A 96,123-nucleotide genomic window follows, 5' to 3' on the forward strand; every position below is an offset into this window, starting at 1 on the left:
CGAGGTGTATCAGGACACCTATTACGACGACCCGTCCCGCAGCCTGGAGGCAACGGACCGGGAGTTGCGGGTTCGTACGATCCACGGGCCCGACTCCACCCGGTCGGTGCTGACTTACAAGGGCGCCAGAATCGATGCGGCATCCGGGTCCAAGCCCGAGCACGAAACGGTCGTGGAAGCCCCGGAGGCCGTGCACGCCATGCTGCGCGGGCTCGGGTACGGCCCCACCATCACCTTCCAGAAACGCTGCCGGAACTATCGCTTCGGAGCAAACGGGCGTGACCTGCTGGCCACTTTGGTCCAAGTCCCGGAAATCGACGGCACGTTCCTGGAGGTCGAGACGATGGTCCAGGACGCGAAGAACGTCGTACCCGCGCTTGACGACATCCGCGCGATGATGAGCGAACTACGCATCACCGCAGACGACTTCACCACCGAGCTCTACACTGATGCGGTTGCCGCCCGCCGTACTCCCGGTTGAGGAGGCCAGCCTGCAGGGTCTGCGCGTGGCCATCCCGTCCTCCGCTAAAGGACCTCGACTCTGTCCACCACGGCGTCGACGACGCCCTCGTCCGAAGAACCCAATGGGTCGACGAGCCCGATGAGGAACGCGGACCGGCTGTCGTCGAGGGTGACGATCGTGATCTGGAGGTGGACCTCGCCGCCCTCCCCGTCCTCGACGGCGCTCGTCACCGTGTGCGCGGGTCGGCCGTCCACGGTGATCGACTCCGAGCTCTTGATGGTCGAGTCGCCGTTCGGGTAGAAGAACACCGCGTTGTTCCAGGCGGCGCTCTCTGTCCGCCGCTTGAGATCGGCCTCCGGGACAGCGCCGCCAGGACCGGCGATGACGGTGCTTCCGATCCCTTCTCCCTCGGGCCCCTTGGGCTTCTTGGTGATGGTCGAGGTGAAGGGCTTGATGAGTTCGCCCTTGCGCTGCTTCCAGTCATCGGGAATGCCGTACGAGATCCCGGCCGCCTTGTCGGTGACCCGCGGGTTTCCGGCCAACGGGTCTTGCCACATCCACAGCGCCACCCCTCCGGCAGCAAGCAGCGCGAGAACCAATCCGACGATGATGCCGACGCGCAGCGCCCTTCGAGGACGCGGCGGAGGGGGAGGCGGGGAGAGAGGTGGGTACGCCGGAGGTGGGAAGCCAGGAGGTGCCGGGAATCCGGTGTTGTGGGGCGGTGGAGGGAATCCGGCGGGCTGCGGAGGAGGTCCGGGCGGCGTGGTCATGGCCCCAGCGTCGCGTCTCGCGGGCCGGATCCGCATGGGCGGTCGTACTCAGTCGCCTACTCAGCTGAGTACGTCGGCGGGCGAGGATGAGTACGCGAGCAGTGCCGTCGCCTCACTGGCCTGCGGTTCACTCGTTCACATGGCGATCCCGAACCAGAACCCGTACGCACCGCCCCCGCCCGAGTTCTACCGGCAGCCCTGGCAGTACCGGTGGTTCGCGTCATGGAACGCACCTGATCCGACGTGGTGGACGATTCCGGCTGTCACGACGCCGCTCGCAGTGGTCCTGGGGTACTCGGATTACGCCCTTGTTGAGCCTCCGTGGCAGCTGTGCTCCGGCTACTTGATTGCAGCTGCTCTCTGCCTGGCCAGCTGGCTGTTTCCCAGGACGCGGCAGCATCGAACGTCTCGGCTGGGGTTCGGCATTTCAGCCTGCTTGGTGGCCTTCTTCTACGGCAAGGCGCTCTCGTTCTTTACCTTCGGCCTCGCCATTGTCGCGTGGCTCGCGCACGGAGACTGACGGAGTACTCGCGAGCCCGCTCGCACCGGCACCGTGACCGGCCACCGGATCGAGGTTTCCACGGGCCGGTGGGCTGATGTGCGGTGGTGCCCGACGTCAAAGATCTAAGAACCTTGGGAGAGAACCTTCCCCCAACCCACCCCCGCTCCAGTAACGCCAACTCCGCATCCGTGAGCCTGAGTTCGGTTCACCCAACTGGGTGATGCGACCCAACCCAGCTTGCGCATATGCCAGTTGGCGGGCAAGGCTCGGCCCAGAGCAAGACAACAAGCCCAGGGCAAGGCAGCAAGCCCAGAGCAAGCAACAAGTCCAGACATGCAACGGCCCTCGCCGGGACTGGCATCCCGATGCGAGGGCCTCACCACCAAGGAAGCAGACCCTTCCCGATGGCTCTTCAGCAGCTTAGCGCGCCCACGTGCGCCCCGTCTCCCGTTCCCTCCCGCGGCGTACAGCACCTCAAGCGACGGCTCCGCAAACGGTTCACCGTCCTGAGCGATGACCTGCTCCAGCACCGGGAGGTCTCCGGCCTCGCAGTCGGCATCAGCGCGTACATCCAGTCGCTGCCCACCGGGGCCGATGTCAGCATCAAGGCGCTGAGCAGGCGGTTCACCGAAGGCGAGGTGCGCATCGCCGCCGCACTGCGCGAGCTGGAGACCCACGGCTACCTCGCCCGCACGCGCGAACGGCTCCCCTCCGGGCGAGTCGTCACCCGGACCGTTTCGTACAACATCCCGCTAGCGATGATGGAAGACGGTCCAGAACCCGAGCCCGAGCCCGAGCCGGAGCTCACTCCGGAGCCCGAGCTCACTCCGGAGCCCGAGCTCATTCCGGAGCCCGAGCTCGCTCCGAGGCCGGACCTCGTCCCCGCCCCCGCCCCACCGCCCGAAGAACCCGCCCCCGACCCCCAAGCCGCCGAACTCCTCTCCTCCCTCCGGCGGTACGACCCCCGCCTGCTCCTCTCCCGCCGCGACATCCGGCGCCTCGCCCCCGCCGTAACGACCTGGCTGGAGCGGGACGTAGAACCCGACGCCGTACGCAGAACACTGACCGCCTGTCTGCCCGCCGAGCCGATCCGGCATCCCGCCGCGCTGCTCGCACACCGGCTGGCCGAGATGCTGCCGCCTCCGCTGCCCGCCGCGCCCCCGCCGGCGCCCCGCCCCGATCCGCTCCAGAACTGCGACGCCTGCGACCGGGCCTTTCGGGCCCCGGAGCCGGGGCGGTGCCCGGAGTGTGGCGAGCCGGAGCCGCCAGAGGTCTTGACAAGACTATTGGCCTAGACCAGTTTGTACGGGCAACAGCACCCTCGGTGGCCGCCGTTCGTGACTGCACGCACCACTCCTGCATTTCCCCCCACCTGGAGGCAGCAGTGCATCGCATATCCCGAAAGCACCGTCGCGTGGGCAGCTTCGCGGCCGCCGCGGCGGCGGCCTGCGCGCTCGCGTTCGCCGGTACGGCCACACAGGCCAGCGCCGGAGGTGTCGAAGAGGCCGCCGCGTACCAGGTCTCCGTCGGCGCCGACGCCGTGCCGAAGCACGCCGTGACCGGGTACTGGCAGAACTTCGACAACGGCGCCACCGTGCAGAAGTTGGCCGATGTCCAGGACGCGTACGACATCATCGCCGTCGCCTTCGCGGACGCCACCGGCACTCCGGGCCAGGTGAAATTCAACCTCGACTCGGCGGGGCTCGGCGGTTACACCGTCGAACAGTTCAAGGCCGACATCAAGGCAAAGCAGGCCGCGGGCAAGTCCGTGATCCTGTCCGTGGGTGGCGAGAAGGGAACGGTCGCCGTCAATGACGCCGCCTCGGCCGCGGCGTTCGCGGACTCGGTCTACGCCGAGATGCAGGAGTACGGCTTCGACGGTGTCGACATCGACCTGGAGAACGGCCTCAACTCGACCTACATGTCGCAGGCGTTGAAGTCGCTCGCCGCGAAGGCGCCGGGGCTCGTCATCACGATGGCGCCGCAGACGATCGACATGCAGTCGCCGCAGAACGAGTACTTCAAGACGGCGCTGAACATCAAGGACATCCTGACCGTCGTCAACATGCAGTACTACAACAGCGGTTCGATGCTGGGGTGTGACGGCAAGGTCTACTCGCAGGGCACGGTGGACTTCCTGACGGGGCTCGCCTGCATCCAGCTGGAGAACGGGCTCGACCCGTCCCAGGTCGGCATCGGTACGCCGGCTTCGCCGAACGCCGCGGGGGGCGGGTATGTGGAGCCGTCCGTGGTGAACGCGGCGCTCGACTGCCTCGCCAAGGGCACGAGTTGCGGCTCGTTCAAGCCGTCGAAGACGTACCCGGGGATTCGGGGTGCGATGACCTGGTCGACCAACTGGGACGCGGCGGCGGGCAGTTCGTGGTCGGGGACGGTCGGACCGCACGTACACGGGCTGCCGTAGGCGGTCTCTTCCCCACTCCGACCCTTCCCGAAAGTCCTGCCGGACGGGCCTCCTCCATCGCTACATCGCCGGAGGGGCTGAATCATCAGCCCCTCCGGCGATGGCCTACCAGGGCAGCTCCCGCACCTGCTGCACGCACAGGACGATGAACAGCAGCCCCGCCGCGGCCAGCATTCCGTTGCTGAGCCAGCCGTTCCGCCACTCCGCTGGCGTGCGGGACGAGTTGAGGAGCCAGATCAGCGTCGCCGCCAGGAACGGCATGAAGAACGCGCCGAGCACGCCGTAGACGACGACAAGACCGAAGGGGCGGTCCAGCCACAGCAGGACCATCGGCGGGAACGTCAGCCAGAGCAGGTACCAGCGGAACGGCGCCGACTTCTCCCGCTCCCCCGTCGCCACCTCGGCCACCGCGGCGTCACGCCCGCCCCTCGCACCGCCCCGCAGTCGGCCCACGAAGTCGGCGAACATCAGGCTCACGCCGTGCCAGACGCCGACCAGGGACGAGAACGACGTGGCGAAGAAGCCGACCAGGAACAGCTTGGCGGTGGCGGTGCCGTACCGGTCCTCCAGGATCGTGCCCAGGTCGATCAGGCCCTGGCCGCCCTGGGTGAGCGCAAGCCCGGTCGTGTGCAGCAGCTCCGCGCCGACGATCAGCATCGCGACGACGAAGACGCCGGTGGTGATGTACGCGACCCGGTTGTCGAGCCGCATCACCTTCATCCAGCCGGTGTCGGTCCAGCCCTTGGCGTTCACCCAATACCCGTACGCGGCCATCGTGATGGTGCCGCCGACGCCGCCGACCAGGCCGAGGGTGTAGAGCAGCGAGCCGTCCGGCAGGATCGGCACCAGGCCCGTGAAGGCCTCGCCGAGGTTCGGCGTCACACGGATCGCCACGTAGACGACGACCACGAACATGATGCCGATGAGCACCGTCATCAGCTTCTCGAAGACCGCGTATTTGTTGAACCAGACGAAGACCAGGCCGACCAGGCCCATCGCCACGGCCCACACCTTGAGGTCCGGCCCCTCCGGGAAGAGCGCGACGAGCGGCAGCGCCGACGACGACATCGCGGTGGCCCCGTACACGAAGCCCCAGATGACCACGTAGATCGCGAAGTAGACCGTCGTCCAGCGGCCGAGGCTCTGCCAGCCGTCGAAGAGGGTGCGGCCGGTGGCGAGGTGCCAGCGGCCGCACGCCTCCGCGAGGGAGATCTTCACGAGGCAGCCGATCACGGCGGCCCACAGCAGGGTGTATCCGAAGTTGCTGCCCGCGATCAGCGTCGCCACCAGGTCACCGGCACCGACCCCGGTCGCCGCGACCACGATGCCCGGCCCGATGTACGCCCAACTCGACTTGCGCGGCTGCGAGATGTCCTCCCCCGTCCCGCCTCTGATGTTGCCGGTCGTGTCCGCCATGCCGCCTCCCCGTCGTCCGGGGCAGGTCCCCGAGTACGAGTACGAATACGAGTACGAGTACGAGTACGTACGAATTTCGTCAGTGATCGTGGTCACCAAAGCGCGAACCCGCTGATCGCACAAGGGGTTCGGCGGGGGCGCGGCCCGATGGACCATCAGCCCAATAACTGCTTGACCGGTTCATGTCAAAGTCAGAGCCACGATGAGCGCGTGCGTCACCCCCAACCGTGGAGGAGCAGTACTGCAAGTGAGGCTCGACCCCGGCTATCCCGTACGGCCGTTGAGGTAGTACCCGAGGACCGGGGCGAGCTCGGCGAACCACTGCTGCAGCCGCTCCGGTCGCTTGGCGTCGACCATGCACTCGACGAACGCCCCGCTCGCGTGCGTCACGCCCACGCGCAGGCAGGTGCCCTGGCCGGTGAAGTGGACGTTGCCGACCTCGTGCCAGCCGAACTCGGCGGTGTGGCCGTAGTTCTCGAAGCACACCCCGGCCGGGTCGACGACGACGGCGCGGCCCTTGTCGCTGGCCAGGAAGTCCGGGCCCGGCGGCGGTACGGGCTGCTGGGGCGGGTAGGCGGGCGGGGGCGGGCCGAAGGACATGGGACCGATTCTAAGCGGGCGCCGGACGGGCTGGAATCAGCCCGTCCGGCGCTTGAGGACGACCAGCAGTCTGCCTGGACCAGCGGACTGCCTGGACCAGCAGTCCGCCTAGACCAGCAGGCTCAGCAGCGCGGCCACCGCGAACCCGGCGAGGGACAGGACCGTCTCCAGGACCGTCCAGGACTTCAGCGTGTCCCGCTCGGAGATGCCGAAGTACTTGGCGACGATCCAGAAGCCGCCGTCGTTGACGTGCGAGGCGAAGATCGAGCCGGCCGAGATGGCCATGATGATCAGGGCGAGGAAGGCCTGCGAGTGGCCGCCGCCCTCGACCAGCGGGACGACGATGCCGGCGGTGGCGACGATCGCGACGGTCGCCGAGCCCTGCGCGACCCGGAGGACCACGGAGATCAGGTACGCGAGCACGATGATCGGCAGGCCCATGCCGTTGAAGGTGTCCGCGAGCGCGTCCGCGATGCCGGAGCCCTTGAGGACGGCGCCGAAGACCCCGCCCGCGCCGACGACGAGCAGAATGTTGCCGACCGGCTTCAGGGACGCGGTGGAGACCTGCTCCAGGGACTTGCGGTGCCAGCCGCGGCGGATGCCGAGCAGGTAGTACGCGAGCAGCAGGGCGATGGTCAGGGCCACGAAGGGGTGGCCGAAGAACTCGATGACGGAGCGCAGCGTGGACTCGTCGAGCGCGATCGAGGAGAACGTCGCGGCGAGGATGAGGACCAGCGGCGTACCGATGATGGTGAAGACCGTGGAGAGGGCGACCGGCTTCTCCGGGGCCTTGGCGCCGGACTCGGCGCGCTCGGCGGCGACGGCGGCCTTGGCCTCCTCGGTGGCCTCCAGCATGTCGTGCGGGACGGGCACGAAGAGGCGGTTGCCGATCCAGGTCGAGTAGGCCCAGGCGGCGAGCACGGCGGGGATGCCGCAGACGATGCCCATGATGATGATCCAGCCGAGCGAGACGTTGAACAGTCCGGCGGCGGCGACGGGGCCGGGGTGCGGCGGCAGGAACGCGTGGGTCATGGACAGACCCGCGAGCAGCGGCATGCAGTACAGGAGTATCGACTTGCCGGAGCGCTTGGCGGCGGCGTAGACGATCGGCGCGAGGACGAAGATGCCGACGTCGAAGAAGACCGGGATACCGAAGATCAGGCCGGTCATGCCCATGGCGAGCGGGGCGCGCTTCTCGCCGAAGAGGCCGAGCAGGCGGGAGCTCAGCACCTCGGCGCCGCCGGAGACTTCGAGGATGGCGCCGAGCATGGTGCCGAGGCCGATGATGATCGCGACGTGGCCGAGGATGCCGCCCATGCCGGACTCGATCATCGAGACGGCGGCGGACTTCTGGACGGTGCCGAAGAGCTCCGTGACGGAGAGGCCGGCCGAGAGTCCCACGGCGATGGAGACGGCGAGCAGCGCGACGAAGGGCTGCAGGCGGACCTTGATGATCAGGAAGAGCAGCAGGGCGATGCCGAGAACGGCGACGGTGAGCAGTCCCGCGGTGCCGTCGATGAAGGTGAGCAGTCCACCGGTGTGGGGTGGCGCCTCGGCGGCGGGCGCGGCGGCGGCAAGCAGCATGGGAGTAACTCCATTGTCCAAACGGGGGATTGAGGGTGTGGGGGGTCACGGCACGGCGCGCGCGGGGGAGGCGGCGCCGTGCCGTGGGCCTGGTGGAGCGGAGGAGCCAGGGGGGCTAACGGCACGTCAGCCGAGGACGGCCAGGGCGTCGATCTCGATGAGGAGACCCTTGGGGAGGCCGACGTACACGGTGGTACGGGCGGAGGCGGGGGCCTTCAGGCCCTGCTCCTCGAAGTACTCGTTGTAGATCTGGTTCATCTCGGCGAAGTGGTCCACGTCCGTGAGGTAGACGCGCATCATCATCACGTCGTCCCAGGTGGCGCCGCCCTCTTCGAGGATCGCCTGGACGTTGGCGAAGGTCTGCAGGGTCTGCTCGCGCAGCGTCGGGCCTGCCGGGGTGGGGGCCTTGCCCTCCTCGGCGGGCAGGAAGCCGACCTGGCCGGCGACCTGGAGGATGTTGCCCTTCTTCACGCCGTGCGAGAACTTCGCGGGCGGGGCGGTGTGGGTGGCGGGGGTGAGGGCGGTCTTCTCGGTCATGAACTTTCCTTCTACGGGGTGTGGAACTGCGAGCGGACTGAGTTCGGGTCGATGGGCCTACGCGGGGGTGTGGCCCGAGTACTCGCGGCTGATGGCGTCCGCGGTGCGGCGCACCTGCGGCAGCAGGGTGAGGAGTTCCTCGGCGGTGACGACGACGTTCGGCGCGGAGACCGACATGGCGGCGACGACCCTTCCGTCCGCACCGCGGATGGGGGCCCCGATGCAGTTGATGGACTCCTCGTGGCCACCGAGGTCGGTGGCCCAGCCCTGTTCGCGTACGGCGGCGAGTTCCCTGAGGAAGGCCGCGGCGTTGGGTATCGAACGGGACGTGTACATGGGGTAGTCGAGCTTCTCGGCGACGGCGCGCCGCTCCGGCTCGGACAGGTCGGCGAGCAGCAGCTTGGCCACGGCGGCGACGGTGATCGCGACGGGCTTGCCGATGCGGGAGTACATCCGCACCGGGTAGCGGCTCTCCACCTTGTCGATGTAGAGGACCTCGTTCTCCTCGTACACGGCGAGGTGGATGGTGTGGCCGATCTGTTCGTTCAGCTCGATCAGGTGCGGGTGGGCGATCTCGCGTACGTCGAGGTTCTCCACCGCTTCCTGGGCCAGCGCGAAGAGCCGGGCGCCCAGGCGGTAGCGCTGGTCGGACTGGCGGTACACGAGGCCGTGCTCGTGCAGGGTGCGCAGGAGTCGCAGCGCGGTCGACTTGTGTACGTCGAGCCGCTCGGCGACCTGCCCCAGGTCGGCGGGTCCCTCGGCGAGCAGCGGCAGGATGCTCAGTGCCCGGTCGACGGTCTGGCTCATGTGGTCACTACCTCCCCGGCCCAGTGCTCGTTCTTGATCGTGTCCGGGCCAAGGCGCAGTGTCTCCCACGCCTCGGCCGGCAGCGCGGCGAGCCGGTCGGCCTCGGCGCGGGCGGGCGGTGCGCCCAGGTCGCCGGGGACGAGGAGGGCGGCGGCGGCCATCAGGTGGCCGTGGCGCAGCCGCGCGGAGTCGTCGAGCCCGCGCAGGGTGGCGGAGAGGAACCCGGCGGCGAAGGCGTCCCCGGCGCCGACGGAGGCGACGACGTCGACCTTCAGGGACGGCTCGTACGTGGCGTCCGTACCGCTGAAGACCGTCGCGCCGTCGGCGCCCTGCTTGACGACGAGGGTGTGCGGCTCGGTGAGCGCGGCCCGGATCGCGGCGGGCCCGCCGGTGATGCCCCAGGCGGCCTCGGCCTCGTCCTCGCCGACGAACACGAGGTCGCTGCCGCGCGCCAGGTCGAGCAGGACGGGGCCGGCCTGCGCGGGGTCGTCCCACAGGTGGACGCGGTAGTTGACGTCGAAGGAGACGAGGGGCCGGCCGGGGCGGGGCGCTGTCAGCTCGCGCATCAGGGCGAGGCAGTCGGCGGAGAGGGCGGCGGTGATGCCGGATACGTGCAGGATGCCGCCGTCGGCCAGGGAGTCCGGATCGATGTTTCCGGGGGCCATGGCGGAGGCGGCGGAGCCGGCGCGGTAGTAGGCGACCTCGGCGGTCTCGGAGGCCTCGCCGTCAACCTGTGTGGCCCGCTCCCCCGCCGTACGGAAGTAGATCCCCGTAGGCCGGGACGGGTCCCGCTCGACCGACGAGACGTCGACCCCGCACGCGCCGATCGCGGAGATCAGGTGCTCGCCGAACCCGTCGGCGCCCACCCGGCTGACCCATCGGGCGCTGTGCCCGGCCAGGGCCAGCGTGCAGGCGACGTTGGACTCGGCGCCGCCGATGCCGCGCTCGAATGAGGGCACGTCGGCGAGGCGTCCGGGTCGGGAGGGCCGGAACGTGACCATGGACTCACCGAGGCAGACGACGTCGGTACCGACGTGGTCCGCCCCCTGGAGGGGTCCTGACGCGTTCACGGTGGGCACGCTCGATCTCCTTCGCCGCTGGGCCGGGCGTCATTGACCCGGTATTGGCTCGGATGTTAGACAGCAGTAAGCGAAATGCGCAATGGCCATTGCAGAGAATGCAACGGACTGCAGATGAGCCGGCGCGGATAGCCCTGAGGAGGCCCCCTAATGGCAGCCGACAACGCGGTCGGACAGCGCACGTCACGGACCCAACTCGCCGATGAGCGGGTCGACTTCCGCTTCAAGGGCCTGCCCCCGGACGCCGAGGGCCTGACCGTCGGCGAGCTCGCCGCGCAGCGCCGCAACCTCTTCACGGACGGCTTCACCACGCCCGTGCTCGCCCTCTCCGCCGAGCGCGTCGAGCACAACCTGGCCCTGATGGAGACGTACTCCACCCGCCACGGCCTGGCCTTCGCCCCGCACGGCAAGACCTCCATGGCCCCCGAGCTCTTCGCCCGCCAGGAGGAGCACGGCGCCTGGGGGATCACGCTCGCCGTCCCGCACCAGGTCCGGGTGGCCCGCGCGCACGGCACCCGCCGCGTCTTCCTCGCCAACGAGCTGGTCGACGCGGCCGCCCTGCGCTGGCTGGCCGGCGAGTTGGACGCGGACCCCGACTTCCGCTTCATCTGCTACGTGGACTCCGTGCGCGGCGTCGAGCTGATGGACGCGGCCCTGCGCGCGGCCGGCGCCTCGCGCCCCGTCGAGGTCGTGGTGGAGCTGGGCGCGGGCGACGCGGCCCGTACCGGTGTCCGTACGGAGGCCGAGTGCGCGGCGGTCGCGGACGCGGTGGCGGGGGTGCCGACGCTGCGCCTGGCCGGTGTCGCCGGGTACGAGGGCGAGGTCCCGCAGGCCGACCCCGAGCGGGTGCACGCCTGGCTGCGCCGCCTGGTCGCGCTCGCCGTGGACTTCGACAAGGCCGGCCGCTTCGCCGGGCTCGACGAGATCGTGGTCAGCGCGGGCGGCAGCGCGTGGTTCGACGCGGTGGCGGACGTCTTCGCCGAGATCCCCGAGCTGTCCGCCCCGGTCCTGAAGCTGCTGCGCTCCGGCGCTTACGTCTCCCACGACGACGGCCACTACCGGCACCTCACCCCGTTCAACCGGGTCCCGGACGAGGGCGCCCTGCAGCCCGCGTTCCGGCTCTGGGCCCAGGTGGTGTCGCGCCCCAACCCCGGGCAGGCGTTCGTCAACGCGGGGAAGCGGGACGCGGCGTACGACCTGGACCTGCCCGAGGCGCAGGTGGTGCGGGACGCGCGCACGGGCGAGGTCCGTGAGGCGGCCGGGGTCACGGTCACCGGGCTCTCCGACCAGCACGGCTGGGTCCGCACGGCCGACGGGGCGGAACTGGAGGTGGGCGACTGGGTCGGCCTGGGCCTGTCCCACCCCTGCACGTCCTTCGACAAGTGGCAGCTGATCCCGCTGGTCGCGGCCGACGGCACGGTCACGGACTACATCCGCACGTATTTCTGAGCCCCACCCCGCGTCTTTCTGAGCCCCACCCCGCGTCCCGTCGTCGTTCGGCCGCAGCGCCGTCGTGGAAGCGCCGCAGGCTTTCGGGAAGGGGCGGGGCGGGGAGAAAAGAACCAAGAGAGGCACCCCCCATGGACCTGGTCATCCGCGACGCCCGCGTCATCGACGGCACCGGCGACGCCTCGTACCGCGCAGACGTCGCCCTCGACAACGGCCGGATCGCCGAGATCCACCGCGAAGGAGACGGCCCGCGCCCGACCGGCGCGCAGGAGGTCGACGCCGACGGCCTCGCCCTCTCCCCGGGCTTCATCGACATGCACGCCCACAGCGACCTCGCCCTCCTCCGCGACCCGGACCACAGCGCGAAGGCCGCCCAGGGCGTGACCCTGGAAGTCATCGGCCAGGACGGCCTCTCCTACGCGCCCGTCGACGACCGCACCCTCACCCAGGTCCGCCAGGCCATCACCGGCTGGAACGGCGGTGCGCCCGGAGACACGTCCGTCGACTTCTCCTGGCGCACCGTCGGCGGCTACCTCGACGCCCTCGACAGCGCCCACGGCGGCGAGGGCATCGCGGTGAACGCCGCGTACCTGATCCCGCAGGGCACGGTCCGGATGTACGCGGTGGGCTGGGACGACCGCCCGGCCACGGACGCCGAGCTGGAGCGGATGCGGCAGCTGGTCGCGGAGGGCATGCAGCAGGGCGCCGTCGGCATGTCCTCGGGCCTGACGTACACGCCCGGCATGTACGCCAAGGACTCCGAACTGGCCGAACTGTGCCGGGTCGTGGCGGCCTACGACGGCTACTACTGCCCCCACCACCGCTCGTACGGGGCGGGCGCCCTGGACGCGTACCGGGAAATGATGGACCTGACCCGGGACGCGGACTGCGCGCTGCACCTCGCGCACGCCACGATGAACTTCGGCGTCAACAAGGGCAAGGCCCCGGACCTGCTGGCGCTCATCGACGACGCCCTCGCCGGCGGCGCCGACATCAGCCTCGACACGTACCCGTACACCCCCGGCTGCACCACGCTCGTCGCGATGCTGCCGAGCTGGGCGAGCGAGGGCGGGCCCGATGCGATCCTGGCCCGCCTCAAGGACGACGAGACCGCCGAGAAGATCCGCCACCACATGGAGGAGATCGGCGCCGACGGCTGCCACGGCGTACCCATCGAGTGGGACACCATCGAGATCTCCGGTGTCTCGGACCCCGGACTCGCGTCCTGCGTCGGCAAGACGATCGCCGAGTCCGCCGCCCAGCGCGGCGAGGCCCCGTGGATCACCGCCCGGCGCCTGCTGATCAACGACAACCTCGGCTCGACGATCCTCCAGCACGTCGGCCACGAGGAGAACGTGCAGGCGATCATGCAGCACCGCGTGCACACCGGCGGCTCGGACGGCATCCTGCAGGGCTTCAAGCCGCACCCGCGCGCGTACGGCACGTTTCCGCAGTACCTCGGCCGGTACGCGCGGGACCTCGGCGTGCTGGGCCTGGAGGAGACCGTCGCCCACCTCACCTCCCGCCCTGCGGCCCGCCTGCGTCTGCCCGACCGCGGCCTCGTCCGCGAGGGCTACCGGGCCGACCTGGTCCTCTTCGACCCGGACACGGTCGCCGCGGGCTCCACCTTCGCGGCCCCGCGCACGCTGCCGGTGGGCATTCCGCATGTGCTGATCGACGGCAGGTTCGTCATGCAGGACGGCAAGCGGACGGACACGCTGGCGGGCCGCACGGTACGCAACCCCAGCCCGTCCGGGGGCACCTCCCGGCGGTAGCCGGGGAGGGCGGGGTGGGGCGGGGTGGGGTAAATCACTCACCTCGCCCCAGACCGCGGTTCCCAGGCCCACAACCTCCCGGACCACCAATCCCCCTGCGCCCCGCCCCGACAGCCATGCGATGGAAGGGCACCGTTCCCGACACCGCCCGCAGGGCGCCCCACGTGGCCGTAAACACCAGGCGCCGCCCCGAACCCCCCTCGTAAAGTTGCCGCATGCAGCTGATCCAGTCGACGAAGCTCTCCAACGTCTGCTACGAGATCCGGGGCCCGGTTCTCGAAGAGGCGATGCGGCTCGAAGCAGCAGGCCACCGCATCCTCAAGCTCAACACCGGCAACCCCGCGGCCTTCGGCTTCGAGGCACCCCCGGAGATCCTTGAGGACGTCCTGCGCAACGTCGGCTCGGCACACGGCTACGGCGACGCGAAGGGCCTGCTAGCCGCCCGCCGCGCGGTCGTCATGCACTACCAGACCCTCGGCGTCGAGTCGGACGTCGAGCACGTCTACATCGGCAACGGCGTCTCCGAGCTGATCGTGATGGCCATGCAGGCCCTGCTCGACGACGGCGACGAGGTCCTCGTACCGGCCCCGGACTATCCGCTGTGGACCGCCGCCGTCTCCCTCTCCGGCGGCACCGCCGTGCACTACCGCTGCGACGAGCAGTCCGACTGGATGCCCGATCTCGCCGACGTGGAGCGGAAGGTCACCGACCGCACCAAGGCGATCGTGATCATCAACCCGAACAACCCGACGGGCGCCGTCTACAGCGACGACGTGCTGCGCGGCCTCACCGACATCGCCCGCCGCCACAACCTCCTGGTCTGCTCGGACGAGATCTACGACAAGATCCTGTACGACGGCGCCACCCACACCCCGACCGCCGCCCTCGCCCCCGACCTGCTCACCCTCACCTTCAACGGCATGTCGAAGGCGTACCGCGTGGCCGGTTACCGCACCGGCTGGATGGTGATCTCGGGGCCGCGGGCGCACGCCGAGTCGTACATCGAGGGTCTGACGATCCTGGCCAACATGCGGCTCTGCGCCAACATGCCCGCACAGCACGGAGTGGTGGCCGCGCTCAGCGGACGGCAGACGATCGACGACCTCGTACTGCCGGGCGGCCGCCTCCTCGAACAGCGCGACACCGCGTACGAACTGCTCACCCAGATCCCGGGCGTGACCTGCGTGAAGCCGAAGGGCGCGCTGTATCTGTTCCCGCGTCTGGACCCGAAGGTGTTCAAGGTCAAGGACGATCGGCAGATGGTGCTCGACCTGCTGCGCGCCGAGAAGATCATGGTTGTGCACGGCACCGGCTTCAACTGGCCCGAGCCCGATCACTTCCGCGTCGTGACCCTGCCGCAGGCCTCCGACCTCGCGGACGCGGTGACCCGGATCGGCCGCTTCCTGGACGGCTACGGGCAGCACTGACCTGCCTCTGGCCTGCCTCTGGCCTGCCTCTGGCCTGCCTCTGACCTGCCTCTGACCTGCCTCTTCGGCACTCCAGTCAACTTTAGATTGAATCTAAGCTAGGATGGCTTCCTGAAACGTCAGGAGGCCGTCCCATGTACGAACCGATCCGCAGCAAGTCGGTCCACACGATGGCCGGCCGAGGACAGGCCACGGGAGCGGACTTCCCGCACCGCTCCCGCGAGGAGGAGCTGGACATCCAGCTCGCCGGGCATCTCGCGGCCCTGCTCGCCGTCACGGACGAGCTGCGCGCAGTGGCCCCCGCCACGGAACTGGCCGACGCGGCCGAGCAGTTGGCGCGGCAGATCGCCCGGCTGCGCGGCGGCGAGCCGCCCGCGCGGTCCGCGGTGGCCGCGGCGATCCACGAGCCGTACGTCGCCGGTCTGCACCGGCGCGCGCACGCCCTCGCGGGCCGCGCCCTGGTGGTCGCCGCCTCCCGCGCCGACACCGCGGTGGCGATCCTCGCCGCGGAACGCATGGACGCGCACACGGCAGCTCTGCGGGACCGGGAACCCGCGGGCGCCACCCACTGACGGCCCCGGCACGCGAGCCGGGGAGGCTTGCGTGCCGGGCGCCACGGCCCCGCAGGGGCGACAGCCCCAGGGGCGCGGGGCTGTGGCATTTGCGGCTCCGCCGCGGGGCGCGCTCAGCCACGAGCGCGACAGCCACGACGAAAGCCGCAGTCGCATCTGCGTGGTGCATGAGCAGATGCGACTGCGGCTTTTCGTGGGTTGCTCGCGCAGTTCCCCGCGCCCCTAAAGGATCACCCCAAGCGCTGCACGAGGGCCCGGTACTCGTCCCACAGCTCCTTCGGCGTGTGATCGCCGAACGTGTTCAGGTGCTCCGGCACCAGCGCCGCCTCCTCGCGCCAGACCTCCTTGTCGACCGTGAGCAGGAACTCCAGGTCGGCGTCGGCCAGTTCGAGGCCCTCGGTGTCCAGCGAGTCCGCCGTGGGCAGTACGCCGATGGGGGTCTCCACGCCCTCCGCGCGGCCGTCGAGCCGGTCCACGATCCACTTCAGGACACGGGAGTTCTCCCCGAAGCCCGGCCACACGAACTTGCCCGCCTCGTTCTTGCGGAACCAGTTCACGTAGTAGATCTTCGGCAGCTTCGACTGGTCCTTGCCCTTGGCGACGTCGACCCAGTGGCCCATGTAGTCGCCCATGTTGTAGCCGCAGAACGGCAGCATCGCGAAGGGGTCGCGGCGCAGCTCGCCGACCTTGCCCTCGGCGGCGGCGGTCTTCTCGGAGGCGACGTTCGCGCCCAGGAAGACGCCGTGGTTCCAGTCGAAGGACTCGGTCACCAGCGGTACGGCGGAGGCACGACGCCCGCCGAAGAGGATCGCCGAGATCGGCACGCCCTTGGGGTCCTCCCACTCGGGCGCGATGATCGGGCACTGCGAGGCGGGGGTGGTGAAGCGGGCGTTCGGGTGCGCGGCCGGGACGCCTGAGTCCGGCGTCCAGTCGTTGCCCTTCCAGTCCGTCAGGTGGGCCGGAGTCTCCTCCGTCATGCCTTCCCACCACACGTCGCCGTCGTCCGTGAGTGCCACGTTGGTGAAGACCGAGTTGCCCCACAGGGTCTTCATCGCGTTGGCGTTGGTGTGCTCACCGGTGCCGGGCGCGACGCCGAAGAAGCCGGCCTCCGGGTTGATCGCGTACAGGCGGCCGTCCTCGCCGAAGCGCATCCAGGCGATGTCGTCGCCGATGGTCTCGACGGTCCAGCCGGAGATCGTGGGCTCCAGCATCGCGAGGTTGGTCTTGCCGCAGGCCGACGGGAACGCGGCCGCGACGTACTTCGACTCGCCCTGCGGGGGCGTCAGCTTGAGGATCAGCATGTGCTCGGCCAGCCAGCCCTCGTCGCGCGCCATGACGGAGGCGATGCGCAGGGCGTAGCACTTCTTGCCGAGCAGGGCGTTGCCGCCGTAGCCGGAGCCGTACGACCAGATCTCGCGGGACTCCGGGAAGTGCGAGATGTACTTGGTGGGGTTGCACGGCCACGGGACGTCCGCCTCGCCCTCCTCCAGGGGGGCGCCGAGGGTGTGCACGGCCTTCACGAAGAAGCCGTCCTCGCCGAGCTCGTCCAGGACGGGCCGGCCCATCCGGGTCATCGTGCGCATCGACACCGCGACGTACGCCGAATCGGTGATCTCCACGCCGATCGCGGAGAGCGGGGAGCCGAGCGGACCCATGCAGAACGGCACCACGTACATGGTGCGGCCGCGCATCGAGCCCCGGAAGACGCCGCCGTTGCCCTCCTTGCCCTGGAAGACCTCGCGCATCTCGGCGGGGTCCTTCCAGTGGTTGGTCGGGCCGGCGTCCTCCTCCTTCGCGGAGCAGATGAACGTACGGTCCTCGACGCGCGCGACGTCCGTCGGGTCGGAGGCCGCGTAGTACGAGTTGGGGCGTTTGACCGGGTCGAGCTTCTTGAAGGTGCCCTTGGCGACGAGTTCCTCGGCCAGGCGCTCGTACTCGGCCTCCGAGCCGTCGCACCAGACGACCTGGTCCGGCTGCGTGAGCTCGGCGATCTCGTCGACCCACGAGATCAGTTCCCGGTGGTTGGTCGGGAGGGTGCTGGGAGCCGCGTTGTCGCGCGCCACGATCGCTCCTTGATGAGGGGGCTTATGACTGGTGTGTTCATGTATGCCCCGTGGGGGCTGCGACCCGGATGCGTCATGGCTGCTCATCCGGTGCCGACCGCACTCATTTGATCATCCGACCCGAGTGCCCATATGTCCAGAGGGTCGCACACGTGAGCAGGCGTGAGCATCACCACTCCCCCACCGGCCCGTGACCGCTCTGATACGCAACCTACGGGCGCGTAGCTACCATGCGGCGTATGACTGCGCCCGCCCACCCGTCCTCCGCCCCCAGCACCGACGGGCCGACGCCGACCGTGCTCCCGCAGCCCGTGAAGCCGAAGCTCCGCGGCTGGCTGCACGCGGGCATGTTCCCGGCCGTCCTGATCGCCGGACTCGTGCTCACCGCGCTCGCCGACTCCACCCGCGGCCGCATCGCCTGCGGGATCTACGTCCTGACCGCCTGCCTGCTGTTCGGCGTGAGCGCGGTCTACCACCGGGGCAACTGGGGCCCGCGCGCCACCGCCGTGCTTCGCAGGCTGGACCACGCCAACATCTTCCTGATCATCGCGGGCACCTACACCCCGCTGACGATGCTGCTCCTGCCCGAGTCCAAGGGCCAGTGGCTGATGTGGGGCATCTGGGCCGCGGCGGCCGCGGGCATCGCGTTCCGGGTGTTCTGGGTCGGCGCCCCGCGCTGGCTCTACACGCCCTGCTACATCGCGATGGGCTGGGCCGCCGTCTTCTTCCTGCCGGACTTCCTGCGCGCGGGCGGCATCGCCGTCCTGGTCCTGGTGATCGTCGGCGGACTGCTCTACAGCGCGGGCGGCGTGATCTACGGCATGAAGCGGCCCGACCCGTCGCCGCGCTGGTTCGGCTTCCACGAGGTGTTCCACTCGTTCACGCTCGCCGCCTTCGTCGTGCACTACGTCGGCATCTCGCTCGTCGCCTACCAGCACGCATGACACCGGCACGGCCCGCTCCGGGTCTCCGGGAGCGCAAGAAGCTCAAGACCCGGTCGGCGATCCGCCGGGCCACGTACGAACTGATCGCACGGCAGGGGTACGAGGCGACCACCGTCGAGCAGATCGCCGCGGCCGCCGAGGTCTCCCCCTCGACGGTGATCCGGTACTTCCCGGCGAAGGAGGACATCGTCCTCACGGACGACCAGGCCGAGCACACCGAGGCCGCGCTCCTCGCCCGCCCCGCCGACGAGCCGGTCCTCACCTCCCTGCGGCACGTGGTGAAGGACCAGCTGCGGGCCGCCGACCCCGCCGAAGTCGCCCTGCGCGCCCGCCTGTTGCGCGACGTGCCCGCGGTGCGCTCCCGCATGCTCGACTCCCTCGCCTCCTGCGGCCGCTCCCTCGCCACCACGGTCGCCACCCGCACCGGCCACCCCGAAACCGACCTCAGCTCCCGCGTCCTCGCCACGGCCGTCGTCGGCTCCCTCATCGAGACGACCCTGTACTGGGCGGAACGGGACTGCCGGGACGACCTGCTGGGGTTGGTGGACGAGGCGTTCGGGGCGTTCGGGGCGTTCGGGGACGGGCTCGGGACGGCGGGGCTCACTCGTCGGGCGTGACCGGCCGGGGCTCGGCGGCGGCGACGGTGTCGTCGGCTCGCAGCTCCCGTCGGACCGTCAGGCGGCGAGGCGGTCGGCGGCGAGGCGGGCGTAGAGCGCCGCCCCGTCGGCGAGTACCGCGTCGTCGAACGCGGCCTGCGGCGAGTGGTTGTTGGGGCTGGTGTCCGGGTCGGCGCCCGCGGGTGCGGCACCGAGCACGACCATGGCGCCGGGGACGCCGTCGAGGATGCGGGAGAAGTCCTCGGAACCGGACAGCGGCTGGGCCATCCGCTCGAACCGCTCCTCGCCGTGCAGCTCGGCCACCGTGCGGGCCACGTAGTCGACCTCGGCGTGGTCGTTGACGGTCACCGGGTACAGCTCGTCGAACTGCGCGTCCACGCCGACCCCGTAGGCGGCGGCGATGCCCTCGCAGACCTGGACCGTGCCGTCCTTGACCCGGGCCTGGGCCTGCGGGGAGAAGGAGCGCACGGTCGCCTGGAAGACGGCCGTCTCCGGGATGACGTTCTGCTGCGTGCCGGCGTGGAAGGTGCCGACGCTGAGGACGACGGGGTCGAACACGTCGAAGGTGCGGGTGATCCAGGCCTGCAGTGCGGTCACCATCTCGCAGGCGACCTGAATCGGGTCCTTCGCGCGGTGCGGCATCGAGCCGTGGCCGCCCTCGCCGTGCACGGTGACGGTCAGCACGTTGGACGCGGCCATCGTCGGTCCGCCGCGGGTCGTGAACCGGCCCGCGGGGATGCCGGCCGACATGACGTGCAGCGCGTAGGCCGCTTCGGCAGGGGTGCCGGAAGCGGTGACGACGCCCTCGTCCACCATGTGGCGGGCGCCGTCGAAGCCCTCCTCGCCGGGCTGGAACATGAACACGACGTTGCCCGCGAGGCGGTCCCGATGCTGGGCCAGGAGCTGCGCGGAGCCGGCCAGCATCGTCGTGTGCAGGTCGTGGCCGCAGGCGTGCATGCTGCCGTTCTCCGACGCGTAGTCGAGGCCGGTGCGTTCGGCGACGGGGAGGGCGTCCATGTCGCCGCGGAGCAGCACCGTCGGCCCCGGGCGGGCACCGCGCAGCACGGCGGTGACGGAGCTGAGGCCGCGGCCCGTGGTCACCTCCAGACCCAGTCCGTCGATGGCGGCGAGCACCGTCTCCTGGGTACGGGGCAGGTCGAGGCCGGTCTCCGGGTGCCGGTGCAGGGTGCGGCGCAGCCGGACCAAGTCGCCCTGGAGAGCGTGGGCGTCCTCAAGCAGGTTCATTCGTCGTACTCCTGGTGGATCGTGCGGGCGGTGCGGGGACGCGTACGGGCGCGGGTGCCTGGGGGCGCGGGTGCCTGGGGGCGCGGGTGCCTGGGGGCGCGGGTGCCGGTTCAGTCGCCGACGGCGCCCTCGTCGGCCGGCTCACGGACGAGGAAGGTGGCACCGAACGCGATCACAGCAGCGGCGACGGCACACCACGGCACAAGGTCGATCAGGCCGCGGGCGGTGAGGGCCTCGGCCAGCAGTGGGAACGTACCGCCGAAGAGGCCGGTGCCCAGCGTGAACGGCAGGCCCATGGCGACCACGCGGATCCGGACCGGGAAGAGGCGGGCGAAGAGGACGTTCGCCAGGGCGAGGGGTGCGGCCAGGCAGATGAACTGCAGCAGGGTGGCCACCCAGACGGGCAGGGCGCCGCTTGCCATGAGCAGGAAGACGGGCACGGTGCACACGGCAAGCATCCCGACCCCGGTGCGGAAGGCGTTCAGCGGGCCGGTACGGTCCGCGATCACGCCGGATCCGGCCATGGCGACGATGAGCAGCAGCAGCGGCACGAGCATCGCGCCGGTGCCCTCCGCGCCCGAGGTGAGGCCCAGGTTCTCCGCGTACTGCGGCAGGTAGGTCGTGCCGAGGTAGTAGCTGACGGTCACGCCGAGGGTCATCAGGAACACGGCCGTCATGTTCCGTGCCGAGCCCTTGTACAGGCGGCGGCGCTCGGCCCGGTCGGTCGCCGGGTCGGTCTCCTGCCTGCTGCGGGTGAACTCCTCCGACTCGTCGGCCGCGCGCCGCACCCACAGGGACAGCAGCCCGAGCAGGCCCGCGACGGCGAAGCCGATGCGCCAGCCGCCATCGGCGACACCCTCCTCGCCCAGGACGGTGAGCAGCACGGTCACGACGCCGAAGCAGAGGATGTTGCCGAAGATGATGCCGCCGTAGGAGATGCCGCTGTAGAGGAAGCGGAGACGCTTCGGCGCGGTCTCGGTGATGTACGCGGCGACGCTGGGGTTCTCGCCGCCCATGGAGAGCCCCTGCACGAGCCGCAGCAGGATGAGCAGCAGCGGGGCGAGGATGCCGATGGACTCGGCGCCGGGCAGGGCGGCGATCAGGAACGAGGCACCGGAGATCAGGACCATGGAGAGCATGAGGCCGAAGCGGCGCCCCCTGCTGTCGCTGATCCGGCCCATCACGTACGAACCGAAGGGTCGTACGACGAACCCGACGGCGAAGCCGAGGTAGGCGCCGAGCACCTTGGTGACGGGGTCGTCGCCGGGGAACATCTGGGCGGCGAAGTAGGGGGCCAGGACGGCGTAGATGGTCCAGTCGAAGGACTCGACGACGCCGCCGACGGTGCCTGCGAGGAGTTCGCGGCGGCCGTTGCGCACCGGCTCCTGCTGCGGGGCGGGGCCGGGCGCGGGCCCGGACGGGACGGTCCGGTCGGTGGACACCGTGCGGGACGTGGCCATACGCACCTCTTCTCGAAACGGGCGGAATCTGTTCTCGAAACGGGCGAAATCTTTCCGAAACGGGCGGAACGCGGACGGGTGGGTGCCCGGGAACCGGTCCGGCTCGGGGGCTTGCATGCCTGACGGCGGACTCCGGGCGCCCCGAGGCTCCGGGTGTCGGGCGCCGGGGAGGCGACGGTGTGCGGAGGTCCGCGGTGGGGTGCTCCGGTGGGGTGCTCCGGTGGGGTGCTCCGGTGCGGAACAGAGGCCTACAGTGAAGGCGCCCCACAGCCCTGAGAAGATTCCCCGCCCGTAACGCAGGATTCCACCCCGAGGACGCGGCCCGATGCAGGATCTCGACCCGTCGGCAGGCTCAGGGATCACCCCTGGGCCACCCGCCCCGCTCACGCCGGGCGACGAGGCGCTCATCCACGCCCTGCAGCTCGCCCCCCGGGCCTCGTGGTCCCGGATCGGCGAGGTACTCGGCGTCGACCCGGTGACGGTGGCGCGGCGCTGGGAGCGGCTGCGGTCCTCGGGGCGGGCCTGGATCACGGCCTACCCGGGGCGGCGGCTGCAGCAGGGCATCGAGGTGACGGTCGTCGAGATCGACTGCCGCTCCGGCGAGGTGGAGGCAGTCGCCGACGCGCTGGCCGCCATGCCGCAGATCGTGACGGTGGAGCACATGGCCGGCGGCAGGGACCTGCTTGTCACGCTCTTCACCGCCGACCTCGGCGCGCTGTCCCGGCTGCTCCTGGACCGCATCTCGCGCATGCCGGGCGTGGTCGCGACGCGGGCCCAGCTGGCGACACGGGTGTACGGCGACGGCAGCCGCTGGCGGCTGCGGGCCCTCAGTGAGGCGCAGCAACGCAGCCTGAGCGACCTGGCTCCGCCCCGTCCCGCACGCCGCCCGGCCGGCACCGCGCCGGAGCCGCCCCCGGAACTGGACGCCGCCTCGCGCTCGCTCCTGCCCGCCACCTCGGCCGACGGCCGGCGCAGCGTGGCCCAGCTGGCGCAGGTCACCGGCCTGAGCCCGACGACCGTACGGCGCAGGCTGACCCGGCTGATCGAGGAGCACGACCTGATGCTGCGCTGCGAGGTGGCCAGGGAGCTCACCGACTGGCCGGTGTCGGCGACGCTCTGGGCACAGGTGCCACCGGCGCAGCTGGAGAGCGCCGCACGGGGGCTGCTGACGCTGGCGGAGGTGCGGCTGTGCGCCTGTGTGACGGGGCCGAACAACCTGTTGTTCACGGTGTGGCTGCGCTCGGTCGCGGACGTCCAGCGGCTGGAGGCGCAACTGGCGGAGCGGCTGCCGTTCCTGACGCTCGTGGACCGGGCGATCGCGCTGCGGCAGACCAAACTGATGGGCCATCTGGTGGGCCCGGGCGGCCGGGCCACCGGCGTGGTGCCAGTCGACCTGTGGGCCGAGACATCCGGTCAGGGCACCGCGCGGGCGGGCTCCTGACGTTCGGTCCGTGCACTGCCGTACCGGCGGCCGACACTGCCAGGCCGGCCTCGACCAGCTCTCCGTACGCCGCGGCGAGGTCCGTACCGGCCGACGTCGCGGCGACGTTCCGTGGCCGGTGGCCGGTGGCCGGTGGCCGGTGGGCGGTGGCCGGTGGCCGGTGGCTGCTCGCCCCAACGAGGGATGCGTGAAGCTGTACAGATTGCGATCGCTTCAATCATTATGGCGCAAGAACCGCTCCCGTTCGCGCAGGCCGAAGGAGTCCTTGCATGCCCGATACGCACACCTCCCGCACCGCTGCCGAGATCGCCTCCCAGCCCGACTGCTGGCGACGGGTGAGCGCGTCGCTCGCGCAGCACTCCGCCGACCTGCCCCGCCGGGGCGAGCGCGTCGCGGTCGTCGGCTGCGGCACGTCCTGGTTCATGGCCCAGGCCTACGCGACGTTGCGCGAGAGCGGCGGCCACGGGGAGACGGACGCCTTCGCCGCCTCGGAGTTCCCCCTCGCCCGCGGGTACGACCGGCTTCTGGCGATCTCCCGCTCCGGGACCACGACCGAGGTGCTGGACCTGCTCGGCCGCGTCCGCGGGTCGGTGCCCTCCGTCGCGCTCACGGCGGACCCCGCGACGCCGGTGATGGCCGCGGCCGACTCCGTCGTGGTGCTGGACTTCGCCGACGAGGAGTCGGTGGTGCAGACCCGCTTCGCCACCACCGTACTGGCGCTGCTGCGGGCACATCTCGAAGCGGAGAACGCCCTGCCGGTGGGCGTACGGACGGTGGCCCAGGCCGCCCTCGATGCCGAACGGGCCGTGGTCACGCCGCTGGACACCGAGGTGACCGGCGCCGAGCAGTTCACCTTCCTGGGCAGCGGCTGGACCTACGGCCTCGCCCTTGAGGCGGCGCTGAAGATGCGCGAGGCCGCCGGGGCGTGGACCGAGGCCTACCCGGCCATGGAGTACCGGCACGGTCCGATCAGCATCACCGGGCCGGGCCGGGTGACCTGGATGTTCGGCTCGCTGCCGCAGGGCCTGGACGACGACGTCGCCCGCGTGGGCGGCACCCTGGTCGCCGGGTCCCAGGGCGTGTCCGGGGAGCTGGACCCCCTGGCCGACCTGATCCGGGCCCAGCGCCTGGCCGTCGCACTCGCCGAGGCCCGCGGCTACGACCCGGACCGGCCCCGGAACCTCACCCGGTCCGTCGTCCTGGGCGACCCGGATGCCTGACCGCGCCGCCGACCCGGCCCCGGTGACCGGTGGGGCCGGTGACCGGTGACCGGTGACCGGTGACTTCGTCGCGGACCTCTACCGCCGACTCCGTACGTCCGTACGTCCGTACCCGTGAAGGAAGTCCATGCCGCTCACACCCACTGACGACATCGCGCTCGACGCCCGCGAGAAGGCGATCGGGGTCGGCGCGTTCAACGTCCTGCAGATCGAGCATGCCCAGGCCATCGTGCGGGGGGCCGAGGCCGCGGGGCGGCCGGTGATCCTGCAGATCAGCGAGAACACGGTCCGGTACCACGGCGCCCTCGAACCGATCGGGCTCGCCTCGCTCGCCGTGGCGCGGGCGGCGGGCGTGCCGGTCGCCGTCCATCTCGACCACGCCGAGTCGGCCGGCCTCGTGCGCGAGGCCGTGGCCCTCGGGTTCACGTCCGTCATGTTCGACGCGGCGAAGCTCCCGTACGAGGAGAACGTCACGGCCACCCGCGAGATCACGGAGTACTGCCACCGCCGGAACGTGTGGGTGGAGGCGGAGCTCGGTGAGGTCGGCGGCAAGGACGGTGCGCACGCCCCGGGCGTGCGCACCGACCCGGACGAGGCGCGCGCGTTCGTCGCGGCCACGGGCGTCGACGCCCTCGCCGTGGCGGTGGGCAGCTCGCACGCGATGCTCACCCGGGACGCCGTGCTCGACTTCCCCCTGATCACGCGGCTGCGCGACGCCGTGAGCGTCCCTCTCGTGCTGCACGGCTCGTCCGGTGTCGGCGACGCGGACCTCGCCCGGGCCATCGGCGCGGGCATGACGAAGGTGAACGTCTCCACCCACCTGAACAAGGCGTTCACCCAGGCGGTCCGTACCCACCTGGAGGCCCATCCCCAGGTGGCCGACCCCCGCAAGTACCTCGGCCCCGCCCGCGACACCGTGGCCGCCGAAGTGGCCCGCCTCCTGCGCATCCTGACCGGGGCGCCGCTCACGCCGGAGGCCGACGTGACCTGACGGCCCGTCAGACGCGCACCACGTCGATGCCCCGGCCGGCGATCTCCTCGACGATGTCCTCGGGCGCGTCCTTGTCCGTCACCAGAACCGACACGGCACTCAACTCGCACACCAGGGCGAAGGCCCGGCGCCCCAGTTTGGACGAGTCGGCGACGACGATCACCTCGCTCGCGCACTCGGCAAGGGCGCGGTTGGCGCCGGCCTCCGACTCGTCATGGGTGGCCGCTCCCAGGCGCGGGTGGACGGCGTCCACACCGAGGACGGTGTAGTCAAGGGCCAGGGTGCGGAGCACGGAGTCCACCAACGGCCCCACCAGCTCATAGGAGTTCGGCCGGGCCACCCCGCCGGTGAGGACGAGCTTCACCTGCGGGCGGACCGCGAGTTCGTTGGCGATGTTGATCGCGTTGGTCACGACCGTCAGCGCGGGCCCGCCGCCCACACCGGCGGGGTCCGCCCGTACGGCCAGTTCCCGGGCCACCTCGGACGTCGTCGTACCCCCGTTGATGCCGACGGTGGAACCCGACGGGATCAGGGCTGCGGCGGCCTTCGCGATGCGCTGTTTCTCATCGGCCTTACGGGCCACCTTGTAGCGCAGCGGCAGGTCGTAGGCGACCGAACTCACCACCGCTCCGCCGCGCGTGCGCGTCAGGAGGTTCTGCCGGGCCAGTTCGTCCAGGTCCCGCCTGATGGTGGCGGCGGAGCAGCCCAGTCGCTCAGCGGCGTCGAGCACGTCGACACGGCCCTCGTCGCTGAGGATCTCCAGCAGCCGGGTCCACCGCGCATGTGCCGCCACTTGTTCCTCCCTTGTTCCTCCTCGCTCGTAGAGGGAGCCTATCGCGCACGAATATGCGCGCAGAAGCCCGATCGTGCGCGCATGGCGCTGCTTCTTCCGCTCCTTCCGCTCCTTCCGCTCCTTCCGCTCCTTCCGCTCCTTCCGCTTCCTCCGCTCCTTCCGCTTCCTCCACGACAGGACCGAGGCCATGGGCTCCCCGTCCCCGGCTCATGGCCCTGCGGTCAGTGCCGGTCCGCCGTCGCAGCGCCCGCCCGTCGCAGCGCCCGCCCGTCGGCGCAGGCCGTCCACGAACCCATCGACCGTGGCGACAGGCTCGACCCCTGGACTGGATCCTCGGCCAAACCGGCCTGGGCAGGCAGGACGTGCTCGCATTCGGCGACGGCGAAAACGACTTGGCCCTCCTCCGAGCCGCCGGGTACGGTGCCGCGACGGCGAACGCCCGGCTTCCGCTCCGGGACATCGCCGACGAGATCGTCCCCGGCAACGACGAGGACGGCGTTGCTCAGTGCCTCGAAGCCCGCTTCTTCTGAACCCGGCCTCCGCACACTGCTGCGGCCCGCGTCACCTCGCCCCCGCCCGTATCACCACACGAGTCACCACACGAGTCACCACACGAGGATTTGAAGGATGCTGATCTCGGCTTACACCTCGCCCGGCGACGTTCCCGCCCAGGACTGGGACGCGCTGACCGAGGGCTCGACCGTCTACTCCGCCTCCGGCTGGCTGTGGGTGAGGGACGAGGAGCGGCCGGAGGGAGCACGGGCCGCCTACCTCGTCGCCCGCGACGAGGACGGACGCCCGGCAGCCGGTCTGGAGACCTACACCTTCCCCCGTCCCCCGCACCCGCTCTACACACCCGAGACCCTGCTGGAAGGGGTCGTCGGCCCCGAGCGGCTGCGGCACATGGCCCAGCGGCCGATGGCCGTCGGATCGGGCTGGTCCGAGTTCCGCGGCCAGATCCCCGTCCGGCAGGGGCTGCCGGCCAAGGAGCGCTCGCTCGCCGTGGACGCGCTCACCGGACAGGCACTCGACGGCGCTCGCGCCGCCGGCGCGAGCGTCCTCAGCTACTACTACCTGCCCCGCGAGGACGCCCTGGAGGCCATGCGCGCCCACGCCGATGCCGACCCGGTCCTGCTCTTCCACGACGTGGAGACCTCCCTGCCGGTCGGGCAGTGGGACGGCTTCGAGGACTACGTCGCCTGGCTCCCGGCGGGCCGCCGGCCCCGCGCCCGCAAGGAGGCCCGGATCTTCCGGGAGAGCAGCCGCACGATCCGCGAAGTCGCCCTGCCCGACGTGGTGGAGACCATCGCACCGCTCAACAGCGCGCTGATGCGCAAGCACGGCCACGACTACGGGGTGGACCGGGCCACCGCCGTCTACGGCCGCCAGGGACGGTTCCTGGGCGTCAGCAGCACGCTGCTGCTCGCAGAGGAAGACGACCGCGCCGTCGGGTTCGCCCTGCGCTACCGGCACGGCGACATGCTCTACGCGCGCGTCGCCGGTTTCGACTACTCCGCGCCCAACCTGGCCGACTACTTCAACCTGGTCTTCTACCACCCCATCACCCAGGGCGTCGACCGACCCACCCGCGCCATCCACCTCGGCCTCGGCACCTTCGGCGCGAAGCTGGCACGCGGCGCCCAACCCACCCCGCTGTACAGCGTCTTCGTCGGCGTCGACCGCCCGCTCGCCGCGTCGGCGGGCGCGGTGCGCGACCGTAACGACCAGCACATCGCCGCCTTCTCCGACGAGAACGGCGGTCATGTCGTCGGCGGTCTGGACACCTCCGACTGGCTGCGCTGACCGCGCCCCGCCCGGCCGCCCGTACCGAAGAAGCAGCCCGGCCCGCCCCGTACCGAAGACGCTGGGCGACGAGGAGGCGTCCCACGCGCTGGTCGCGGCGGCGTCACGGCGCGGCGCCGACGAGGCAGACCAGTTCCTGCGGCTGCTCGCCGCCGCCCACTGCGCGGGCGCCGGCGTCGACTGGACGCCGCTGACCCCGGGACGGTCGGCCACCCACCTCGACCTGCCCGGATACGCCTTCCAGCACCGCCGTTACTGGGCGCAGCCCGACGACGGCGCGCTCGGCAACCTGGGCCGCGCCGGCCTCTCCGCGCTCGAGCACCCGGTGCTGCGCGTCGCCGCGCCGCTCGCCGGCCGCGACGAGTGGCTGTTCAGCGGCAGGCTCTCCACCGCCGACCAGCCGTGGATCGCGGACCACACGGCCTTCGGATCGATACTGCTGCCCGGCACCGGGTTCGTCGATCTCGCGCTGGCCGCGGGCCGCCGCCTGGAGCTGCCCGTCGTGGACGAACTCGTCCTGTCGGCGCCGCTGCTGCTCGACGGCGCCGACGCCGTGGACGTACAGGTCTTGGCGAGCGAGCCCGACCACACCGGCCGGAGAAGCCTGTCGATCCACTCGCGCCCCGCCGCGCCCGCCGCGCCGTCCGACCCGGGCGGGCCGGACTGGACGCTGCACGCCACCGGCGCCCTCGCGCCCGCCGACGGCACGGCGCCCGCCTGGACTGACCCCGACTGGCCGCCGGTCGACAACGCGCCGGCCGACGACGCGCGGCTGTACGACCGGCTCGCCGACCTGGGATTCGGCTACGGCCCCAGTTTCCAGGGCGTACGCGCGGCCTGGACCAGCGGCGATGAGGTGTTCGCCGAGGTGGCCCTCGACGAGGCGAGCGCGGGCCGGGCGGCGGGCTTCGGGGTGCATCCGGCGCTGCTGGACGCGACCTTCCACGCCGTGATCGACGCGCTCTCCGAGGACCTGCCCGACGGCAGGCTGCCGCTGCCGTTCTCCTTCGGCGGCGTCCGGGTGTTCCGGTACGGAGCCACCGCAGTCCGCGCCCGCATCATCCGCTCGGGGTCCGAGAAGGTGCGTATCGACGCCTGCGACGCCACCGGCGCCGCGGTGCTGTCGATCGACGCCGTGCTCGCCCGCCCCGCGGACGCGAGCGCCCTCGCCGGAGCCAGCGACCCGCTCTACGCCCTCGACTGGACGCCGGTGCCGGCGCCCGAGGCGCCGGAGCGGCGACTGGTCGCACTGGGCCGGCCCGTCCCGGGCTGCGCCGAGACGTTCGAGGACGCCGCGGCGTACGCGGCCGGCGGGGACCACGCGGGCGCGGCCGTCGTCTGGGCGCCCGAGACGGCGCCGGCGGACGGCGACGACGTCCCCGCGGCCATCCGCACCGCCGTGCACAGCGCCCTCGCGGTGCTGCGCGACTGGCTTACGGAACCGGCCTGCGCCGACCCTACGCTGATCGTGCTGACCCGCAACGGCGCAGGTCTGCCCGGTGAGACGCCGGACCCCGCAGCAGCGGCCGTCCGCGGCCTGGTGCGCAGCGCGCAGTCGGAATACCCGGGGCGCATCGTGAACATCGACCTCGGCGGCGCCGACCCCGACGGCAGCGACCCGTACGGCAGCGACCTCGCGGACCTGCACCAGCGGATCGCCGCCGCGGCCGGCACGGACGAGCCGCAGCTCGCGCTCCGCGACGCCGCCACGCTGGCGCCGCGGCTGGTCCGTACGACCGCCGCCGAAGCGGCCGGCGCACCCTTCGGCGACGGCACAGTCCTGATCACCGGCGGCGCGGGCGGTCTTGGCGCCGTCACCGCACGCCACCTGGTCACCCGGCACGGGGTGCGCAGACTGCTGCTCGCCTCGCGCCGTGGCTCCGCCGCGCCGGGCGTCGAGGAGCTGGTCGCCGAGCTGACAGCGATGGGCGCCGACGTACGCGTCGCCGCCTGCGACGTCAGCGACCGCGCCGCGGTCGCGGCGCTGCTGGAAGCCGTACCGGTGCACGCGCCGCTGACCGCCGTCGTGCACACCGCGGGCGTGGCCGACGACGGCACCGTCGAGACCCTGACCGCCGGGCAGGTGGACCGGGTGCTCGCCCCGAAGGCCGACGCCGCCTGGCACCTGCACGAGCTCACCCGCCACCTGGACCTGTCGGCGTTCGTGCTGTTCTCTTCCGCCGGGCCGCTGCTCGGCGGGCAGGGCCAGGGCAACTACGCCGCAGCGAACGCGTCGCTGGACGCGCTCGCCCAGGTGCGCCGTAGCGCCGGGCTGCCCGCGCATTCGCTGGCCTGGGGGCTGTGGAAGCTCGGCATGGCCGAGGCGTTGAACGACCCCGGCGCCGGACACCTGGAGCGCCAGATCCGCACGCGCCTCGGCCTGGCTCCGATCGAGCCGGACGCCGGCATGCGGATGTTCGACTATGCGCTGAACACGGGCGAACCGCTGCTGCTGACCGCGCTGCTCGACACCCCCGCCCTCACCGCGCTTGGCCGGCTGGGCACGCTGCCCGCGGTGCTGCGCGGCCTGATCCACGTACCGGCGCGCGGCCACGTCGCCGACAGCCCGCTGCGCCAGCGGCTGCTCGACGCCCCCGCCGAGCAGTGGGAGGCGCTGATCCGCGGCGAGGTGCGCGCGATCGCCGCCGCGGTCCTCGGCCACGAGTCGGCCGACGCCATCGACCCCGAGGCGCCCTTCACCGACCTGGGCTTCGACTCCCTCGGCGGAGTCGAGTTCCGCAACAAGGTGACCGCCGCCACGGGCGTCCAGCTGCCGTCCACGCTGGTATTCGACTATCCGACCGCCGCCGCCGTCGCCGGCTTCCTGCGTACCCGGGTCGACGGTTCGGCGCCGGCGCGGCCGCGCCCCACCTCGACCAGGACCAGGGCGGACGAGCCTATCGCGATCGTCGGCATGAGCTGCCGGTACCCCGGCGGCGTCGCCAACCCCGACCAGCTCTGGGAACTGCTCGACGGGCGCGTGGACGCGATCACCCCGATCCCGGGCGACCGGGGCTGGGACCTCGACGAGCTGTACGATGCCGACCCCGGCAAACCCGGCAAGATCTACACCCGGGAAGGCGGCTTCCTGCACGCCGCGGGCGACTTCGACGCCGCCTTCTTCGGCATCGGCCCCCGTGAGGCGGCGGCGATGGACCCGCAGCAGCGGCTGCTGCTCGAGGCGTCCTGGGAAGCGCTCGAAGACGCCGGCATCGACCCGGTCGCCCTGCGCGGCAGCGACACCGGGGTGTACGCGGGCGTCATGTACCAGGACTACGGCTACACGGCGCGCGAGGCCGCCGACGGCGCCGCGGAAGGCTATCTGGCGACCGGGTCGGCCGGCAGCGTCGTCTCCGGCCGGGTGTCCTACGCTCTGGGCCTGGAGGGACCCGCGGTGACGGTGGACACGGCCTGTTCGTCGTCACTGGTGGCCCTGCACCAGGCGGTGCAGGCGCTGCGCGTCGGGGACGCGTCGCTGGTCCTGGCCAGCGGGGTGACGGTCATGTCGACCCCGCTCCTGTTCCAGGAGTTCTCCCGGCAGCGGGCGCTGTCGCCGGACGGGCGCTGCAAGGCGTTCTCGAGCACCGCGGACGGTGTCGCGTGGTCCGAGGGCGTCGGTGTGCTCGCCCTGGAGCGGCTGTCCGACGCGCAGCGCAACGGGCGCCCGGTGCTGGCCGTGATCCGCGGCAGCGCGATCAACCAGGATGGCGCGAGCAACGGCCTGACCGCACCGAACGGCCCGTCCCAGGAGCGGGTGATCGCGCGGGCCCTGGCCAACGCCGGGGTGGCCGCGGCCGATGTGGACGCGGTGGAGGCGCACGGCACCGGCACCACGCTGGGTGACCCGATCGAGGCACAGGCACTGATCAACGCCTACGGGCGGGACCGCGCCGAGCCGCTGCGGATCGGGTCGCTGAAGTCGAACATCGGGCACGCGCAGGCCGCCGCCGGCGTCGGCGGTGTGATCAAGATGGTGCAGGCGCTGCGGCACGAGACACTGCCGTCCACCCTGCACGTAGACGCGCCGTCGCCGCACGTGGAGTGGCCGAAGGACGCGGTACGGATCCTGACCGAGGCCGAGCCGTGGCCGGCTGGGGAGCGTACCCGCCGGGCAGGCGTGTCGTCGTTCGGGATCAGCGGGACCAACGCGCACGTCATCCTCGAAGAGGCGCCCGCGGGCCCGTCGGCGCCGGCCGGGACGCCGCGCCCGGCGGCCCTGCCGATGCTGCTGTCCGCGCGGACGCCCGCCGCGCTGCGGACCCAGGCGCGCCGGCTGCACGACACGCTGCGCGAACGTCCGGAGCTCGCCCCGGCCGACGTCGCGGCGACGCTGGCACTGCGCCGCGCGCAACTCGAGCAGCGCGCCGCCGTCGTGGGCCCTGACCGGGAGACGCTGCTGGCGGGCCTCGCGCGGCTGGCGGCGGACGAGCCGGGTCCTGGCATCGTCAACGGCGCTGGTCCGGCAGGCAGCACGGCGTTCCTGTTCACCGGGCAGGGCGCGCAGCGGGCCGGGATGGGCGCCGGTCTTTACCGGGAGTTCCCGGCCTTCGCGGCCGCGCTCGACGAGGTGTGCGCGGAGTTCGACGGGCACCTGGAGCGTCCGCTGCGGGAGGTGATGTTCGACGCGCCGGCCGATGCGGGCGGCGCGGCCGTGGAGACGCTGCTGGACCGCACCGAGTACGCCCAGCCCGCACTGTTCGCGTTCGAGGTGGCGATGTACCGCCTCGTCGAGTCGTTCGGCGTCACGCCGGATGCCGTGGCCGGGCATTCGATCGGCGAGCTGGCCGCGGCGCACGTGGCCGGGGTGTGGTCGCTGGCCGACGCGTGCCGGCTCGTCGCGGCCCGGGGGCGGCTGATGGGGGCGCTGCCGGCAGGCGGCGGCATGCTGGCCGCCGCGGTGCCGGAAGAGCGGGCCGTGGAGCTGCTGGCCGAGCCGGCCTTCGCCGCCCTCTCGCTGGCCGCGGTGAACGCTCCCGACGCGGTGGTCTTCTCCGGGGGCACCGAGACGGTCGCGGCGCTCGAGTCGCGGCTGGGGGCCGAGGGCGTCAAGACCAGCAGGCTGCGGGTGAGCCACGCGTTTCACTCCGCCCTGATGGATCCGATGCTGACTGAGTTCGAGGAGGTCGCTGCGGGCCTGACGTACCACCGGCCGCGCATCCCCCTGTGCTCCACGGTCTCCGACGTGTTCGCCGACGACGCGCTGAGTACGCCCGGCTACTGGGTACGGCAGGTGCGCGAGGCCGTGCGCTTCGCCCCGGCGGTGCGGTCGCTGCTCGACTCGGGTGTGGGCCTGTTCGTCGAGCTGGGCCCGGACGCGGTGCTGACGGCGATGCCCCGCGCCACCGTGGCGGCGGACCCCGCGGCGCGCGCATCGGCGGTCGCGGGCTCCCGCCGCACCACTGCCGAACCCGAGCAGCTGGCCGCCGCGCTGGCCACCGCGCACTGCGCGGCCCGGCCGGTGCGGTGGGCGACGTACTTCGGAGACCGGCCGCAGGCACGGATCACGCTGCCCACCTATCCCTTCGAGCACGAACGCTTCTGGCTGCGGCCCGCGGAGGCCGCCGCCGCGCCGCTCGCCGGCGCCGACGCCGCCGGCCATCCGCTGCTGCACTCCCGGGTGCAGCTCGCCGGCAAGGACGAGTGGCTGTTCACGGGCAGGCTCTCGCCGCGCACGCACCCGTGGCTCGCCGACCACGTCGTCTCCGGCGCGGTCCTCATGCCGGGCACCGGGTTCGTGGAGCTGGCGCTGGCCGCCGGCGCCCGGATCGGCGTGCCGCGGCTGGCGGAACTGACGCTCGCGGAGCCGCTGATGCTCCCGGCCGACGGCGCCGCGGACCTTCAGCTCACCGTGGGCGAACCCGACGCGGGCGGGCACCGGCCCGTGGCCGTCCACGCCCGTACCGCCGGCGCCTGGGTGCCGCATGCCCACGGTCTACTCGCGCCCGCCGCGCCGGCCGCGGCACCGGACTGGTCCCAGGCGTGGCCTCCGGCCGCGGGCGATCCGGTCGACGCGCAGCAGGTGTACCTCGCGCTCGGCAGCCTCGGCTTCGGGTACGGCCCGGCGTTCCAGGGGGTACGGGCCGCGTGGTCACGTGGGGAGGAGGTCTTCGTCGACCTGGCGCTCGACACCGGCACTGCCGAGGACGCCACCGGCTTCGGGCTGCACCCCGCTCTGCTGGACGCCGTATTCCACGCGGCTGTCGGCCAGCTCGCCGAGGGCGGGCCCGACGGCCGGGTGCCGCTCTCGTTCGCTTTCGGCGGCGTCCAGCCGGCCCGGTCCGGCCTGGGTGCGCTGCGTGCCCGCATCGCCCGTACCGCGCCGAACACCTTCCGCGTGGACGCGGTCGATGAAACCGGTGCGCTCGTGCTGAGCATGGAGTCGGTGCGGTTCCGCCCGATCGAGCGGGATGCGCTGGCCAAGCTGCGCGGCGCGGCACCGCTTCTCGACCTCGAGTGGGAGGCCCTGCCCGCCGGCTCCGCAGCGGAACCCGGGCGCCCCGGACGTACGGTCGTGCTCGGCGACCCGGCGGCCGTCGAGGCCCCCGAGCCCCTGGCGAGCTGCGCCGGTCTCGCGGAACTTGCCGCTCTGCCGGACGCTCCCGACACGGTGGTCTGGGCGGCACCCCGCGGCACCGGTGCTGGCGCGGCGGACGTACACGACGGCGTGCTGCGGACGCTCGCGCTGTTGCAGGAGTGGATAGGACTCGGCCACCCCGGCCGGCTCGCGATCGTGACGCGTACGGCCGCCGGACTGCCCGGCGAGGAACCCGATCTGGTCGGGGCCGCCGTGGCGGGCCTGGTGCGCAGCGCACAGTCCGAGCACCCGGGGCGGTTCCTGCTCGTCGACCACGACGGCGACGCCCTGCCGATCGCGTCGCTCGCCGACGCCGTGACCCAGGACGAGCCGAACCTGGCCGTCCGCGAGGGTCGGCTCCTGGCGCCGCGGTTGCAGCAGCTGCCTGCCACCGCGCCGGACGCGGTCCCGTCGTTCGGCCAGGGCACGGTGCTCATCACCGGCGGCACCGGCGGCATCGGCGGCATCGTCGCCCGGCATCTGGTCGCGGCGCACGGCACCCGGCGGCTGCTGCTGGCGTCGCGGCGCGGTGCCGCCGCGGACGGCGCCGCCGAACTGGCCGCCGAGCTGACCGGCCTCGGCGCCCACGTGCGGGTCGAGGCCTGCGACTTCACTGACCGCACAGCGGTCCAGGACCTGCTGGCCGGCATCGACGGCGACGCCCCGCTGACCGCCGTCATCCATGCGGCGGGCGTCCTGGACGACGGCACGATCGACACCCTCACCGACGAGCAGACGACACGGGTGCTGGCGCCGAAGGTCGATGCGGCGCTGCACCTGCACGAGCTGACCCGCGACCTGGACCTGTCGGCGTTCGTGCTGTTCTCGTCCGCGGCGCCATTGCTCGGCGGACAGGGACAGGGCAACTACGCCGCCGCGAACAGCGCACTGGACGCGCTGGCCCGTATGCGGCGGTCCGCGGGCCTGCCCGCGCACTCGCTGGCCTGGGGCCTGTGGACCGTCGGCATGGCGGAACTCCTCAGCGGGGAGGGCGCCGAGCAGTACGCCCGCCAGATCCGGGCCAGGCTGGGCCTGGTCCCGATCGACGCGGAGTCCGGGATGGCGCTGTTCGACAACGCGCTCGCGACCGACCGGGCGACGCCCACGACAGCGCTGCTGGACACCGCGGCGCTCACCGGCCTGGCGCGCGGCGGCACCCTGCCCGCGGTACTGCGCGGCATGGTCCGGGTGCCCCCGGCCGGCGCGAGCGCCGGCGTCAGCCTGGCGCGGCAGCTGGCCGCGCTTCCGGACGCGGACCGCGACGGCGTGATCCTGCGGGAGGTACGCAACGTCGCCTCGGCGGTCCTGGGCCACGTGTCCGGCGACGCGATCGACCCGGACGCGCCGTTCACCGAGCTCGGTTTCGACCCCCTGGGTGCCGTCGAGTTCCGCAACCGGCTGGCCCAGCTGACCGAGCTGACGCTGCCATCCACGCTGATCTTCGACCACCCGACCGCCGCCGATGTGGCGAAACTGGTGCGCTCGCGGATCGAGGAACCCGGGACCGGCGTGGCCGAGCAGGCACCCTCCGGCGTACGTGGCACGATCACCGACCTGGTGTCGGCGGCGCATCGCCGCGGTGACCTGGCAGGGGTGATGCCCCTGCTGACCGCGGGCTCGGCGTTGATGACCACGTACGCCGCCGGCGAGGCCGCCGCAAAGCGCCCTGCCGCGCAGCTCCTGGCGCGCGGTGCCGCGGCACCGGCACTGATCTGCGTCCCCTCGTTCCTGCCGGGCTCGGGCCCGCACCAGTTCGCCCGTCTGGCCCGCGAACTGGGCCCCGATCGGCAGGTCAGCGCGCTTCCGCTGCCCGGCACGCGCGCGGGCGACGACCTGCCGGCGACCTGGGCGGCGGCGATCGAGAGCCTCGCCGCGGCCGTGGCACCGGAACTCGAGCGGGCCCCGGTGGCGCTCGTCGGCTATTCGATCGGCGGTGCGGTCGCCCATGCGGTCGCCCGGCGGCTCGAGGACGACGGCCACGAGCTCGCGGGCGTCGCGATGATCGACACCTATTCGACGCACGACGTCGAACTCAACCGCCTCGTGCTCACCGACGCGCTGGGGCAGATCCTGTCCCGGGACAACGCACTGACCCCCGTGGACGACCACGGCCTGGTGGCCCTGGGCGGCTATGCGCAGATATACCCCGAGCGCGAGGCCGAGCCGATCGCCGCGCCGACGCTGGACCTGCGGGCCACCGTGACGCTGAGCGGCTTCGGGGACGCCGACCCCGTCCCCGACTGGCAACACCGCGGACCGACCGAGCACATCGAGTCGGACCACTTCTCGATCATCGAGGAACGGGCGGAGGGGACCGCTGCGCACCTGCGCCGCTGGCTCGATGCGGTCGGGTAGTTCCCGGCGCTAAGCGCGATCGGCGGTCAGCCAGCGGGACGCTGACCGCCGATCGCGCCGGCGCCCGTCGCTGGAGGCAGAAAATCCGCCGAGTCGCAATCCGACCCGGGTGTGAAATTCTCGGCTCGTAAATTCGTCGGAGGCATAAAACTATTCGGACCGCAAATCCAGTGCAGGCATAAAGACGGTTCGGCCGCAACAGTCTTGACGGAAATCATAAACTTGACAGTGTTGTTTGTTCTGTTTAGAGTCCCGGTCGTTCAAGTTCCTGCCGACCGAAACTCAAAGGTGTTCATGAATACGCCGCCGACGCTGCCGAAATCCAGGCAGCGTGCGATTCTCGCCACGCTCATGCTGTGTTCACTGCTGATTTGGCTGGAGAACACTGTCCTGAGTACGACGCTGGAGACCCTTGCGGACCCCGTCCGCGGCCTGGGCGCCAACCCCGGTCAGCTGCAATGGGCCACCGGCGCATACACCCTGGTCTTCGCCACGCTGATGTTCACCGCGGGCGCGCTGGGCGACAGCTTCGGCCACCGGAACGTCCTGGCGATCGGTCTGGCGGTCTTCGCCGTGGCCTCGATCTGGGCGGCGTATGTGGGTGATGCGAATCAGCTGATTGCCGCCCGGGCCGCGATGGGCGTCGGCGCCGCGCTGATCATGCCGGCCAACTTCGCGATCCTTTTGTGGACTTTCACCGGCCCCGGACGGGCCACCGCGATCGCTATCTCCTCGACCTCCACCGGTGTCGGGATGGCGGCCGGGCCGGTCCTGGCGGGGCTCCTGCTGGGCAAGTTCTGGTGGGGTTCGGTCTTCCTCATCAACGTTCCCATTGTCGCCATAGCGCTGGCGGGTGTGGTCCTGCTGGTCCCCAATTTCCGCAGCCCCATCGTGCGGCCGCTGGACCCGGCGGGAATCCTGCTGTCGATCAGCGGACTCGCAGCATTGACCTACGGCCTGATCCGCGCGGGGCAGGTGGACACCTGGAGCCGCTGGGATGTCTGGGCGCCGGTCGCGGCCGGGATCGTGTTGCTGGCGACTTTCGTGGTCGTCGAGCTGAAGGCCAGGACGCCGAGCTTCGATCCGCGGATGCTCGCGCAGCGGATGTTCGGCGGCGGTAACGCATCGATGATGCTGCTGCTGTTCTCCGTGGCCGCCATCACCTTCTACAACGCCTTCTATCTGCAGGGCGCGCTGGGCTACTCGCCGATGAAGGCCGGCCTGGCCAACGTCCCCACCGCGGTCGGCGCCGCCGTAGGCGCACCCCTGGGCGCACGCCTGGTCAGCCGGTGGTCACTGCGCCCCATCGCCCTGCCGGCCCTCGCGGTCGCCGCGCTGAGCTTCGGCGCGGTCGGGTTCCTCGGCCTGCACACCCCCCTGGTCTGGATCGAGGTCCTGCTGCTGGTGCAGGGTCTTTCCGTCGGTCTGGTGATGGCCCCGGTGACCGGGGCGCTGATCAGCAGTCTGCCGCTGGAGCAGTCCGGCGCCGGGTCGGCGGTCACCAATACCGCGCGGCAGGCCGGCAGCGTGATCGGGATCGCGGTCGGCGGCACGATCATGTCGATCGCGTATCGAGGCGCGATCGAGCCTGCGGTGGGCGATGTGCCGGCGGCGTACCGGGACAGCGCACGGGTGTCTGCGGAACAGGCCCGGCATGTCGCCGCCACCCTCGACCAGCCCTCCATCGCCCAGGCCGCCGACCGTGCGTTCATCCACTCCATGCACGTCGGCGCCGTCTGGATCATGATCATCACCCTCATCGCCACCGCCGTACTGGCCATCGCCCTGCGCCCGACCGGAAAGAAGAAGGCCCCGGCACCGGAACCGGACCGGGAAGTGGCCCGCAGCCCCGAGCCCCGCTCCACTGCACAAACCGCACAAACCGAAGGATCCCCCGTTGTCGGAAATGAATGATCCCGCTGCGCGTGCGGTTGCGTTGGAGCAGGATTATGCGGCCTCCGTGTACAAGTTGCTCACCGAGCGGCTTTCCGAGGCGCGCGTACAGCGCGCGAGCGTGCTGAAGGCCCCGGCGGACAGCCCTGAAGAGGCATACGAGAGAGAGAACGCCGCCGAGCGTCTGGCCAAGGAAATCCGCCGGCTGGAGGGCGCCGAAACAGGGCTGATTTTCGGGCGCATCGACTGGACGGACGGCATGGCCCTGCGCATCGGGCGGATCGGGCTGCAAACGGAGGAGGATGACATCCCTCTGCTCGTGGACTGGCGCGCGAACGCGGCCCGGCCCTTCTACGAGGCGACCCCGGTCCACCCGATGGGCCTGCGGCGCCGCCGGCACCTGCGCATCGAGGAGCGCACGGTCACCTCGGTGAGCGACGAGCTGCTGGTCGGGTCCGCCCCGACCGACGAGGACGTCGTGGGGGACGGCCCGCTGGTCGAGGCGCTGTCGGCACGGCGTACGGGCAAAATGCACGCGGCTGTCGCGACGCTACAAGCCGAGCAGGACGAGATCGTCCGCTCCGCGCACCGCGGGGTAACCGTGGTGCAGGGCGGGCCCGGCACCGGCAAGACAGTGGTCGCCCTGCACAGGGCGGCCTACGTCCTGTACGCGTTCCCCCGTGCCGCGGAGGAGGGCGTCCTGGTGGTGGGCCCGAACACCCGGTTCCTCGACTACATCTCCCAGGTCCTTCCCTCCCTGGGAGAGAACGACGTCTTGCTGGCGACCCTCAGGGAGCTGGCCGGCGTGTCCGCGGACACAGCAGGCCCCTTCGATACGGCGCGCCTGAAGGGCAGCTCCGACCTCGCCGACGCCCTGACCGGCCTGCTGCGCGTCCACCAGGCCCCCAGCGGGGACTTCACCGTACGGGTCGGACCGGAACGGGTCCGCCTCCCCGACGAGGAGGTCGCCACGGCTCGCAAGGCCGCCCTGGCAGCGGCATCGGGGCACAACCCTGCACGCCAGGCGTTCAAGGAGCTCTTGGTCGAGGCCGTCACCGACGCGATGCAACGGGACATGGGCGACCTGCTGGAGCAGATCGACGCCGACGCGGAAAAGATGACGGGCCTCGACCTCGACCGGTTCACGGGGGCCGCCCAGCGCCGTGCCGAGGGTGCGGCCGACGCGGGTCCGGTCCACGAGCTGGACCTGGACGCCCTCCGGGCCGATCTCCTCGCCGACGCCGACGTCGACGCAGCGGTCGAGGTGTTGTGGCCGCGGCTGGTGGCCGGTGACCTCGTCAAGGCGCTACTGACGGACGCCGATGCTCTCGCGGAGCACCTGCCCCGCCTGACCGCGCAGGAGCGCTCCCTTCTGCTGCGCGGTCCTGAGGACCCGTGGACCGATGCCGATGTGCCGTTGCTGGACGAGGCGGCGAGCCTGGTCGACGGCCTCCCGGAGCGGACGTACGGGCACGTCGTCGTCGACGAGGCGCAGGAGCTGACCGCCATGCAGTGGCGGATGATCGTCCGCCGCTGCCCGGCAAAGGCGATGACGCTGGTGGGCGACTTCGCCCAGGCAGGCCCGGTCGCGACGGCACGCGACTGGAAGGAAGCGCTGAGCCCGCACGTCCTCCCACGGTTCAAACTGCACAACCTGACCGTCAGCTACCGCACCACGCAGGAGATCCTGGACAGCGTCCGCGACCTGCTCACGCGGATCGCTCCCGACCAGAAGCCCACACGGTCCCTGCGAAGCGGTGAGCCCCCTCGCACCGTGACCACACCTCCGGACGGGATGGCCGCCACCGTCGTTCAGGAACTCCGCGCCCAGAGCACCGAGCACCCGGACGAGCTGCTGGGAGTGATCTGCGCTGACAGCAGGGCTAGCGAGCTGACGGCCGTCCAGGGCATCTCTGACCACGCACGCATCGTCCCGGCGTCCGAAGCCCGCGGCCTGGAATTCGACGGCGTCGTCGTCATCAACCCCGAGGAAATCATCACGGCCCGCCCCGGCGGGGAAAGGGACCTGTACGTAGCCCTGACCCGTGCCACCAAGCGCCTGTGCACCATCACCATCCAGCCCGTCTGACGGCCCGGCGCCGCATATGTATCGGCGTTGCAAGCCCTCGCAGGCGGGCTGGCCGTCCGACGAGCGGGAAGGATCAACGCCCCTGTCTTACTTCCGGTGGTGACGGAGCGTCGTGAGGGGTCGTTGACATTCGCGTGAGAGATGTCAACGAGCTTGTGCAGACGGTGTTTTCGGGCCTGTCCCCACTGATCGTCGAGGACGTGGCCGACGAGGGTGAGCGGATCGTGATGCGGGCACGGACTCCGCGGAACATGGCAGTCTGCCCGGTGTGCGGGGCTGCGTCGGATCGCCAGCACACAACGAGTTCGACCAACTCTTCGACGGCCGCCTCACTGCTGGACGGGTGTAGGTCGCACGGCTCAACCGAAAAACCATTAGGATAGGCCCGGTGCTGCTCGCCTCAGCGTGCTGCTCCCTGCTGGTCGGAACCCGGTCTGGGCGGGAGCAGAAGGCCATCGTCCGCAAGAGTCCGCCGGGTACAAATGGGGCGACCCGTGTCCGTCACGTGATGGCCCATGAGTGTAAATCGGTCAAGCGGGGCAGAGAGCTTGCGCGCGAGCCGTCAGGGCAGTGGCGGCGTGAGAGCCTGGGTTGTATGAACCGGTTGGCTAGTGCGACCTCGCCTTATCTGCTTCAGCACGCGGACAATCCGGTGGACTGGTGGCCCTGGACGCCGGAGGCTTTCGAGGAAGCACGGCGGCGTGATGTACCCGTTCTGTTGTCAGTCGGTTACTCTGCGTGTCACTGGTGCCAGTGTTGAATGCATAGGACCAGGTAGCCCCGCCGAAGCGGGCGGCCTCGCAAACCACTGCCCTTACATCAGGATCCCGCTCCCCTCGCCGCGCTCCCCATGCACGATCCGTTGCCACACCAACGTAGAGACCTCGGCGAGGAGCATGGTGTCGAGCGGATCCCGGTGTGCAGCACGAACAAGATCCCGCACAACGCCTGCCGGTCAGGCACTCTCGGCCGCCCCGCCACCAACTTCGGACCCAGCTCAGGCAACAACGGCTCGACCAGCGACCGCAGTTCGTCCGAGACGATCCACGGCCGCGACTCCCTCTTCCCCACGAACAGACCAACGAGCAACCAAGCCGACAGTCACACCATCAGACACTTCTGTTAGGACCTCTAAGAACATCGGACTCAATCATCTAGAGGCGCTCCAGGTCGAGGCGATGTGCTGGTGCGGCGCGCGGGCCACGCACAACGCGCGCACGGTCGGCGGCGAGATGGTCGTGGAGGGTGAGCAGGTCGTCGTCGGCGACGTGTACCAGCCGGTCGAGGAGGTCGGGTACGAGGTGCTGTGCCGACGGCACCACCGCCGCTGGCTGACGGGCGCGGCGGCACACGCGGCGAGCATCTCGCCCGACGTCCTGCCGGTCATGCCAGGTTGACCGCTGCTGCGACGGGGGTCGCCCTATCGATGCGGCGCCGACGCTCCAGCAGTGAGGGGAGGAAGGGGATTACCCCTGTGGTCCCCGGCCGGGGTGCCGTTCGTAGGCATACTTCATCAACTCGGTCCGGGGGTTGCATGGTTACGGCCCCCGGGGCATCCGTGATCGCAGCGCAGATCATAGCCGACTGATGAAAGTGCCGTTGGGAAGCTTGTGCAGCGGGCACCGAGCCGTCGGTCCGAGCTCGGCGCCGACGTCCTTGACCTTCACCGACCGCCCTGCGACCTGCACTCGCCGTACGGTCCCAGCCGTCGCCACGGCCGCGGTTTCCTGCTCGTACAGCCGTCATAGGACCCGCTCCGCCGCCGTGAGTTCCTCGTGCTCGGCGTCCATCTCGGCCAGCTGCTTGGTCAGCATCTCGGAAAGCTGGCCCAGCTCAGCCAGTCGAGCAGCGATCTTCTCTATCGACGACACGATTCCCCTCCCAAACGACGTGCCCCCGCCCGCGATCGTGGAACCTCGCCGCGCTCTCCTTGTGCGGCAGGGCGGTTGCTGCCGCACAAGGAGACAGGGTCGCGGCGCAGATGCGGCTCATGAGTTCTGCCCTGCACTCGCGGCCAAGGGAAGGCCCGGAGCTCTACGAAGATGGATCCAGGCTCAGTACACGCCCTCCACTCGCCTGCCCTCGGTGAACTCAGGGCTGAACGGGTCGCCGACCCATGCCCACGGGAACAGTTCCGCGGCGGCACCGTATGGCTTCACCCGGCGGGCCCGGTCGCGTTCGAGGAAGCCCGGCAGGAGCTGGTCGTCCGTGAGCCTCCACACCCGCACCCTGCCCTCCTCGCCGTAGGCGACCGGGTTCTTGTCGTCGTCCACCACGTCGATGGCCACCGAGGGCGAGCTCGGGATGTAGACCAACTGGTGTTCGTCCTCCGGCTCGAACGGCTTCTGCCAGCTGATGCTGGTCGTCGACGAGCCGTACATGCCGAGTACCGGCACGCCCGGGAACACATCCTCGCGCAGCAGCTTGTGCGATTGCACCGGCAGCGTGGTGCCAGCGTGCACGACGCCCCGAACATCCTTCAGGAACTTGGCATCCACGTACTCGGGGATCATCTCGAGGAGGCGGGCGGTCCCGTAGATGACGCCGATCCGCTGCGACTGCAGTACGGCGGTCACCTGGTCCCAGATGTGCTGGACGTAGCGGTCGTACGCCTGGGTCATGCCCTCCTCGCCGAAGATCTTCACGATCCGCGGGTCGAGGTCGATCGAGAAGAACATTCCGCCCCGGGACTCCGCCCAGTCGAGCACGAGTCGGCCGATGGTGTGCGGGCCCATCGGCGAGATGTACAGCCAGTTGCAGTCCCGCGGAATGCCGTGGGTGTCCATGGCGTAGTGGGAGAACTCGCTCACGTGCTTCCAGTAGGCGCCACCCCAGGTGGCGTGTTTGGGCAGTCCGGTCGTGCCACCGGTCTGCGCCGCCCAGAGGAAGTCGTCGTCACGCACCACATCGGCCGGGATGAAGTCCTCGACGGGACGGCGGCGGCTCGCCTCCTCGTAGGCCTCCTGGTCGGCCTCGTCCCGGAACGCAAGGAGTTCCTGGGCGGACTCCCATCCGTCCACCTTGGAGTAGGCGTCCGTGCCGAGCTTCCTGTCCCGCTCCAGCCAGAACGGAGACCCCGTCTCGGGGTGCAGGTGGCGCCGCACGACCGCTCGTGCATGAGCGTCGGACACCGCGTGCAGGGGCAGCGGATTGTTCATGAACGTCTCCAAGTCAGTGGGGAAGTACGGGCTTCTTCTGGAAGAGGAAGTCGGCGAGGTAGCCCTCCTGGGGGTCGATCGGGTCGTATCCCCGGTCGAACTGCTCGCCGTGGAACACCTTGGTAATGGACGGCTCGGCGACCAGCAGATCGAGCAGTTCGTCGTCCTTTCCGGTCAGGGACACGATGAGGGAGTCCCGGCAGGCGTGGGCGAGCTCCGCGCGCGGCACCTCGGTCACCGTGACGAAGGGGAAGGGAAGTTCCACCCGGACCAGCGGTGAGTCCGGCTGCACCCGCAACACGGTGGGCCGCAGAAACCGGGTTCCGTCCAGCTCCACCCGGAGCGGCACGTCGGTCAGTCGCGCCGTGACGTCCTCCGCTCCCGCCGCGATCTCCCGTTCGACCAGCTTGGCCACGTAGTTCCAGTCGTCAGGGTCGGTGAACGCCGGGATGTTCGCGGCCGGATCCGCCAGCGGCAGCACCGGGAACTCCGCGAACTTCGCCGCGAGCGACTCCGCCGCCTCCTGCGCCGACCAGGGGACCGCGATGCTGCTGACGTTGGTGCACAACCGCCCGCAGCCCTGGAAGGCGAGCCGCGCGAGCCGCGTCCAGGCCTCGTCCCCGGGGTCCTCCGGCAGCACGGCCTTGCTGCGGCCGAAGTGGTACAGCTTCAGCTTGGTCGGGTCGAGGCCCGGCGGATACTGCTCACCCGGCCAGATGACCTGGTCGGCCAGCCGGTGAAAGGTCTCGGCGCTGTCATGGCAGATCGACACAGCACCGTCGGGAAGCCCCGCCTCGTACAGCGCCTCGACGAAGATCGCCGCCACGAACGGATCGTGCTTCGAGGTGCTGACCAGGGTCGGCCTCCGGCTCGCAAGCACCTGGAGCCACTCGATGGCGATGGTCGGGAAGTTGGCGGGCACCCGCACCATGGCGGTGCGCCCGGCGGGCAGCCAGGACCAACCGCGCCCGGTCTGACCGGTCCGGTACGGGGAGGTGGTGCCGTCCAGTGACTGAACGGCCATGATGTCGTCAAGGCGCAGCATCTGGTCCACGACGGCCAGGATGCCGCGGGCGGCCCGGCGCACTGGCAGCCCGCAGGCCGAAGAGAGGGCAGCCAGCTCTGCGGTGAGCGCGCCGCCCTCGACCCGGTGACGGACGATCTCGGCCGCGCGGCGGAACAGCGCGAACCACTCGTCGTCGTCGATGGATTGCAGTGCCGGAACGGCTGCCTTGGCACGGTTCACCATGCGCTGCTGCACCAGGCGGCTCGCGTGGTCCACGGTGGCGACCGGTTCGCCGCGGCATCCGGACAGCTCGGCAGGGCGGGCGGACCAGGTCGGCTCGGCGCCCACCCAGGAGGGCACGGCGGGCAGGCGCTTCGCGGTGGCGGTTGGCGGTTGCGACAAGATGGATCTCCCTAGCGGTGGTTGCGCACGTGGTCGGTCACCCGGAGCCAGGTTTCTGGGGTCTGTGGGTCTGCGGTGAAGTCGTAGGTGAGTCCGTCCTGACGGACAGAGACAAGCGCGGCCGAGGTCGAGCCGTACGGCCGACCCGCTTCGAGCCGGTTGACGAGCAGGGCCTCCTGTGCGGCGGGGGAAGGCTCGGGGTGTTCGAGCAGGGTCCGCCATGCGTCGTCGGCGAGGCCGGCCAGTTTCGGCAGGAAGCGGCGGACCCGCGCATGTTCCAGGTCGTCGAGTCCGCCGTAGGTGAGCGTGTGGTTGCCTGCGGGCACCTCCCGGGTTTGCAGTCGGTGCCCGTCCCAACTCACCACCTGTGCCCGGCCGGGTTCGGCGTGCAGCAAGTGGAAGCCGGGCAGGTTGGCGACGTCGTCCTGGGTCGGCACGCCGCGCCGGAGCATCCGCAGCGGCAGCGCGCCACGGCTGCCGGGATTCTCAGGTATCTCGCCCGGACCGTTCACGAGCACCGCGGCCGCGGAGCGGTCGGTCCGCACGGCGAGCCAGGTCCCACCCGAGATCAGGTCCAGCCCTCCGACGAGGTTCGGGTCAGGCCAGTGCCTGTCCGGTAACGACCAGGGCCGGTCCAGGAATTCGTCCCGCACGGCGGCCATCAGCACGGCCGCGTCCGGGCCCGCGTGGACCCGAAACAATATGGTGCACATGACTTCCCCGTAGGCCGACACCTCGTCCACTCAGACGTGATCCTGCATTCTTATGCACTGCCTGTCCAGCGCGTGTGACGTCGCTCACGGTGCACCGAGAGATCGCGTGCGCTTCCAACTAATGCGATAGAGCTGGGCAGTTGCAGTGCTCTCGACGTCAGGCCCCTTGGGTCGCTGCGTTGAATTCCCTCGGCGATCTCGGGGGTTTGAGGTATCATCATTCGCAGCAGTGCATACTCTGTATCTCGAATGCGCGGTTCTTGACGCGTCGGATGAGAGGGGTGATGGCATGTCATCACCGAGTCCACGAGGCTTTCGCAGTCGGACAGCGGCTTGGGGAATCAAGGACGATGCGGACGACTTCACGGTCGTCCTGTCGGAGGTTCCCGCCGTGGCGTCGGCGGTTTTCACCCAGTCCAGATTCGTCGGGCCCAGCGTCACGCTGGGCCGTGAGTCGATGGCAACAGGCACGGCTCGCGGTGTCGTGGTCATCGCCCGCAACGCCAACGTCGCCACCGGCGCCGAGGGCATGGCGAACGCCATGGAGGTGCGAGCAACCGTCGCCAAGGCTGCCGGAATCCCGCCCGAAGAGCTGCTGATCGCGTCCACCGGAGTCATCGGGCGCCAGTACCCGATGGACCGGGTCCGCTCCGGACTGGCCGAGCTCAAGTGGCCTCTGCCGGCAGTGGACTTGGCGGCAGCCGCGAAGGCGATCATGACCACGGACACCGTCGCCAAGCATGTGGCGCTGCCGTGCGGTGCCGCGACGGTCGGCGCCATCGCCAAGGGCGTCGGCATGATCGAGCCGAACATGGCGACGCTGCTGGTGTTCTTCTTCACCGACGCTCAACTGGATCAGCCGGTCCTTGACCAGATCTTCCGCCGGGTGGTCGACCGCACGTTCAACGCCCTCAGCATCGACACCGACACCTCCACGAGCGACACCGCCGCCATCCTCGCCAACGGCCTGGCAGGCCCGGTGGATGAGGCCGAGTTCGAAGTAGTTCTGTATCAGGCTGCTCTGCAGCTCGTACGGAGGATCGCCTCGGACGGCGAGGGCGCCAGCAAACTGATCGAGGTGCGGGTGGTCGGCGCGCGTGACGACGCGCAAGCCAAACGGGTCGGCAAGACCGTGGTCAACTCGCCGCTGGTGAAGACCGCTGTGCACGGCGCCGACCCCAACTGGGGCCGGGTCGCCATGGCGATCGGCAAGTGCGAGGACGACCTGGACATCGACCCGGCGAACGTGGCGATTCGGTTCGGGGACGTCGAGACGTACCCGACGCCCGCGACCGACGAGGTACTGGCCGCCGCCACTGCACACCTGAAGGGCAGCGAGATCGTGATCACCATCGAACTCGGCATCGCCGCAGGAGAGTTCACCGTCTACGGCTGCGACCTCACCGACGGATACATCAGGATCAACGCCGACTACACGACCTGAGGCTTCCCGACGGGAAGGTGGCAGGGGTCAAGGAGATCATGCAGAGCGGCGAGAACACGCTCCTGCGGTGGGAGCGTACTGCGGACATACCCGCGGACGGCTGGGACGGTCTGGCAAGCCCGGACGACCTGTTCCTGTCGCTGCGCTGGTTGCGGGTGGTCGAGGAGACCGCCCGGACGCCGATGCGGTACTTGTACGTGCAACGCGGTGGCGAGCCGGTCGCCGCCCTGACCACCGCGCTCGCCACGGCAGACGTGCCCTGGGTGAGCGGACGGGTGGACCACCTGCTCGACCACTGCGCCGCGGAGGGATTCGACGGCGCGGCAGATCTCCAGCAGAGGCTGGGCGGTGGTGCGAGTTCCTTGCTGCCCACGGTCCACTGCGGCGGCAGACACGTCGGCCGCACCCGCGTGCTGCACACCGCCGGGCCTGACAAGGCCCCGCGTGCCGACGTCGAACTCCTGGTCATGGAGGCGGAGAAGCTGGCCGCGGACACCGATTCCGCGTCCGTGTCCTTCCCGTACGTCGACGAGCGGGACAGCACGCTCGTCGAGGTGCTGCGGGAGCGTGGCTACGCCTCTTTCACCTCCGGCAACTACCATTGGCTTTCGGTTCCCCCTGCGGGGTTTCCCGCGTATGCAGCAGCACTGCCGCGCAAGCGCCGGGTGAGCGCGCTCAGTGAGCGCTCCAAGGTGCGCGCGGCGGGCTTCGAGATCACCCACGAGCCGGTGACACCGGACATCATCGACACGTTGGCCGATCTGGAAGTGCAACTCCTTGCCAAATATGAGCTTGAGTGGCCGCACGAGCGGTCCGCTGCGGCCATCGGGACCGCCGCTGCCCGGTTCGGCGACGACGCCTCGGTGCTGCTCGCCCGGGCGGACGGCGCCCTTCGCGGGTTCGCGCTGATGCTGCGCCGCGGCGACCAGTGGTACGCCCGTCAGTGCGGCTTCGACTACGGGTACCTCGGCAAGCTGCCGCTCTACTACGAGCTCCTCTACTACTTCGCCGTGGAGCGTGCCGCTGAGCTCAGCGTCGCAACGATCCAGTACGGCATGGGCAGCGACACCGCGAAGCGGTCCCGCGGCTGCACATCGACCCGGTTGAGCTGCCACGTCCTGCTGCTGGGGAGGCGTGGGTGAGCCAAGAAGACGTCTTCGTCGTGGTGGAGACACAGCTCTCGCGCTTCGGCCTGAGCCCGCTCGCCGCGGCGCGGAAACTGGGCTTCCGCACCGTTTTCGTGGCCAGGGACCCCGGTCGTTACGTGGCGAAGTCCGGCGGGAGCGGCCCTGCCGAGCTAGCGGACCGTGTGGTTCAGGCGGACACCCGTGACGCCGCAGCCGTCGTTGCCGCCGTCCGGTCCGCCGCGGACACCGCCACGGTGCGCGGCCTGTGCACCTTCACCGACTACAGCGTCGAAGTGGTCGCCGAGGCCGCAAGGCAGCTCGGGCTGCCCGGGCTTTCGCCGCAGGCGGCACACCGGGCGCGCAACAAGCTGGCGACGCGCACAGCCTGTGCGCGGGCCGGGGTCCCGGGACCGCGCTTCGCGTGGACGGTCACCGAGGAGGCCGCGGTCAGCGCAGCCGACGGCATCGGCTATCCGTGCGTGGTCAAGCCGGTCACAGAGGCGGGCAGCATCGGTGTGCGACTGTGCCGCAGCGCAGCTGAAGTACGGGAACACTTCCTGGATTTGACGTCGGACGGACACGACTTCCGAGGGCAGGCAAAGCCCGTCGGCGCACTGATCGAGGAGTACTTGATCGGCTACGAGGTGAGCGTGGAGTCCGTGCTCGCAGGCGGGCGGCGCCGCACGATCGGCGTGGTCGACAAGGTGCTCGGGGGCCACCCGCACTTCGTCGAGCTGGGGGAGAGCTTCCCGTCGATGCTCCCCGAACCGGTGACGCGCGGGGCAACCGAGGCCGCGGAAGCGGCGCTTGACGCGATCGGCCATGACTTCGGAGCGGCGCACGTCGAGCTGAAGATGACCGCGGCCGGTGCCAGGCTGGTGGAGGTCAACGCACGACCGGCCGGTGCGGAGATCACCCGGTTGATCCTCGATGCCACCGGGATCGACCTGCCTCTCCAGGTCGTCCGGCTGCACGCCGGCCTGCACGCCGAGGTCGACCAGCGGTGGCACCGCGCCGCGGCATCGCGGTACATCACGGCCGGTGCCACGGGCGCCCTCCGTGCCGTGCACGGCGCAGAGTTGGCCCGCCGGGTCGCCGACAGCGTCGAGGTGGAGCTGGAGGCGGTGGCAGGGGACCAGGTCCGCTCGCCCACCAGCAACATGGACGTGATCGGCCAGGTCGTCGCGGTTGGCGACAGCGCCGTCGAGGCGGTCAGGCTGTCCGACGCGGCGCTCGGTCAGATACAGATCGAGGTGCTCCCGTGACCACGACGGACGCCTCACCGCGCACGGGCTTGCGTGCCGTGCTGCCCAGCGGACGCGGAGTGGTCCCCTTCGGTCTCTCCAACCTGGTCGGCGCGTTAGGCACCGGCGTGTTCTACCCATACACGCTGCTGTTCTTCCCGGCCCTGCTGGGCATTCCGCTCACCCAGGTCGGTCTGGTCCTGACCGTGACGGCGCTGGTCGCGCTGCCGGGAATGTTCTGGGTGGGGCGGCTCATAGACCGGATGGGCCCGCGGCCGGTGCTGATCGCGGCAGCCCTGCTGCGGGCAGCCGGGTTCGTCGGATACGTCTCCCTCCGCCACATCGTGGCCTTCGCCTTGTTCAGCGTCCTCATCGCGCTGTGCAACAGGGCCGATCAGGCAGCGTCACCCGCCCTAGCCGTCGCCCTGGCGCCGCACGGTGAACGCAACCGGTGGCTCGCGCTCACCCGCACCGTCTTCAACGCGGGTATCGGCGGTGGTGCGTTGCTGGGCAGCACACTGATCGTCAGCGGTGAGGAGGCACTCGTCTGGCTCGGCCTTGCCAATGCCGCCGGATTCCTCGTCGCGGGGCTCGTGCTGTGGCCGCTGCGGACACCGCCGGTTCCCCCGGCCGATCCGGCTCAACTCAGCCGCGGAGCATGGCGTGACCGACCGTTCCTCGTCGTCGTCCTGATCAACTCCTTGCTGTGGTTCGTCGCGTTGGCGGTGGAAACCGGCTTGTCCGCCTACATGGTCGGGACCCTCGGTGCGCCCGCGTGGCTGGCCGGCACGCTGTTCGCCGTCAACACCGGTCTCCTCATCGTTTTCCAGCTGCCGTTCACCTCGGCGCTGGAGCGCCTGGGGAACACCACCGTGCTCGTCGCGGGTGCGGCTCTCGTCACAGCCTTCCTCGTGGCGATGGCGCTGGGCACCACCCTGAGCGGCACCGCCCTGGTCGTCTTCCTGCTGGTCGGCATGGTGATCTACACCTTGGGCGAACTGGCGGTGGCGCACGCACGCTACGCCCTGCTCACCGATCTGCCACCGCCCGCAGAACTTGGCTCCTTCCTGGCGTTCAACCAAGTTGCTGCCGGGGTCTCCGGTGCCCTGGTGCCGTTCATCGTGGCTGCGCTGCTCGATTCGGCTCCCGCCGGGCTGTGGTGGCTGATGGCCGCACTCACCGCGGCCACCGTGGCAGGGGTGCTGGCGGTGCGTCCGCTGCTGCTGGCCCGCAGTGAAACTCAACATTGATCGTTCATCCCGTCGTTCGGCCCCGCCGTGCCCGGGCCAGTTCGCAGGCTTCCCGAAGGTGAGACACCGTCAGGGCGCTGCGCAGGGCCCGGACGGCAAGCGGCCGAGGGATTCGCTTTTACGTGATGTTCGCCTGTCCCTGCTCTTCGTTCCGGCTGCCGTGATCCAAAGCGGCGTTCGAGAAGATATCTGGAGGAATGTTTCATGACCGATCGCTATGAGGAATTCGACTTCGGTGTGGCTGTGCAGGACGGCGTCGCCCTTGTCGAATTCAACGACACCCATCGGCACAACCCATGGTCGATGCCGCGGATGGCAGGACTCACCCGGCTGCTCACGGAGTTCGGGCGGGACGACCAGGTCCGCTCCGTGGTCCTGTTCAGCGGGGTGGGCCGGTCGTTCGGTGTCGGTGGCAGCTTCCACGAAACGGCGAAATTCACCGGTGGCGATGAGGTCGATGCCTGGATCGACCAGGTCACCGACCTTTACATCGCGTCGCTCCAGATGGACCGGCCACTGACCGCGGCGATCGACGGCTATGCCATCGGTATCGGCCTCCAGATAGCACTCACGGCAGATTACCGAGTGGGCAGCAGTCGATGTCTGCTCAAGATGCCCGAGTTCGAGCTCGGTATTGCGTGTACCTTCGGCGGGTTCATGCTCGAAACCGTGGTCGGCCGGGCCGTGACGCAGAAGATGCTGATGTCCTGCGCCGAATGGGATGCGGCGCAGTCGGAACGGGACAACCTCCTGCACGAGGTCGTGCCGGCGGAGGCCCTGCGGGAGGCCGCACTGCGCCGGGCCAGTCAGGCCGCCGGGTTCAGCGCAGCGGGTTTCCGTAAGACCAAGCCGTACCTGAACGCGAACTACATCGAAGGGCTTGAGCGGACCAGGGTGGCCGGGAAGCTTGCCCATCGGGCAGCGTTCGCCGCCGGGGATGCGCAGCGCAAGATGAGCCGTGTCATCGGTGCGAACGCGGTGGCTGGAGCCGGGCGATGACCGGCACGCCGTGGGTCGTGGTGTCGAACTGGCCGATACCGGGCTTCGACGAGGCGCTGTCACCCGCCGAATGGGGTGACGTGCGGGTGTACACGTCCGGGCGCGCGCCCGCGCCCGAGAGCGACGGGTGCACCTTCGCCGTCGAAGCGGCCGGGACGGCCATCCATGTCGCGGAGGACCGGGTCCGGGTCACCACCTCGGGGTACAACACGACCCCGGTGTATTTCGCAGCGGAGGCGGCAACCGGCAGGTTCATCGTCGGCACCGACCTGCCGACGACTGCTGCGGCTTTCGCAGCGCTGACCGGGACACCCGCAGCGCTGCGGGACGAGATCGGAGTTCAACTCGGTTCCCAGTCCGCCGTCTTCGGCGTCGAACGCCTTGAGCACCTCATCGAACTGGACATCCGCCGGGAGTCCGGGGCGTGGCTGTCCAAGCGGACCCGGCAAACCGACCCGGCGGAGACATCGATCAGGTTCCGTGAGGCACTGCCCGCAGGCCGGGCGCAAGTTGACGCCTTGCGCGCCGCCATCGCAGCCGCCCTGGCCACTGAGACCGAGGTCGGCGTACTGGTGTCCGGCGGAGTCGACTCCGGGCTCGTGGCGGCACTGGTCGCGGAATCCGGCGCATCGGCAACGGCCTACACCATCGGCACCGAGTGGGGCAACGAGTTCGATCACGCGGCCGAGGCGGCCCAGGCGGTAGGCCTTGACCTGCGCGTGACCGCGCTCGGGGCGGACGACGTCGTCGCGGCACTTCCCGCCACGGTGCGTGCGTTCGGCCATGACGAGCCGCAGACGATCGCGATCGGCGTCGCCCTGACAGCGTTCTGCCAAGGCCGCCATGCGGCGGAACGGCTGCTGCTCACCGGCTACGGTTCGGATCTGCTGAACTCGGGGATGGCCACCACGGACGAGATCGACGGCGACATCGGCGCCAAGGTCAGGGAGGCGGTGCACCGCACCCGGTACTCCTCGGAGTTCACCTCGGCGCTCGGCGACGCGGCCGGCTACCGGCTCACTCACCCGTACTGGCACGTCGGTGTGCTGGACGTGGCGCTGGCGACCGACCCGGCGGTGAAGACGTTCCGCGGCAGGGAGAAGGGGCATCTGCGGATCGCGGCACGGGACGTGCTGCCGGAGAGCGTGGCCTGGCGCCCGAAGACGGCGATCCATCACGGCAACGGGCTCGGGGACAACCTCGTCCGGCTCGTCGACACGCACACCGGCGTATCAGGCGGCACGCGGCTCGTATATCGCGCCCTCCTGGCGTCGCAGATCGCCCTCGCATCCCAGAACCCCCTGGCTTCCCTGACAGGCCGTGAGGCCTACGACCGTGCGGTCGCCCAAGTGGCCCGCACTTCCTAGCAGCACACTGTCAAGTGAAAGGTGATACACGATGACCCAGTCCGGTTTTGCGTCGCTCACCCCCTCCGGCTTCGGAGCCCTGTGGAACGAAGGCACTCAGGCCGAACCCAGGACGGTGCGTGACCTCGCCCTGGAATCCGGCGTCGCGGTGGTCAAGGACCAGAAGTTCACCGAGGACGCGTTTCGTGAGTTCGTCTCCGGCCTCGGCGACAAGGTGTCCTACGACGACGATGACGAAAGCATCGGTTACGGCTTCACGGACATATTGCACCTGGACGGGACGCGCGAAGAGGGAAAGGTCATCACCGGTCGCGGTGGGCTCCCTCTGCACACCGACGGGGTCCTTCTCGGCACGCAGGTCGACCTGATCGTCCTCTTCGCCGCCGAGGCACGCGAGTTGGACGCCGACGGCGCGACCCTGGTGTGCGACCAGATAACTGCATGGCAGGAACTTCCCGACGACCTGCGTGCGGTGCTCGACCGCGGCTATCTGGAATACCTTGCGACCGAGCGCGGCTATTTCACGAGCGTCCCCGAGGGCTGGTACCGCATTCCCACGTTCCGTGACTACGGCCGCGTGACCTCGCTCAACCTCGCCCTTCCCTTCCAGGCCGACGAGGCACTGGCCAGCTGGGAGGTCCGAGTGCCGGACGTCACCGCGGAGGAGTCGGAGCGCTTCTTCGCCGACCTGCGTGCGCACCTCTTGTCGGAGCGCTACCTGCATGAACACCGCTGGACCGAGGGCGACCTGGTGGTCATCGACAACCAGCGTACGCTGCACGGCAGGCGCGGCCTCGCCGACCGGACGAGCCGCAAGCTGCTCCGCGGTCAGGTGACGTTGGAGGCTGTGGAAGGCGCGCCCGGCGCCATCGCCAAGCGGAGCGACTCGTAAGCGGCGGCACGCGAGCCGGACGGGCACGTACGACGCCGTCCGGCTGGGTCGCGTAGCGGCACCTCATCGCGGTCACCGTCCACCGGCAGAAGGTGGACGGTGACCGCGTGCGGGTCGTCGGGATGCAGGATCGGTCAGCGTTCCCAGCGCGGTCACCGATGAGATGACCTGCCTGGCGCGGTCACCGATGGGGTGACCTGCCTGGGCGGGAGACGGAACGGGCGAGGCTCCCGAGCGGCGAGTGAGACAACAGGCGCCTCACTATGCCGGCTCGGGAGCCTCGTTCAGCTATGGCACCGGCACTACGCCATGTTCTTCGACGCCGCTGGCTGGTGGGGTCAGTCGGCGCCTGCCCGGACAGGAGCCGAACGGGCGTCAAGACCTGAGGGGCTTGCGCCGGAGCGCCAGCGTCGTGGCCGTCACGATCAGGGCGAGGACCCAGAGCGCGGCGAGCGACCAGGGCATGCCGTTGGCCCCCCAAAGGTCCATCGCCGCACCGGTGTAAGGCGGGCCGACCACTCCGCCGATCCCCCAGACGACGGCGAATGCCGTGTTGCCAAGCAGCAGGCTCTCGCCCTCCAGACCTGCGCCGAGAATGTTCAGGACGAGCGGGTAACCGGCGAAGGCCACACCGCCCCACACCGCGATCAGGGGCCACAGCCACCCGCCGAGGCCGGTGCCCACGGGCAGGAGAAGGGCACCTGCGGTGCCCACGACCAGTGACAGAAGCAGTGCCGAGCGGCCGCCGATGCGGTCGGCGAGCCAGCCCAGGGGGAACTGGAGGGTCATCTGGCCGATGAGCAAGGTGGTCAGGGCCAGTTCTCCCTGCCCTTCGGCCAGCCCGGCCTGGTCCCAGTAGAGGGGCAGGAACTGCAACGTCACCGCGTCGAAGACCGACACCGCGAGCACCGCCACCATCAGGACGGACAGCTGCCGGGCCAGCGCGCCGACCGGCACCCGGCCGGAGGCCCACATCGCGGGGATCTGCGACCGTTCGGTGCACAGCGGGATGACAGCGACCAAGGGACATGCCACGGCGATGGCGAGGGTGAGCGCCTCGGAGCCCGAGACGCTCAGTACCAACGGCCCGACGCAGAAGCCCAGGGCGAGGACGGAGGTGTACGCGGTGAGGAGCCGTCCGCGGTGTTCCCCGTCGGCGTTCTCGCTGATCCAGGTCTCGCTCAGGATGAACATGGCCACCGCGAAGCTGCCGAGGACGAAGCGGAACAGGAACCACAGCGCGACAACGTCGGTCATGGCGAACAGGGCCAGGACGCCCGCCGATCCGACGGTGGCCCCGAGCATCACGAGCCAGGCGCCGAAGCGGCGCACCAGAGCCGGGATGAGCGCGGCAGTCAGGATCATGCCCAGCGGGGTCATGGCTCCGTTGAACCCGATCAAGGTCCCGGAGTGTCCAGCCTGCTCGAGCATGCGGGACAGCAACGGATAGGTGATGCCCATGGTTACGCCGAACACACCGATGACCGCGACGGGACCCACCGCTGTCCGTACGGGGCCGGGACGCCGCCGGCGGGTAGTAACCGGGAGGGATTCCAATTGGTTCGGCACCCGTCGTCAGCCGTTCACCGTGTTCCAGACCCGGCTGGGCAGTCCGAAGATGTCGATGAACCCCTCCGCGCTGGACTGGTCGAATGTGCAGTCGTTCCCGTAGGTGACGAGTTCGTGCCGGTACAGCGACCGCTCGGCGCTGCGTGCCACGACGCTGACGCCGCCCTTGTAGAGCTTGAGGGTGATCTCCCCGGTCACGTACCGCTGTGTCTCGTGCACGAATGCCTCGAGCGCCTTGCGCAGCAGGCCGTGCCACAGGCCGTCGTAGACCGCTTTGCCGTAGACCGCTTCCAGCGGCCGCTTCTGGTTGAGGACGTCGGCGGGAAGGGTGAGGTTCTCCAGCTCCTGGTGGGCCCGGATCAGCAGCGTCATGGCGGGAGCCTCGTACAGTTCCCGTGATTTGACGCCGACCACGCGGTTCTCCAGCATGTCGATCCGTCCGACCCCGTGCTGCCCGCCGCGTGCGTTGAGTTGGCGCAGCAGGTCGAGGGGGGCCAGCGGCTTTCCGTCCAGGGTGGCGGGAAGCCCGCGCTCGAAGCCGATGGTCACGTAGGCGGGCGACTCCGGGGCGTCCTGTGGCGCCGTGGTGAGGTCCCAGACCTCCTCGGTCGGCTCCCAGCCCAGGTCCTCGATCAGTCCCGCCTCAACGTTGCGCCCCAGGACGTTGAGGTCGATCGCCCAGGGCTTCTCCTTGGAGACATGGGGGACGATGCCGTACTTCTCCGAGTACGCGATGGTCTCGGCGCGGCTGAAATCCCAGATCCGGGCCGGGGCGACGATCTCCAGGGAGGAGTCGAGCAGGCCCACGGTCAGATCGAGGCGGACCTGGTCGTTGCCCTTGCCGGTGCAGCCGTGGGCCACCGCGTCACAGTCGTACGCGTGGGCGGTCTCGACCAGGAGCTCGCCGATGAGGGGGCGGCCGAGTGCGGACGTGAGCGGATAGTGGCCGTCGTACAGGGCGTTCGCCTGGACGGCCGGGAGGCCGAACTCCCGGACGAACCGCTCCTTCGCATCCACGACCAGGGAGACATCGGCGCCGGCCTGCAGCGCCTTTTCCCGTATGGGTTCCAGTTCGTCGCCCTGACCCAGGTCGGCGGCCATGGCGACGATGAACTCGACCCCCAGCTCGTGACGCAGGTAGGGAATGCAGGCGGTGGTGTCCACACCACCCGAATAAGCCAGCACGGCGCGCTTGGCCACGGTCAACTCCTCATCTGGAAGGCGGTGTTGCGGCGCAGCAGTTCCGCGGCTGCTTCGCGCACGAGGGACGGAGCGGTGCCACCGGGCGATCTGCGGCGCACCACCGCGTTCTCGACGGTGAGCACCCTGGGGGGCAGGTCGGCGAGCTGCTGGTCGAACTCCGCCAGCTCGGCGGGGCTGGAGTCCTTCAGCTCCTTGCCCAGGGCCGCCAGCCACTTCACGAGACCGCCGACTACGCTGTGGGCCTCTCGGAACGGCAGCCCTCGCTCGGTCACCAGCCAGTCCGCCACGTCGGTGGCGACGGTGTTGCCGAGCGCCGCGTCGCTCCTGGTCTTCTGCGGGTGGAAGGTGATCCCGCGCAGCATGGCGGTTGTGGCCCGGACGCTCACATCAAGCGTGTCGGCCGCATCGAAGAGGGCTTCCTTGTCCTCCTGCATGTCGCGGCTGTACGCGAGGGGAAGCCCCTTCATGACCGTGAGCAGGGACATCAGGGAGCCGAAGACCCGACCGGACTTCGCCCGCATGAGCTCGGGAATGTCTGGGTTCCGCTTCTGCGGCATGATGGACGACCCGGCGCAGAGGTCCTCCGGCAGGCTGATGAAGGCGAACTGCGCGGTGCTCCACAGGACCAACTCCTCGCCGAGGCGCGAGATGTGCACGGCGAGCGTGGCGCCCGCACTCAGGTAGTCGAGGATGAAGTCGCGGTCCGACACGGCGTCCAGCGAATTGCGCATCACCCCGCCGAATGCGAGCCGCCGGGCGGTGTCGTGCGGGTCGATCGGATAGCCCGTCCCCGCCAACGCGGCAGCGCCGAGCGGCGATTCGTCCAGTCGCCGCCGGGCTGCATGGAGCCGATCCCGGTCGCGCATGAACATCTCGCCGTAGGCAAGGAGGTGGTGACCGATGGTCACCGGCTGCGCGCACTGGAGGTGGGTGAATCCCGGCATGACGTCCGCGTGGTGGGCCTGCGCCCGCTCGGCCAGGACGGCGACGGTTTCCGCGAGCAGAGCGTCCAGCCGGTCGATCGCCGAACGCACCCACATCCGGGCGTCGACCGCGACCTGGTCATTGCGGGAGCGGCCAGTGTGCAACCTGCCCGCCAGCGGGCCGCAGAGCTCCCGCAGCCTGGCCTCGATGTTCATGTGCACGTCTTCGAGGCCCGGATCGAACGAGAACTGGCCGGAGTTGACCTCCTCCCGGATACGCAGCAGACCGTCGGCGAGCTGCTCCGCTTCGGCAGGTGTGATCACTCCGTTCTCCCCGAGCATCCGGGCGTGCGCGAGCGATCCTTCGATGTCCTGCAGTGCCAGTCGGTAGTCGAAACCGACCGACGAGTTGATCTCCGCCAAGAAGGCGTCGCCTCCTGTGAGCCAGCCTTCCCAGACCTCTGAGTCCGGTGCCGTCCCGGCTCCGCTCATTTCGCACCCCCCGTCGTCAGCACGCCGACCTTGAAGTCGAACGCACTGGAGAACTCAGCCCGTTTTCTGCGGATCTCGCGCAACCGGTACACGCTCGCGAGCCACTGGGCCTTATAGATGACCTTCAGGAAGAGCTTGCGCCGCGCGGACCCCGCGACGAACGCGGCCTCGTCCGCATAGATCCGGAAGCCGGAGGCGGACGCGATGCGTTCCATGTGCGGAGAGGAGAAGAAGAGCAGGTAACGGCGCCCCGTCGCGGTCAGGGTGCGCAGCGCCCCCTGCAGCAGTTCGCGACCGAGCCCGCGCCCGCGGTACTCCTCGAACAGGAAGACAACGGCGATCTCACTCCAGGTCCCGGCGAGATGGTGCGTCAACAGCGCACCCGCAATCCGTCTGCGGGACCGGTCCACCAGGACGAAGGTGTCCCTGCGGCCGCACCACTCCCGCGGGCTGTAACCCGTGATGTTCGGCGAGTCCCTGATACTGCGCGTGATCTGGTCCGCTTCCTCAGCGGTCAGCGGTCGCCGCTGTAACTCGAAGTGGTTCGGCGGCGACTCCGGCGCTGCCGGGGGCCCCTGAGGAGCGGAGGCCGCCGATGAGTTCCTTGGCAGCGACGACCCGTACTGAACTGGCACGGACATACCACCGTTCCTTTATGCATAGTTAAAGACGAGCAACACGAATGCGAAGCCGACGACACGGGCAGAGGCAGACCCGCTCGCACCCTCCGTACGGGGTGCCGGTCGGTCAGGAAGACGTGAATGTTGATGACGTAGAAGAACTGGAAGGGGTTTGGCGAACCGCACAGCACGTGCGTCCCCAGGCCTTGTCACGCAAGCTAAATCTCACAAAATGAGACGCGGTGCCTTCCGTTTCGGATCCTGTCATACACCCCCGACCTCGTGAACCCTGTGTGGTACTGATCACAAAGCAGAGCTTCCACTCGGCGTTCTCGCGCGGATGGCGACTGCCCGCCCGTACCCCTATCCCTGCTTCTGTGCGGCCAACCACCGGAGCTACGGGCCCAGTTACCACTCTTAGCGCCTTCTTCGCGCCTCCAGTGGACGTCGGTCGCGCGGCGGGCTTATGCGGAACGCCTGTCGCGCCCGGCGACAGACGGCGACCCCCTCGCGTTGCGCGCCATCTCAAATTCTGAGATGTGATGTATGTAACAGGGAGCCTCTCTCGGTGCTACGGCGAGCACCTCGGCCGGACGGCTGCCGCCGCCTGGTTGAGCGGCACGGGCATGCCCGCGGTGCGGCGGCTGCGGGCGGAGATTGGACTCATCGAGGGCCTGAAACGCCCCGGCTGCCGAGCCGTCCTTCCGTAAACCACTGGCATGAAGTTGTCGCTGGTAGCACATTTATACAGAGCAGCTCGCTCGTGTCAGTGCGGCGGGCTGTGCCGCTCTGCGCGGGGGCAGGCCGGGACCGAGGAAGTGGATGGAGAACGTGACTGTGCCTCTACTCAGCGACAACCCATCGCCGTTGATGACTTCCACAGGACCGGGTGGTTTCGGACCAGGCGGTTTCGTGAACGACCCCGGTCTGGCCGCACTCTCGGAGACACTGTTCGCCTCGTTCTCCCGACGGGATCAGCGGCTGCGCGGCCGGCAGTACCTTGCCGGACTTCTCATGGCGGAGGGGCGCAAGACGGTCCGCAACATCGCCGCGAGCTTAGGAGACCCGGCGCTCGAGCAACGGCTGCACCATTTCATCAGCAGCTCCACCTGGGACTGGAGGCCGGTCCGCCGCACGCTCGCCACCCTGCTGAGTCAGGCGGGTCCGGCCCGCGCATGGGTGGTGCGGCCGATGCCCATCCCCAAGACGGGCGAGCACTCGGTGGGGGTCGCGGAGGCGTACGACCCGCATCTCGCCCGCGTCTTCCGCGGCCAGCAGGCGTTCGGTGTGTGGCATGCGTCGCAGGACTGGAGCGCACCGGTGGGCTGGCGGCTGTTCCTGCCGACGCCCTGGGCGCACGACCACGTCAAACTGCGCCGGGCACGGGTCCCCGAAGGCGTGAGAGCCGAGACGGTCGACGGGTGTGCGGTCAGCGCCGCGACCCACTCGGCCCTCGGCTGGATGTCGACCCGGAGCCCAGTGGTCGTGGACTACTGCTTGTCCGAAGTAGCGGCCACAGTACGAGCCTTCGGCGCGGTGGGCGCTCCCGTCGTCGCACGAGTGGGGCCCACGACGCGATTCCTGGTCGGGGACCCGAGCCTGCCCGGCTTCGGGGCCGGCGCCCTGGATGCCGGGCGGATTCTGGAGTCTGTCACCGGGCTGCGCCGGCCCCTTGAGTGGAGTCCTCCGCAGGCCGGTGCGCTGCCCAGGAGTTCCCTGGTCGCAGCGGTGCGGGTGGCGTTTCCTGGCGCCCGGGACGACCCCGGTGCGCTGCTGTTCGGAGAATGGAACGACCCGCACAGGCCGCCCAGGAACCTGTGGGTCGTCGACACGCCCACGACCCCTGCCAGAACCCTGCTGCATCTCACCAAGCTGCCGGACCAGGTGGCCACGGACCTGTCCGAAGTAGGCGCGGGCGTCGGACTCAAGGACTACGAAGGCAGGTCCTTCCAGGGGTGGCACCGGCACATCACCCTCGCCTCGGCTGCGCATGCCTTCACGGTGCTGCGGCGCGCGCATCAGCCCGTATCGCCGGAGTGACGACTCACCTCGGCCTCTTTTCGCTTTATTTTCCTGCCATTTACTGCTCCTGCACTGTCCCTGCATGCCGCATAAACCCCCTGCACACGGCGCGACTTGACAAAGTTTCAACATCTGACGGAGTCATGCTCGGGATATTGCCTGCTCCCGGGGTGGCGGGAGAGTGTTTCGGTGATGACCGGAGATGGCTTTCCGCTCCATCAGATCGGGAGTAACAACTGTTAACCAGTAGCGCTCTTGCGGGAGCACCTCGGGCGGAACCCATCGGACCGACGGGCAGGAACCTGAAGTGGATGACATACCGCACCCGGTGCGCATATCAGAACAGCTCGAAGAATGGGTGTCAGGGGACACCTTCTCCTGTCTCGCGGCCAAGGCGGCCTTACGCAGAAAGACGCTGCGTAGCGTCGAACTCGCCCGCCTGGCCAGCGAGGAAGCAACCCTGGAACTGCACGGAGAGCTCACGGAGTTCGCTGACAAGTACCTGGGTCCCGAAGAGGATTTCGCCACGCTCATCGCGGTCTTCGATGGTCCCGACGGGCTGAGCGAGCAGGAATTCAACACGCTTCTGTGGCGTCAACTGACCGCACTCCACGAGCTGGACATGGCCCGGGGACACCGTTGGGCCGCTGACGTTTCCGCCGACCCCCTGTCCACAGAGTTCGCGTTCAGTGTGGCCGGGCATCCGTTCTTCCTCGTCGGGATGCACAGCAACGCCTCCCGGGTTTCTCGGAGATTTTCCAAGCCGGCCATCGCCTTCAATTCGCACCATCAGTTCCGAAGACTGAAGACGAGCGGAGTCTACGGCGGGCTGCAGAAGCGCATCCGCAAGCGCGAAATACGGCTGCAGCAGTCAATCAACCCCAACCTCGCAGAGTTCGGCGAGGACTCCGAGGCGCGGCAGTACGCAGGTCACGCCACCGCCCCCGAATGGAACTGCCCTTTCCGGCCGAGCCCCGAAGCGAAGCGGCACGCAAATGCGGAGTGACAACATGGACGCACACAGGACCGGCCCGTCCGCCGCCGCGGCGCCCGCGGCCACATCGGTCATCGTCACAGGTGCTTCCTCCGGCTTCGGCGCAGCCATCGTCCGCAGGATGGCCGCGGCGGGCCGCCCCGTGGTGGCCGTGGCCCGGCGCAAGGACCGCCTCGACAGCTTGGTCGAGGAACTCGGTACGGACAAGGTGCACTCGCTGCCCCTCGACATCCGGGACAGCGATGCGGTGACCGACGCCTTCAGCGCGCTCCCGGCAGACTTCGCCGACGTCGGCGCACTGATCAACAACGCCGGCCTTTCCAAGGGGTTCGGCCCCGTGCAGGACGCCGAGCTGGATCACTGGCGCGAGATGGTCGACACCAACGTCATGGGCCTCTTGCACTGCGTCCGCGCGGTGCTGCCCTCGTTCCTGGCCGCCAAGCGCGGCGACATCGTCAACATCGGTTCCATCGCCGCGGTCTATCCGTACATGGGGGGCAATGTCTACGGCGGAACCAAGGCGTTCGCGCACCAGTTGAGCCTCAACCTCCGCACGGACCTGGAGGCCAGCGGCATCCGGGTCAGCTGCATCGCCCCGGGGATGGCACGTACCGAATTCGCTCTGGTCCGGTTCGACGGTGACCAGGAGCGGGCCGACGCCCTGTACGCCGACAACGACCCGCTGACCCCGGAGGACATCGCCGAGACCGTCGACTGGTGCTTGTCCCGGCCCCGCAGGGTGAACATCAACCTCCTCGAAGTCATGCCCACCTCCCAGCCGTTCGGCCTGGGATTCCGGTCCCCCACCCCCACCGCGAACAAGGAGTAACCCGGCCATGTCAAGCGTCTGGAGCGCCAATGACTTCGACCCGCTCGAGGAGATCGTCCTCGGCACCGCACAGGGACTCACCCCGCCTCCGGCGGACGTCTCCCTGCAGCACTTCTTCGAACCGCCGGCCGACGCCGACCAGGAGCAGATCGCCCCGGCCGTGCTCCAGCAGGTCGTCGAGGAGACGGAGGAGGACTTCGCGGACCTGACGAAGGTGCTCGAGTCGGCCGGGGTGACCGTCCGTCGACCGCAGCCCCCGCAGGCGTCGCGCACGTACGCGAGCCCCGACTGGGAGTCGGTGGCCATGCACGCGCTGATGCCGCGGGACTGCCTGCTCGTCGTCGGAGACAAGGTCATCGAGGCCCCGATGGCGATGCGGGCGCGGTACTTCGAGACGCTGCCCTTCCGCCCGCTGCTGAGCGAGTACTTCGACAGTGGTGCCGTCTGGCTCTCCGCTCCCAAACCGCAACTCCCGGACGAGACCTACGTATACGAGCCCGGGGCATCGGTGGTGGCCGACTTCGAGCCGCTGTTCGACGCAGCCAACCTGCTCCGCCTGGGCCGCGACCTCTTCTTCAACGTCAGCAACACCGGCAACCGCCGGGCAGCCGAGTGGCTGCGGCGCACCCTCGGGCCGGAGTTCACGGTGCACGAGATGTCGATCTGCACCGACCACGTGGGCACCACCCTGCACGTCCTGCGGCCCGGTCTGCTGCTTGCCAATTCGGAGCGGCTGACGCCTGACCTCATCCCCGAGCCGCTGCGCAGCTGGCAGACCATCTGGGTCGGTCAGCCCGAGGACGACGGCTACGCCTTCGACTGGCCGCGCGCCTCGACCTGGGTGGGCATGAACATCCTCGCGCTGGGGCCGGACCGGGTCCTCGTACCGGACAACCAGACCGCCCTGATGCGGCAGTTGGAGCAGGCGGGCATCGAGCCGATTCCCGCCCGCTTCCGCCACGGCCGCACCTTCGGCGGCGGCCTGCACTGCTGCTCGCTCGACGTCCGCCGCACCGGCGAACTCATCAGCTATCTCTAGGAGTCCAGCTCATGAGTGCCGTGTCACCGCCGTTGCAGGTGCGCCCCGCCGGGCCCGAGGACGGCTTCAAACTCTTCTCCCTCTCACAGGAGTTCGTCGCGAACGGTCTGCTGCGGCACCGTCCGCTCGCTGACTTCGAGGAACAGCTGGGGGACTTCCTGACGGTGTCGGACGGCGACCGGCTCATCGGATGCCTCGCCGTGCGCAGGCTCGCGGGCGCTCCCGGAGCAGCGGTGCTGTACAACTTCTGCGTCCTGCCGGAGTACCACGGCCGCGGCACCGGGAGCGCGCTGCTCGCCGAGGCGACCGCACGCTGGGCCGAGCGCGGCGTGCGGTCGCTCTACACGGCCACGGTCCGCCGCGACAACTGGTTCTGGCAACGCCGCTTCAGGCGCGTCACGGCCTCCGAAGCCCCGGCCGCCTGGCTGGAGCAACTGGACCCGGCCAGGAACTCCCTGCTGTTCGTACGCGAACTGCGAGCGGGCGTCACGGCCTCGCCACAAGCGGACGGGTGGGCGACGGAAACGAAGGAGTGGGCACTGTGAGCCTGTCGCTGCTCGCCTCCTTCACGCTGTCGGCGTTCCTGCTCAACCTGAGCCCGGGGCCGTCCATCCTCTACGTCATGTCCCGCAGCGTCTCCGGCGGCCGGGTCGCCGGCATCAGTGCCGCCTTCGGCCTGGCGAGCGGCAGCGCGATGTGGGCGGTGCTGACGGCGATCGGGGTCTCGGAAATCATCGCCTCGTCGGAGACCGCTTTCGACCTCATGCGCTACGCGGGCGCCGCCTACCTGCTCTACCTGGGCATTTCCGGACTTCGCGGCGGCACTTTCACCGTGCCCGAAGGGGAGCGGCCGCCGCCGGTGTCACGGTGGAAGAGCTTCGCGCAGGGCTTCGTCGTCGAGGGCACCAACCCCAAGACGGTCACCTTCTTCCTGGCCCTCGTCCCCCAGCTGATGGCGACCCTCGACTCACCCACGATGGCCGGGCTCGTCGCCTTCTGCCTGATCGTTCCGCTGACGGCGCTCCCGATCGACGTCACGGTGGGGGTCACCGGCGGGGCGCTCGTCTCCCGCCTGGCCCGGCGGCCGAAGGTCGGGCAGGTGCTCAACTGGCTGTCCTGTGCCGTGCTCATCGGACTCGCTCTCCTCGTCCTCTTCCGCTGACGGCACACCTCGTCACTCCGCAAGGAAACTCATGCACTTGAACGTATCGACCGATGTGCTTGCCCTGGGCCTGCGGCACGTCCGGGTGTGGCAACTGTCCTCGGACCTGCCACTGCTCTCCGGGACGGGACCGACGGTCGAGGAGCTGGCCGGACCGAGGGAAGCGTACGCCCCCGTGCCGCCCGGCTACGCCGACTTGTTCGCGGTGCTCGGCTACCCCGACACCGTCCCTGCTGGCGCCCGGCTGCGGGAGCTCGCCGCCACTCGGGAACTGCGCTCGCACGGCCTCGTCGTCGACGTGGTCAGCGCTGCCACGCTGTTCCACGGCGGCGGCATCGGCCTGCACCAACTGCCCGACGAGGACGCCGAGGCCGACTTCCTCGTCACCCGGGCCAAGGGCTCCGAGCGCATGGTCCCGGCCTTCTCCAAGAAGTCCCGGCCCGTGCCCGAGGGCGATCTGCTCTACGGAGCCGCACACCCGGACGGACGGTTCCATCCGTACGCCTGGCTGGGCCGCCGGGACTGCGACGCGGCCGACCGCCAGCTGACGGAAGACAGCCGCCGCGCGCTCCTGGTCGCCCTTGGCTGCCCCGGCGAAGGCCCGGAGCACACCGAGGCCATCGGCAGCGCGGTGGCAAGGCTGCTCGCCGAGCACGGCAGCGGCATCCGGATCTCCGAGGTGCCCCTGCAGCCGCAGCCCGCCGCAGCGGCAGCAGGCTGAGAGGCGGTGGTTAACATGGTTCAGGCGCAGGTCACCGGGCTGTTTCGCTACCCCGTCAAGTCGATGCGCGGCGAGTCCGTGCCCGAGGCGCAGGTCGACCAGCGCGGGATCGATGGCGACCGCCAATGGGGAGTGGCGTTCGACGACGGCCGGGTAGCCAGCGGAAAGACCTGGAAGAACTACCGCCGCTTCACCGGTCTGCTCGACTGGACCGCGCAGACCAGCGCGGGGCATGTCGAGGTACGCACCCCTGAAGGAGAGCGGTTCACGGCAGGCAGCACGCAGCTGGACCGGCTCCTCACCGAAAGCGGCGGAGCCCCGGTCCGTATGGCGCGCGAAGCCCCCACCGGCGTCGCGCATCACGACGTGGCGGCCTTGCACCTGCTGAGCGAGTCCACTCTGCAGGCACTCGCGGCGCTGCTGCCCACGCCGCAGGACGCGGTAACGGAGCGGTTCCGGCCGAACCTCCTGCTCGGCGGTGAGCTCACCCAGCGCCCGGAGACGCAGTGGGTGGGCCACCGGGTCCAGATCGGGGAACAGGTGATCCTCGAGGTGACCGAGCCCACCGAACGCTGCGTCATGACCACGCTCGCGCAGCACGGCATACCGGCCTCCAAGGCCGTTCTCAAGACGCTGGCGCGGGAGTTCGACAGCTGTCTCGGTGTGTACGCCCGAGTCGTCAGGACCGGGACGATCCGCACCGGCGACCCGCTCGTCCTGCTGAACGACTGAGTCCAGTCACGCACCGCCGCCACCGGCGGGCACACCGGAAAGGAACGCATGTGACGTCTCAGCGAGCCCTGGTGCTCCCCGGCCTGATGCCGCTCGGCCGAGCGGAGCTGGACGCCGTCCTGGAGATATCGGACAGCCATCTCGAAGCCGCCGCCGAGATCTGCGGCTTCGACCCGGCCCGGACAGCAACGGCGGACGGCAGCCAGGGCCTCGCCCCCGTCGTACACGAAGCGCTCCTCGCCGTGGCGGTGTTCCGACGCATGGAACGGGAGGGCGAGCGCTGGGCTGCGTACGGCGGACTCAGCGCGGGCTGTCTGCCGGCTCTGTCCGCCGCCGGCGTGGTGTCGGAAGAGGAGTGCTTCCGGCTCATCCGAGAGATCAACTCCCGCCAAGCCGCGGCCCACCGGTCCGCTCGCAGCGGATCCACCCTCTCCGTGCTCGCCAACTCGGCCGACGAGGCACACCACTTGGTCGGCGTGGTACGCGTCAGAGAGCGCTCTGCCTGGCTCGCGGTGGACCTCGGCGGAGGGCTGGTCTCGATCAGCGTGCAGAGTCCCGACCCCGGCCCGGTCACCGAACTGCTCGCCCGGCTCGGGCTCGACGTGGTGGATATCGCCGAGCGTGCCGAGCACTGTCCTTACGCGGTTCCCGGCCAGGAGGAGTTCGCCGAGTTCCTGGACGGCATCACGTTCCGGGAGGCCGATGTGCCGGTCATCTCCCCGCTCGACGGAAAACCGGTGGACAACTCCCCGTGGGCGTACCGGGACATGATCACTCGGCAGTGGCTGGACACCGCGAGCATGCCCCGCCTGGTCCAGGGCCTGTGCGAGACATCCGGAGTCCAAGCCGTCGACCTGATCGGGCCGGCCGTGTCGGTGTACCGGAACCGGGTGCGGAGCCTGGTCACGGACGGATTCCCGTTCCGGATGCTCGCCTTCTCGGACTGAACGCGTGCGGGCCTCAGCCAACCCTGTGAAATGCGAGGGCGTAATGTCGGACAACGGACTTCCCGTAGTCAATTCATGGAACGAATGGGACCCCCTTCAGGAAATCGTTGTCGGTTCGGCCGACGGCGCAGCTTTCGAGCCGACCGAGCCCGGTAACCGGCCGCAAGTGCGCGACGGGAGCGCCGCCTCCTTCCCCACTGGCCCGAAATCGGCCGAGGTCAAGGCCCTGGCCAACGAGGAACTCGACGGTCTCGCCGTGCTGTTGACTGCTCAGGGCGTGACGGTACGGCGCCCGGACACCTATGACTTCAGCCTCCCGGTGCGTACCCCGCATTTCGAGGTGGAGAGCCAGTACTGCGCGGTGTGCCCGCGGGACGTCATGATCACGCTGGGGAACGAGATCGTCGAAGCGACGATGTCACGCCGTGGCCGGTACTTCGAGAACGAGCCGTACCGACGGCTGGTCTACGAATACTGGGAGTCCGACCCCAGAGTGTCCTGGACCGTCGCACCCAAGCCGACCATGTCCGACGCCATGTATCGGGCGGACTTCTGGGACTGGGCGATCGAGGAGCGGCACCAGCGGATGCACGCCTCGGAGTTCTGTGTCACCCAGGCCGAAGTCGTCTTTGATGCCGCCGACATGATCCGGTTCGGACGCGACATCGTGGTGCAGGAGTCGATGACGACTAACCGGGCGGGCATCCGGTGGCTCAAGCGGACCCTGGAGCCGAAGGGCTTCCGGGTACACCCGGTCCACTTCCCGCTGGACTTCTTTCCTTCGCACATCGACTGCACTTTCATTCCGCTCCGCCCCGGGCTCATCCTGACCAATCCGGACCGCCCCATCCACAGTGACGAACGCCCGCTGTTCACCGAGAACGGCTGGCAGCTGGTCGACGCCCCGGAGCCGATGCTGAGCAATACGGACATGCCGAAGCACTGCCAGTCCTCGAAGTGGCTCTCCATGAACGTGCTCAGCATTTCCCCTACCAAGATCATCTGCGAGGCCCAGGAGAAGCCGCTCCAGGACCTGCTCCACGACCTCGGTTTCGAGGTGTTCCCCGTGCCCTTCCGCAACGTATTCGAGTACGGCGGATCGCTGCACTGCGCCACCTGGGACATCCGCAGGGACGGCGGCCCCGAGGACTACTTCCCCTCCCTCACGCGCGAGCGCATCCGCTGACACCTCATCACCCGGACGCCCCCGAACACGCCCAGACAAGAAGAGGAAGCATGCCCGACGAACGTCCCGGAGCTGTTCCGGAAACCGTCCATGCCCTGGTCGAGCGGCACAGCCGTGGTGAGCACGCCGAGCACATCGCCGTGGAACACCGCGGCCGGCAGGTGACCTACCAACACCTCGCCACCATGGCGGCGCGGGTGTCCATGGAACTGGCCCGGTCCGGCATCGGCGAGGGGGACTTCGTCGGCGTGCGGATGGTGCGGTCGCCTCAGGCACTGGCGGCGATGCTGGGTGTGATGAAGTGCGGGGCCGCCTACGTGCCGCTCGACCCGGAGGACCCGGCCGAGCGGACGGCGCACGTGATCACCGCGGCCGGTATCACGACGGTCCTTCAGGACGGGCCCAGCGATCCGGCTCATCCGGCTCCACACAGTCCGGCACAGCGCGGGGCCTTCGGCGACCGCACAGCTCGGGTCCTCGCGCTCGACGAGGACTGCCGAACCCTCGCCGGTTCCTCGGCCGAAGGCGTCGAGACCACCTCCGAGGACCCCGGCGCGTCGACCGGGACGCAGCACCCCGGGCCCGACTCCCCGGCGTATGCGATCTTCACATCCGGTTCCACCGGGCGGCCCAAGGGCGTGCCGATGACCCACGCTGCCCTGCTGAACCTGCTGCGCTGGCACGATCGGACCCGGCCGGGAAGCTGCCGGCTGCTCACCGCGCAGGTCTGCGCGGTGAGCTTCGACTTCTCCTTCCACGAGATCTTCTCGACCCTCGGCTTCGGCGGCACTCTGGTCATCGCCGACGACGACCTGCGCCGCAACCCCTACGCACTGGCCGGCTTTCTCCAAGAGGCCCGGATCGAGCGCCTGTTCCTGCCGGTGACCCTCCTGGAGCACGTGGCCGACGCGAGCGTGGAATCGGGCGGCGAGCTGAGTCTGCACGACGTGGTCACCACGGGCGAGGCGCTGCGGATCACCCCGGGGATCCGAACCCTGTTCCGGCGCACCGGTGCACGGCTGCACAACCACTACGGCGCGACGGAGTTCCAGGACGCCACCACGCACACACTGGACGGCGATCCGGACGACTGGCCCGCCGTCTGCCCCATCGGCCGCCCCATCGACGGGGTCGGCGTCCACCTCGTCGACCAGGACCTGCAGGAGGTCCCCGACGGAGCCGAGGGGGAGCTCTGCATCACCGGCGCCGGAGTGGCGATCGGCTACCTCGGCCAACCCGCCCTGACCGCGGAGAAGTTCCTGCCCAACCGCTTCGGCCAGGGGCGTCTCTACCGCACCGGTGACCTGGGGCGCCGCCGCCCGGACGGCACCATCGAGCTCCTCGGCCGGATCGACTCCCAGGTCAAGGTGCACGGCGTCCGCGTCGAGACCGCCGAGGTCGAGGCAGTCCTCCTGGAGCAGCCCGGAGTCCGGGACGCTGCGGTGACGGCATGGGACTACGACGGCGTCCAGCGCCTTGTCGCCCACGTCGTGCCCGGACCCCCACTGGAGCGGGAGGACGCGGAGCTGCGCCTGCACGAGGCGCTCGCCAACCGGCTGCCTCGCCCGATGCTCCCGGAGGCGTACGTCCTGTGCGCCGAAATGCCGCTCACGGCCAGCGGAAAGACCGACCGGCTGAAGCTGCCCCCGCCGGCCGCCTTCAGCCGACTCAGTGCCGAGGCGGTGGTCCCGCCGGGCAGCACGACCGAAGAACTGCTCGTCCGGGTATGGCGGCAGGTGCTGCGCATCGAGGACATCTCGGTCGACGACTCCTTCTTCGCGCTCGGCGGCACATCGCTGCTGCTGACCCGGGTACGGCAGGTCCTGCGCAGCACGCTCGGCCGGGAGGTCGACCTCGTGCACCTCGTGCAGTACCCGACGGTCCGTACGTTCGCCGCCTACCTGGACCGGGAGTCCGGCACCGAACAGACCACACCGGCCGCGGGGACAGCTGCCGCTCGCACCCGCGCCCCCCGCCGCGCCCGTGCCGACGACTCCCAGGACATCGCCATCATCGGCATGTCCTGCCGGTTCCCCGGCGCGCCCGACATCGAGACCTTCTGGCGGAACCTGCACCAGGGAACGGAGTCGGTGCTGTCCGCGGACGGGGGCGCGGTCGGCCAGCGGGACCGGGACCTCGCGAACCAGCCCGGCTACGTCAGCGCCGGAGGGGTGCTCCCGGGGATCGACTGCTTCGACGCCCGTGCCTTCGGCTTCAGCGCGCGGGAGGCGGAACTACTCGACCCTCAGCACCGGCTGTTCCTCGAGTGCGCCTGGGAGGCGCTGGAAGACGCGGGGCACGGCCCCGGCTCACCCGGAGCCGGAGACACAGGGGTGTTCGCGGGCGGGGGCATGAGCACGTACCTGATCAACAACCTGCTGCCGCACTTCGGCTACGGGACCGCCAAGGGCCTGACCGAATCCGACATGGAGCAGTTCCAGCTCAAGCTGGGCAACGACGGCAACTACCTCGTCACCCGGGCCTCGCACGCGCTCGACCTGACCGGCCCCGGCGTCAACGTGCAGACGGCCTGCTCGACCTCGCTCACGGCGGTCCACCTGGCCTGCCGGAGCCTGCTCACAGGTGACAGCACGATGGCCCTGGCCGGCGGGGTGCACGTCGTGGTGCCGCAGGAAGCCGGGTACCTCCATGAAGAGGGCATGATCCTCTCCGCCGACGGGCACACCCGCACCTTCGACGCGGACGCCAGCGGCACCCTGTTCAGCAACGGCTGCGGTGTCGTCGTACTCAAACGGCTCGCGGACGCGGTCGCGGACCAGGACCGGATCATCGCCGTGATCAAGGGGTCCGCAGTCAACAACGACGGAACCGAGAAGATCAGCTTCACCGCTCCGAGCGTCGCACGGCAGGCGGACGTCGTCCGGGCGGCCCTCGAGAACGCGGGCGTCGACCCATGGGACGTCGGCTACATCGAGGCGCACGGCACCGGTACCGCCCTGGGCGACCCCATCGAAGTGGCGGCTCTCACCCAGGTGTTCGGCGGTTCTCAGGACGCCACGGACGGGCCGAAGGGCGCGGAGCCAAGCCGGGCCCACTGCGCGCTCGGATCGGTGAAGACGAACGTCGGCCACCTCGACGAGGCCGCGGGCATCGCAGGCCTGATCAAGGCCGCGCTCTGCATCGAGCGCGGCACGCTCGTACCGAGCCTGCACTACCGCAAGCCCAACCCCGAGATCGACTTCGAGCAGTCCCCCTTCCGGGTGCAGACCGAAACGGCGCCGTGGGAGACCGGGGGCGCCCCGCGCATCGCGGGCGTCACCTCGCTGGGCGTGGGCGGCACCAACTGCCATGTCGTGCTGGCGCAAGGGCCGCAGCGCCCGGCCCGGGACCTGCCTGGACAGGCGACGGTGCTCACCCTGAGCGCACGTACCGACAAGGCCCTGGACGAACTGACCGAGCGCTACGCCACCCTGCTCAGCAGCGCCACGGACGCCGCCTTCGCCGACATTTGCTTCACGGCCGCGACCGGAAGGGCCGGCCTTTCGTCACGGCGGGCTGTCACCGCCGCGACACCGGCCGAGGCCGTGGCAGCTCTGCGCGAGGCCCCAGCCAGCCGGCCGGGCAGCAGCGGTGCCGGTCGGGCGGCTTTCCTCTTCCCCGGCCAGGGCCCCCAGTTCCCGGGCATGGGCAGGGAACTCTACGACCGGTTCCCGGTATTCCGCGCGGCCATCGACCGCTGCGACGCCTGGCTGCAGCAACAGCACGGAAAGTCGCTGCTGCCCGTCCTCTTCCCCGCCCCGGAAGAGCGGTCACCCATTGGCGAGACCCCCTGGGCTCAGCCGGCTCTGTTCGCCTTCGAGTACGCCCTGGCTGAACTGTGGCAGTCCTGGGGCGTGGTGCCCGCCGCACTGCTCGGGCACAGCCACGGTGAGTACGCCGCGGCCTGCACGGCAGGCGTGTTCTCAGTCGAGGACGCCATGAAACTCGTGCACGCGCGCGGCCGGCTGATGCAGGACTTGTCCGAGGCCGGGCAGATGGTCGCCGTCAGTGCCGGGGAGTCGGACGTGGCCGCCCTCCTGTCCCCCCACTGCTCCGTCGCCGCCGTCAACGGCCCGGACTCCACAGTGATCTCCGGCCGGAGCGACGAGATCGAGCGCACCTGCGCGGAACTCGACGCCCGCGACGTCCGGTACCGGAAACTCGACATCTCGATCGCCTCGCACTCACCGCTGATGCGGCCCGTGGCCGACGCTTTCGCGGAAGTGGCCAGGAAGGTGACGTACTCCCCGCCACGCCTCAACCTGGTGTCGAGCGTGACGGGCCGTGCCATCGGTCAGGAGATCGCGCACTGGAGCTACTGGGTCGACCAGATCCTGCGGCCCGTGCGCTTCCACGAGGCCGTGCGGGAGCTAGCCGGGTCCGCCGTCGACGTGCTGCTCGAGGTCGCCCCGAAGCCCACGCTGCTGCAACTCGTCGAGGAGATGCCCGAGGCTGCCGAGCAGCAGCGGCCGGTGGTGCCGAGCCTGCGTCAGGACCGCCCCTGGGAGCAACTCCTCGATGCAGCCCGCGACTTGTGGCTGGTCGGAGTCCCGGTCGACTGGACAGCGCACTTCGCGGACGCGTACGGGCAGGGCGCCGCCCCGGCCCGGGTCGCCGTGCCGACCTACCCCTGGCAGCGCGAGCGGTACTGGATCGACGCACCTGCTGTGGCAGCACGTCCGGCAAGCGCCGTGCGGTCCGGTCACCCCGCGGCGAGCATGCTCGGAGAGCGGCTCGACCTCACGGACGACGACGGCGTCCGCTTCCACTCCGTGCTGGGCGTGGACGCCGTGCCCTGGCTCAAGGAACACCGGGTGTTCCAGTCCGTGGTGATGCCCGCGGTCGCCTACCAGGCCCTCGCGTTCGCGGCGGCGGCCGAGGTGTCCGGCCCCGGGCCCGTCGAGCTGCGCGACTTCTACATCCACCAGGCCATGGTGTTCCCGGACGACCAGTTCGTCCGGCAGCTCCAGGTCGTCCTCAAGACCAACGAGCAGGGCTCGGTGCCCTTCGAGGTCCACTCCCGGCCCCACGACCCCGACGCGCGCCGGGCGGGCGCCGCCTCCGTCCCCTGGGAGCTGCACGCCAGCGGCCTGCTGACGGCACCTGCTGCCACGGTGGTGCACGAGCCCGCCCTGCTCTCCGCGCTACGAGCCCAGTTCACCGGCAACGCGATGTCCCCCGATGAGATCTACATCCGCGATCACGAACGGCAGATCGATCTGGGTGAGAGCTTCCGGGTCACGACCGGCCTGTGGCGTGACGGGCGACAGGCGCTGTCCCGGATTTCCCTCGGCCGGACACTGCCGCGCAACGAGGACCGCGGCGTGCACCCCGTCCTCCTGGAGGCGTGTTTCCTCGCCCTGACCACGACCTACACCGAGGAGATCGGGCTCAGCACCTACGTACCGCTCGGCGTCGACCTGATCAGACTCGAAAGGGACGCCGGCAGCGAGGCGTGGTGCCACGCACGCCTGCGCCCCTTCGAGGGTGAGCGGCCCGAGGTCCTGCGGGCCGACCTCGACCTGTTCGCGCCCGACGGAACGCGGATCCTGTCCATGACGGGAGTCGTGCTCAAGCGCGCCGACCGCGCGGCCATGCTCGCCGGTGCGCCCCAGGCATGGCACACGTGGCTCTACCGCACCGGCTGGGACCCGGCGAGCCTTCCGGAGCCGACCGCCGCGGCACCGGAGCGGGCCGGGAGGTGGCTGATCCTCGCTGACGAACCCGGGCGAGCCCGCGCCGTGGCGGACTACGCGGCGGACCGGGGGGCCACTTGCGAGATCAGGCCCTACAGCGCCGCGCCGGACGACGGCCAGACCGATCCGTACACCGGATTCGACGTGGTGGTGGTCGACACCGGGGACGACGGCGCAGCCGCACCGGTGGCGAGCCGGGCGGTCGCCGAGGGACAGCGGTTCCTCCAGATGATCCAGTCGCTCGCCGCGATGGAGCCTCCGGTTCCCGCGTTGTGTCTCGTCACCCACGGGGCGCAGCCCGTCGCAAGCCGTCCCGTGCACCACCCGGACCGGGCGGCGCTGTGGGGCCTGGGCCGGGTCGCGGCCACGGAACACCCCGAACTGCGGGTCGTGCAGCTCGACTTCGCCCCCCAGACCGCTGCCGCCGACGTCGCCACCCTGATCCACGGCGAGCTGGTCTCGTTCCTGGCTGCCGGACAGGACGCCGCTCTGCGCCAGGTCGGCTTCGAGGCCGGACTGCGCTACACCGCCGCGCTCGCCCGTACGGCGGTGCCGCAGCCGCCGGACGGCGACCACGCCGTGGCCACCGCTGTCCGCGCGGACGCGACGTACCTGGTCACAGGTGGCCTGGGCGGTATCGGACTGGAGACCGCCGAGCTGCTCAACCGGTGCGGAGCACGGCACATCGTGCTCGCAGGGCGGTCGGAGCCGACCCCCGCGGCCCAGGCCGCCATCGGTGAACTCCGTTCCGCCGGCTGCACGGTCGAGACCGCCGTGGTCGACGTCGCCGACCACCAGGCGCTCTCGGCACTCTTCAAGCGCCTGGGCGAGGACCCGCTCCTGCCGCCCCTGGCCGGGGTTCTGCACCTGGCAGGCACCCTCGACGACGGACCGCTGCTGATGCAGTCGCCTGGCAGGTTCGCTGGCGTGACGGCTCCCAAGGCGTCCGGTGCCTGGAACCTGCACCTGCTGACCCGGGACCTCGAGCTGGACTTCTTCGTGCTGTTCTCCTCGGTCTCGGCTCTCCTTGGCACCCCCGGGCAAGCGAGCTACGCAGCGGCCAATGCCTACCTCGACGGGCTCGCCGCCCACCGGCGCGGCCTCGGCCTGCCCGCCGTCTCCCTGCAGTGGGGCTCCTGGGCGGAGGTGGGCATGAGCGCCCGTGCCGGGGTGAACGCCCGCCTGGAGGCCGAGGGCGAAGGAGTCATACCGAAAGACTGCGGCCTGGACGCGCTGGCCGCGTTCCTGACCGCCTGCCCGACGGAGAGCTCGGTTGCGATCCTCCCCGCCGACTGGAGCCGCTTCACCCAGCGCAACAACCCGGTGCTGCGGAACTTCCTGACCGCCATGCCCGGCGCCCCGGCACCGGAGACCCTGCCGGCCGGGGACTCCTTCCGAGAGGAGTTCGACCGGGCCCCTGCCGAGCGGCGCAAGGAACTCCTCGCCGCCCGAGTCTGGGAGGAGGTCGGGCAGGTCTTGGGTGCCGTCGACGGCCTGACGGACGACGCGAACCTCTTCGAGTGCGGGCTCGACTCCCTCACCTCCATCTCGCTGTCCCGCAAGCTCCAGAAGTCGCTGGGGTGCAAGCTGCACCGGACCGCGGTCTTCGACCACCCCACGGCCGGCTCCCTGACCGAGCACCTGCTGGACGTCCTGACGGCCACGAAGGAGAGCAGCACGCCATGATGCCCTGGTTCCGCCGCTTCGCCCCCGATCCAGACCCCCCCGTCCGACTGCTGTGCTTCCCCCACGCGGGAGGCGCGGCCAGCGCGTACCGCGGACTATCAGCGCTGCGTCCCGGCGGCGCGGAAGTGCTGGCCGTCCAATACCCAGGGCGGCAGGACCGCTTCGCCGAACCCTGTCTCGAGAGCATCGGAGCCCTCGCCGACGCCGTCCACGCCGCGCTCGCGCCGGACCAGACGGCAACACCACTGGCGCTCTTCGGGCACAGCATGGGGGCGCTGGTCGCTTACGAAGTTGCCAGAAGGATCGAGCACGGCGGGGGCACGGTCGAGGTGCTGGCCGTCTCCGGCCGGGTGGGCCCCGGTGTCCGCCCTGAAGCGGGAGCTGACGGTGAGCGGCGGCTCGAAGAAGCCGAACTGATCGAGGAGGTACGGGCGTTGGGCGGAGTGAGCGACGAGCTGCTCGACGACCGCGACCTGCTCCAGCTCGCGCTGCCGGCCCTGCGGGCGGACTTCCACGCGGTCCGCACCTACCGCGGTCCGTCCGGCCCGCTCCTGCGCTGCCCGGTGGTGGCCGTGAAGGGAGCCGAGGACCCACGCGTGACCACCGCGGGGGCCACAGCCTGGCGCTCCAGTACCAGCGGTCCGTTCGCGCTGCGGACGCTTCCCGGCGGGCACTTCTACCGGACCGGACAGCTGGACGAGGTGGGTGGCGTGCTGACCGAGGTGCTCGGCCCACCCACACGGAGGCCACAGCGCATAGGGCAGGTGACGTGAGATGGGATCCTGCTCCTGCGGCCCGCGCGGCGAGACGTACGTCACCGATTCGTCCGCGGTGGCCGACTGCCACACCACCACGTACGTCATCCCTGCCGCAGCACACGACGCCCAGGAAGAACTGGTGGCCGCTATCGGCGAGGTCGACAACGTGCTGCACGTATCCCTCGAAACGTCCGGGGAGCACATCACCGTCACCACCGGCGGCCCACCCGACCCGGACCTGCTGGCGAAGGCTCTGGCCGAGTCCGGAGAGGGTGGCCTATCAGGGCCCGTCACCTCTCCTGAGGCAGGCCCGGTCCATGCGAAGCCGACACACTGGGACGTCGTCTAAACGCCCGGCCCGCGCACGCGCCATGGTGGGCGGCCCGGCACGCCCACGCAGCACCGCCCACGCAGCACCGCCGACGCCAGCACGCCGGCACCGCAGGGGGCAAGCAGGTGGATAACTGCTTGTGGTCAAAGTCCAGTTAGACCATGTAGGACACGGTCTTAAGTGTCAGAGGCATCGCGGACTATCGCGGCAGCCCGCCGCGTCGTTGTGAAGGTCGGTTCGTCGTCGCTCACCACCATGTCGGGGGTCTGGACGCGGATCGGGTGGACGCGCTGGTGGATGGGTTAGCGAAAGCGCGTAGCGGCGGTGAGAAGGAGATCGTCCTGGTCTCCTCAGGCGCCATCGCCGCCGGGCTCGCCCCGCTCGGCCTGCGCCGCCGACCGCGCGACCTCGCCCGCCAGCAGGCCGCGGCCAGCGTCGGCCAGGGCCTGCTCGTCGCCCGCTACACCGCCTCGTTCGCGCGGTACGGCGTACGCGTCGGCCAGGTCCTGCTCACCAGCGACGACATGGCCCGCCGCGCCCACCACCGCAACGCCTCGCGCACCCTCGACCAGCTCCTCGCCATGGGCGCGCTGCCCGTCGTCAACGAGAACGACACGGTGGCGACGGACGAGATCCGCTTCGGCGACAACGACCGCCTCGCCGCCCTCGTCGCCCACCTGGTCCGCGCGGACCTGCTCGTCCTGCTGTCCGACGTGGACGGCCTGTACGACGGGGACCCGGCCAAGCCCGAGAGCTCGCGGATAGCGGAGGTGCGCGGCCCGGACGACATCGCGCACGTCCAGATCGGCAGCGCGGGCAAGGCGGGCGTCGGCACCGGCGGCATGGTCACCAAGGTCGAGGCGGCCCGGATCGCGGCCGCCGCCGGCACCCCCGTCGTCCTCACCTCCGCCGTGCACGCCGCCGACGCACTCGCCGGGCGCGCCACCGGCACCCACTTCCACAGCACCGGCCGCCGCTCCGCCGACCGCCTGCTCTGGCTGCAGCACGCCTCGACCCCGCAGGGCGCGCTCACCCTGGACGACGGTGCGGTGCGCGCGGTCACCGAGCGGCGTACGTCGCTGCTGCCCGCCGGGATCCAGGCCGTCGAGGGCGAGTTCAGCGCGGGCGACCCGGTCGAGCTGCGGGACGCCGAGGGCCGGGCCGTCGCCCGCGGCCTGGTCAACTTCGACGCCAAGGAGATCCCCCAGCTCATCGGCCGCTCCACCCGCGAGCTCGCCAAGGATCTGGGTCCGGCGTACGAACGGGAGGTCGTCCACCGGGACGACCTCGTCGTCCTTCCTGCACCGGTGTAGTGCGTCCACCAGTTCATGCCGACCGATGCTGCAACGTAGCAGGGAGTCCGGATGGAGGCGTGAGGGTTCTCCAAGGGAGCGAGACCGGCTGGCTGGTTTCTCAGAGAAAGGTCGCTTGGGCCCGTCTAATCGGTCGTGGTGGAGCCAGCCGCCTCTTGGTGCGTGCCGTGTGCAGCTTCTTACTCCCGGGCCCCGACCGCGCAAGGTGGGCTGGACGGTCCTGGTCGTGCGACGATGCCGGTATGAATCGACTGGCTAACGAGCAGTCGCCCTACCTACTCCAGCACGCCTCCAATCCAGTGGATTGGTGGCCATGGGGAGAGGAGGCGATGACGGAAGCTAAGCGGCGGGACGTACCCATCCTCTTGAGTGTGGGCTATTCGTCCTGCCACTTATAGCTTCTGCTAATTTACTGGTGCCACGTCATGGCACACGAGTCCTTCGAGGACGAGGCGACCGCCGCCTACCTCAACGAGCACTTCGTCAGCGTCAAGGTCGACCGCGAGGAGCGGCCCGACGTCGATGCCGTCTACATGGAGGCCGTGCAGGCCGCGACCGGCCAGGGCGGCTGGCCCATGACCGTCTTCCTCACCCCGGACGCCGAACCCTTCTACTTCGGCACCTACTTCCCGCCCGAGGCTCGCCACGGCATGCCCTCCTTCCGGCAGGTCCTGCAGGGCGTCAGCGAGGCGTGGACGGGGCGCCGGGAGGAGGTCGCCGAGGTCGCGGGCAAGATCGTGCGGGACCTCGCGGGGCGTGAACTCCCGTACGGGGACACGCAGTTGCCCGGCGAGGAGCCGCTCGGCCAGGCCTTGCTCGGGCTCACCCGGGAGTACGACGCCACGCACGGCGGGTTCGGCGGCGCGCCGAAGTTCCCGGCCGCGATGGCCGTGGAATTCCTGCTCCGGCACCACGCCCGCACCGGGTCCGACGGCGCGTTGCAGATGGCCGCCGACACCTGCGAGCGGATGGCCCGCGGCGGGATCTACGACCAGCTGGGCGGCGGCTTCGCCCGCTACTCCGTGGACCGCGCGTGGGTTGTACCCCACTTCGAGAAGATGCTCTACGACAACGCCCTGCTGTCCCGCGCGTACGCGCACCTCTGGCGGGCCACCGGCAGCGAGCTCGCCAGGCGCGTCGCACTGGAGACCGCCGACTTCATGGTGCGCGAACTCCGCACGAACGAGGGCGGGTTCGCCTCCGCGCTCGACGCCGACAGCGACGACGGCAGCGGGAAGCACTTCGAGGGCGCCTACTACGTATGGACGCCCGCACAGCTGCGCGACGTACTCGGCGAGGCGGACGCCGGACTGGCCGCCGTGCACTACGGCGTGACCGACGAGGGCACCTTCGAGGCCGGCGCGTCCGTCCTCCAGCTCCCGCAGGGGGACGCCCTGTCGGACTCGGAGCGGCTCGCCTCCGTCCGCGACCGGCTGCTCGCCGCCCGCGAGGAGCGGCCGCGCCCCGGCCGCGACGACAAGGTGGTCGCCGCCTGGAACGGCCTGACGATCGCGGCGCTCGCCGAGGTGGGCGCGTACTTCGACCGGCCCGACCTGGTGGACGCGGCGATCTGCGCCGCCGATCTCCTCGTACGGCTGCACATGGGCCCGGACGCGCGCCTGGCGCGCACGTCGATGGACGGCCGTACGGGTCCGCACGCGGGGGTGCTTGAGGACTACGCCGACGTCGCCGAGGGCTTCCTCGCGCTCGCCTCCGTCACCGGGGAGGGGGTGTGGCTGGAGTTCGCCGGATTCCTGCTCGACCACGTGCTCATCGGGTTCGTGGGCGAGAACGGCGCGCTGTACGACACCGCCCACGACGCGGAGACGCTGATCCGGCGCCCGCAGGACCCGACCGACAACGCCACCCCGTCCGGCTGGACGGCGGCCGCCGGAGCACTGCTCTCGTACGCTGCGCAGACCGGCTCCGAGCCGCATCGCAGCGCCGCCGAGCGGGCGTTGGGCGTCGTCACGGCCCTCGGCCCGCGCGTCCCGCGCTTCATCGGGCACGGCCTCGCGGTCGCGGAGGCGCTGCTCGACGGGCCGCGCGAACTCGCGGTGGTCGGCGCGGCGGACGACCCGTCGCGGCGCGAGCTGCACCGGGCGGCGCTGCTCGCCACGGCGCCGGGTGCGGTGGTGGCGGTGGGCGAGCCCGACTCCGGCGAGCTGCCGCTGCTGGCCGGCCGGCCGCTGGTCGGGGGGCGGGCCGCGGCGTATGTGTGTCGCAACTTCACGTGTGACGTGCCGGTTTCGGGGGTTGAGGCGCTGCGGGAGCGGTTGGGGCGGGCGTAGGTCCTCTCCCCTGCCCGCCCCTCCCCGCCCCGCCCCTCCCCTTCCCTTCCCTCCTTTTCCTTCCCTCCCTTTCCCTTCCCTTCCCTTCCCTCCCCGACGAGGAGGCGAGGACTTCCGGGAAGGGGCGGGCAGGGGAAAACTCAGCCCGTACGGTGATCGGGAAAGCCCGCACCGCGGGCCGACGCGGAGGGGGACGCGACATGCGCGAGAGCCATCGGAGCGAGGCCGAGCGGCTGCTGGCCCGGGCCGTGGAGGAAGAGGTACGCCGCTCCGGGGGCCGCGCGGACGGGAACGTACTGCTGGGCCGGGCCCGCGGCGCCCTGGACGGGATGGCCGAGTCGGCGGCGGAGGAGTACGCCGCGTACGCGCGGGCGCTCGACGAGGCCGACGCCGGACGCCAGTCGTTCGGGCAGCGCCTCGGCCGTGAGGGCGCAACTCCCGCCCTGGTCACGGCGGTTGCCGCCGTCGCCGCCGCCCTCGCCGACCTGGCCTTCGGCACCGACACGGGCACCGCGCTCGGCGCCGGCGCGGTCGTCGCGGTCGCGGGCGCCGCCGCCACGGTCGGCAAGGTCACCGCCGCGCACGCGCCCGCCGCGCACCGCCGCGCGGGCGCCCTCGCCCGGCCGGGCGGGCCCGAGCAGATGCGGCTGCAGTGGCTGACGGCACTCGAAGTGCGCGGCATCCGGCCGTACTTGGACCAGCAGCGCGTCGTAGCCGCAAACACCGGTACGGGGACGAAGAAGCCGGTGCCGTTGCGGCGTACCGACAAGAGCGCGGCGGCCCGGCGGCGGAGCGTCCTTGAGCGGTCGTTCGCCCAACTCCCCGAGCCGGACGGCCCGTTCGCGGGGCGGCGGCAGGAGCTCGCGCGGATCGGCCAGTGGGTGCACGCGGCCCGCGCCTCGACCGAGACCCGGCCGACGGTCGTCGTGCTGCACGGCGCGCCCGGCTCGGGCCGATCCACGCTCGCGGTGCACGCGGCGCACGCGCTGCGCGACCAGTTCCGCGGCGCCTGCCTGGTGGACCTGCGCGGCGACAGCGCCACCGAGCAGCCCCGTACGACGCGGGACGCGCTCCTGCACCTCCTCAACCGGCTCGGCGCCCCGCGCGAGCAGCTGCTGTTCCGGGAGCGGTCCTCGCAGGACCAGCAGGGGAAGCGGCTGACCGAGCTGTACCACCAGCATCTGACGGGCCTGCCGGTCACGGTGATCCTGGACGACGCGAGCGACCCCGAACAGGTCCGCACCCTCGTCCCCGACCGCTCCGACAGCCTGGTCCTGGTCACCGCCCGCGCCCCGCTCGACCTGCCGGACGACCTGCCGGCCTGGGTGCACCAGCTGCCCGTCGAGGCACTGCAGGCAGCGGGCGCCGAGGACCTGCTGCGCGCGGTGGCCGAGGACGCGTCGGGCCCGTACGACGCGCAAGCGGCCGAAGACGTACGGGAGTTGTGCGGGGGCCTGCCGCTCGCGCTGCGCATCGCCGGTTCCGCGCTCGGCCCGCGCACCGCCCGGGAACTGGCCGCGGAGCTGGCGGCGTACGGCACGGAGAAACCCGTGGAGCGGGCCCTGTGGCTGCGCCACGCCGGCCTGAGCGACCCGGCGCGGCGGCTGCTGCGGCGTCTCGCACTGGCGGGCCGGGCTTCGCTGGGCGCCGCGGCGGCGGGCGCACTCCTCGACACCGACGAGCGTGCGGCCGAACGGGAGTTGGCGGCCCTGGCCCGCGCGGGCCTCGTCGACCACGTACGCGGCAGCCGCTACCGCCTGCACGACCTGGTCCGCGCCTTCGCCGCCGCCCGGCTGCGGGACGAGGAGGACCCGGCCGAGCGCACCGCCGCGCAGGAGCGCCTGATCGCCAACTACGCAGAGCTGGCCGACTCGGTGATCCGCCTGGTCGACGGCAAGACGTCGACGCGCGCCGGCACCGCCTTCCACGCGAGCGCGGTCGGCCCGCACGGCTTCACGTCCCTGGACGCGGCGCTGCGCTGGCTGGACGACGAGTCGAGCTTCATCACGGCGGCCCTGCGGCACACGGAGGGCGTCGACGAGCAGGCCGTACTGAACCTCCTCGGCGCGCTCTGCGACTACTGCCTGCTGCGCGGCGACCTCTACCGCCTGGGCGAGATCAGCGAGTTGAGCCAAGACCGTCAAGCACGGGCGCAGGGCCTGCTCGGCCGCTCCGTGCAGTGGCGCACGGGCATCGCGGCCCGCCAGCTCGGCGAGCTCGACCAGGCCCGTACGACGCTGTCCTCGGTGGTCGACCTGTACTTCGAGGCGCACCACGAGGCCGGTGCCGCCCGCGCCCTCGGCTCGCTCGGCATCACCCTGCACCACCAGGGCCGGCTCACGGACGCGGCGGCCAAGCTGCGCGAGGCCCTGGACCTGCAGCAGGCCGAGCAGCTGGCGGGCGACCGCGCCTGGACGCTGCACGCCCTCGCGGCCGTCGAACGCGACCGGGGGCACGTCGCCCAGGCCCTGGACCAGCTCACCACCGCCCTGGCCCTGCACCGGGAGAGCGGGTCCGTGCACGGCCAGGCCTGGGCCCACTTCCAGTTCGGCCAGGCCCGTCTGCGCCTCGGGGACGTACCGCGCGCGGACGAGGAGCTGGCCACCGCCCTTGAGCTGTACGGGCAGACCCGGGACGCACGCGGCGAGGCCTGGGCGCTGACCCAGCAGGCCCGCGCCCGCCTCGTCGACGGCGATCCGACGGCGGCGGTGGAGGCGCTGCGCGGGGCGGTCGCCCGGCACCGGGACAACGAGGACGCGCGCGGCGAGGCCTGGTCGCTGTACTACCTGGGCCAGGCCCTGGAGGAGACCGGCGACCTCACCGAGGCGGTCCGCGAACTGGAGCGGGCGCGCACGATGTTCTCCCGGATGCGCGACGTGTACGGCCTGGCCTGCGCCCGCCACCACTCGGCCCGCGTCACCCGCGACCAGCGGGCCGCCCAGACCGGTTCGCTGCGCAACTCCGGCTTCGCCCGGCAGCTCCTGGTCGACGCCCGCACGGACTTCCAGCGGATCGGCGTCGCGCACGGGGAGGCCTGGACGTGCCTGGAGCTGGCCGTCGTCGACGCGGGCAACGCCCGCTCCCCGCAGGCGCTCGCGCTGTGCGACGAGGCGGCGGCCCTGTTCGTCTCGTACGGGGACCGGCGGGGCGAGGACTGGGCCCGCTTCCTGCGCTGCACCCTGCTGCCGTATGCGTCGCCGGGCGGCTCGGAGATCGGCACGGCGGTCGCCGCCGAGGAACTGGCCCGGCTCACCCGCGCGGGCCACCCGCCCCGCGACCCGCAGCTGCAGGGCTACCTGCCCGCGTACGCCCTGATCCTCGACCGGGGCGTTGAACTCGAAGCGGGCTGGCAGGCCTGGCGCCTGGGCATGGTGCCGAACCGGCAGGCGCGCGAGGTGATGGGCGTGCCGGAGGTCGCGAGGTGATGGGCGTGCCGAAGGTCGCGTGACACGGCTGTGCCCCGGCCATGGGTCAGAAACCCGGTGCCGGGGCACAGGAAGCGGTCGGCTCAGCCCTGGTAGGGCTTCGCCTCCAGAATCTTCACCATCGCCATCTTCCCGTTGGGAAGCTCGTACTCGGCCTCCTCGCCGACCTTCTTCCCGCTCACGCCCTGGCCGAGGGGTGACTGCGGCGAGTACGTGGTGGTGCCCTCCGAGGCGTACTCGCGGGAGGCGAGCAGGAAGGTCAGGGTGTCGTCCTCGTCGCCGTCGAAGGCGATCGTCACGACCATGCCGGGCTCCACCACGCCGTCGTCGGCCGGGGCCTCGCCGACCTTGGCGTTCTCCAGCATCTGGGTGAGCTGGCGCACGCGGAGCTCCTGCTTGCCCTGCTCTTCCTTGGCTGCGTGATACCCGCCGTTCTCCCGCAGGTCGCCCTCCTCGCGGGCCTCCGCGATCTTGGCGGCGATCTCGGTGCGCGCGGGACCAGACAGATACTCCAGCTCGGCCTTGAGCTGGTTGTACGCCTCCTGGGTCAGCCAGGTGACGTTGTCGCTGGTCTGGGTCACAGGGTGCTCCTCGTCGGTACTGGGAATACAAAGCATCGCCCTACCCAGAAGGATGTTCCCTCACGGGTGGGCGAAACCACGAGCCTAACAATTCGGGGGCAAAAGGGGGAGGACGTTGTCCGCGCGGAAACCGCAGGGAACCTGTCGTACCAGGTCGTACCAGGTCGCAGCAGGTCTCAGCGGGCGTCGCAGAAGACCAGCTCGGCGGCCGTGGCGCGCTCGGTGGTCCGCAGCGTGACGACCTCGTTGACGACGTCCTCGCGCTGCTCGAAGGCGATGTCCTTGCGGCCGACCTCGGCGCCGGACTCGGCGAGGGCGCGCAGCGTGCACGTACCGGAGACGTCGGCGCTCTTGCGGATCTCCACGTGGACGTCGACGGACTGCGCGGAGGTCACCTTGAACTTGATGAGCTCGCCGCCGAAGGCGCTCTTGCCGGAGACGTAGTCGTAGCCGATCCAGCCGATGGTGCCGAGCAGCAGGACGCCGAGCACCGAGCCCACGGCCTTCAGCTTGCGGTCGGCGCGGTCGTCCGCGGAGCGGCCGTACCGGCCCTCGGGGAGCTGTTCGCGGACCGCGCTCATGGATCGACCTCTCAGAATGGCGTCGGGTCGGGGGTCCGGGAATTATCGGGCCCTGTCTTCGGTCACTATAGAAGCCCCCCGATGCACCCGAAGACCGAGGGCCGCCCCCTGACCGAGGGCGCCGTACACATGAGGATCGAGTCTTGACTGAGCAGCTGCGACTGATGGCGGTTCACGCGCACCCCGACGACGAGTCGAGCAAGGGCGCGGCCACCATGGCCAAGTACGTGTCCGAGGGGGTGGACGTGCTCGTGGTGACCTGCACGGGCGGCGAGCGGGGCTCCATCCTCAACCCGAAGCTCCAGGGCGACCAATTCATCGAGGAGAACATCCACGAGGTCCGCCGCAAGGAGATGGACGAGGCGCGCGAGATCCTCGGCGTCAAGCAGGAGTGGCTGGGCTTCGTCGACTCCGGGCTGCCGGAGGGCGACCCGCTGCCGCCGCTGCCGGAGGGCTGCTTCGCCCTGGAGGACGTGGAGAAGGCGGCGGGGGAGCTGGTGCGGCAGATCCGCTCGTTCCGCCCGCAGGTGATCACCACGTACGACGAGAACGGCGGCTATCCGCACCCCGATCACATCATGACGCACAAGATCTCGATGGTGGCGTTCGAGGGCGCGGCGGACGCGGAGACGTTCCCGGAGTCCGAGTTCGGGCCGGTCTTCGAGCCGCAGAAGCTGTACTACAACCAGGGCTTCAACCGCCCGCGCACGGAGGCGCTGCACGAGGCGTTGCTGTCCCGCGGTCTGGAGTCGCCGTACGGGGACTGGCTGAAGCGCTGGGACGAGTTCGAGCGGGTGGAGCGCACGCTGACCACGCATGTGCCGTGCGCAGACTTCTTCGAGATCCGGGACAAGGCGCTGATCGCGCACGCCACGCAGATCGACCCGGACGGCGGCTGGTTCCGGGTCCCGATGGAGATCCAGAAGGAGGTCTGGCCGACGGAGGAGTACGAGCTGGCGAAGTCGCTCGTCGATACTTCCCTCCCCGAGGACGACCTCTTCGCGGGCATCCGGGACAATGCCTGACATGAGCGCAAGCGCAGCAGCCAATCTGGCCATGACGCACCTCGTTCCGCTGGCCAAGGAGCTGGACGAGGACAAGGTCACCCCCGGTGTTCTCGGCTTCATCGTGTTCGCGGCTCTCGCCGTGGGCGTGTGGATGCTGATGAAGTCGATGAACCGGCACATGGGCCGCGTGAACTTCGAGGAGTCCCCGGCCCCGGAGGGCGCCGCCCCTGCGGGGGCGAAGTCCGGGTCGGGGTCGGGGTCCGGTTCGGGGTCCGGTTCGGGGTCCGGTTCGGGGTCCGGTTCGGGGTCCGAGGGCGGCACGAAGTAGTAGGCGTTCGACGAGGGCCCCGGTGCGCGGGTTGCGCCGGGGCCTGTTGTCGCACCCGGGGTGTGCCCGGGTCGTTAATCAGCGCAGGTACGTCTGCTGCCACTCGATCGAAGTCATCTTCAACGCCGCCTCCGCCAGGGCCTGGGCGGAGGCCGTCTTGAGCTTCGAGAGGCTGCTGTCGATCCAGGGCTGAACGTTTGAGCAGCCCTGTTCGCGATATTCGACGGCCTGAATCAGGCATTCGAGCTTGTCGGCGTCGTGCGCGCAGATCACTTCGAGGGAGTCGCCGTTCTCGTACTCCTCCACGATCCGCTGAGCCCCGGCCTTCACTGCCGGGTGCGCGGCCGATACCTGGTCCGCGGTGACCTTCTCGTTGCTGGCGGCTTCGAGGTAGCGCCGGCCGATGTGCGGGATGTCGCTGACGCGGGTCTCCTGGGTGTCGTGCCAGAGGCCGAGGAGTGCCGTCCTCGCGGGGTCGGCTCCCTCCATCATGGCGAGTACGGAACCGATGAGGGCCACTCTGAAGCTGTGCTCGGCGATCGTCTCGGGGTCCTTGACCCCAGCGATCCACCAGCCGGACCGCTTGGCCCGCTTCAGCATCCCCATTTCCAGCAGGAAGCCTGCCGTGCCCTTCGCCTGCTCCTGCTCTGTGTCCGCCATGCGATGCGCCCTCCGGTGTGTCACTTGCGGTTCTCGCGTGGAACGTAATGCACTGCGCTGAGTTCCCGCCTTGATCGCTGAGAGATTCCGTGGTGATCGAGGAGCCGAGTGGTGTGGGCGGACAGCTTCTCCGCCAGCTCAGGGTCCGCCAGGGGGAGCCGGCTGTGGTTCACAAGGAGAGCCCAGAGAGAGTGCACGTACAGGTCCACATACCCCGGCGCCTGATGAAGCCCGGACACAAGCCCAGTCATCAGGCGTACGGGCTCCCAGTCGGTTGGCCGCTCCCGCATGAAGCCGTCGTTCGCCTGCGGTTCCCGGATCGCCCCCAGCCAGTAGGCCCAGTAATTCAAGTTGGCGGTCTCCGCGGCGTCGTCGCCCACCATCGCCCTGTCGATGAAGTCCAACAGGGGTTGGCTGTCGCCCAGGCGTACAAGGGCCGTCGCGGTTGATCGCGCCGCCGCCCAGTGGGGCGTCCATCCACGTGCCGCGATGAGGTCGCGCCGAGCATGGAGGGCGTGCCCCATCCAGGAGGTCGCCTCCGGGGTCCGGTCGTACGAGCACAGGTAGAGCGCCTGACGGTGGAGGAGTGTGCCGTCCTCGCCAGCCCCCACGGCCGAGTCCGCGGTGTCCCTGAGGTGCGCGAAGAACGCCCCGCGGTCGGGGGAGGAGAGCAACGGAGCCTTGGCAACGGGCCCTCGTCTGGGCTTCGTTGCCCGGTTGGCGAGCGCAGGCGATGTGGTGCCGTTCAAGGCCCAAGCGATCATGTGCGCCGTGTCGCGCGTGTGGACCCAGTCCGCGAGGGGATGTCGGCCCGAGCGACCTGAGTCGAGTGGGCTCGGCGCGTCGCACACCGCACGATGAAGCCCCCACCGGGGTGGGGGCTTCTCGTCACCTCAGGGAACTCATCAGCCCGCCGCCTTGCGGTATTTCCGGACCGCAAGGGTGCGGAACAGCACCAGGATCACGACGGACCAGATGATCGAGGCCCAGATCGGGTGCTGCATGGGCCAGGCATCCGGGGTCTTGAAGCCGGGCGGCAGGTTGCCGAACAGCTCGCGGCAGGCTTGGACCGTCGTGCTGAACGGGTTCCACTCCGCGATGTGCCGAAAGACCGTGGGCAGCTTGTTCGAGTCGACGAAGGCGTTCGAGATGAACGTCAGCGGGAAGAGCCAGATCAGGCCGCCGGACGTCGCGGCCTCCGGCGTACGGACGGACAGGCCGATCAGTGCGCCGATCCACGAGAAGGCGTACCCGAGCAGGAGCAGCAGGGCAAACCCGACGAGGACCTTGCCGAAGCTCTCGTGGGTGCGCCAGCCGATGAGCAGGGCCACACCGGCGAGCACGACGAGGGTCAGCGCGGTCTGCACCAGGTCGGCGAGCGTACGACCGGTGAGGACGGCGCCGCGGGCCATCGGCAGCGAGCGGAACCGGTCGATGAGGCCCTTGTGCATGTCGTCGGCGATGCCCGCGCCGGCGCCCGCGGTGGCGAACGTGACGGTCTGGGCGAAGATGCCGGCCATCAGGAACTCACGGTAGGCCTGCGAGGAGATCGAACTGCCGACCTGGATGGATCCGCCGAAGACGTACGTGAACAGGACCACGAACATGATCGGCTGGATGAGTCCGAAGAGGACGATCTCCGGGATCCGGGTCATACGGATCAGGTTCCGCCGGGCGACGACCAGGGAGTCCCTGATCGACTGGCCGACCCCGCCCGCGGGTCTCGGCGCGAGCTGCGCCGCCTCGGTCACGGCAGTCACTTCACGTCCTCCTTCTCGGCGTCGTCGCCCGCGGCGTCCTGCACCTCGGCCGCGTGGCCGGTGAGGGAGATGAACACGTCGTCCAGGGTGGGGCGGCGCAGGCCGATGTCGTCGATCTCGATGCCGCGGGCGTCCAGTTCGCGGATGACCTCGGCGAGCAGCTTGGCGCCGCCGGTGACGGGGACGGTCAGCTTGCGGGTGTGCTCCTCGACGGTGGCACCGCCGCCGCCCTTGGCGAAGGCGCGCAGCACCTCCTCGGCGGGGGCGATGTGGCCGCGCTCGTGCACGACGACCTCGACGCGCTCGCCGCCGGTCCTGGCCTTGAGCTGGTCGGAGGTGCCGCGGGCGATGACCCGGCCGTGGTCGACGACGCAGATGTCGTGCGCCAGGTGGTCGGCCTCCTCCAGGTACTGCGTGGTCAGGAGCAGGGTCGTGCCGCCGCCGACCAGGTCTTTGATGACCTCCCAGAGGGCCTGCCGGTTGCGCGGGTCGAGGCCGGTGGTGGGCTCGTCCATGAACATCACCGGGGGCCGGACGACCAGGGCGGCGGCGAGGTCGAGGCGGCGGCGCATGCCTCCGGAGTACGTCTTGGAGGGGCGGTCGGCGGCGTCGGCGAGGCCGAACTGCTCCAGGAGTTCACCGGCCCGCCGCTTCGCCGCCTTGGCGCTCATCTGGTAGAGCTGGCCGACCATCTGGAGGTTCTCACGGCCCGTCAGGTACTCGTCGACAGCGGCGAACTGGCCGGAGAGGCCGATGGAGCGGCGGACCTCGTTGGGGTGCGCCAGGACGTCGATACCGGCGACCACCGCCCGGCCCGCGTCCGGGGTGAGGAGGGTGGCGAGGCAGCGGACCGCGGTGGTCTTGCCCGCGCCGTTGGGTCCGAGGAGGCCGAGGACGGTTCCTTCGGGGACGTCGAGGTCGACGCCGTCCAGAGCCTTGACGTCACCGAAGTGCTTGACCAGCCCCTCGGCGTAGATGGCGCCTGGCATGAGGTTCCCCCAGTGATTTTGGGTGATTTCCTAAGCGAATTTTAGGTATGCGGGATTCGTTCCGCCCGAGGGCGGCGGTGCCCGAGCACTTCACCGTAACGCGATACATCGCGTCTACTCAAGTGGTTTTCCACGTGCGGGTTTTGGCGCCCTGCCCGGGAGCACGAGGTATATCGCGATACTCCGGGGACGGGGGCGTGCGGGGCTGGGGGCCGGGTGCCGTGCGGGGCTCACGGCATGACCGTGACCCCCGGGACGGGCGGTGCGGGGGCCGGGGGCCTCACGGCATGACCGTGTACCCCGCCTCCCGCAGGGCCGCGCCCACCTCGGCGCAGTGCTCGGGTCCCTTCGTCTCCAGGTGCAGCTCGACCTCCACCTCCGTGAGGCCGAGGCGCGGATCGGTCCGTACGTGGCCGACGTCCAGGACGTTGGCGTCCACCACCGTCAGCACGCCGAGCAGCGTGGCGAGCGCCCCCGGCCGGTCGGTCAGGCGCAGCCGCAGCGACAGGTACCGGCCCGCCGCCGCCATGCCGTGCCGCAGGATGCGCTGCATCAGGAGCGGGTCCACGTTGCCGCCGGAGAGCACCGCGACCACCGGCCCCTCCACCGACTCCGGCTCCCCGAGCAGCGCCGCGACCGGGCTGGCCCCGGCCGGCTCCACGACCAGCTTGGCCCGCTCCAGGCAGAGCAGCAGCGCGCTGGAGAGGGCGTCCTCGGAGACCGTGCGGACCTCGTCCACCAGCTCGTCGACGATCTGGAACGGCACGTCCCCGGGGCGGCCCACCTTGATGCCGTCGGCCATCGTCGCCGGGTGGTCGATCGCCACCGGGCGCCCGGCCGCGAGCGAGGGCGGGTAGGCGGCCGCGCCCGCCGCCTGCACGCCGATCACCTTCACGTCGGGGCGCAGCGCCTTGACCGCCACCGCGATGCCCGCCGCGAGCCCGCCGCCGCCGACGCCGACCAGGATCGTGCGGACCTCCGGGCACTGCTCCAGGATCTCCAGGCCGACCGTGCCCTGGCCCGCGATGACGTCCCGGTGGTCGAAGGGGTGGATGAACACGGCGCCCGTGTCGCGCGCGTAGTCCTCCGCCGCCGCGAGCGTCTCGTCGACCACCGTGCCCTGCAGCCGCACCTCCGCCCCGTACTCCCGGGTCGCCGCGACCTTCGGCAGCGGGGCGGCCTTCGGCATGAACACCGTGGACCGCACGCCGAGCAGCGAGGAGGCGAGCGCGACGCCCTGCGCGTGGTTGCCGGCGCTCGCCGCGACCACCCCGGCGGCCCGCTCCTCCGCGATCAGGCCCGCGATCCTGACGTACGCGCCACGCAGCTTGAACGAGCCGGTGCGCTGCAGGTTCTCGCACTTGAAGTGGACCGGCGCGCCGACCAGCTGCGACAGGTGCCGGCTGCCCTCCATCGCGGTCACCCGCGCGACCCCGGCCAGCATCTTCTGCGCGCCGCGCACGTCGTCCAGGGTCACGGTCGGCCAGGGGTCGGGCGTGCTGTACGTCATGACCTCAAGTCTCGCACCGGGAGCGGGCCGGGCCCGGACGCGGCTCGGACGTGGCCCGGACGTGGCCCGGACGCGGCTCGGACGTGGCCCGGACGTGGCCCGGACGCGGCTCGGACGTGGCTCGGACTGCGAGATGGTTCGCGCAGCGCAGGTACGGGCGGGCCGATCGCCGCGTACCCTGTCCCCCAACCCACCGACGACGTACGAAGTGAGCCCCCGGCCATGCCCACACCTTCGGACATGACGACCGACCCGCAGAGCGGCACCCCGGAGCTTCCCGGCCTCCTCGACCACCTCCAGCACGAGGTGGCGGTCTTCGCGCGCCGCGCGGAGCAGACCCGGCTCGGCGGGGTCGGCCAGGTCCGCAACTCCATGGACCGCGCCGCGTACCTGCTGCTCAACCGCCTCGACAGCGAAGGTCCGATGGGCGTCAAGGCGCTCGCCGCGAGCATGGGCATCGACTCGTCCACGGTCACCCGGCAGGTCGCCCCGCTCGTCGAGTCCGGCCTGGTCAAGCGGACCTCGCACCCGGAAGACGGGCGCGCCGTGGTGCTCCAGCTGTCGCCGCGCGGCCAGTCCAGGCTCGACGAGGTGCGGGCGTCGCGGCGCGAGCTGATGGCGCAGCTGACTCAGGACTGGGCGCCGCAGGAGCGCGAGGCGTTCTGCACGCTGCTGACGCGGTTCAACGCGGCGCTCTCGGCACGGCACGGTTCCGGCACGGAGTAGTCCCCGGTCGTTCCCGGTCGTTCTTCTCGGTCGTTCCCGGTCGTTCTTCTCGGTCGTTCCCGGTCGTTCCCGCAGGCTTGATTTTGCTCCCCGGCCGCGCCTTCATAGAAGAACACGGTTCGGGAGGCGCGCGGTGCGTCAGCGACAGGCTCGGCATGCTCGGCAGGCTCGACAGCGTCAACAGGACCTCCACGCCCGGGAGTTCGAGGCGTTCGTCGCGGGCGCGGCCGGCCGGCTGCTGCACGCTGCCACGCTGCTCACCGCCGAACCCCCCGACGCCAACCCTCGCGCCCGGAGCCTGCTCACCGCCGCCCTGGCGCAGACGTACGCCTCCTGGGACCGGCTGCGCGGCGAGGACCCGTACGACCGCGCGCGGCAGGAGCTGGCCGCGCGCTTCGCCCGGTCCGCCTGGCGCGCGCACCACGGCCGGGGCGGGGTGCTCAGCGCGCTCGGCCCGCAGGAACGCCTTGTCGTGGTGCTGCGGCTCGGTGAGGGCGTGGCCGAGGAGCAGACCGCGGCGCTGCTCGGGCTGCCCGTGGAGCGCGTCCGCGCGATCTGCGCCCGCGCCGTGGCCGCCCTGACGAGCCCGCCCCGTACGCGCGGTGCCGCGCCGCCCGCCACGATGACCGGGGCCCCGCCATGAGGGCCGAGCGCAGGGAGGACCGGGTGCGGCGCCTCCTCGACGGGCCGCACCCGGCCGTGCCGCCCGAGCTGGGCATCGAGGCGATGCGCCGGGGCGCGCGCCGGGGGCGCCGGCGCGCACGCGCGCGGCGGCTGCTGTGGCTGGTGCTGTCGGTGGCGTTCCTGGCGTTCGCGGTGTGGGCGGGCGTGGAACAGCCGTGGAACCCGCCACCCGCGGAGACGACACCGCCGCTGGACGGCTGGTAGCTCCCTCTCAGGGCGTACGTACCCCTCAGGGCGTACGTACCCCTCAGGGCGTACGGGAAAAGGGCTACGGGAAACGGGAAACGGGCTACGGGCTACGGGCTACGGGCTACGGGAAACGGCATACGGGAAACGGCATACGGAAAAGGGGTACGGGAGCCCGAAATCCCGTACCCCTCGGACAAGTTGCTGTGTCACCTAGCCCAGCGCGCGGCGCAGATCCGCCACCAGGTCGGCGCTGTTCTCGATGCCCACCGAGAGGCGCACCAGGTCCGACGGGACCTCCAGGGGCGAGCCCGCCGCCGAGGCGTGCGTCATCCGGCCGGGGTGCTCGATCAGCGACTCCACGCCGCCGAGGGACTCCCCGAGCGTGAACACCTGGGCCCGGTTGCAGACCTCGACCGCCGCCTCCTCGCCGCCCTCGACCCGGAACGACACCATGCCGCCGAAGGACCGCATCTGCTTGACGGCCACGTCGTGCCCGGGGTGGTCCGGCAGGCCCGGGTACAGGACACGCGTCACGCGCGCGTGCTGCGTGAGCATCTCCGCGACCCGCTCCGCGTTCTCGCTGTGCCGGTCCATGCGCACGGCGAGGGTCTTGATGCCGCGAAGGACCAGCCACGCGTCGAAGGGCCCGGCGACCGCGCCCATCGCGTTCTGGTGGTACGCCAACTCCTCACCCAGATCCGGGTCGTTGACGATCAGCGCACCGCCGACGACGTCCGAGTGGCCGCCCATGTACTTGGTGGTCGAGTGCACCACCACGTCCGCGCCGAGCGCGAGGGGCTGCTGCAGATACGGGCTCGCGAAGGTGTTGTCGACGACGAGCCGCGCACCGGCCGAGCGGGCCACCGCCGCGAGCGCCGCGATGTCGCTGATGCCGAGCAGCGGGTTGCTGGGCGTCTCCACCCAGATCGCCTTCGTACGGTCCGTGACCGCCGCGCGGACCGCCGCCGGGTCGCTGGTGTCGGCGACGGAGAACTCCACGCCCCAGCGCGAGACGACCTTCGCGAACAGCCGGAACGTGCCGCCGTACGCGTCGTCCGGGATCACCACGTGGTCGCCGGGCACGAGCAGCGTGCGCAGCAGGCAGTCCTCGGCGGCCAGGCCCGAGGCGAAGGCGAGGCCGCGCCGGCCGCCCTCCAGGGCCGCCAGGTTCTCCTCCAGGGCGGTCCGCGTCGGATTGGCGCTGCGGCTGTACTCGTAGCCGCCGCGCAGGCCGCCGACGCCGTCCTGCTTGTACGTCGAGACCTGGTAGATCGGCGGTACGACGGCGCCCGTCAGCGGGTCCGCGGTGTTGCCCGCGTGGATGGCGAGCGTCTCGAAGCTCCCGCCGCTGCAGGCGGGGCCGTTGCTGTCACTGCTGTGCGTGTCGGTCATGCCGCCCGAGCGTAGTCCCCGGATCCCGGACTGGTTCGTCGTTTGTCAGTGGCGTCTGGTTCGCTTGTACGTATGGACATTCTCTGGGTTCTGTTGGGCCTTCTCATGCTCGGTGCGGCGCTCGGGCCGTTCCTGTTCCGCAGGCGCGGCGGCATCCAGCTGGCCGAGCCGGGCTCGCCGGACGCGGCGGACCCGGCGAACTACGGCTTCGCGCGCGAGGAGGAGCTCGACATCCGCATGCCGGGTCCCGACCAGGACCTGATCGACGTCCTGGACGTGGTGCAGCGCACCCAGGACTGGAAGTACGCCGCGCAGCTCCTCGCCGGCACCGAGAAGGAGGGCGAGGTGCGCCTGCAGCGCGTGCAGGCCTTCGCGGGCGCGGCCTCCCTGGAGCTGGCGGAGCGGCCGGGCGGCGTCTCCGACTCCCCGGGCGGGCAGTGGCTGCGGGTCTGGCGGGCCGAGTCGCCGAAGGACGCGGGCGGCGCGGCCGTGCACGCCGAGTTCCTGGTGCAGCAGGCGTTCCGCACGGCGCAGCCCGGCACCGACGAGTACAGAATCATCCTCGAAGAGGCCAGGGCCGCCTGCGCGGAAGCGGCCCTGCTGGCCCCCGGCGACCCGGTGCCGTACATCACGGAGCTGGCCGTCGCGCGTGGACTGGCCTACTCCCGCGAGGAGTTCGACCAGCTCTGGCTGAAGATCCTGGACCGCGCCCCGCAGCACATGGGCGCGCACCTCGCCGCGCTCCCCTGGTTCAGCGAGAAGTGGCACGGCTCGCGGGAGGGGGCGTACGAGTTCGCGGAGGCCGCCGCCGCCCGCGCCCCGCAGGGTTCGCTGCTCGCCGCCCTGCCCCTCTTCGCGGTCTTCGAGCACCTGCCCGAGGTCAACATGGTCAGCGGCCTCTGGAAGAGCGAGGTGGTCCGCAAGGCCGTCGAGGGCGCCCAGTTCGCGGAGCATTCCACGCGGTCGGTCCGGCCGGACGACCCGATGCTGGCGCCGGTGCGGCACCTGCTTGTGTGGTTCCTGGTCGTCTCCGAGCGGTGGGCCGAGGCCATGCACCAGCTGGTCACGGTCGACGGCCATGTGGGCGCGCTGCCGTGGACGCTGTCCCCGGACCCGGCCGCGGCGTACGCGGTGATGCGGGCGCTGGCGGTCGCCGGGTACGAGGCGAACGGCGGCAGCCCGGCGACACTCCCGCACTGAACCCGGGGCCCGGGGCCCGCGGCCCGGGGCCCGGGGGCCCCGGGGGGGGGCCCCCGCCCCCCCCCCGGGGGGGGGGGGCCCCCC

72 protein-coding genes and 6 pseudogenes are annotated in these 96,123 nt (G+C 70.6%); 50 read left to right on the top strand and 28 right to left on the bottom strand.

Annotation, left to right across the window (positions count from 1 at the left end; all coding sequences use genetic code 11):
- Positions 1-481: class IV adenylate cyclase (gene cyaB / locus QIS99_RS24365; protein WP_282515771.1), on the top strand; the 481-nt coding region annotated here is incomplete at its 5' end.
- Between the two features lie 44 nt (positions 482-525).
- Here the strand turns inward: cyaB and QIS99_RS24370 are convergent.
- On the bottom strand, positions 526-1,020 hold the full coding sequence (locus QIS99_RS24370; RefSeq protein WP_282515772.1) for a hypothetical protein: 495 nt from the start codon (positions 1,018-1,020) through the stop codon (positions 526-528).
- A 352-nt stretch (positions 1,021-1,372) separates the two neighbouring features.
- Here QIS99_RS24370 and QIS99_RS24375 point away from each other — a divergent pair, with 352 nt between their 5' ends.
- The 3 genes from QIS99_RS24375 (at position 1,373) to QIS99_RS24385 (ending at position 4,157) form a co-directional block, all read left to right on the top strand.
- A complete protein-coding gene (locus QIS99_RS24375) occupies positions 1,373-1,753 on the top strand; it encodes a hypothetical protein (protein ID WP_282515773.1) in 381 nt (126 codons plus the stop codon).
- Between the two features lie 386 nt (positions 1,754-2,139).
- Positions 2,140-3,030 carry a helix-turn-helix domain-containing protein gene (locus QIS99_RS24380; protein ID WP_282515774.1) on the top strand — a complete coding sequence of 297 codons (891 nt, stop codon included), beginning with the start codon at positions 2,140-2,142 and terminating at the stop codon, positions 3,028-3,030.
- Between the two features lie 89 nt (positions 3,031-3,119).
- Positions 3,120-4,157, top strand: a complete 1,038-nt coding sequence (locus QIS99_RS24385; protein WP_349017320.1) for a chitinase — start codon at positions 3,120-3,122, stop codon at positions 4,155-4,157.
- Positions 4,158-4,262: 105 nt separating this feature from the next.
- Here the strand turns inward: QIS99_RS24385 and QIS99_RS24390 are convergent, their stop codons facing one another.
- From QIS99_RS24390 to QIS99_RS24415, 6 genes are all read right to left on the bottom strand, one after another.
- On the bottom strand, positions 4,263-5,573 hold the full coding sequence (locus tag QIS99_RS24390; RefSeq protein ID WP_282515775.1) for an Nramp family divalent metal transporter: 1,311 nt from the start codon (positions 5,571-5,573) through the stop codon (positions 4,263-4,265).
- Positions 5,574-5,837: 264 nt separating this feature from the next.
- Positions 5,838-6,173: a hypothetical protein gene (locus QIS99_RS24395; RefSeq protein WP_282515776.1), complete on the bottom strand. Its 336-nt coding sequence runs from the start codon at positions 6,171-6,173 to the stop codon at positions 5,838-5,840.
- A 108-nt stretch (positions 6,174-6,281) separates the two neighbouring features.
- Complete coding sequence (locus QIS99_RS24400) at positions 6,282-7,757, bottom strand: GntP family permease (RefSeq protein ID WP_282515777.1); 1,476 nt, start codon at positions 7,755-7,757, stop codon at positions 6,282-6,284.
- Between the two features lie 126 nt (positions 7,758-7,883).
- Positions 7,884-8,294: a RidA family protein gene (locus QIS99_RS24405; protein ID WP_282515779.1), complete on the bottom strand. Its 411-nt coding sequence runs from the start codon at positions 8,292-8,294 to the stop codon at positions 7,884-7,886.
- Positions 8,295-8,351: 57 nt separating this feature from the next.
- On the bottom strand, positions 8,352-9,101 hold the full coding sequence (locus tag QIS99_RS24410; RefSeq protein WP_282515780.1) for an IclR family transcriptional regulator: 750 nt from the start codon (positions 9,099-9,101) through the stop codon (positions 8,352-8,354).
- Positions 9,098-10,171, bottom strand: coding sequence for a sugar kinase (locus QIS99_RS24415; protein WP_408909623.1), 1,074 nt, complete (start codon positions 10,169-10,171; stop codon positions 9,098-9,100). Before QIS99_RS24415 ends, QIS99_RS24410 begins: the two co-directional genes overlap by 4 nt.
- Positions 10,172-10,330: 159 nt before the next feature.
- Here QIS99_RS24415 and QIS99_RS24420 point away from each other — a divergent pair, with 159 nt between their 5' ends.
- From QIS99_RS24420 to QIS99_RS24435, 4 genes are all read left to right on the top strand, one after another.
- A complete protein-coding gene (locus QIS99_RS24420; protein WP_282515782.1) occupies positions 10,331-11,629 on the top strand; it encodes an amino acid deaminase in 1,299 nt (432 codons plus the stop codon).
- Positions 11,630-11,760: 131 nt separating this feature from the next.
- Positions 11,761-13,404, top strand: a complete 1,644-nt coding sequence (locus QIS99_RS24425; RefSeq protein ID WP_282515783.1) for an N-acyl-D-amino-acid deacylase family protein — start codon at positions 11,761-11,763, stop codon at positions 13,402-13,404.
- 215 nt (positions 13,405-13,619) lie between these two features.
- Positions 13,620-14,831, top strand: coding sequence for a pyridoxal phosphate-dependent aminotransferase (locus tag QIS99_RS24430; protein WP_282515784.1), 1,212 nt, complete (start codon positions 13,620-13,622; stop codon positions 14,829-14,831).
- 134 nt (positions 14,832-14,965) lie between these two features.
- Positions 14,966-15,403, top strand: a complete 438-nt coding sequence (locus QIS99_RS24435; RefSeq protein WP_282515786.1) for an SCO4983 family protein — start codon at positions 14,966-14,968, stop codon at positions 15,401-15,403.
- A 230-nt stretch (positions 15,404-15,633) separates the two neighbouring features.
- Here QIS99_RS24435 and QIS99_RS24440 read toward each other — a convergent pair whose 3' ends face one another.
- Complete coding sequence (locus tag QIS99_RS24440) at positions 15,634-17,466, bottom strand: phosphoenolpyruvate carboxykinase (GTP) (RefSeq protein WP_282515787.1); 1,833 nt, start codon at positions 17,464-17,466, stop codon at positions 15,634-15,636.
- A 239-nt stretch (positions 17,467-17,705) separates the two neighbouring features.
- Between QIS99_RS24440 and trhA the strand changes: the two genes are divergently transcribed.
- Together trhA and QIS99_RS24450 are read left to right on the top strand one after the other, a co-directional pair.
- Entirely contained in the window at positions 17,706-18,410 is a 705-nt protein-coding gene (trhA, locus tag QIS99_RS24445; RefSeq protein WP_282515788.1) for a PAQR family membrane homeostasis protein TrhA, read from the top strand.
- Complete coding sequence (locus QIS99_RS24450; protein ID WP_282515789.1) at positions 18,407-19,027, top strand: TetR/AcrR family transcriptional regulator; 621 nt, start codon at positions 18,407-18,409, stop codon at positions 19,025-19,027. Before trhA ends, QIS99_RS24450 begins: the two co-directional genes overlap by 4 nt.
- 57 nt (positions 19,028-19,084) lie before the next feature.
- Here the strand turns inward: QIS99_RS24450 and QIS99_RS24455 are convergent, their stop codons facing one another.
- Together QIS99_RS24455 and QIS99_RS24460 are read right to left on the bottom strand one after the other, a co-directional pair.
- The gene (locus QIS99_RS24455; protein WP_282515790.1) at positions 19,085-20,272 is read right to left on the bottom strand and encodes a M20 metallopeptidase family protein; all 1,188 of its coding nucleotides are present in this window, start codon (positions 20,270-20,272) and stop codon (positions 19,085-19,087) included.
- Between the two features lie 110 nt (positions 20,273-20,382).
- Positions 20,383-21,732, bottom strand: a complete 1,350-nt coding sequence (locus tag QIS99_RS24460) for an MFS transporter (protein ID WP_282515791.1) — start codon at positions 21,730-21,732, stop codon at positions 20,383-20,385.
- 325 nt (positions 21,733-22,057) lie between these two features.
- Between QIS99_RS24460 and QIS99_RS24465 the strand changes: the two genes are divergently transcribed.
- From QIS99_RS24465 to QIS99_RS24475, 3 genes are all read left to right on the top strand, one after another.
- Positions 22,058-23,173, top strand: a complete 1,116-nt coding sequence (locus QIS99_RS24465; protein ID WP_282515792.1) for an Lrp/AsnC family transcriptional regulator — start codon at positions 22,058-22,060, stop codon at positions 23,171-23,173.
- 269 nt (positions 23,174-23,442) lie between these two features.
- Positions 23,443-24,393, top strand: a complete 951-nt coding sequence (locus QIS99_RS24470; protein ID WP_282515793.1) for an SIS domain-containing protein — start codon at positions 23,443-23,445, stop codon at positions 24,391-24,393.
- 127 nt (positions 24,394-24,520) lie between these two features.
- Positions 24,521-25,384 (top strand): class II fructose-bisphosphate aldolase, encoded by an 864-nt coding sequence (locus QIS99_RS24475; protein WP_282515794.1) that lies wholly within the window; start codon positions 24,521-24,523, stop codon positions 25,382-25,384.
- Between the two features lie 7 nt (positions 25,385-25,391).
- On the opposite strand, the gene QIS99_RS24480 is transcribed toward QIS99_RS24475, so the two are convergent.
- A complete protein-coding gene (locus tag QIS99_RS24480; RefSeq protein ID WP_282515795.1) occupies positions 25,392-26,177 on the bottom strand; it encodes a DeoR/GlpR family DNA-binding transcription regulator in 786 nt (261 codons plus the stop codon).
- 209 nt (positions 26,178-26,386) lie between these two features.
- Between QIS99_RS24480 and QIS99_RS24485 the strand changes: the two genes are divergently transcribed.
- The 7 genes and pseudogenes from QIS99_RS24485 to QIS99_RS24515 all read left to right on the top strand — a co-directional run.
- The gene (locus tag QIS99_RS24485; protein WP_282515796.1) at positions 26,387-26,707 is read left to right on the top strand and encodes an HAD family hydrolase; all 321 of its coding nucleotides are present in this window, start codon (positions 26,387-26,389) and stop codon (positions 26,705-26,707) included.
- Positions 26,708-26,804: 97 nt separating this feature from the next.
- On the top strand, positions 26,805-27,980 hold the full coding sequence (locus QIS99_RS24490; RefSeq protein ID WP_282515797.1) for a peptidogalycan biosysnthesis protein: 1,176 nt from the start codon (positions 26,805-26,807) through the stop codon (positions 27,978-27,980).
- The gene (locus QIS99_RS24495) at positions 27,940-36,909 is read left to right on the top strand and encodes a type I polyketide synthase (protein ID WP_282515798.1); all 8,970 of its coding nucleotides are present in this window, start codon (positions 27,940-27,942) and stop codon (positions 36,907-36,909) included. Before QIS99_RS24490 ends, QIS99_RS24495 begins: the two co-directional genes overlap by 41 nt.
- Positions 36,910-37,203: 294 nt before the next feature.
- Positions 37,204-38,823, top strand: coding sequence for an MFS transporter (locus QIS99_RS24500; protein ID WP_282515799.1), 1,620 nt, complete (start codon positions 37,204-37,206; stop codon positions 38,821-38,823).
- Positions 38,816-40,891 (top strand): HelD family protein, encoded by a 2,076-nt coding sequence (locus tag QIS99_RS24505; protein WP_282515800.1) that lies wholly within the window; start codon positions 38,816-38,818, stop codon positions 40,889-40,891. Before QIS99_RS24500 ends, QIS99_RS24505 begins: the two co-directional genes overlap by 8 nt.
- A 128-nt stretch (positions 40,892-41,019) precedes the next feature.
- Positions 41,020-41,187: pseudogene (locus tag QIS99_RS24510) on the top strand (ISL3 family transposase); the annotation flags it as partial.
- A 299-nt stretch (positions 41,188-41,486) separates the two neighbouring features.
- Positions 41,487-41,642: pseudogene (locus QIS99_RS24515) on the top strand (DUF255 domain-containing protein); the annotation flags it as partial.
- A 155-nt stretch (positions 41,643-41,797) separates the two neighbouring features.
- Here QIS99_RS24515 and QIS99_RS24520 read toward each other — a convergent pair.
- Positions 41,798-41,935 (bottom strand): annotated as a pseudogene (locus tag QIS99_RS24520) (transposase); the annotation flags it as partial.
- A gap of 104 nt (positions 41,936-42,039) precedes the next feature.
- On the opposite strand from QIS99_RS24520, the pseudogene QIS99_RS24525 reads away from it, so the two are divergent.
- Positions 42,040-42,288 (top strand): annotated as a pseudogene (locus QIS99_RS24525) (thymidine kinase); the annotation flags it as partial.
- A gap of 345 nt (positions 42,289-42,633) precedes the next feature.
- On the opposite strand, the gene QIS99_RS24530 reads toward QIS99_RS24525, so the two are convergent.
- The 4 genes from QIS99_RS24530 to QIS99_RS24545 all read right to left on the bottom strand — a co-directional run bounded on the left by QIS99_RS24530 (position 42,634) and on the right by QIS99_RS24545 (position 46,200).
- Positions 42,634-42,762: a hypothetical protein gene (locus QIS99_RS24530; RefSeq protein ID WP_282515802.1), complete on the bottom strand. Its 129-nt coding sequence runs from the start codon at positions 42,760-42,762 to the stop codon at positions 42,634-42,636.
- A gap of 183 nt (positions 42,763-42,945) precedes the next feature.
- On the bottom strand, positions 42,946-44,049 hold the full coding sequence (locus tag QIS99_RS24535; protein ID WP_282515804.1) for an acyl-CoA synthetase family protein: 1,104 nt from the start codon (positions 44,047-44,049) through the stop codon (positions 42,946-42,948).
- Between the two features lie 13 nt (positions 44,050-44,062).
- Positions 44,063-45,457: an aldehyde dehydrogenase family protein gene (locus QIS99_RS24540; RefSeq protein WP_282515805.1), complete on the bottom strand. Its 1,395-nt coding sequence runs from the start codon at positions 45,455-45,457 to the stop codon at positions 44,063-44,065.
- 11 nt (positions 45,458-45,468) lie between these two features.
- A complete protein-coding gene (locus tag QIS99_RS24545; protein WP_282515806.1) occupies positions 45,469-46,200 on the bottom strand; it encodes an NRDE family protein in 732 nt (243 codons plus the stop codon).
- Between the two features lie 259 nt (positions 46,201-46,459).
- Here QIS99_RS24545 and argJ point away from each other — a divergent pair, with 259 nt between their 5' ends.
- The 7 genes from argJ to QIS99_RS24580 all read left to right on the top strand — a co-directional run bounded on the left by argJ (position 46,460) and on the right by QIS99_RS24580 (position 54,493).
- Complete coding sequence (argJ, locus tag QIS99_RS24550; protein WP_282515807.1) at positions 46,460-47,614, top strand: bifunctional glutamate N-acetyltransferase/amino-acid acetyltransferase ArgJ; 1,155 nt, start codon at positions 46,460-46,462, stop codon at positions 47,612-47,614.
- Between the two features lie 17 nt (positions 47,615-47,631).
- Positions 47,632-48,756 (top strand): GNAT family N-acetyltransferase, encoded by a 1,125-nt coding sequence (locus tag QIS99_RS24555; RefSeq protein WP_282515808.1) that lies wholly within the window; start codon positions 47,632-47,634, stop codon positions 48,754-48,756.
- Complete coding sequence (locus QIS99_RS24560; protein ID WP_282515810.1) at positions 48,753-50,006, top strand: ATP-grasp domain-containing protein; 1,254 nt, start codon at positions 48,753-48,755, stop codon at positions 50,004-50,006. Before QIS99_RS24555 ends, QIS99_RS24560 begins: the two co-directional genes overlap by 4 nt.
- Complete coding sequence (locus QIS99_RS24565) at positions 50,003-51,235, top strand: MFS transporter (protein WP_282515811.1); 1,233 nt, start codon at positions 50,003-50,005, stop codon at positions 51,233-51,235. The genes QIS99_RS24560 and QIS99_RS24565 overlap by 4 nt, the downstream gene beginning before the upstream one ends.
- A gap of 204 nt (positions 51,236-51,439) precedes the next feature.
- Positions 51,440-52,234, top strand: coding sequence for an enoyl-CoA hydratase/isomerase family protein (locus QIS99_RS24570; protein WP_282515812.1), 795 nt, complete (start codon positions 51,440-51,442; stop codon positions 52,232-52,234).
- Entirely contained in the window at positions 52,231-53,601 is a 1,371-nt protein-coding gene (locus QIS99_RS24575; protein WP_282515813.1) for an asparagine synthase C-terminal domain-containing protein, read from the top strand. Before QIS99_RS24570 ends, QIS99_RS24575 begins: the two co-directional genes overlap by 4 nt.
- A 31-nt stretch (positions 53,602-53,632) precedes the next feature.
- Complete coding sequence (locus tag QIS99_RS24580; protein ID WP_282515814.1) at positions 53,633-54,493, top strand: TauD/TfdA dioxygenase family protein; 861 nt, start codon at positions 53,633-53,635, stop codon at positions 54,491-54,493.
- A gap of 375 nt (positions 54,494-54,868) precedes the next feature.
- On the opposite strand, the gene QIS99_RS24585 is transcribed toward QIS99_RS24580, so the two are convergent.
- From QIS99_RS24585 to QIS99_RS24600, 4 genes are read right to left on the bottom strand one after another with little or no spacing between them, the layout of a single operon-like run.
- Positions 54,869-56,062: an MFS transporter gene (locus QIS99_RS24585; protein ID WP_349017321.1), complete on the bottom strand. Its 1,194-nt coding sequence runs from the start codon at positions 56,060-56,062 to the stop codon at positions 54,869-54,871.
- Between the two features lie 6 nt (positions 56,063-56,068).
- Complete coding sequence (locus tag QIS99_RS24590; protein WP_282515815.1) at positions 56,069-57,262, bottom strand: argininosuccinate synthase; 1,194 nt, start codon at positions 57,260-57,262, stop codon at positions 56,069-56,071.
- A gap of 2 nt (positions 57,263-57,264) precedes the next feature.
- Complete coding sequence (gene argH / locus QIS99_RS24595) at positions 57,265-58,680, bottom strand: argininosuccinate lyase (protein WP_282515816.1); 1,416 nt, start codon at positions 58,678-58,680, stop codon at positions 57,265-57,267.
- Positions 58,677-59,321, bottom strand: coding sequence for a GNAT family N-acetyltransferase (locus QIS99_RS24600; RefSeq protein WP_282515817.1), 645 nt, complete (start codon positions 59,319-59,321; stop codon positions 58,677-58,679). The genes argH and QIS99_RS24600 overlap by 4 nt, the downstream gene beginning before the upstream one ends.
- Positions 59,322-60,212: 891 nt before the next feature.
- On the opposite strand from QIS99_RS24600, the gene QIS99_RS24605 reads away from it, so the two are divergent.
- The 16 genes and pseudogenes from QIS99_RS24605 (at position 60,213) to QIS99_RS24680 (ending at position 84,432) form a co-directional block, all read left to right on the top strand.
- Positions 60,213-61,340 (top strand): IS701 family transposase, encoded by a 1,128-nt coding sequence (locus QIS99_RS24605; protein ID WP_282515818.1) that lies wholly within the window; start codon positions 60,213-60,215, stop codon positions 61,338-61,340.
- A 289-nt stretch (positions 61,341-61,629) separates the two neighbouring features.
- A complete protein-coding gene (gntA, locus tag QIS99_RS24610; protein ID WP_282515819.1) occupies positions 61,630-62,328 on the top strand; it encodes a guanitoxin biosynthesis heme-dependent pre-guanitoxin N-hydroxylase GntA in 699 nt (232 codons plus the stop codon).
- Between the two features lie 4 nt (positions 62,329-62,332).
- The gene (locus QIS99_RS24615) at positions 62,333-63,145 is read left to right on the top strand and encodes an SDR family NAD(P)-dependent oxidoreductase (protein ID WP_282515820.1); all 813 of its coding nucleotides are present in this window, start codon (positions 62,333-62,335) and stop codon (positions 63,143-63,145) included.
- A 7-nt stretch (positions 63,146-63,152) separates the two neighbouring features.
- A complete protein-coding gene (locus QIS99_RS24620; RefSeq protein ID WP_282515821.1) occupies positions 63,153-64,184 on the top strand; it encodes an inosamine-phosphate amidinotransferase 1 in 1,032 nt (343 codons plus the stop codon).
- A gap of 11 nt (positions 64,185-64,195) precedes the next feature.
- A complete protein-coding gene (locus QIS99_RS24625) occupies positions 64,196-64,729 on the top strand; it encodes a GNAT family N-acetyltransferase (protein WP_282515822.1) in 534 nt (177 codons plus the stop codon).
- On the top strand, positions 64,726-65,346 hold the full coding sequence (locus QIS99_RS24630) for a LysE family translocator (RefSeq protein WP_282515823.1): 621 nt from the start codon (positions 64,726-64,728) through the stop codon (positions 65,344-65,346). Before QIS99_RS24625 ends, QIS99_RS24630 begins: the two co-directional genes overlap by 4 nt.
- A gap of 31 nt (positions 65,347-65,377) precedes the next feature.
- Entirely contained in the window at positions 65,378-66,067 is a 690-nt protein-coding gene (locus QIS99_RS24635; RefSeq protein WP_282515824.1) for a hypothetical protein, read from the top strand.
- A 15-nt stretch (positions 66,068-66,082) separates the two neighbouring features.
- Complete coding sequence (locus QIS99_RS24640; RefSeq protein WP_282515825.1) at positions 66,083-66,799, top strand: MOSC domain-containing protein; 717 nt, start codon at positions 66,083-66,085, stop codon at positions 66,797-66,799.
- 50 nt (positions 66,800-66,849) lie between these two features.
- Positions 66,850-67,746 carry a hypothetical protein gene (locus QIS99_RS24645; protein WP_282515826.1) on the top strand — a complete coding sequence of 299 codons (897 nt, stop codon included), beginning with the start codon at positions 66,850-66,852 and terminating at the stop codon, positions 67,744-67,746.
- Between the two features lie 166 nt (positions 67,747-67,912).
- A complete protein-coding gene (locus QIS99_RS24650) occupies positions 67,913-68,932 on the top strand; it encodes a glycine amidinotransferase (protein WP_349017322.1) in 1,020 nt (339 codons plus the stop codon).
- A 50-nt stretch (positions 68,933-68,982) separates the two neighbouring features.
- Entirely contained in the window at positions 68,983-76,314 is a 7,332-nt protein-coding gene (locus QIS99_RS24655) for a polyketide synthase (protein WP_282515827.1), read from the top strand.
- Complete coding sequence (locus QIS99_RS24660) at positions 76,311-77,087, top strand: thioesterase II family protein (protein WP_282515828.1); 777 nt, start codon at positions 76,311-76,313, stop codon at positions 77,085-77,087. The genes QIS99_RS24655 and QIS99_RS24660 overlap by 4 nt, the downstream gene beginning before the upstream one ends.
- A 1-nt stretch (position 77,088) precedes the next feature.
- Entirely contained in the window at positions 77,089-77,421 is a 333-nt protein-coding gene (locus QIS99_RS24665; protein WP_282515829.1) for a hypothetical protein, read from the top strand.
- A 183-nt stretch (positions 77,422-77,604) separates the two neighbouring features.
- Positions 77,605-78,716: pseudogene (gene proB, locus QIS99_RS24670) on the top strand (glutamate 5-kinase).
- A gap of 242 nt (positions 78,717-78,958) precedes the next feature.
- Positions 78,959-81,007: pseudogene (locus QIS99_RS24675) on the top strand (thioredoxin domain-containing protein).
- A 200-nt stretch (positions 81,008-81,207) separates the two neighbouring features.
- Positions 81,208-84,432, top strand: coding sequence for a tetratricopeptide repeat protein (locus QIS99_RS24680; protein WP_282515830.1), 3,225 nt, complete (start codon positions 81,208-81,210; stop codon positions 84,430-84,432).
- An 83-nt stretch (positions 84,433-84,515) separates the two neighbouring features.
- Here the strand turns inward: QIS99_RS24680 and greA are convergent, their stop codons facing one another.
- Positions 84,516-85,013 (bottom strand): transcription elongation factor GreA, encoded by a 498-nt coding sequence (gene greA / locus QIS99_RS24685; protein ID WP_282515831.1) that lies wholly within the window; start codon positions 85,011-85,013, stop codon positions 84,516-84,518.
- Between the two features lie 176 nt (positions 85,014-85,189).
- Positions 85,190-85,594, bottom strand: a complete 405-nt coding sequence (locus tag QIS99_RS24690; RefSeq protein WP_282515832.1) for a DUF4307 domain-containing protein — start codon at positions 85,592-85,594, stop codon at positions 85,190-85,192.
- Positions 85,595-85,737: 143 nt separating this feature from the next.
- Here QIS99_RS24690 and mca point away from each other — a divergent pair, with 143 nt between their 5' ends.
- The gene (gene mca / locus QIS99_RS24695) at positions 85,738-86,619 is read left to right on the top strand and encodes a mycothiol conjugate amidase Mca (RefSeq protein ID WP_282515833.1); all 882 of its coding nucleotides are present in this window, start codon (positions 85,738-85,740) and stop codon (positions 86,617-86,619) included.
- Positions 86,612-86,929 (top strand): hypothetical protein, encoded by a 318-nt coding sequence (locus QIS99_RS24700; RefSeq protein ID WP_282515834.1) that lies wholly within the window; start codon positions 86,612-86,614, stop codon positions 86,927-86,929. Before mca ends, QIS99_RS24700 begins: the two co-directional genes overlap by 8 nt.
- A 78-nt stretch (positions 86,930-87,007) precedes the next feature.
- On the opposite strand, the gene QIS99_RS24705 is transcribed toward QIS99_RS24700, so the two are convergent.
- The 5 genes from QIS99_RS24705 to ilvA all read right to left on the bottom strand — a co-directional run bounded on the left by QIS99_RS24705 (position 87,008) and on the right by ilvA (position 91,848).
- Complete coding sequence (locus QIS99_RS24705) at positions 87,008-87,589, bottom strand: HD domain-containing protein (RefSeq protein WP_282515835.1); 582 nt, start codon at positions 87,587-87,589, stop codon at positions 87,008-87,010.
- A 20-nt stretch (positions 87,590-87,609) separates the two neighbouring features.
- Positions 87,610-88,263, bottom strand: a complete 654-nt coding sequence (locus QIS99_RS24710) for a transcriptional regulator (RefSeq protein WP_282515836.1) — start codon at positions 88,261-88,263, stop codon at positions 87,610-87,612.
- A 231-nt stretch (positions 88,264-88,494) separates the two neighbouring features.
- Positions 88,495-89,349, bottom strand: coding sequence for an ABC transporter permease (locus QIS99_RS24715; RefSeq protein ID WP_282515837.1), 855 nt, complete (start codon positions 89,347-89,349; stop codon positions 88,495-88,497).
- Positions 89,346-90,338 (bottom strand): ATP-binding cassette domain-containing protein, encoded by a 993-nt coding sequence (locus QIS99_RS24720; RefSeq protein WP_282515838.1) that lies wholly within the window; start codon positions 90,336-90,338, stop codon positions 89,346-89,348. Before QIS99_RS24720 ends, QIS99_RS24715 begins: the two co-directional genes overlap by 4 nt.
- A 280-nt stretch (positions 90,339-90,618) precedes the next feature.
- Positions 90,619-91,848 (bottom strand): threonine ammonia-lyase, encoded by a 1,230-nt coding sequence (ilvA, locus tag QIS99_RS24725; RefSeq protein ID WP_282515839.1) that lies wholly within the window; start codon positions 91,846-91,848, stop codon positions 90,619-90,621.
- A 222-nt stretch (positions 91,849-92,070) separates the two neighbouring features.
- Between ilvA and QIS99_RS24730 the strand changes: the two genes are divergently transcribed.
- The 3 genes from QIS99_RS24730 to QIS99_RS24740 all read left to right on the top strand — a co-directional run bounded on the left by QIS99_RS24730 (position 92,071) and on the right by QIS99_RS24740 (position 93,462).
- The gene (locus QIS99_RS24730) at positions 92,071-92,574 is read left to right on the top strand and encodes a MarR family winged helix-turn-helix transcriptional regulator (RefSeq protein ID WP_282515840.1); all 504 of its coding nucleotides are present in this window, start codon (positions 92,071-92,073) and stop codon (positions 92,572-92,574) included.
- A 133-nt stretch (positions 92,575-92,707) separates the two neighbouring features.
- A complete protein-coding gene (locus QIS99_RS24735; RefSeq protein ID WP_282515841.1) occupies positions 92,708-93,217 on the top strand; it encodes a sigma factor-like helix-turn-helix DNA-binding protein in 510 nt (169 codons plus the stop codon).
- Entirely contained in the window at positions 93,214-93,462 is a 249-nt protein-coding gene (locus QIS99_RS24740) for a hypothetical protein (RefSeq protein WP_282515842.1), read from the top strand. The genes QIS99_RS24735 and QIS99_RS24740 overlap by 4 nt, the downstream gene beginning before the upstream one ends.
- Positions 93,463-93,657: 195 nt before the next feature.
- Here the strand turns inward: QIS99_RS24740 and QIS99_RS24745 are convergent, their stop codons facing one another.
- On the bottom strand, positions 93,658-94,839 hold the full coding sequence (locus tag QIS99_RS24745; RefSeq protein ID WP_282515843.1) for a cystathionine gamma-synthase: 1,182 nt from the start codon (positions 94,837-94,839) through the stop codon (positions 93,658-93,660).
- Between the two features lie 72 nt (positions 94,840-94,911).
- Between QIS99_RS24745 and QIS99_RS24750 the strand changes: the two genes are divergently transcribed.
- Complete coding sequence (locus QIS99_RS24750) at positions 94,912-96,039, top strand: hypothetical protein (RefSeq protein WP_282515844.1); 1,128 nt, start codon at positions 94,912-94,914, stop codon at positions 96,037-96,039.
- Positions 96,040-96,123 lie beyond the last annotated feature (84 nt).

Source organism: Streptomyces solicavernae (genome assembly GCF_029968095.1).
In the GTDB taxonomy this organism is placed as follows: Bacteria; Actinomycetota; Actinomycetes; order Streptomycetales; family Streptomycetaceae; genus Streptomyces; species Streptomyces solicavernae.

Coding starts and splice junctions, on each gene's coding strand:
- QIS99_RS24370 (WP_282515772.1), bottom strand. CDS start 1,020: ATGTGGCAAGACCCGTTGGCCGGAAACCCGCGGGTCACCGACAAGGCG.
- QIS99_RS24375 (WP_282515773.1), top strand. CDS start 1,373: ATGGCGATCCCGAACCAGAACCCGTACGCACCGCCCCCGCCCGAGTTC.
- QIS99_RS24380 (WP_282515774.1), top strand. CDS start 2,140: ATGGCTCTTCAGCAGCTTAGCGCGCCCACGTGCGCCCCGTCTCCCGTT.
- QIS99_RS24390 (WP_282515775.1), bottom strand. CDS start 5,573: ATGGCGGACACGACCGGCAACATCAGAGGCGGGACGGGGGAGGACATC.
- QIS99_RS24395 (WP_282515776.1), bottom strand. CDS start 6,173: ATGTCCTTCGGCCCGCCCCCGCCCGCCTACCCGCCCCAGCAGCCCGTA.
- QIS99_RS24400 (WP_282515777.1), bottom strand. CDS start 7,757: ATGCTGCTTGCCGCCGCCGCGCCCGCCGCCGAGGCGCCACCCCACACC.
- QIS99_RS24405 (WP_282515779.1), bottom strand. CDS start 8,294: ATGACCGAGAAGACCGCCCTCACCCCCGCCACCCACACCGCCCCGCCC.
- QIS99_RS24410 (WP_282515780.1), bottom strand. CDS start 9,101: ATGAGCCAGACCGTCGACCGGGCACTGAGCATCCTGCCGCTGCTCGCC.
- QIS99_RS24420 (WP_282515782.1), top strand. CDS start 10,331: ATGGCAGCCGACAACGCGGTCGGACAGCGCACGTCACGGACCCAACTC.
- QIS99_RS24425 (WP_282515783.1), top strand. CDS start 11,761: ATGGACCTGGTCATCCGCGACGCCCGCGTCATCGACGGCACCGGCGAC.
- QIS99_RS24430 (WP_282515784.1), top strand. CDS start 13,620: ATGCAGCTGATCCAGTCGACGAAGCTCTCCAACGTCTGCTACGAGATC.
- QIS99_RS24435 (WP_282515786.1), top strand. CDS start 14,966: ATGTACGAACCGATCCGCAGCAAGTCGGTCCACACGATGGCCGGCCGA.
- trhA (WP_282515788.1), top strand. CDS start 17,706: ATGACTGCGCCCGCCCACCCGTCCTCCGCCCCCAGCACCGACGGGCCG.
- QIS99_RS24450 (WP_282515789.1), top strand. CDS start 18,407: ATGACACCGGCACGGCCCGCTCCGGGTCTCCGGGAGCGCAAGAAGCTC.
- QIS99_RS24455 (WP_282515790.1), bottom strand. CDS start 20,272: ATGAACCTGCTTGAGGACGCCCACGCTCTCCAGGGCGACTTGGTCCGG.
- QIS99_RS24460 (WP_282515791.1), bottom strand. CDS start 21,732: ATGGCCACGTCCCGCACGGTGTCCACCGACCGGACCGTCCCGTCCGGG.
- QIS99_RS24465 (WP_282515792.1), top strand. CDS start 22,058: ATGCAGGATCTCGACCCGTCGGCAGGCTCAGGGATCACCCCTGGGCCA.
- QIS99_RS24470 (WP_282515793.1), top strand. CDS start 23,443: ATGCCCGATACGCACACCTCCCGCACCGCTGCCGAGATCGCCTCCCAG.
- QIS99_RS24475 (WP_282515794.1), top strand. CDS start 24,521: ATGCCGCTCACACCCACTGACGACATCGCGCTCGACGCCCGCGAGAAG.
- QIS99_RS24485 (WP_282515796.1), top strand. CDS start 26,387: ATGGCCCTGCGGTCAGTGCCGGTCCGCCGTCGCAGCGCCCGCCCGTCG.
- QIS99_RS24490 (WP_282515797.1), top strand. CDS start 26,805: ATGCTGATCTCGGCTTACACCTCGCCCGGCGACGTTCCCGCCCAGGAC.
- QIS99_RS24495 (WP_282515798.1), top strand. CDS start 27,940: ATGTCGTCGGCGGTCTGGACACCTCCGACTGGCTGCGCTGACCGCGCC.
- QIS99_RS24500 (WP_282515799.1), top strand. CDS start 37,204: ATGAATACGCCGCCGACGCTGCCGAAATCCAGGCAGCGTGCGATTCTC.
- QIS99_RS24505 (WP_282515800.1), top strand. CDS start 38,816: ATGAATGATCCCGCTGCGCGTGCGGTTGCGTTGGAGCAGGATTATGCG.
- QIS99_RS24535 (WP_282515804.1), bottom strand. CDS start 44,049: ATGAACAATCCGCTGCCCCTGCACGCGGTGTCCGACGCTCATGCACGA.
- argJ (WP_282515807.1), top strand. CDS start 46,460: ATGTCATCACCGAGTCCACGAGGCTTTCGCAGTCGGACAGCGGCTTGG.
- QIS99_RS24570 (WP_282515812.1), top strand. CDS start 51,440: ATGACCGATCGCTATGAGGAATTCGACTTCGGTGTGGCTGTGCAGGAC.
- QIS99_RS24575 (WP_282515813.1), top strand. CDS start 52,231: ATGACCGGCACGCCGTGGGTCGTGGTGTCGAACTGGCCGATACCGGGC.
- QIS99_RS24580 (WP_282515814.1), top strand. CDS start 53,633: ATGACCCAGTCCGGTTTTGCGTCGCTCACCCCCTCCGGCTTCGGAGCC.
- argH (WP_282515816.1), bottom strand. CDS start 58,680: ATGAGCGGAGCCGGGACGGCACCGGACTCAGAGGTCTGGGAAGGCTGG.
- QIS99_RS24600 (WP_282515817.1), bottom strand. CDS start 59,321: ATGTCCGTGCCAGTTCAGTACGGGTCGTCGCTGCCAAGGAACTCATCG.
- QIS99_RS24615 (WP_282515820.1), top strand. CDS start 62,333: ATGGACGCACACAGGACCGGCCCGTCCGCCGCCGCGGCGCCCGCGGCC.
- QIS99_RS24620 (WP_282515821.1), top strand. CDS start 63,153: ATGTCAAGCGTCTGGAGCGCCAATGACTTCGACCCGCTCGAGGAGATC.
- QIS99_RS24625 (WP_282515822.1), top strand. CDS start 64,196: ATGAGTGCCGTGTCACCGCCGTTGCAGGTGCGCCCCGCCGGGCCCGAG.
- QIS99_RS24635 (WP_282515824.1), top strand. CDS start 65,378: ATGCACTTGAACGTATCGACCGATGTGCTTGCCCTGGGCCTGCGGCAC.
- QIS99_RS24640 (WP_282515825.1), top strand. CDS start 66,083: ATGGTTCAGGCGCAGGTCACCGGGCTGTTTCGCTACCCCGTCAAGTCG.
- QIS99_RS24655 (WP_282515827.1), top strand. CDS start 68,983: ATGCCCGACGAACGTCCCGGAGCTGTTCCGGAAACCGTCCATGCCCTG.
- QIS99_RS24660 (WP_282515828.1), top strand. CDS start 76,311: ATGATGCCCTGGTTCCGCCGCTTCGCCCCCGATCCAGACCCCCCCGTC.
- QIS99_RS24665 (WP_282515829.1), top strand. CDS start 77,089: ATGGGATCCTGCTCCTGCGGCCCGCGCGGCGAGACGTACGTCACCGAT.
- QIS99_RS24680 (WP_282515830.1), top strand. CDS start 81,208: ATGCGCGAGAGCCATCGGAGCGAGGCCGAGCGGCTGCTGGCCCGGGCC.
- QIS99_RS24690 (WP_282515832.1), bottom strand. CDS start 85,594: ATGAGCGCGGTCCGCGAACAGCTCCCCGAGGGCCGGTACGGCCGCTCC.
- QIS99_RS24700 (WP_282515834.1), top strand. CDS start 86,612: ATGCCTGACATGAGCGCAAGCGCAGCAGCCAATCTGGCCATGACGCAC.
- QIS99_RS24705 (WP_282515835.1), bottom strand. CDS start 87,589: ATGGCGGACACAGAGCAGGAGCAGGCGAAGGGCACGGCAGGCTTCCTG.
- QIS99_RS24720 (WP_282515838.1), bottom strand. CDS start 90,338: ATGCCAGGCGCCATCTACGCCGAGGGGCTGGTCAAGCACTTCGGTGAC.
- ilvA (WP_282515839.1), bottom strand. CDS start 91,848: ATGACGTACAGCACGCCCGACCCCTGGCCGACCGTGACCCTGGACGAC.
- QIS99_RS24730 (WP_282515840.1), top strand. CDS start 92,071: ATGCCCACACCTTCGGACATGACGACCGACCCGCAGAGCGGCACCCCG.
- QIS99_RS24740 (WP_282515842.1), top strand. CDS start 93,214: ATGAGGGCCGAGCGCAGGGAGGACCGGGTGCGGCGCCTCCTCGACGGG.
- QIS99_RS24745 (WP_282515843.1), bottom strand. CDS start 94,839: ATGACCGACACGCACAGCAGTGACAGCAACGGCCCCGCCTGCAGCGGC.
- QIS99_RS24750 (WP_282515844.1), top strand. CDS start 94,912: ATGGACATTCTCTGGGTTCTGTTGGGCCTTCTCATGCTCGGTGCGGCG.